Annotated in this window: 108 protein-coding genes, 1 tRNA gene and 1 riboswitch (1 of these 110 cut by a window edge); of the genes, 59 read left to right on the top strand and 50 right to left on the bottom strand. The window is 64.3% G+C overall.

Features of this window, described 5'->3' with window-relative positions:
• On the bottom strand, positions 1–224 hold the 5' end (the start) of the coding sequence (locus FJW10_RS17130) for a peptidylprolyl isomerase (protein ID WP_140673867.1). Its footprint begins 691 nt before the window's first position; only the first 224 of its 915 coding nucleotides appear in the window; its start codon is at positions 222–224; its stop codon lies off the left edge, out of view.
• 260 nt (positions 225–484) lie between these two features.
• Between FJW10_RS17130 and secA the strand changes: the two genes are divergently transcribed.
• Positions 485–3,217 (top strand): preprotein translocase subunit SecA, encoded by a 2,733-nt coding sequence (secA, locus tag FJW10_RS17125; RefSeq protein ID WP_140900986.1) that lies wholly within the window; start codon positions 485–487, stop codon positions 3,215–3,217.
• A gap of 216 nt (positions 3,218–3,433) precedes the next feature.
• Here the strand turns inward: secA and FJW10_RS17120 are convergent, their stop codons facing one another.
• On the bottom strand, positions 3,434–4,531 hold the full coding sequence (locus tag FJW10_RS17120) for a malate/lactate/ureidoglycolate dehydrogenase (RefSeq protein WP_140900985.1): 1,098 nt from the start codon (positions 4,529–4,531) through the stop codon (positions 3,434–3,436).
• A gap of 29 nt (positions 4,532–4,560) precedes the next feature.
• A complete protein-coding gene (locus FJW10_RS17115; protein WP_140900984.1) occupies positions 4,561–7,146 on the bottom strand; it encodes an AAA family ATPase in 2,586 nt (861 codons plus the stop codon).
• A gap of 237 nt (positions 7,147–7,383) precedes the next feature.
• Here FJW10_RS17115 and FJW10_RS17110 point away from each other — a divergent pair, with 237 nt between their 5' ends.
• The 3 genes from FJW10_RS17110 to FJW10_RS17105 all read left to right on the top strand — a co-directional run bounded on the left by FJW10_RS17110 (position 7,384) and on the right by FJW10_RS17105 (position 8,633).
• Positions 7,384–7,656, top strand: coding sequence for a DUF4242 domain-containing protein (locus FJW10_RS17110; RefSeq protein ID WP_140658868.1), 273 nt, complete (start codon positions 7,384–7,386; stop codon positions 7,654–7,656).
• Positions 7,657–7,765: 109 nt separating this feature from the next.
• Positions 7,766–7,915, top strand: a complete 150-nt coding sequence (locus FJW10_RS30465; RefSeq protein ID WP_181177557.1) for a hypothetical protein — start codon at positions 7,766–7,768, stop codon at positions 7,913–7,915.
• A 265-nt stretch (positions 7,916–8,180) separates the two neighbouring features.
• Positions 8,181–8,633, top strand: coding sequence for a hypothetical protein (locus tag FJW10_RS17105; protein ID WP_246674292.1), 453 nt, complete (start codon positions 8,181–8,183; stop codon positions 8,631–8,633).
• Positions 8,634–8,752: 119 nt separating this feature from the next.
• Here the strand turns inward: FJW10_RS17105 and FJW10_RS17100 are convergent, their stop codons facing one another.
• The 3 genes from FJW10_RS17100 to FJW10_RS17090 form a co-directional block, all read right to left on the bottom strand.
• Positions 8,753–8,941, bottom strand: a complete 189-nt coding sequence (locus FJW10_RS17100) for a hypothetical protein (RefSeq protein ID WP_140900982.1) — start codon at positions 8,939–8,941, stop codon at positions 8,753–8,755.
• Between the two features lie 115 nt (positions 8,942–9,056).
• Complete coding sequence (locus tag FJW10_RS17095) at positions 9,057–9,341, bottom strand: hypothetical protein (RefSeq protein ID WP_140900981.1); 285 nt, start codon at positions 9,339–9,341, stop codon at positions 9,057–9,059.
• A gap of 104 nt (positions 9,342–9,445) precedes the next feature.
• Complete coding sequence (locus tag FJW10_RS17090) at positions 9,446–12,775, bottom strand: type ISP restriction/modification enzyme (RefSeq protein ID WP_140900980.1); 3,330 nt, start codon at positions 12,773–12,775, stop codon at positions 9,446–9,448.
• A 224-nt stretch (positions 12,776–12,999) separates the two neighbouring features.
• Here FJW10_RS17090 and FJW10_RS17085 point away from each other — a divergent pair, with 224 nt between their 5' ends.
• From FJW10_RS17085 to FJW10_RS17045, 9 genes are all read left to right on the top strand, one after another.
• Positions 13,000–14,403 (top strand): lipopolysaccharide biosynthesis protein, encoded by a 1,404-nt coding sequence (locus tag FJW10_RS17085; protein ID WP_140900979.1) that lies wholly within the window; start codon positions 13,000–13,002, stop codon positions 14,401–14,403.
• Positions 14,403–15,683: a GNAT family N-acetyltransferase gene (locus tag FJW10_RS17080; protein ID WP_140900978.1), complete on the top strand. Its 1,281-nt coding sequence runs from the start codon at positions 14,403–14,405 to the stop codon at positions 15,681–15,683. Before FJW10_RS17085 ends, FJW10_RS17080 begins: the two co-directional genes overlap by 1 nt.
• Before the next feature lie 67 nt (positions 15,684–15,750).
• Complete coding sequence (locus tag FJW10_RS17075) at positions 15,751–16,911, top strand: YncE family protein (protein WP_140836224.1); 1,161 nt, start codon at positions 15,751–15,753, stop codon at positions 16,909–16,911.
• Positions 16,912–17,213: 302 nt separating this feature from the next.
• A complete protein-coding gene (locus FJW10_RS17070) occupies positions 17,214–17,546 on the top strand; it encodes a helix-turn-helix transcriptional regulator (protein ID WP_140836225.1) in 333 nt (110 codons plus the stop codon).
• A 24-nt stretch (positions 17,547–17,570) separates the two neighbouring features.
• Positions 17,571–18,260 carry an MIP/aquaporin family protein gene (locus FJW10_RS17065; protein ID WP_140900977.1) on the top strand — a complete coding sequence of 230 codons (690 nt, stop codon included), beginning with the start codon at positions 17,571–17,573 and terminating at the stop codon, positions 18,258–18,260.
• On the top strand, positions 18,257–18,679 hold the full coding sequence (gene arsC / locus FJW10_RS17060; protein WP_140645225.1) for an arsenate reductase (glutaredoxin): 423 nt from the start codon (positions 18,257–18,259) through the stop codon (positions 18,677–18,679). Before FJW10_RS17065 ends, arsC begins: the two co-directional genes overlap by 4 nt.
• A gap of 66 nt (positions 18,680–18,745) precedes the next feature.
• The gene (locus FJW10_RS17055; RefSeq protein ID WP_140836228.1) at positions 18,746–19,066 is read left to right on the top strand and encodes a metalloregulator ArsR/SmtB family transcription factor; all 321 of its coding nucleotides are present in this window, start codon (positions 18,746–18,748) and stop codon (positions 19,064–19,066) included.
• Between the two features lie 55 nt (positions 19,067–19,121).
• Positions 19,122–20,510, top strand: a complete 1,389-nt coding sequence (locus FJW10_RS17050) for an NAD(P)-binding protein (protein WP_140900976.1) — start codon at positions 19,122–19,124, stop codon at positions 20,508–20,510.
• Positions 20,511–20,525: 15 nt separating this feature from the next.
• Complete coding sequence (locus FJW10_RS17045; protein ID WP_140900975.1) at positions 20,526–21,725, top strand: MFS transporter; 1,200 nt, start codon at positions 20,526–20,528, stop codon at positions 21,723–21,725.
• A 272-nt stretch (positions 21,726–21,997) separates the two neighbouring features.
• Here FJW10_RS17045 and FJW10_RS17040 read toward each other — a convergent pair.
• A tRNA-Leu gene (locus FJW10_RS17040) sits at positions 21,998–22,082 on the bottom strand.
• 333 nt (positions 22,083–22,415) lie between these two features.
• On the opposite strand from FJW10_RS17040, the gene FJW10_RS17035 reads away from it, so the two are divergent.
• Together FJW10_RS17035 and FJW10_RS17030 are read left to right on the top strand one after the other, a co-directional pair.
• Positions 22,416–23,003 carry a YqaA family protein gene (locus tag FJW10_RS17035; protein WP_140835200.1) on the top strand — a complete coding sequence of 196 codons (588 nt, stop codon included), beginning with the start codon at positions 22,416–22,418 and terminating at the stop codon, positions 23,001–23,003.
• 24 nt (positions 23,004–23,027) lie between these two features.
• Positions 23,028–23,546 carry a disulfide bond formation protein B gene (locus FJW10_RS17030; protein ID WP_140900974.1) on the top strand — a complete coding sequence of 173 codons (519 nt, stop codon included), beginning with the start codon at positions 23,028–23,030 and terminating at the stop codon, positions 23,544–23,546.
• Between the two features lie 161 nt (positions 23,547–23,707).
• Here FJW10_RS17030 and FJW10_RS17025 read toward each other — a convergent pair whose 3' ends face one another.
• Together FJW10_RS17025 and FJW10_RS17020 are read right to left on the bottom strand one after the other, a co-directional pair.
• Positions 23,708–24,265 (bottom strand): HNH endonuclease, encoded by a 558-nt coding sequence (locus tag FJW10_RS17025; protein ID WP_027167440.1) that lies wholly within the window; start codon positions 24,263–24,265, stop codon positions 23,708–23,710.
• Between the two features lie 111 nt (positions 24,266–24,376).
• Positions 24,377–25,036, bottom strand: a complete 660-nt coding sequence (locus FJW10_RS17020) for a DNA-3-methyladenine glycosylase (protein WP_140900973.1) — start codon at positions 25,034–25,036, stop codon at positions 24,377–24,379.
• A 91-nt stretch (positions 25,037–25,127) separates the two neighbouring features.
• Between FJW10_RS17020 and gluQRS the strand changes: the two genes are divergently transcribed.
• On the top strand, positions 25,128–26,000 hold the full coding sequence (gene gluQRS / locus FJW10_RS17015) for a tRNA glutamyl-Q(34) synthetase GluQRS (RefSeq protein ID WP_140900972.1): 873 nt from the start codon (positions 25,128–25,130) through the stop codon (positions 25,998–26,000).
• Here the strand turns inward: gluQRS and FJW10_RS17010 are convergent.
• Positions 25,997–26,284 (bottom strand): hypothetical protein, encoded by a 288-nt coding sequence (locus FJW10_RS17010; protein ID WP_140658855.1) that lies wholly within the window; start codon positions 26,282–26,284, stop codon positions 25,997–25,999. The two genes, gluQRS and FJW10_RS17010, sit on opposite strands and share 4 nt — an antisense overlap.
• Positions 26,285–26,437: 153 nt before the next feature.
• Here FJW10_RS17010 and FJW10_RS17005 point away from each other — a divergent pair, with 153 nt between their 5' ends.
• Positions 26,438–27,334: a DMT family transporter gene (locus FJW10_RS17005; RefSeq protein WP_140835196.1), complete on the top strand. Its 897-nt coding sequence runs from the start codon at positions 26,438–26,440 to the stop codon at positions 27,332–27,334.
• A 96-nt stretch (positions 27,335–27,430) separates the two neighbouring features.
• Here the strand turns inward: FJW10_RS17005 and FJW10_RS17000 are convergent, their stop codons facing one another.
• The gene (locus FJW10_RS17000) at positions 27,431–28,282 is read right to left on the bottom strand and encodes a YihY/virulence factor BrkB family protein (protein WP_140835195.1); all 852 of its coding nucleotides are present in this window, start codon (positions 28,280–28,282) and stop codon (positions 27,431–27,433) included.
• Positions 28,283–28,340: 58 nt separating this feature from the next.
• On the opposite strand from FJW10_RS17000, the gene FJW10_RS16995 reads away from it, so the two are divergent.
• The 7 genes from FJW10_RS16995 (at position 28,341) to FJW10_RS16965 (ending at position 33,797) form a co-directional block, all read left to right on the top strand.
• Positions 28,341–29,207 (top strand): SDR family oxidoreductase, encoded by an 867-nt coding sequence (locus tag FJW10_RS16995; RefSeq protein WP_140900971.1) that lies wholly within the window; start codon positions 28,341–28,343, stop codon positions 29,205–29,207.
• Between the two features lie 25 nt (positions 29,208–29,232).
• Entirely contained in the window at positions 29,233–29,424 is a 192-nt protein-coding gene (locus FJW10_RS16990; protein ID WP_140679842.1) for a twin transmembrane helix small protein, read from the top strand.
• 20 nt (positions 29,425–29,444) lie between these two features.
• The gene (locus FJW10_RS16985; RefSeq protein WP_140900970.1) at positions 29,445–30,026 is read left to right on the top strand and encodes a cob(I)yrinic acid a,c-diamide adenosyltransferase; all 582 of its coding nucleotides are present in this window, start codon (positions 29,445–29,447) and stop codon (positions 30,024–30,026) included.
• Between the two features lie 21 nt (positions 30,027–30,047).
• The gene (locus FJW10_RS16980; protein ID WP_140900969.1) at positions 30,048–30,851 is read left to right on the top strand and encodes a rhomboid family intramembrane serine protease; all 804 of its coding nucleotides are present in this window, start codon (positions 30,048–30,050) and stop codon (positions 30,849–30,851) included.
• A gap of 162 nt (positions 30,852–31,013) precedes the next feature.
• Complete coding sequence (locus FJW10_RS16975; RefSeq protein WP_140658799.1) at positions 31,014–31,763, top strand: electron transfer flavoprotein subunit beta/FixA family protein; 750 nt, start codon at positions 31,014–31,016, stop codon at positions 31,761–31,763.
• Between the two features lie 23 nt (positions 31,764–31,786).
• Entirely contained in the window at positions 31,787–32,716 is a 930-nt protein-coding gene (locus tag FJW10_RS16970; protein ID WP_140900968.1) for an electron transfer flavoprotein subunit alpha/FixB family protein, read from the top strand.
• A 202-nt stretch (positions 32,717–32,918) separates the two neighbouring features.
• Positions 32,919–33,797: a 3-hydroxybutyryl-CoA dehydrogenase gene (locus tag FJW10_RS16965; RefSeq protein WP_140835190.1), complete on the top strand. Its 879-nt coding sequence runs from the start codon at positions 32,919–32,921 to the stop codon at positions 33,795–33,797.
• Positions 33,798–33,827: 30 nt separating this feature from the next.
• Here the strand turns inward: FJW10_RS16965 and FJW10_RS16960 are convergent, their stop codons facing one another.
• The 3 genes from FJW10_RS16960 to FJW10_RS16950 all read right to left on the bottom strand — a co-directional run bounded on the left by FJW10_RS16960 (position 33,828) and on the right by FJW10_RS16950 (position 37,146).
• Positions 33,828–35,804 carry a PAS domain S-box protein gene (locus FJW10_RS16960; protein WP_246674284.1) on the bottom strand — a complete coding sequence of 659 codons (1,977 nt, stop codon included), beginning with the start codon at positions 35,802–35,804 and terminating at the stop codon, positions 33,828–33,830.
• Between the two features lie 165 nt (positions 35,805–35,969).
• The gene (locus tag FJW10_RS16955) at positions 35,970–36,608 is read right to left on the bottom strand and encodes an NrsF family protein (RefSeq protein ID WP_140900967.1); all 639 of its coding nucleotides are present in this window, start codon (positions 36,606–36,608) and stop codon (positions 35,970–35,972) included.
• A 1-nt stretch (position 36,609) separates the two neighbouring features.
• Positions 36,610–37,146, bottom strand: a complete 537-nt coding sequence (locus FJW10_RS16950) for a sigma-70 family RNA polymerase sigma factor (RefSeq protein ID WP_140835187.1) — start codon at positions 37,144–37,146, stop codon at positions 36,610–36,612.
• 205 nt (positions 37,147–37,351) lie between these two features.
• On the opposite strand from FJW10_RS16950, the gene FJW10_RS16945 reads away from it, so the two are divergent.
• The 3 genes from FJW10_RS16945 (at position 37,352) to FJW10_RS16935 (ending at position 41,181) form a co-directional block, all read left to right on the top strand.
• Positions 37,352–38,353 (top strand): iron ABC transporter substrate-binding protein, encoded by a 1,002-nt coding sequence (locus FJW10_RS16945; protein WP_140900966.1) that lies wholly within the window; start codon positions 37,352–37,354, stop codon positions 38,351–38,353.
• Positions 38,354–38,545: 192 nt separating this feature from the next.
• On the top strand, positions 38,546–40,102 hold the full coding sequence (locus FJW10_RS16940; protein WP_246674290.1) for an iron ABC transporter permease: 1,557 nt from the start codon (positions 38,546–38,548) through the stop codon (positions 40,100–40,102).
• The gene (locus FJW10_RS16935; RefSeq protein WP_140900964.1) at positions 40,099–41,181 is read left to right on the top strand and encodes an ABC transporter ATP-binding protein; all 1,083 of its coding nucleotides are present in this window, start codon (positions 40,099–40,101) and stop codon (positions 41,179–41,181) included. Before FJW10_RS16940 ends, FJW10_RS16935 begins: the two co-directional genes overlap by 4 nt.
• A gap of 132 nt (positions 41,182–41,313) precedes the next feature.
• Here the strand turns inward: FJW10_RS16935 and FJW10_RS16930 are convergent, their stop codons facing one another.
• The 5 genes from FJW10_RS16930 to FJW10_RS16910 all read right to left on the bottom strand — a co-directional run bounded on the left by FJW10_RS16930 (position 41,314) and on the right by FJW10_RS16910 (position 46,580).
• Positions 41,314–42,111: a phosphodiesterase gene (locus FJW10_RS16930; RefSeq protein ID WP_140900963.1), complete on the bottom strand. Its 798-nt coding sequence runs from the start codon at positions 42,109–42,111 to the stop codon at positions 41,314–41,316.
• A 22-nt stretch (positions 42,112–42,133) separates the two neighbouring features.
• On the bottom strand, positions 42,134–43,243 hold the full coding sequence (gene ugpC / locus FJW10_RS16925; RefSeq protein ID WP_140900962.1) for a sn-glycerol-3-phosphate ABC transporter ATP-binding protein UgpC: 1,110 nt from the start codon (positions 43,241–43,243) through the stop codon (positions 42,134–42,136).
• 11 nt (positions 43,244–43,254) lie between these two features.
• Positions 43,255–44,169: an ABC transporter permease subunit gene (locus tag FJW10_RS16920; protein ID WP_140645199.1), complete on the bottom strand. Its 915-nt coding sequence runs from the start codon at positions 44,167–44,169 to the stop codon at positions 43,255–43,257.
• 7 nt (positions 44,170–44,176) lie between these two features.
• Complete coding sequence (locus tag FJW10_RS16915; RefSeq protein WP_140658787.1) at positions 44,177–45,061, bottom strand: ABC transporter permease subunit; 885 nt, start codon at positions 45,059–45,061, stop codon at positions 44,177–44,179.
• A 166-nt stretch (positions 45,062–45,227) separates the two neighbouring features.
• Entirely contained in the window at positions 45,228–46,580 is a 1,353-nt protein-coding gene (locus FJW10_RS16910; protein WP_140900961.1) for an extracellular solute-binding protein, read from the bottom strand.
• Positions 46,581–46,832: 252 nt separating this feature from the next.
• Here FJW10_RS16910 and FJW10_RS16905 point away from each other — a divergent pair, with 252 nt between their 5' ends.
• Positions 46,833–47,873 (top strand): endonuclease/exonuclease/phosphatase family protein, encoded by a 1,041-nt coding sequence (locus tag FJW10_RS16905; protein ID WP_140900960.1) that lies wholly within the window; start codon positions 46,833–46,835, stop codon positions 47,871–47,873.
• A gap of 161 nt (positions 47,874–48,034) precedes the next feature.
• Positions 48,035–50,488, top strand: coding sequence for an EAL domain-containing protein (locus FJW10_RS16900; protein WP_140900959.1), 2,454 nt, complete (start codon positions 48,035–48,037; stop codon positions 50,486–50,488).
• A gap of 5 nt (positions 50,489–50,493) precedes the next feature.
• On the opposite strand, the gene FJW10_RS16895 is transcribed toward FJW10_RS16900, so the two are convergent.
• Positions 50,494–51,177 (bottom strand): TlpA disulfide reductase family protein, encoded by a 684-nt coding sequence (locus FJW10_RS16895; protein WP_140900958.1) that lies wholly within the window; start codon positions 51,175–51,177, stop codon positions 50,494–50,496.
• A gap of 33 nt (positions 51,178–51,210) precedes the next feature.
• Between FJW10_RS16895 and argH the strand changes: the two genes are divergently transcribed.
• From argH to FJW10_RS16870, 5 genes are all read left to right on the top strand, one after another.
• Positions 51,211–52,611 (top strand): argininosuccinate lyase, encoded by a 1,401-nt coding sequence (gene argH / locus FJW10_RS16890; RefSeq protein WP_140900957.1) that lies wholly within the window; start codon positions 51,211–51,213, stop codon positions 52,609–52,611.
• Between the two features lie 129 nt (positions 52,612–52,740).
• Positions 52,741–52,947: a lipoprotein gene (locus tag FJW10_RS16885; protein ID WP_127253283.1), complete on the top strand. Its 207-nt coding sequence runs from the start codon at positions 52,741–52,743 to the stop codon at positions 52,945–52,947.
• A gap of 55 nt (positions 52,948–53,002) precedes the next feature.
• On the top strand, positions 53,003–54,271 hold the full coding sequence (gene lysA, locus FJW10_RS16880; RefSeq protein WP_140900956.1) for a diaminopimelate decarboxylase: 1,269 nt from the start codon (positions 53,003–53,005) through the stop codon (positions 54,269–54,271).
• A 28-nt stretch (positions 54,272–54,299) separates the two neighbouring features.
• Complete coding sequence (locus FJW10_RS16875; RefSeq protein WP_140900955.1) at positions 54,300–55,241, top strand: threonine/serine dehydratase; 942 nt, start codon at positions 54,300–54,302, stop codon at positions 55,239–55,241.
• Between the two features lie 114 nt (positions 55,242–55,355).
• On the top strand, positions 55,356–57,980 hold the full coding sequence (locus FJW10_RS16870; protein WP_140900954.1) for a TIGR02302 family protein: 2,625 nt from the start codon (positions 55,356–55,358) through the stop codon (positions 57,978–57,980).
• A 137-nt stretch (positions 57,981–58,117) separates the two neighbouring features.
• Here FJW10_RS16870 and FJW10_RS16865 read toward each other — a convergent pair whose 3' ends face one another.
• Entirely contained in the window at positions 58,118–58,996 is an 879-nt protein-coding gene (locus tag FJW10_RS16865) for a LysR family transcriptional regulator (RefSeq protein ID WP_140835171.1), read from the bottom strand.
• Positions 58,997–59,364: 368 nt separating this feature from the next.
• On the opposite strand from FJW10_RS16865, the gene FJW10_RS16860 reads away from it, so the two are divergent.
• Positions 59,365–60,318 carry a DMT family transporter gene (locus FJW10_RS16860; protein ID WP_140835170.1) on the top strand — a complete coding sequence of 318 codons (954 nt, stop codon included), beginning with the start codon at positions 59,365–59,367 and terminating at the stop codon, positions 60,316–60,318.
• Here FJW10_RS16860 and FJW10_RS16855 read toward each other — a convergent pair.
• The 3 genes from FJW10_RS16855 to FJW10_RS16845 form a co-directional block, all read right to left on the bottom strand.
• Positions 60,301–60,672: a response regulator gene (locus FJW10_RS16855; protein WP_140900953.1), complete on the bottom strand. Its 372-nt coding sequence runs from the start codon at positions 60,670–60,672 to the stop codon at positions 60,301–60,303. The genes FJW10_RS16860 and FJW10_RS16855 overlap by 18 nt on opposite strands.
• 82 nt (positions 60,673–60,754) lie before the next feature.
• On the bottom strand, positions 60,755–61,297 hold the full coding sequence (gene hpt / locus FJW10_RS16850) for a hypoxanthine phosphoribosyltransferase (RefSeq protein WP_140900952.1): 543 nt from the start codon (positions 61,295–61,297) through the stop codon (positions 60,755–60,757).
• A gap of 175 nt (positions 61,298–61,472) precedes the next feature.
• Positions 61,473–62,102 (bottom strand): hypothetical protein, encoded by a 630-nt coding sequence (locus tag FJW10_RS16845; protein ID WP_140900951.1) that lies wholly within the window; start codon positions 62,100–62,102, stop codon positions 61,473–61,475.
• A 180-nt stretch (positions 62,103–62,282) separates the two neighbouring features.
• Here FJW10_RS16845 and ftsE point away from each other — a divergent pair, with 180 nt between their 5' ends.
• The 3 genes from ftsE to FJW10_RS16830 all read left to right on the top strand — a co-directional run bounded on the left by ftsE (position 62,283) and on the right by FJW10_RS16830 (position 64,812).
• Positions 62,283–62,942 (top strand): cell division ATP-binding protein FtsE, encoded by a 660-nt coding sequence (ftsE, locus tag FJW10_RS16840; protein WP_140900950.1) that lies wholly within the window; start codon positions 62,283–62,285, stop codon positions 62,940–62,942.
• Positions 62,935–63,927 carry an ABC transporter permease gene (locus FJW10_RS16835; protein ID WP_140900949.1) on the top strand — a complete coding sequence of 331 codons (993 nt, stop codon included), beginning with the start codon at positions 62,935–62,937 and terminating at the stop codon, positions 63,925–63,927. The genes ftsE and FJW10_RS16835 overlap by 8 nt, the downstream gene beginning before the upstream one ends.
• Before the next feature lie 156 nt (positions 63,928–64,083).
• Complete coding sequence (locus FJW10_RS16830) at positions 64,084–64,812, top strand: YdcF family protein (protein ID WP_140835166.1); 729 nt, start codon at positions 64,084–64,086, stop codon at positions 64,810–64,812.
• On the opposite strand, the gene FJW10_RS16825 is transcribed toward FJW10_RS16830, so the two are convergent.
• Positions 64,809–65,429, bottom strand: coding sequence for a pyridoxamine 5'-phosphate oxidase family protein (locus FJW10_RS16825; RefSeq protein WP_140900948.1), 621 nt, complete (start codon positions 65,427–65,429; stop codon positions 64,809–64,811). The two genes, FJW10_RS16830 and FJW10_RS16825, sit on opposite strands and share 4 nt — an antisense overlap.
• Positions 65,430–65,530: 101 nt before the next feature.
• Between FJW10_RS16825 and FJW10_RS16820 the strand changes: the two genes are divergently transcribed.
• Positions 65,531–66,433 (top strand): LysR family transcriptional regulator, encoded by a 903-nt coding sequence (locus FJW10_RS16820; protein WP_140900947.1) that lies wholly within the window; start codon positions 65,531–65,533, stop codon positions 66,431–66,433.
• A gap of 81 nt (positions 66,434–66,514) precedes the next feature.
• Positions 66,515–67,309: a 1-acyl-sn-glycerol-3-phosphate acyltransferase gene (locus tag FJW10_RS16815; protein WP_140900946.1), complete on the top strand. Its 795-nt coding sequence runs from the start codon at positions 66,515–66,517 to the stop codon at positions 67,307–67,309.
• Positions 67,310–67,313: 4 nt separating this feature from the next.
• On the opposite strand, the gene FJW10_RS16810 is transcribed toward FJW10_RS16815, so the two are convergent.
• The 3 genes from FJW10_RS16810 to FJW10_RS16800 all read right to left on the bottom strand — a co-directional run bounded on the left by FJW10_RS16810 (position 67,314) and on the right by FJW10_RS16800 (position 69,598).
• On the bottom strand, positions 67,314–67,934 hold the full coding sequence (locus FJW10_RS16810; protein WP_140900945.1) for a LysE family translocator: 621 nt from the start codon (positions 67,932–67,934) through the stop codon (positions 67,314–67,316).
• A gap of 76 nt (positions 67,935–68,010) precedes the next feature.
• Entirely contained in the window at positions 68,011–68,958 is a 948-nt protein-coding gene (locus FJW10_RS16805) for an aldo/keto reductase (RefSeq protein ID WP_140900944.1), read from the bottom strand.
• Positions 68,959–69,076: 118 nt separating this feature from the next.
• The gene (locus FJW10_RS16800; RefSeq protein ID WP_140900943.1) at positions 69,077–69,598 is read right to left on the bottom strand and encodes a gamma-glutamylcyclotransferase; all 522 of its coding nucleotides are present in this window, start codon (positions 69,596–69,598) and stop codon (positions 69,077–69,079) included.
• A gap of 125 nt (positions 69,599–69,723) precedes the next feature.
• On the opposite strand from FJW10_RS16800, the gene FJW10_RS16795 reads away from it, so the two are divergent.
• Both FJW10_RS16795 and FJW10_RS16790 read left to right on the top strand, forming a co-directional pair.
• Complete coding sequence (locus FJW10_RS16795) at positions 69,724–70,722, top strand: DUF2125 domain-containing protein (RefSeq protein WP_140900942.1); 999 nt, start codon at positions 69,724–69,726, stop codon at positions 70,720–70,722.
• Between the two features lie 7 nt (positions 70,723–70,729).
• The gene (locus tag FJW10_RS16790; protein ID WP_140900941.1) at positions 70,730–71,674 is read left to right on the top strand and encodes a sugar kinase; all 945 of its coding nucleotides are present in this window, start codon (positions 70,730–70,732) and stop codon (positions 71,672–71,674) included.
• Between the two features lie 120 nt (positions 71,675–71,794).
• On the opposite strand, the gene FJW10_RS16785 is transcribed toward FJW10_RS16790, so the two are convergent.
• The 9 genes from FJW10_RS16785 to FJW10_RS16745 form a co-directional block, all read right to left on the bottom strand.
• The gene (locus FJW10_RS16785; RefSeq protein WP_181177556.1) at positions 71,795–72,730 is read right to left on the bottom strand and encodes a prephenate/arogenate dehydrogenase family protein; all 936 of its coding nucleotides are present in this window, start codon (positions 72,728–72,730) and stop codon (positions 71,795–71,797) included.
• Between the two features lie 6 nt (positions 72,731–72,736).
• Complete coding sequence (gene hisC, locus FJW10_RS16780) at positions 72,737–73,840, bottom strand: histidinol-phosphate transaminase (protein ID WP_140658765.1); 1,104 nt, start codon at positions 73,838–73,840, stop codon at positions 72,737–72,739.
• 141 nt (positions 73,841–73,981) lie between these two features.
• Positions 73,982–74,812, bottom strand: coding sequence for a 3-methyl-2-oxobutanoate hydroxymethyltransferase (locus FJW10_RS16775; RefSeq protein WP_140900939.1), 831 nt, complete (start codon positions 74,810–74,812; stop codon positions 73,982–73,984).
• A 2-nt stretch (positions 74,813–74,814) separates the two neighbouring features.
• Positions 74,815–75,276: a D-ribose pyranase gene (gene rbsD / locus FJW10_RS16770; protein WP_140858623.1), complete on the bottom strand. Its 462-nt coding sequence runs from the start codon at positions 75,274–75,276 to the stop codon at positions 74,815–74,817.
• The gene (locus tag FJW10_RS16765) at positions 75,273–76,223 is read right to left on the bottom strand and encodes a ribokinase (RefSeq protein WP_246674283.1); all 951 of its coding nucleotides are present in this window, start codon (positions 76,221–76,223) and stop codon (positions 75,273–75,275) included. Before FJW10_RS16765 ends, rbsD begins: the two co-directional genes overlap by 4 nt.
• Before the next feature lie 13 nt (positions 76,224–76,236).
• On the bottom strand, positions 76,237–77,754 hold the full coding sequence (locus tag FJW10_RS16760) for a sugar ABC transporter ATP-binding protein (protein ID WP_140900937.1): 1,518 nt from the start codon (positions 77,752–77,754) through the stop codon (positions 76,237–76,239).
• Between the two features lie 59 nt (positions 77,755–77,813).
• Positions 77,814–78,782, bottom strand: coding sequence for a sugar ABC transporter substrate-binding protein (locus FJW10_RS16755; RefSeq protein ID WP_140900936.1), 969 nt, complete (start codon positions 78,780–78,782; stop codon positions 77,814–77,816).
• A 152-nt stretch (positions 78,783–78,934) separates the two neighbouring features.
• Positions 78,935–79,957, bottom strand: coding sequence for an ABC transporter permease (locus tag FJW10_RS16750; RefSeq protein ID WP_140900935.1), 1,023 nt, complete (start codon positions 79,955–79,957; stop codon positions 78,935–78,937).
• A 134-nt stretch (positions 79,958–80,091) separates the two neighbouring features.
• Entirely contained in the window at positions 80,092–80,847 is a 756-nt protein-coding gene (locus tag FJW10_RS16745) for a phytanoyl-CoA dioxygenase family protein (protein ID WP_226892106.1), read from the bottom strand.
• Positions 80,848–81,035: 188 nt separating this feature from the next.
• Here FJW10_RS16745 and FJW10_RS16740 point away from each other — a divergent pair, with 188 nt between their 5' ends.
• The 4 genes from FJW10_RS16740 (at position 81,036) to FJW10_RS16725 (ending at position 85,236) form a co-directional block, all read left to right on the top strand.
• Positions 81,036–81,890, top strand: a complete 855-nt coding sequence (locus FJW10_RS16740; RefSeq protein WP_140900934.1) for an AraC family transcriptional regulator — start codon at positions 81,036–81,038, stop codon at positions 81,888–81,890.
• 150 nt (positions 81,891–82,040) lie between these two features.
• A riboswitch (SAM riboswitch) is annotated at positions 82,041–82,118 on the top strand.
• 95 nt (positions 82,119–82,213) lie between these two features.
• Complete coding sequence (locus FJW10_RS16735) at positions 82,214–83,383, top strand: homoserine O-acetyltransferase (protein WP_140900933.1); 1,170 nt, start codon at positions 82,214–82,216, stop codon at positions 83,381–83,383.
• Positions 83,384–83,462: 79 nt separating this feature from the next.
• Positions 83,463–84,080: a methionine biosynthesis protein MetW gene (metW, locus tag FJW10_RS16730; RefSeq protein ID WP_140900932.1), complete on the top strand. Its 618-nt coding sequence runs from the start codon at positions 83,463–83,465 to the stop codon at positions 84,078–84,080.
• Between the two features lie 226 nt (positions 84,081–84,306).
• Positions 84,307–85,236, top strand: a complete 930-nt coding sequence (locus FJW10_RS16725; protein ID WP_140900931.1) for a glycosyltransferase family A protein — start codon at positions 84,307–84,309, stop codon at positions 85,234–85,236.
• A 100-nt stretch (positions 85,237–85,336) separates the two neighbouring features.
• Here the strand turns inward: FJW10_RS16725 and FJW10_RS16720 are convergent, their stop codons facing one another.
• Positions 85,337–87,178 (bottom strand): ABC transporter ATP-binding protein/permease, encoded by a 1,842-nt coding sequence (locus FJW10_RS16720; RefSeq protein ID WP_140900930.1) that lies wholly within the window; start codon positions 87,176–87,178, stop codon positions 85,337–85,339.
• A 117-nt stretch (positions 87,179–87,295) separates the two neighbouring features.
• A complete protein-coding gene (locus FJW10_RS16715) occupies positions 87,296–88,072 on the bottom strand; it encodes a methyltransferase domain-containing protein (RefSeq protein ID WP_140835145.1) in 777 nt (258 codons plus the stop codon).
• A gap of 118 nt (positions 88,073–88,190) precedes the next feature.
• Between FJW10_RS16715 and gloB the strand changes: the two genes are divergently transcribed.
• Positions 88,191–88,958 (top strand): hydroxyacylglutathione hydrolase, encoded by a 768-nt coding sequence (gene gloB, locus FJW10_RS16710; protein ID WP_140900929.1) that lies wholly within the window; start codon positions 88,191–88,193, stop codon positions 88,956–88,958.
• A gap of 68 nt (positions 88,959–89,026) precedes the next feature.
• Complete coding sequence (locus FJW10_RS16705; protein WP_140900928.1) at positions 89,027–89,461, top strand: cupin domain-containing protein; 435 nt, start codon at positions 89,027–89,029, stop codon at positions 89,459–89,461.
• On the opposite strand, the gene FJW10_RS16700 is transcribed toward FJW10_RS16705, so the two are convergent.
• Genes FJW10_RS16700 through FJW10_RS16690 form a run of 3 tightly spaced genes read right to left on the bottom strand, consistent with a single transcriptional unit; the run spans position 89,458 to position 91,837 of the window.
• Positions 89,458–90,129: a lysoplasmalogenase family protein gene (locus FJW10_RS16700; RefSeq protein WP_140900927.1), complete on the bottom strand. Its 672-nt coding sequence runs from the start codon at positions 90,127–90,129 to the stop codon at positions 89,458–89,460. The two genes, FJW10_RS16705 and FJW10_RS16700, sit on opposite strands and share 4 nt — an antisense overlap.
• Positions 90,126–91,013 (bottom strand): DMT family transporter, encoded by an 888-nt coding sequence (locus FJW10_RS16695; protein WP_140900926.1) that lies wholly within the window; start codon positions 91,011–91,013, stop codon positions 90,126–90,128. The genes FJW10_RS16700 and FJW10_RS16695 overlap by 4 nt, the downstream gene beginning before the upstream one ends.
• Positions 91,014–91,045: 32 nt before the next feature.
• The gene (locus FJW10_RS16690; protein ID WP_140900925.1) at positions 91,046–91,837 is read right to left on the bottom strand and encodes a DUF3108 domain-containing protein; all 792 of its coding nucleotides are present in this window, start codon (positions 91,835–91,837) and stop codon (positions 91,046–91,048) included.
• Positions 91,838–92,094: 257 nt separating this feature from the next.
• Between FJW10_RS16690 and rpmB the strand changes: the two genes are divergently transcribed.
• From rpmB to FJW10_RS16665, 5 genes are all read left to right on the top strand, one after another.
• Positions 92,095–92,391 carry a 50S ribosomal protein L28 gene (gene rpmB, locus FJW10_RS16685; protein WP_095767449.1) on the top strand — a complete coding sequence of 99 codons (297 nt, stop codon included), beginning with the start codon at positions 92,095–92,097 and terminating at the stop codon, positions 92,389–92,391.
• A gap of 111 nt (positions 92,392–92,502) precedes the next feature.
• The gene (locus FJW10_RS16680; RefSeq protein WP_140900924.1) at positions 92,503–93,189 is read left to right on the top strand and encodes a queuosine precursor transporter; all 687 of its coding nucleotides are present in this window, start codon (positions 92,503–92,505) and stop codon (positions 93,187–93,189) included.
• A gap of 121 nt (positions 93,190–93,310) precedes the next feature.
• Positions 93,311–93,985, top strand: a complete 675-nt coding sequence (locus tag FJW10_RS16675) for a hypothetical protein (protein WP_140900923.1) — start codon at positions 93,311–93,313, stop codon at positions 93,983–93,985.
• 88 nt (positions 93,986–94,073) lie between these two features.
• Positions 94,074–95,849, top strand: coding sequence for a GtrA family protein (locus FJW10_RS16670; protein ID WP_140900922.1), 1,776 nt, complete (start codon positions 94,074–94,076; stop codon positions 95,847–95,849).
• A gap of 221 nt (positions 95,850–96,070) precedes the next feature.
• The gene (locus FJW10_RS16665; protein ID WP_140900921.1) at positions 96,071–96,880 is read left to right on the top strand and encodes a hypothetical protein; all 810 of its coding nucleotides are present in this window, start codon (positions 96,071–96,073) and stop codon (positions 96,878–96,880) included.
• Between the two features lie 143 nt (positions 96,881–97,023).
• On the opposite strand, the gene FJW10_RS16660 is transcribed toward FJW10_RS16665, so the two are convergent.
• From FJW10_RS16660 to FJW10_RS16645, 4 genes are all read right to left on the bottom strand, one after another.
• Positions 97,024–98,040 (bottom strand): esterase-like activity of phytase family protein, encoded by a 1,017-nt coding sequence (locus tag FJW10_RS16660; protein ID WP_140900920.1) that lies wholly within the window; start codon positions 98,038–98,040, stop codon positions 97,024–97,026.
• Positions 98,037–99,935, bottom strand: a complete 1,899-nt coding sequence (gene cobT / locus FJW10_RS16655) for a cobaltochelatase subunit CobT (protein WP_140900919.1) — start codon at positions 99,933–99,935, stop codon at positions 98,037–98,039. The genes FJW10_RS16660 and cobT overlap by 4 nt, the downstream gene beginning before the upstream one ends.
• A 54-nt stretch (positions 99,936–99,989) precedes the next feature.
• Positions 99,990–100,976 carry a cobaltochelatase subunit CobS gene (gene cobS, locus FJW10_RS16650; RefSeq protein WP_140633012.1) on the bottom strand — a complete coding sequence of 329 codons (987 nt, stop codon included), beginning with the start codon at positions 100,974–100,976 and terminating at the stop codon, positions 99,990–99,992.
• Positions 100,977–101,100: 124 nt separating this feature from the next.
• Complete coding sequence (locus tag FJW10_RS16645; protein ID WP_140659654.1) at positions 101,101–101,724, bottom strand: J domain-containing protein; 624 nt, start codon at positions 101,722–101,724, stop codon at positions 101,101–101,103.
• Positions 101,725–101,903: 179 nt separating this feature from the next.
• Here FJW10_RS16645 and FJW10_RS16640 point away from each other — a divergent pair, with 179 nt between their 5' ends.
• On the top strand, positions 101,904–102,206 hold the full coding sequence (locus FJW10_RS16640) for a BolA family protein (RefSeq protein ID WP_140900918.1): 303 nt from the start codon (positions 101,904–101,906) through the stop codon (positions 102,204–102,206).
• Here the strand turns inward: FJW10_RS16640 and FJW10_RS16635 are convergent, their stop codons facing one another.
• The gene (locus FJW10_RS16635) at positions 102,207–103,013 is read right to left on the bottom strand and encodes an alpha/beta hydrolase (RefSeq protein WP_140900917.1); all 807 of its coding nucleotides are present in this window, start codon (positions 103,011–103,013) and stop codon (positions 102,207–102,209) included.
• A 287-nt stretch (positions 103,014–103,300) separates the two neighbouring features.
• Here FJW10_RS16635 and FJW10_RS16630 point away from each other — a divergent pair, with 287 nt between their 5' ends.
• Genes FJW10_RS16630 through FJW10_RS16620 form a run of 3 tightly spaced genes read left to right on the top strand, consistent with a single transcriptional unit; the run spans position 103,301 to position 108,139 of the window.
• Positions 103,301–105,250 (top strand): PrkA family serine protein kinase, encoded by a 1,950-nt coding sequence (locus FJW10_RS16630; RefSeq protein ID WP_140835133.1) that lies wholly within the window; start codon positions 103,301–103,303, stop codon positions 105,248–105,250.
• A 19-nt stretch (positions 105,251–105,269) separates the two neighbouring features.
• On the top strand, positions 105,270–106,580 hold the full coding sequence (locus FJW10_RS16625; RefSeq protein ID WP_140835132.1) for a YeaH/YhbH family protein: 1,311 nt from the start codon (positions 105,270–105,272) through the stop codon (positions 106,578–106,580).
• Between the two features lie 11 nt (positions 106,581–106,591).
• On the top strand, positions 106,592–108,139 hold the full coding sequence (locus tag FJW10_RS16620; RefSeq protein ID WP_140901037.1) for a SpoVR family protein: 1,548 nt from the start codon (positions 106,592–106,594) through the stop codon (positions 108,137–108,139).
• A 279-nt stretch (positions 108,140–108,418) separates the two neighbouring features.
• Here FJW10_RS16620 and FJW10_RS16615 read toward each other — a convergent pair whose 3' ends face one another.
• From FJW10_RS16615 to FJW10_RS16605, 3 genes are read right to left on the bottom strand one after another with little or no spacing between them, the layout of a single operon-like run.
• Positions 108,419–109,315, bottom strand: coding sequence for a transporter associated domain-containing protein (locus FJW10_RS16615; RefSeq protein ID WP_140900916.1), 897 nt, complete (start codon positions 109,313–109,315; stop codon positions 108,419–108,421).
• Entirely contained in the window at positions 109,312–110,505 is a 1,194-nt protein-coding gene (aroB, locus tag FJW10_RS16610; RefSeq protein WP_140900915.1) for a 3-dehydroquinate synthase, read from the bottom strand. The genes FJW10_RS16615 and aroB overlap by 4 nt, the downstream gene beginning before the upstream one ends.
• Complete coding sequence (locus FJW10_RS16605) at positions 110,502–111,131, bottom strand: shikimate kinase (RefSeq protein WP_140835128.1); 630 nt, start codon at positions 111,129–111,131, stop codon at positions 110,502–110,504. Before FJW10_RS16605 ends, aroB begins: the two co-directional genes overlap by 4 nt.
• 190 nt (positions 111,132–111,321) lie before the next feature.
• Between FJW10_RS16605 and FJW10_RS16600 the strand changes: the two genes are divergently transcribed.
• Together FJW10_RS16600 and FJW10_RS16595 are read left to right on the top strand one after the other, a co-directional pair.
• Complete coding sequence (locus tag FJW10_RS16600) at positions 111,322–111,474, top strand: hypothetical protein (RefSeq protein ID WP_042643428.1); 153 nt, start codon at positions 111,322–111,324, stop codon at positions 111,472–111,474.
• Positions 111,475–111,484: 10 nt separating this feature from the next.
• The coding region (locus FJW10_RS16595) for a site-specific tyrosine recombinase XerD (RefSeq protein WP_140900914.1) at positions 111,485–112,336 on the top strand (852 nt) is incomplete at its 3' end.

Raw genomic sequence — 112,336 nt, 5'->3', positions numbered from 1 at the left:
TGTTGCGACAGTTCGCCTTCGGCGAGCTGAAGATCGGCCTCGGTCAGCTTCTCGCCATTGACGGTGGCGACCACGGCATTGGGATCGACCGGAGCCGCCGCCGGCGCTGTGGCGTCCTGGGCGGGCTTGGTCTCCTGCGCCATCAGAGGCGACAGGCTAAGTGCCGAGAGCCCGAAGGCCAGACCGAGGCTGGCGAGCGAGGCGCGGCGGAACGACAGGGACATCAAGATAACTCCAATGGGGATTGCCAATAAGGATCGCGTGAGCGGAAGGTCCAGATCAGTCGGATTGTGGCGGAATTTGGCGCTGCCCATAGGGCTAACGCGGCGTTGACATCGATTGAGCCCCCTCTTATCTGTCCATCGACTTGGCGTCCAGAACCGTTTTCCGGGCGCTTTTTGCGTTTGTCCGTATTCACGCGGATTTGATGGGCCCGCCAGGCGCCTGTCGCAAACGGCTAAATTGCTATCGAAAGGACCATTGGATGGTCAGTCTCGGCGGTCTCGCCCGTAAGGTTTTCGGTTCTTCCAACGACCGCCGCGTCAAGTCGACCCGGCCAAGGGTCGAAGCCATCAACGCGATGGAAAACGAGATGCGGGCGCTTTCCGATGCCGAGCTTGCGGGGCGCACGGAAAAGTTCCGCCAGGATCTCGCCAACGGCGCTGCGCTCGACGATCTGCTGGTTCCAGCCTTCGCCACGGTGCGCGAGGCGGCCCGCCGCGTGCTTGGCATGCGTCCCTTTGACGTACAATTGATCGGCGGCATGGTGCTGCACAATGGCGGCATCGCCGAGATGCGCACCGGCGAGGGCAAGACGCTGGTCGCCACTTTGCCGGTCTATCTCAATGCGCTTGCCGGCCAGGGCGTCCATGTCGTCACCGTCAACGACTATCTCGCCACCCGCGACGCCGAATGGATGGGCCGCGTCTATAAGTTCCTCGGCCTGACCGTCGGCATCATCGTCCACGGCCTTTCCGACGACGAGCGCCGCGAGGCTTACGCCTCCGACGTCACCTATGCCACCAACAACGAACTCGGCTTCGACTATCTGCGCGACAACATGAAGTATGAGCGCTCGCAGATGGTGCAGCGCGGCCATGCCTACGCCATCGTCGACGAAGTCGATTCCATCCTGGTCGACGAAGCGCGCACGCCGCTGATCATTTCCGGTCCGCTCGAGGACCGCTCGGAAATGTACAACACCATCGACGCCTTCATGCTGAAGCTCGGCCCGGCCGACTACGAGGTCGACGAGAAGCAGAAGACGACGATCTTCACCGAGGACGGCACCGAGAAGCTTGAAAACATGCTGCGCGACGCCGGCCTGTTGAAAGGCGAGTCGCTCTACGATGTCGAGAACGTCGCCATCGTCCATCACGTCAACAACGCGCTGAAGGCGCATCTTCTGTTCCAGAAGGACCGCGACTACATCGTGCGCAACGGCGAGATCGTCATCATCGACGAGTTCACCGGCCGCATGATGCCGGGCCGCCGCTACTCCGAAGGCCTGCACCAGGCGCTCGAGGCCAAGGAGCATGTGCAGATCCAGCCGGAGAACCAGACGCTGGCCTCCGTCACCTTCCAGAACTATTTCCGCCTCTACAAGAAGCTTGCCGGCATGACCGGCACGGCGCTGACCGAGGCCGAGGAATTCGGCAACATCTACGGCCTCGAGGTCACCGAGATCCCGACCAACCTGCCGGTCATCCGCAAGGATGAGGACGACGAGGTCTACCGGACGGTCGAAGAGAAGTACAAGGCGATCGTCAAGGAGATCCGCGAGGCCAGCGCCAAAGGCCAGCCGACGCTGGTCGGCACCACCTCGATCGAAAAATCCGAGCAACTGGCCGAACGCCTGCGCAAGGACGGCTTCAAGGACTTCGAAGTGCTGAACGCGCGTCACCACGAGCGCGAGGCGGCTATCGTCGCCCAGGCCGGCAAGCCCGGCGCCATCACCATCGCCACCAACATGGCCGGCCGTGGCACTGACATCAAGCTCGGCGGCAACGCCGAGATGCGCATCGCCGAGGAGCTGGGCGACATGCCCGAAGGCCCCGAGCGCGAGGCCCGGGAAAAGGAGATCTACGCCGACGTCGAGCGTCTGAAGGAAAAGGCGCTGGCCGCCGGCGGCCTCTATGTTCTGGCCACCGAACGCCACGAATCGCGTCGCATCGACAACCAGTTGCGCGGCCGCTCCGGCCGCCAGGGCGATCCCGGCCGGTCAAAATTCTTCCTGTCGCTGCAGGACGACCTGATGCGCATCTTCGGCTCCGAGCGCATGGATGGCATGCTGCAGAAGCTCGGCCTCAAGGAAGACGAGGCGATCATCCATCCCTGGATCAACAAGGCGCTGGAGAAGGCGCAGAAGAAGGTCGAGGCGCGCAACTTCGACATCCGCAAGAACCTGTTGAAATATGACGACGTCTCGAACGACCAGCGCAAGGTGGTGTTCGAGCAGCGTATCGAACTGATGGACGGCGAAGGCCTGTCGGAGACGATCGCCGAGATGCGCGAAGGCGTCATCGAGGAGATCGTCGCCAAGAACATCCCCGAAAACGCCTATGCCGAGCAGTGGAACGTCGCCGGCCTCAAGGAGGAAGCGGCGCAGTATCTCAACCTCGACCTGCCGATCGAGGAATGGGTCAAGGAAGAGGGCATCGCCGAGGACGACATCCGCGAGCGCATCGCGGCCGCGGCCTCCGCCGCCGCCAAGGAGCGCGCCGATCGCTTTGGCCCCGACGTGATGAACTATGTCGAACGTTCGGTGGTGCTGCAGACGCTCGACCATCTGTGGCGCGAGCACATCGTCAACCTCGACCATCTGCGTTCGGTCGTCGGCTTCCGCGGTTACGCCCAGCGCGATCCGCTGCAGGAATACAAAGGCGAGGCCTTCGAGCTGTTCCAGGGCATGCTCGGCAACCTGCGCCAGGCCGTCACCGCGCAGCTGATGCGCGTCGAGCTGGTGCGCCAGGCGGCGGACGCGCCGCCGCCCGAAGCCCCCGAGATGTTCGGCAGCCATATCGACGGCTCCACCGGCGAGGATGATTTCCAGGGCGGCGAGACCGCGCTTCTTATGCGTCAGGACACCAACGCCGTCGTCGCGCCGGAAAACCGCGACCCGAAGAACCCCGCGAGCTGGGGCAAGGTCGGCCGCAACGAGCTCTGCCCCTGCGGCTCCGGCAAGAAGTACAAGCACTGCCACGGCACGTTCGCCTGAGCAAGTCTTCAGTCCCGGCTTTCGCCGGGACTTTTCAACGGATATGATCCCAGCCCCAGACAACTTTCGCAAGGGGCTGAACAGGTTCAAAGCCGCGCCCGGCGTGCCTGACTACTTCCAACTGCACGACCTTAACTTCAATTCATCCATAAAACCTGCAGTCATGGTGTCGGATATCGACACGACGCGGCAAACAATTCTATCAAAGATCGCGTCCTACAACGTCGGAGGCTGGACCCCGAGCGACAACGCGGCTGCACAGATCGCATCCCATGTCTGCTTCTGCAGCGGAACGCCGGAGCGCAGGCGCTCCTCGCGGGACCGGGCTTCCGGCTCGCCTGGAACCAGGACCGGAGTACCGGGCGTGGTCGGCCGCGAGGCCTTCACATAGTTGGCGTAAGCGCGCGCTCTCTGCAGGAAATCCGGCTCTCCAAAGCGGGCCGGGTCGAGGTAGATCGACAGCATGCCGTTGCTTATGCGGCCGCGCTTGCCGCCAGGGATAGGACCGGACGTCGCGCCTCCAGCCAGGACGCCCGCCAGGATTTCGCACATGAAGGCAAGGCCGGAGCCCTTGTGCAGACCGAAAGCGACGAGAGCGCCCTCGCCATGCGCTAAGTCCCGAACGCCGCCCGGCACGATCGGTCCGTAAAGTGCCGACGGATCCGAGGTCAACTTTCCGTCGAGCCCGACCAGCGCTCCCTCCGGCACTGGCTTGCCGCCGTTCGATGCGACCAGGACCTTGCCTTCGGCAACAAGCGACGTCGCGAAATCAAGCAGGAACATAGGGTCCTTGCCGTCCGACGGAACGCCTATGCAGATGGGATTCGTGGAAAACCGTCGATCGATCCCACCGAACGGCGCAACCAGCTCACCGCCGCCCACATTGACGAAATGCAACGAAACCAGACCGGCATCGGCGGCCCGTTCTGCCCAGTCGCCGATCCGGCCGAGATGGCTGGAGTTTCGCAGGCCGATCATCGAAACGCCCGCGGCCCTGGCTTTCTCCACGCCCGTGTCGACGGCCAACGGACCGATTGTTTGGCCGAAGCCCCAATTGCCGTCCACCGTGGCGAAGGAGGGACCCTCCGAGACCACCGTCAGCGTCTGCCCCGGTCGGACGTAACCCTGCCGCAGCCAATAGAGATAACGCGGAGTGCGTATCACGCCGTGGCTGTCATGGCCCGCTAGATTGGCCGACAGAAGGTAGTATCCGATCCGATCCGCTTCGTCCCGCGCGCAGCCGGCGGTCGCGAAAATAGTCGCGACGAACTCTTTCAGCCGCGCGGCAGGAATGACGTAAGTTGGCTCCTCCATCACCATTGGTTTGTGCGGTACAATCAAGTTTAGATCAATCCCGAATCGCGCGCGGCCGCCGTCGCCTCGCCGCGCGAGACGGCCTCCAGCTTGTCCAGCACCGCCGACACGTGATGATCGACCGTCTTTGGCGAGATGGTCAGATGCGCGGCGATCTTCTTGTTGGAAAAGCCGCGTTCGATCAGCTGCAGCACCTCCATCTGGCGCTGCGTGAGGCCGGCCTGGTTGGCGCGCGTCGCCTGTCGCGGTCCTCTCGCGATGTGGCTGACGCCGCTTTCCCGCATAAGGCCGCGGACGTGCTGCGCGACCGCCCTCGCGCCAAGGTCCTCAAAAATGGCAAGCGCTTCGCGCTGCGCGGCTTCGTCGCCGGGCAGCAAGGCCATTGCCTGTTCGAAAGGCGCCCCCATTTCGGCCCATAGCGCTGCCGCGGTGCGCCAGTCGCCGGTCAGTTGCAGGCGGTGCGGCTCCGCCATGCCCTCCGTATCGCCGGGTTCGGATCCGGGCGACAACAGCTCCCGCCAGATGGCAAGTTCGCCGAACACGGCCGGCGTCGGCGCGAGGCTTTCGGCAACCGCGATCAGGCGCAAGGCTTCCTGCCTGTCGGCTTGTCCAAGCCAGGCCAACTCAGCCAGCACCTCGGCAAACGCCACCAGGCGCTGCAGCTCCATGCCCTTGTCCAGGAACCGCCTCATCTCTTCGACGATCGGCTCGGCCGACGGGTCGCCGCGGCGGATGCGCAGCCTCGCCAGAGCCACCAGCGACGGATAGCGCACCAGCGGTGTGGTCGCGTCGTCGTCGACAACCTCATGCGCCATTGTCGCGGCGGCGTCCCAAAGGCCGCGACGAAGCAAAAGCTGCGCCTGCACGCCGCGCATGTAATCGCGCCATGTCGCGAGATCGTTCTCGACGCAATAGCCGATGCCGCGATCCAGGAACGACGCCGCCTCCTTGAAGTTGAGGCTGTTCATCTCGACGCAGGCGCAGTTCGTGAAGGCGCGCGCCGCATGCTCCTGGAAGTTGCCCGACAGCGCGATTCCAAGGCTGCGGGCGAGATCGAGCCGCCCTTTGGGAAAATCCAGCCATTGTCCGGCGGCGCCGACATTGTTCAGCGCATGACAGAGAATGTCCGCCCGGTTGAGCCGCTCCGCCAGTTCGGCCGCCTTGCCGCCGAGCGAAAGCGTGTCCTCGAGCCGCTCGGCCAGCATCGCCAGTTGCGAGAGGTTCGAGTAGGCCATCGCCAGCTCGGCGCTGTCGGGCGCGGTTTCCAGAAGCTCCACCGCCTGCTCGCCGAAGCGGTCCGCTGCCTCGCGATCGCCGAGCAGATAGGCAAAGCGCGACAAGCACCTGAGGCTGTCGCCTTCCTTGAGCCGATCGCCCAGCGCTTGGCGCAGCTGGCGCGCCCGGCCCTGCGCTTCCATCGCCGCGTCGACGCGGCCGATCAGGTGGCACTCAAAGGCATGGCCTTCATAAAGCTCCGCCCGCTTCTCGATCGGCAGGATATCCGCGTAGCGCAGGGCGACCTCGTAGTAACCCGCCGCATCGCGATGCGCGCCGACGCGGGAAGCCTCGCGCGCGGCGACCGGCGCGAGCTCGCGCACCACGTCCAGGCTTTGCGCTTCCACGGCATGATGCACGAGCCTTGCGGTGGCGACTTGCGGATTTTCCCGCAACGCCGCCAGGGCGCGCTCATTGTACTCCCGTCGTCTGCTGGGCGTCAGCGCCATCTCGATCGCCGTGCGGGCGATCTCGTGCCGGAAGGCATAACCGTCGCCGAAATCCTCGAGCAGACCGTTGGCGACGCATTCGGCAAGCTGGCCGGCGGCGGCGATTCCGCAAAGGCCGCTGAGCGCCCAGGCGTCGGCGCGGCGCGGGAACACCGAGACCGCGTCGAGCATCGAGCGGGCGCCGGAGGAGAGCCGCTCGGCGCGCGCGAGCACCGCGTCGCGCACGCTGACCGGCAGCAGGCCGTCTTTCTCGCCGGCCAGCAACTCCGTCACGAAGAAGGCATTGCCTGCCGTGGCGCGGTAGATGGCGCCGCCGTCGCGGCCGGCGGCCTCGGCGAGCGACAGGACGGCCGTCTCGCTGAGCAAAGGGACCTCGATACGATGGATGTTGCCGGCCGGGATTTCGCCGAGCGCCCGGCGCACCCGCATCTGCCCCTCGCTGCGGTCGGTGCGCGCCGTGATCAGAAGCAGGATGTGGGTGTTCGCGATACGCCGGCCCAGGAAGCGCACGAAATCCAGCGTCGCGTCATCCGCCCAGTGCAGATCCTCGATGACCAGGACGCTTGGACCCTTCGTCTCGAAAACGTCGAGCGCGTCGGAAAAGAACGGCAGCCTTTGCCCCTGACGGGCATCGATCGCCTGCGGCAACTCCCATCCCGCCTCGCGCGCAAGATCGTAGAGCGCCCCGAGCGGGTCGGGAATCGAGAGATCCTCGCAGGCACCGCGCAACAGCTTCACGCCTGCCGTCATCCGCTCCGTGAACGCCTCGACCAGCGTCGTCTTGCCGGCGCCGGCTTCGCCGGCCAGCGCCACGACGCGGCCGTGGCCTCGCACGGCGCCGGCCAGCGCGGCCTCCAGTTGCGTCAGTTGCGTCTGCCTTTCCAGAAGCATCGTCACTCTCGCGAATGGGATTGTTGGCGCGGCGGATGCCGCTGGATAGTCGGTACGAAGGTGTGGAAATGTGACCTTCCACACATTCCAGTGCCTATTTCCACATACAACGCTCCAAAGATAGGGAATCGTCCCGTCGAATATGGGGAAAGGTGCCGATGCGCGCCTTCCGCGAAGGTGATTTCTGCTGGGTCGCGCTTGAACCGAGCGCAATTCACCAATGAAAGGAACCCGATCGTGCCTCGTTACCTGATTGAACGTACCTTCCCCGATGGGCTTCACGTGCCGATGAACGACGCCGGCGCGACCGCGATGGGCGGCGTCATCGCCCGCAACGCCGAGAAAGGCGTAACCTGGGTGCAATCCTTCGTCTCGCCCGACAAGTCGAAGAGCTTCTGCATCTATGACGCGCCCTCGCCGGAGGCGATCCGCAGCACCGCGCAGAAGAACGCGCTTCCGGTCGACAAGATCACGGAGGTCCGGGTCCTCGACCCCTACTTTTATCGCTGATCGGGCAGATGTCGGACAGACCATACCCGTCGCCGGCGGACCTGACGCCGTGCCAGAGGACGAGGCTGTATCCGCCGCGGCGGATATTGTCCCGCCACGGCGCGACTTCATGCGACGGGCTGTGTCGGCGTTGCTTTCGCCCCTGCGAAACCGGCGCCGTCTTCTGCCGCCGCAGGACGATTACCTGAAGCGCGACATCGGCCTGCATGAGCGGGAAAACCCGCGCGAGTACTGGGAATATTGGTGGCATCACCGCTGATCCCGCACCGGGCAATTTCAGGAAGACTGCGCGGCGGTTTTCCGGCCAGAATTGCGCAGGCCAAAGACTTGGAGCGGTTCGTTCGGTGAACCGTTCTGATCGGGATCAGCGACCATCCTTTTTACCGACAGGCGCCGCCGGCGTTCGGAGTTGGCCTTTCCCGGCCGGACTGCCGCCGCTTACGCGCCTCAATTGGAAAGACAAGAGACAAATGAACATTCAGACCTTAACCAAATGCGTTATCGGCGCTTCTGCCTCGATCATCATGCTGATGGCGGGCGCGGCCACGGCCGAAACCGTCAATCCGCTTGCCGAAAAGGTGCGCGCGGCCAACAGCCGCTTCGAGGACGTCGCGGTGGCGACTGGAGAAGGCTATGCGCCGATCCCTTGCGCCAGCGGCATCACCGGCGGCGCCATGGGCATCCACTACGTCAATGGGACCTACCTCAAGGACGACGCCGTCGACGTCGCCAAGCCGGAGGCGGTGATGTACGAGCCGATGGCCGACGGCACGCTGAAGCTGATCGCCGTGGAATACATCACCGCGAAGGGCCCGGCCTCGCTCGAAGGCCAGTTGTTCAACTTCAACAGCGCCCCCAACCGCTACGGCCTCGGCCCGTTCTACGAGCTGCATGTCTGGGCCTGGAAGCAGAACCCGACCGGCGCCTTCGCCGACATGAACCCGAACGTCTCATGTGACGCGATGAAGGGGATGTGAAGGCACCCTTTCCTTCTCCCCGTTTCACGGGGAGAAGGTGGCCCGAAGGGTCGGATGAGGGGCGGCGCCGGCAATTGCGATTGTCAGATTTCCCTACAAGAGGGCTTTCCTCCGACGTCCTACGAATTTTCCGTATCTCGACCGTCGGGCTCTTTAGCAACGCCTTTGAACGGACCCTCGGTTTGCTTCACTTCCATCAACTGGCCTGTCGTTTCGTCACGTTTCTGCCAGAGACCATCCGGCCGCTCGAATTGCGTACGTTCCCTCACAGCGCCGCGGCGGAAGCCTTCACCCGTATTCTTTCCCATTTCCATCTCCGACGTTTCTTGGTCTGCGAATCGCAGACCTTATCCAGAGGCTAGCAGATGTTCCGGCTTCGTTCCAGGGCTTGCGAAGCGCCTTCTCGAGCTGATGGCCCAGCGGCTACGCTGCCTTCAGCCGCTCCATTTCAGCCTCGAACTCGAACTTCAGCTGCGCAGCTTCTTCCTCCGGCAGCCAGAGCACCATCTGCGGCACGATCTTACGGTAGAGCCGGGTGCTGTCCTGATCCCAGGGCAGAGTTTCTGCCCCGCGAGCCTCAGCGATAAGCTTGTGTAACCGCGCTCGAACTCGGTCCGGATCGCCGTGATAGTAGACGGTCGGCGCATCTTCATCGAACGGCTCGGGCTGTTCTTCGGCACCAAAAAGATCGAGTTGATTTCTGGCCATGTCCGCGGGACGCAGGGTTGGATTCTGACCCGACTATGCCTCATCCTGTTTCGTGAAGCGACCAGCTGCGACCGGCTTATCCCCGTATTACTGACGCAGGCTTGTCAGTTGGTTTTTGCCACTTCGCCGGCTGCGGGCGTAGATTGCAAGTGTGTGATCTTGATCAGTTCAGAATTCAGGATACGCTCGAGAAGATCGGCCTGCGCCGGCTCAAGTTCCACAAGCCGGCCGAGCACGTTGAGCAGGTCGATCAGATCGCTTGTGTATTCCGCAAGCCAGTGATCGGGCTGCACGAAGTCCAGCGGGGACGGCGGTCGCTTATCGCCGATCTGCGGGCGCGATCGATCGCGCTTGCGGTAGCTAAACCAATGCCACACCACCTGCTTTCCAGAGACTTCATATTTCCACATCTCAGGAGAGACGTTGTTGACGAAGCCCTTCCCGACATGGAGCCTGCGGGCTACGGGATCGTATTCCATCGTGTCGGGTAGCGATTCAGGCGCGCCGGGGATCGTACCTTCAACAGGAATCGTCGGCGACAAGTCCTTGGTCATTCTGGGTGGCGCCTTCGGCCGTTCTGCCGCGGGATCGGAGAACCGCTCACCATAAGTATGCAGCCAGATAACCTCGCGACCTAACGCCACAGCTTCCGAGAACAACAAAGGGTCAGCCGTTAGTGGTACACGTAAGCCGGGCTGCACGAGGTCAGGCAGGAAGCGTTTCGTGAAGGCAGGATGTGCGATCGCTGCGGCGAGGTAGGCCATCACATCTTCGGCCGACACAGGCTGGCCATAAATATCGGCAAGCAATCCAAGTAGCTTTGTCGGAATGTTTGGCTGCTTCGCTACCGCGTCCCGCCATAATGGATGCACGCGTCCGCCTCGACCGTTGTAGTTATGGAGGTCAGGGATTGCAGCAGTAAACGTGAGGGCTGGTCCATTTGTTGGTGATCGATCTTCCGGAGCCGTCAGATAAATCTGCCGCTGCGAGTGCCAATCCCACAACGTCGGATTTGGCTGGTTGATCAGCCGGGCATCTGGAATGACCCACTGTCGATCAAATGACCGGAAACCATAGCGCACCGGCTGGATCACAGCAGCATGGTCATCGATCACCGGTTCAAGTCGCTCGTTATGTCCGACCAAGCCTTTGGTGACCGCCTTTCGAATATGCTTGTCGCCAGGCCGTCCCTGGCGAAGATGTGGATGAAACAATCCTTCCTTCCTCTCGGCATCCTTTTCGTTAGTCAGCCTCGTCCACCGGTCTTTCAATGATTGTTCGTCCGGCGCGATGATCCATGTCCGGCCCGCCATTACACCGGAACCGTCATAGTCAAAGAACCAGCTCAGTGGCGGGAAGGCCGCCCATGCACCACTAATTGCCGGGAAGAACGGTGCGCGCCAGTCGGAAGGGCAGCTCTCCCATCCTTTCGGATCGAGTGTCAGCTTTTCCAGCGCAGCGAATTTTTCTTCGCGACGGCCTTTCGGCAATGATCGGAAGCGCACTTGCCCGGCCATCTCTGTGTCTTTGCCGAGCTTCTTTGCCGCTAGCACGATGCACACCGGGTGTTGAACGCCGGGGAAGAAACGGGTGTTCACTTCAGGCTGGTGGCCGTCTGGAGAGCAGTCTATCACCCAAATTTCCGAACACGTGCGCCTAAGGTCGTCGCGCATTCTTTGAAATCCGTCACCGCCCAGAAAACCAGTAGCTGTGATGAAACAGACAATGCCTTCCTCGTCTTTTTCGGGAAAGCCCGTCGCGGCATAGTTACCCGTTCCGAATACCTTCCATGTCGCCCAGCGCCAGAAATAAACGTAGAGGTTTTTCAAATGTTTGGCGTGCGCACCAGCTCCCCAAGCGCGAGGCGGCATCCACCAATCCATGGGCGCTTTCATCTTCCCGCCTGCGCCAGCTTCGATCCATCCTCCGAGTCCTTTGGCAGCAACTTTGTAGGGCGGATTGCCGATGACGACAGTGATTTTCTGCGTTTTCTTAATCGTATTGGCGTCGCGCCGCGATTTGGCCACTGCGCCAACCTGAACAAGCGTTTCCTCCTCAACGAAAGGGTTGCCAAGCGTGTTAGTGATGAAAAGCTTCAACTCCGGCATTTGCGCCACTTCGCCCGATTTCGGCTTCATCAACGCCTGCATTTCGGCGATAAGGCGAAGTTGAGCCACCGCGAACGGTCCAAACTGAAGCTCGAATCCAATCAGCCTCTGGGCGGCCGCGACAATCGCGCCGCGCACGGCTCCTTCGCCTTGATCGTCAGCCACCGTAGAAGCGATATGGCGCAGCACGCCGAGCAGGAAGGTTCCGGTACCGACTGCCGGGTCAGCCAGCGTCACATCGGACGACGCCAGCCCTGCATGGCGTTCGAATAGCGGGCCACGCAACGCCTCGTCAACCAGCCGCACCATCGCGCTGACGACTTCTGGCGGAGTGTAATAAGAGCCGGTCTTCTTGCGCAGCGTGTTGTCGTAGACTTCGAGAAAATCTTCATAGAAATAAAGCCAAGCTTCCGGTTTATCCTTGCTGATTGTGTGCCAGTTGACTTCATCGAGAACGCGGGTCAGCGTTTGCAGCGATGTCTTAAGCGCCTGCTGATTGGCCTGATCGTCAGTCAGTAGCCCAAGCGCGGTGCCTATCAGCGAATTCGTCTTTCTCAGCTCGTAGGCTGCCTGATGAATGCCATCGGCCAAGGAAATGTCGAGAGCTCGTGCTACGAGAAGTCCGAACGTCACAGCCTGCGCATAACCGTCCGCAAATTGCGCGTCATCTGCTTCAGGAAAGAGCAGCTTGCGCCAATCCTTGGCGAGGGCCGTCAGTCCTTCGCTACCACGGCCCAATTGCTCCACAACTTCATCGCGCAACAATCGGCAGAGACGGGCACTGACCTCTGCAAGCCGCTTCGCGTTCGACGGCGCTATTGGCGCCCAACTTAGAAAGTCAGCAAGCAACGGCAACAGCCCATCGGGCGCTTGTAACTTCGCGCCCGATGTTTCGAGATCGCCCTCCAGGGCAACGGGTTTTCCGACAAGCGTACCGTCACGCCAAAGGCTGAAGGCATTTCCGTCGGTATAGAGCAGATTGGGCAGCGACTTCAACTTATTCCACTGGTCCTTGTCATGCGGATCAGAGAAATGCCTCGGATCAGCACCCTTTCCTGGCTGCTTGACCTCGATGAAACCGACAAGCGCGTTGTTGATTGTGATGGCGAAATCCGGTCGCGTCTTGATGTCGGCGAGGCTGGTTTCTCCTACAAGATGAACCGATCCCGCCGCGTATCCGGCAAGTGTCGCAAGTTCGCGGATCAATGTTTCGAGAGGTCCGCGCAATTGATCTTCTGGGGCCCCGCCTATGGCCGGGTTGGTGAGCTTTGGCTTCAGCGATGCGCCGTAGGCCGAGACAGTATCGGCAACAGTTTTTCCCGCCATTTTCCCCCGCGCCGGCGCATAAGCATAATTAGCCTTGTTCCGCATGAAGACGCGAATCGCGCATAACTATGAAGTTCGCCCATGCTAGCAGATTTTGCTACCCGCTCTTATCTACCTTGCGTTGGCACGACGAAGCGTGTGCAGCGCCGCGCTCCCCCACCCTTTCTTAAGGTGTTTCGGATAGACCGGAATGCTGGAAAGAGGCGGAAAACGGAGAGTTCTGGGTGCGCTTTTCCGCGGCGACGACTGCCGGGCGGTTCCTGCCGCAGCGCTGGGCGCTGCGCATGCGGCCGTTGCTTGGCCGCATCGACGCCGTGCTGTTCACCGCCGACGAACGCGGCGAAGCCGGGCGCATGTCGCTGATCGCCTTCTCCATCCGTATCATCAGCGCCTTCATCGCCTTTGTCAGCCAGGTGCTGATGGCGCGCTGGATGGGCTCGTTCGAATACGGCATCTCGGTGCTGGTCTGGGTGACGATGGTCATCGTCGGCAACCTTGCCTGCCTCGGCTTCCACACCTCGGTCATTCGTTTCATTCCCGAATATCGCGAGCGCGGCATGCTGGCCGAACTGCGCGGCATCGTGCTCGCCAGCCGCCTGTTCGTGCTCGTCGCCTCGACGCTGATCGCGGGCCTCGGCGCCCTTGGCGTATGGCTCGCCTCGGACTGGATCGAGAACTACTACGTCATCCCCTTCATCCTCGGCGTGATCTGCCTGCCGATGATCGCGCTCGGCGATCTCCTGCAGGGGCTGGCGCGCGCCAATTCCTGGGCGCTGCTGGCGCTGTCGCCCACCTATCTGGCGCGGCCGGTGCTGATCCTGGCGTTCATGGCGCTGATGCTTGGCCTGCACTACGCGCCCGACGCCAAGACCGCGATCTTCGCCTCGATCGCCGCCACCTATGTCACGACGCTCGGCCAACTGATGGCCGTCACCTCGCGCATGGAGAAAAAGATACCGGCCGGGCCGATGACGGTGCATTTCGGCCAGTGGATCCTCGTTTCGCTGCCGATCTTCCTGGTCGAGAGCTTCTTCTTCCTGCTCACCAATGCCGACGTGCTGATGGTCGGCGCCTATATGAACCCCAACGATGTCGCCGTCTATTTCGCCACGGTGAAGACGCTGGCGCTGGTGCATTTCGTCTATTTCGCGGTCAAGGCCGGCGTTGCCCAGCGCTACGCGCAGTTCACCCATGGCGAACCGGACAAGCTTGCCGCCTTCGCTCGCGAGACCGTGTCCTGGACCTTCTGGCCCTCGTTGCTGATGGCGCTCATGGTGCTGGCGCTGGGCGAGCCGATGCTGATGCTGTTCGGCCCCGAATTCACCGCCGGCTACCCGCTGCTCTTCCTGCTGGTGCTGGGCGTCGTGGCGCGCGCCGCCGTCGGCCCCTGCGAAAGCCTGCTCACCATGAGCGGCAACCAGAACATCTGCGCCGTCGTCTATGCCATGACGCTTGCCCTGAACATCGGCCTCAACGTGCTGTTGATCCCGCTGTTCGGCCTCTGGGGCGCGGCAATCGCCACCAGCCTCGCCATGGTCTTCGAGGCCAGCGCGCTCTCCTTCACCGTCTGGCGCAAGCTCGGCATCGTGATGGCGATCTTCGTGCCCGCAAACAAGGAAGTCGCCTGATGGCCGCCGTCCCGTTGCTCGAAGAGACCAGCGGCGGCACCGCCGGCGCCATGGTCTCCAACCTTGCCGGCCTGGCGCGCGAGGCCGACCCCGCCCATATCGAGCTCTTCGCAAGCAACCGGCCGGAGCGCAAGCTCGCCATCTACCCGGCCTCGGCCGGCTTCGACCTTGTCGAGGAACTCGACTATCTCAGCGCCCGCACGATCGAGCCGAACGTCTTCTTCAACCCGCGCTTCCTGGCACCGGCGATGCCCCGGCTGGAGGACCGCGAGGTGCGGCTAGCCGTCATCCGCGACGGCGACGAATACCGCAACCGGCTGCGGCTTCTGGCGCCGTTCTCGGTCGAGCGGCCGGCGATCCCGCTCGGCGTCCCGGTGATGCGCACATGGTCGAGCCCGTTCGGTCCGCTCGGCACGCCTCTGGTCGACCGCGACGATCCGGTCGGCGTCATCGAGGATTTCTTCTCGATGCTGTCGAGGCCGCATCTCAAGCTGCCCAAGGTCTTCGTGCTGCCAGACATGAGGCTCGACGGCCCGGTGGCGAGCCTCATGACCTCCTTTGCCGACAGCCGCGGCCTGACCCTGGTGACCACCGGCAGGGTCGAGCGTCCGGTGCTTGAAAGCGACGCCGACGGCGAGGACTATCTCAAGGCCTCGCTGCGCGCGCATCACAGTCGCGAATTCCGCCGGCTGAAGCGGCGCTTCGCCGATCAAGGCAAGCTCGAGCACATCGTGGCGCGCGGGCCGGACGAGATCCGCCACGCCATCGAAAACTTCCTGACGCTGGAAGCGGCCGGCTGGAAAGGCCGCGAGCGCACCGCGATGGCGATCGACCGTTACCGCGCCGCCTTCGCCCGCGAAGCCGTGCACAGGCTGGCCGAGCAGGACATGTGCCGCATCCATCTGCTGACGCTTGACGGCCGCACCGTCGCCTGCCTCGTCGTCTTCGTCGAGGCGGGCGTCGCCTACACCTGGAAGACGGCCTATGACGAGGCGCTCTCCGCCTATTCGCCGGGCACGCTGCTGATGATCGAGGTGACCAAGCAGCATCTCGACGATCCCAACATCGTCATGACCGATTCCTGCGCAGTTCCGGACCATCCGGTGATGAGCCGGCTGTGGAGCGAGCGCAAGCCGATGGGCACGCTGGTGGTCGGGCTGACGCCGGATGCCGACCGGTTGGCCCGTCAGGCGGCCTCGCAACTGCATCTCTACCGTGAGACCCGCAACATGGCGCGCATCCTGCGCAACCGGATGCGGAGTCTTTTGAAAAGGCGTTAGATCAACGGCGGGACACAAGCTATGGTCCGCGCGGCGAACTCGGGCCGGCCTACACGAAACCATCCAGATGATCAGAAGTCGTTTGCGTCACACCAGTTTCCGTGCGGCCGTGCTGCTGATTGCGCTCATGCCTGCCCGGGCCTGGGCCGATACCTGCCCGGAAGATTGCTCCGATCCGCTGCCTCCCGCGGTCAACATCTACAGCCAGACCACGGCCAGCCATCTCAGTCCTGCCACGGCGGGCGCGCTGCCGCGCGTCTATGTGCCGAACCGCTCCTCCAACAGCGTCTCGGTGATCGACACCGTCACCTTGAAGGAGGTCGGCCGGTTCCCGGTCGGCAGCAAGCCGCAACATGTCGTGCCGTCCTGGGACCTCAAGACGCTGTGGGTCGCCAACAACGGCACCGGCAGGAACGGCAGCCTGACGCCGATCGACCCGATGACGGCCAAGCCCGGCCAGCAGATCCCGGTCGACGACCCCTATAATCTCTACTTCATGCCCGACGGCAGCGCGGCAATCGTCGTCGACGAGGCGATGAAGCGGCTCGATTTCCGCGATCCGCACACCATGGCGCTGAAATCGAGCCTGCCGACGCCGACCTGCTCCGGCATCAACCATGCCGATTTCGCGATCGATGGGTCCTATGCGATCTTCACTTGCGAATACGGCGATGGCGGCCTGGCCAAGATCGACCTGAAGAACCAGAAGGTGCTCGGCCACCTCGACCTCTCCAAGATGGGCATGCCGCAGGACATCCGCCTCTCGCCCGACGGCAAGGTTTTCTACGTCGCCGACATGATGACTGACGGCGTGTTCCTGATCGACGGCGACTCCTTCAAGGAGATCGGCTTCATCCCCACCGGCATCGGCGCGCATGGCTTCGTCGTCAGCCGCGACGGCAAGCGCCTCTATGTCTCGAACCGCGGCTCGCACAAGATGGAACAGGGCAAGGCCGAGGGTCCAGGCAGCGTGACGGTGATCGACTTCGCCACCCGCGCCGTGGTCGCGCAATGGCCGATCCCGGGCGGCGGCAGCCCCGACATGGGCAATGTCAGCGTCGACGGCAGGCAGCTCTGGCTCTCCGGCCGCTTCGACAGCGAAGTCTACATGATCGACACCACGAGCGGCGCCGTGACGAAAATCCGCGTCGGCGTCGAGCCGCATGGGCTGACGGTTTGGCCACAGCCGGGGCGCTACTCGCAGGGGCACACTGGGAATATGCGGTAGCAGCCGGCTCCAACACAGCAGTTCAGGCCGGGCTGCGCCGATGCCCAAGGCGCAGGCTGGCCATCGTCGGCCTGCGCCCCACGCCCGCAACGCAGCTCTTGCGGCTCCGAGGCCGCCTCCAGAAAGTCCCAGGACCGCGATGTGCTACCTGATAGGCCGGAGACCCGGCAGGAGGAACGTGGCGTGCTGGTGATCGGATTGGGCGCGCAAATCTTTGGCCAAAATATTCCGAGCCCCATCAGCCTGTCATCCAACCGTCATGCTGCGCACCTACACATCCACAAATCCGGATGGATAGATGCATGGACAAGACTACTGCTCTGCTGGCGCTGGCCGCGCTTGGCCAGGACACACGGCTAGAGGCTTTCAGGCTGCTCGTGCGAGCGGGTGCCGAAGGCGTTCCAGCCGGCGAGATCGCATCGCAACTGGGAACGGTGCAGAACACCATGTCTGCGCATCTGAAGGTCCTCGACCGCGCCGGGTTGGTTCGCGCCGAACGGGAGGGGAGGATCATCCGGTATGTCGTCGACATGAACGCCTTTCGCGATCTGCTGGGCTACCTGATGGAAGACTGCTGCAGGGGCGCCCCGGAGCTTTGCCAGCCGGTCATCCAGGCGGTGACCTGTACATGCTGACGATTTCAATGGAGGCTCGGCACCGTGTCCGCTGACCTGTCGCGACGGCTCGCCGCCGAAGCACTTGGAACGGCGATGCTGGTCGCCACTGTGGTCGGTTCCGGGATCATGGCCGACCGGCTGACCCATGATGTGGCGCTCGCCTTGCTCTGCAACACCTTGCCGACCGGCGCGATACTGATCGTGTTGATCACCATCCTCGGCCCGATCTCCGGTGCGCATTTCAACCCAGCGGTCACGCTCGTGTTCAGCCTGAGGCACCAATTGGCCCGCGATGTGGCCCTGACCTACGTGGCAGCCCAGCTCGCGGGCGGCATACTCGGCACATTGACGGCCCATGCCATGTTTGACATGCCGCTCTTCAGTCTCTCGACCACGGTACGCTCGGGGTCTGGTCTGTGGATCGCTGAGGCGGTCGCGACCTTCGGCCTCGTCTTCACCATCCTTGCCGGTATCCGCTTTCGCGCCGACGCCATCCCGTGGCTGGTTGGCCTCTACATCGTGGCCGCCTACTGGTTCACTGCCTCGACTTCATTCGCAAACCCAGCCGTGGCCGTGGCCCGCGCCCTCTCCAATACCTTCGCGGGCATCCGGCCGCTCGATGTCCCGGCCTTCATCGCCGCGCAGCTTGCCGGGGCTCTGCTGGCAATGGCGCTCGCTGGCTGGCTGCTTGCGGAACCCCAAGCCATCGCCAATGAGGAACCCGCCGAATGACCATCACGATCTATCACAACCCCCAGTGCGGCACCTCGCGGAACACGCTGGCCATGATCAGGCAGAGCGGCGAAGAGCCCGAGATCATCGAATACCTCAAGACGCCTCCCTCACGTGCAAAGCTGGTTGAGCTGATCGCAGCCATGGGGATCACTACCCGTGCGCTACTCCGGGAGAAGGGAACGCCCTATGAGGAGCTTGGGCTCGCGGACCCAAAGTGGTCAGACGACGATCTGATCGACGCCATGCTCAAGCATCCGATCCTGATCAACCGCCCAATCGTGGTGACCCCGCTGGGCGCGGTCCTGGCGCGACCTTCTGAGGCGGTCCTCCCGATTTTGCCCAACCCCGACATCGGCCCCTTCACCAAGGAAGACGGCGAGGTCGTGATCGACGCGACCGGCAAGCGGGTCGTTTGATCGTATTTCGATTTTCGTCGAAATAGGGTATTGACCTGTGCCGGCGGCGGGTGCAGTATTATTTCCATGAAACTCGAACAAGCAGCAAAACAGCTCGAAGCCATCGGCAACCCGACACGGCTCAAGCTCTATCGCACGCTGGTCAGAGCCGGCGAAGCAGGCCGGCCCGTGGGGTACTTGCAGGACAGCCTTGGCATCGCGGCCTCGACGCTGTCCCACCATCTGCATCGCCTCATTCTGACCGGCCTCGTGACGCAGGAGCGGCAGGCAACGACCCTGATCTGTCGGGCCAATTATCCTATCATGAGGGAGCTGGTCGGCTTCCTGGCTGACGAGTGCTGCGCTGACGCCGCTTGCGGTGCCGTCGAGGGCGAAGCAGCGGCATAGCGTCTATTTTTTTGTTTCGTATTTCGATGATCCCGGAAGGACGGAAACAATGCCGATGAACGACCATGACTCCCTCCCTGTTGCCGTCATCGGAGCCGGCCCGGTCGGCTTGGCGGCTGCAGTTCAGCTCGTTCAGCGTGGGCTCCCCGTGAAGGTCTACGAGGCCGGCGCGGAAGTCGCCACCAATCTCCGCGACTGGGGTCATGTTCGGGTGTTCACGCCTTGGCGCTACTGTGTGGATCGGACGGCAGTAAGGCTCCTTGAGCGCAGTGGCTGGACGATGCCCGATCCTGAGGCGTTCCCAACCGCTGACGAGCTGATTGCGCACTACCTTGAACCGCTCGCAAGGCTGCCTGAACTCTCAACGTCTATCGAGACCAACGCCAACGTGGTCGGCATCTCCCGCTGGGGTGCGGACAAGGTATTGAGCAAGGATCGACAGGCAAGGCCCTTCATGTTGGTCGTGAAGACCGCCGACGGGATCAGACGCGACAGCGCGCGCGCCGTCGTTGATGCGTCCGGGACATGGCAGACGCCAAACCCACTTGGGGGCGGTGGTATCACGGCGGAAGGTGAAGCGGAATACGCTGACAAGATCGCCTACGGCATCCCCGACATTCTCGGCCGCGACCGCAGCCTCTATGCCGGTCGCACGACGCTGGTTGCCGGCTCCGGCCTTTCGGCCGCCAACGTTCTGCTGGAACTCGATAGACTGGCTGCTGACGAGCCGGGCACCGCTTCTCTTTGGGTGACACGCAGTACCGATCTTGTTCGCATCTATGGTGGTGGAGACGCCGACCAACTTCCCGCTCGTGGCGAGCTGGGTGCCGATGCTCGCGAGCTGGTGGAAAGTGGCGGCACAACGATGGTCACCGGCTTCGCAACGCTGGCCATCCGCGGCTCAAACGGCCGCCTGACCGTTGAAGGTCAAACGCGGGACGGCTTACAAGTGCTGGGGCCTGTTGACCGTATCATCGCCGCGACCGGCCAGCGGCCCGATCTCTCCCTCACGCGCGAACTTAGGCTGGACCTTGACCCGTGGCTTGAGAGCGTCAAGGCGCTGGGGCCCCTGATCGACCCCAACGAGCACTCCTGCGGCGACGTTCCCCCGCACGGCCATCGCGAACTGAGCCATCCCGAGCCCGACTTCTATACTGTCGGCGTCAAGAGCTACGGCCGCGCTCCGACCTTCTTGCTGCTGACCGGGTATGAACAGGTACGGTCGGTCGCGGCAGCCCTCGCCGGCGAGATGGCGGCTGCGGATGCCGTGCAACTGGTGCTACCCGAAACAGGCGTCTGCACGGTTCCTCCCTCAACCATACGCGCGACGGGTGGCGGATGTTGTGGAGGCCCAGCTCCTTCCGAGGCTGACGCCTGTTGTGTCGCCGACGCTGAAGCGAAAGCCGCTGGCAAGAACGGCTGCGGTTGCAACGCAGCAGCATGAGCGAACCAAACCGCGATGGAGCGCAGTCGGCGAACGATCATAACCGTCCTTGGACTGACCCAGATCATGGCTTGGGGGTCCACCTACTACTTGCCGGCGGTCATCGCACCGAAGGTAGCCGCCGACACTGGCTGGCCGCTGACTTGGGTCGTTGGCGGATTGTCGCTCGGCTTGCTCGTCGCCGGCTTGATCTCGCCTCATGTCGGCTCATCCATTGAACGGCACGGCGGCCGAAACGTGCTTGCGTTCAGCGCGTGCTGCATCGGCGTCGGCCAGATCGGGCTTGCGGCCGCCCCGAACCTCGTCGCCTACATCGTGGCATGGGTCGTTGTGGGACTTGGCATGGGGGCAGGCTTGTACGACGCCGCTTTCGGCACCCTCGGGCGGCTCTATGGGCACGGCGCGCGCTCCGCTATCACAACCCTCTCGCTTTTCGGCGGGTTCGCCAGCACCGTCTGTTGGCCGATCTCGGCCTTCCTGATTGGCGAGACGGGCTGGCGCGGCACCTGCCTCGTCTATGCCTCGGTACAGTTGTTGTTCGCCCTCCCCCTCTATCTCACAATGCTGCCGCGTGGGGTGCCGCAGCCGAGCGTCCCGGACCGGCCGGGAAAGACACAGGCTGCGGTCCCTTCTGCGGCGACCTCAATTCCGATCATGGTCGTCCTGGCTGCCACGCTGACATTGGCGGCGGTCATTTCGTCGACGGTGTCAGTTCATCTGCTCACCATCTTGCAGGCAAGCGGCATGGCGCTCGCCGCCGCCGTTGGGCTCGGGGCACTCGTCGGCCCCGCTCAAGTGTCGGCGCGTGCTGTCGAAATGTTTATCGCCCGCTATCATCATCCCATCTGGACCAAGTTCGCGTCCGTGACATTCGTCGCCATCGGTATTGGTGCGCTCTGGGTCGGGGTTCCGGTTGTGGCTGTGGCGCTTGCCTTCTACGGGGCTGGTATCGGCCTCGAAACGATAGCGCGGGGCACGCTGCCGCTCGCTCTGTTTGGCCCTGCGGGGTACGCGAGGCTCATGGGACGTCTTGCTATGCCCAGCTTGATCGCCCAGGCAGCAGCGCCGTCTGTGGGAGCTTTGTTGTTGGAGCAAGCCGGCCCTCATGGCACCCTTGCGGCTCTCGCCGCTTTGGCGCTGCTGAACGTCGGGCTCGCTTGCAGCTTGGGCTGGCTGATCTTCCGTCGTCGAACACTGCAGGTTCAGATGCAGTGATGCGTAGCGGCCGGCTGTCACTCCCAGCGTTGCTCTCGGCTGCACTTGGCACGAGACCGGCATCGTCAAGGACGCCGACGCGAACGACGATCTCACCGGCGACAAGCTCAACATCGCGATCGGCTACAAGCACTCGCTCTGACCGCCAAGCGCAGGCTGGCCGTCGTCGGCCTGCGCCACAGTCGTCAAAACCCGAAAAGATTGGAGAAGGATGGCCTGCCAACTCGCAGAGCGAAGGACGGCCTGCCATCCGAAGCTCGCAGAGCGAAGGATGGTGCCCCTAGCCGGGATCGAACCAGCACTCCTTGCGGAACTCGATTTTGAGTCGAGCGCGTCTACCAATTCCGCCATAGGGGCTCAGGCCGGGCGGCCTGGATGGGCGCGGACTATACGGGCGGACGGGTGTTCGTCAACTGGCCTGTTGCGGATTTGCCGGCGCAGCCGGCTGTATTGCTCATCTCCCCGCCTCGTGGCGACGCAGACGTTGTGCGGAGCGGAAAATCTTTCTAGACAGACGAAACGTTGAGCGGCTCGCATTCAGAAGCTGGATGCGGCGCTTTGGGTCCTTGTCTTCCTGCCTGTCGTTGCCCAAAACCGCCAAGCGCCTCGGGTGGCATTGATTAGAGCATTCCAGGAAAAGTGCGCTGCGGTTTTCCGTCCGGAATTGCGTCAACTGCATTAGGAGAGCCGATGCTTCGCGGACTTTACGACTGGACCCTGTCGCTGGCGGCGCGCAAATCCGCCGAATGGTGGCTGGCCTTCATCGCCTTCGTCGAAAGCTCCGTGTTCTTCATACCGGCCGACGTGCTCTTCCTGCCCATGGCGTTGGCGCGGCCCGAACGCGCCTATCGCTACGCGCTGACCGCTACGGTTGCCTCCGTGCTGGGCGGCATTGCCGGCTGGCTGATCGGCTACTATGCCTACGACACGATAGCACGCCCGATCCTGGAGCATTTCGGCGGCCTGACCACGTTCGAGAAATGGCAGTCGTCAGGCGCCGGGCTGATGCTGGTGCTGCTCGTCACATCCGGCGCTGCGCACCTGCCGCCGATCAAGGTGGTCACCATTCTGGCCGGGGCGCTTCACGTCAATCTTTTGGTCTTCATCGTCTCGGCGATCGTGGCGCGCGGCGCCCGTTTCCTGCTGCTTGCCTGGCTGCTGCGCCGCTATGGCGAAGAGATCAGGGAGTTCATCGAAAAGCGTTTGGGATTGATTGTCGGTGCCGGCGCCGCTGCCCTGATTTTGCTCTATATCCTCGTCAGATACGCCCACGGATAGCGACGCAACAACGGATCTCCACCGATGACAGCGACCATGATTGCCGACACTGGACGCCAGCGCACGCGCGCGGCGCTCTTTCTTGCCGTCGCCATGGCGGCGACCGTCGGCTCGGCGCTGGCCTTCCAATATATCGGCGGCTACATCCCCTGCCATCTCTGCCTCGAGCAGCGCACCCCCTACTATATCGGCGTGCCGCTGATGGTGCTGGCGATGATCGCCTCGATGCTGCGCGCGCCCGCCTGGGTGACGCGCGGCCTGCTGGCGATCGGCGGCCTTTTGATGCTCTACGGCCTTTATCTCGGCGTCTACCATTCGGGCGTCGAATGGGCCTGGTGGCAAGGTCCGGCCGACTGCGCCGCCGGCGCCGGCCCGGTCGACACCGGCGGCAAGGGCGTGCTCGACGCGCTCGACAAGTTCGTGCCGCCCTCCTGCGACAAGGCGGCGCTGCGCATCCTCGGCCTGTCCCTCGCCGGCTGGAACGCCATCGCCAGCCTCATTCTCGCCGCCGTCGCCTTCCGCAGCGCGCTCGCGAGGGATTGAGTCAGCACCAAGGCGCCGACGCGAGATCGTTCATAGAATTCGGCAGGATGAGCCGTATGAAGTGAGCGTCGAGACCGGAGCGGAGCGTACTTACAGTACGTGAGCACCGGAAGCGCAGACGCTTGCTTCAGGCGGCCAGCCTCCCGAATTCTCGAACGATCTCAAGGTTCGAGTTCGACATCCCAGTACAGATAATCCATCCAGCTTTCGTGCAGATGATTGGGCGGGAACAGGCGGCCGTTGTTGTGCAGGTCGTGTACCGTCGGCTGATAGGGTTTTTGCAGCGGCCACATCTTGGCCTGGGCCGGCATCATGCCGCCTTTGCGAAGATTGCAAGGCGAGCAGGCGGCGACAACATTCTCCCAGGTCGTCGCCCCGCCGCGATGGCGCGGGATGACATGGTCGAACGTCAAATCCTCGGGCGTGCCGCAATATTGGCACTGGAAGCGGTCGCGCAGGAAGACGTTGAAGCGGGTGAAGGCCGGATGCCGCGACGGCTTCACATAGGCTTTCAGGCTCACCACGCTCGGCAGCTTCATGGAGAAAGTCGGCGAGGAGACGGCGTGCTCGTATTCGGCGACGATGTTGACCCGGTCGAGGAAGACGGCCTTGATGGCGTCCTGCCACGACCAGAGCGACAGGGGGTAATAGCTGAGCGGACGGTAGTCCGCATTCAGCACCAGCGCGGGAAGCCCATCCGGAGATACGGCAACCGTCACGTCCTTCGCCTCCTTGCTTCTAGAACCGAACGGCGCGGATACTGTAAGCCCGACATGACAGGGATGTGAAGCGGATTGTCTCTCGCCGAAGCCGCCAAAAACGCATGATTTTCATGCTTTTTTGGCCATTTCGACAGGCGGCGCCGCATCCCTGCCCTTCAATTCCCGGTAATAGGCCCAAAAAAGCCGCGACGCGACACCCCGCCACGGACTCCATGATTCGGCCAGCCGGATAAGCATTTTCTCCGGCGGACGCGGGTCGATGCCGAGCGCATGGCCGACCGCCGTCTGCAAAGCGACGTCGCGCGCGGGGAACACGTCGGGATGGCCGGCTGCAAACAGCAGGTAGCACTCGGCCGTCCATGGGCCGATGCCGGGCACGGCCGTCATCGCCGCGATCGCCTCGCCGGCGTCCAGCGTACACAGGTGATCGAGATCGAGGCCGCCGGCCACGGCTTGCGCGACGGCGAGCAGCCCGCGCTGCTTCGGCCGCGACAGCCCGGCCGCGCGAAAAATCCCTTCACCGGCGGCAAGAATCCCCTGCGGCGTCAGCGGATCGACCAGCTTCACCAGCCGCCCGAAGATGGCGTCGGCGCTTGCGCGGGAAACTTGCTGCGAAACGATGATCGAGGCGAGGCTTTCAAAGCCTGGCTCCGACAGCCGAAGCGGCACTTCACCCGCTTTGCCGCGTATGGTCTCCAGCCGCGGATCGATCCGACAGAGCGCGTCGAGCCCTGTCGCAATGTCGTCGAGCGAGGCGATGCGTTGCACGTTGCTTGTTCCCAGGGCGCCCGCGAAGTGGCAATGGAGGGCTAAATACCAATTGGCAAAAGCGCCTTTCAACCCGAATGCCGCCTGAAAGATGACGCTCCTGACATTCCGTTTCGCGCCGAGCCCCAATGGCGAACTGCATCTCGGCCACGCCTACTCAGCTCTGCTCAACCAGCGGATGGCGGCGCAAGCGGGCGGACGCCTGCTGCTGCGCATCGAGGATATCGACGTCACCCGCTGCACGCCCGAGTTCGAGGCCGGCATTTTCCGCGACCTCGAATGGCTGGGATTGAACTGGGAGCGGCCGGTGCGCCGTCAGTCCGAGCATTTCGCCGAATACCGGGCGGTGCTCGACCGGCTGATCGCCGAGGAGCTCGTCTATCCCGCTTTCATGAGCCGCGGCGAGATCCGCGCCTTCATCGCCGAAGCCGGCGGCCGCGACTGGCCGCGCGATCCCGACGGAGTGCCGCTCTACCCGCCGCTCGACAAGGCCTTGCCGGCCAGGGAACGCAAGCGGCGGATTGCCGAGAACATGCCCTTCGCCTGGCGGCTCGATGTCGAGGCGGCGATGGCGCGCGCCTCAGGCGCCCTGTCATGGACAGAGTTCACCGACGAGACGATGTCCGCGACGCGAGCAATCGAAGCACAACCGCGGGCTTGGGGCGACGTCATCGTCGCCCGCCGCGACATCCCGACCAGCTACCATCTCGCCGTCGTCATCGACGACGCGCTGCAGGATGTCAGCCACGTCGTGCGCGGCCAGGACCTTTATTCGGCGACCGGGGTGCAGCGCCTGCTGCAAGAACTGCTCGGCCTGCCTCAGCCACGCTATTTCCACCACCGCCTGATCCTTGGCCCGGACGGCCGTAAACTGTCCAAGAGCTTCAAGGACACCGGTCTTGCCGCGCTTCGAGACGCGGGCGTGCCGGCACGGGACGTCAGGCGTCTTATCGAACTTGATTAAAGTCGGGCCATCCCAGCCTTGATCAGCGCCAGCACGCTGATGAAGACAAAGGCGCCGCCCAGCCCGCAGGCAACCGCCAGCTTGAGATCGCTCAGGCTGATGCCATGCTTGTTGGCGACCGCCACGGCGACGAAAAAGCCGAAGATGAACAGCAGCGTATTGCCTGTCGGGCCGAAGCCGCTCTCCTTCATGATCGCGTCGAGCGCCGTGCCGAAGAAGAAGCCGAAGCCGGCAATGATCGCGAAGGCGAACAGAAGCCAGGTCGTGTCGAGATGCAAAAACATGCCTCACCATGGCGCGGCCACGCGCCATGCCCCTCTTGGCACGGTTTGATGAATTCGACTTAGCTTATGGATCAACCGTTTCGTTTTGCTTGCGGGATTGAACGGCTTTAGAGCAATTGCCGTCATCAACCGTTCATCCTGGCAGCCTCCCCCATGCAGAGCATCAAGCGGTTCATCCCCGCCTCCTTCGTCGTTCTGTGGGCGACCGGCTTTATCGGCGCGCGCTATGCCATGCCCTGGGCGGAACCCTTTACCTTCCTTGCCATCCGCTTCGTGATAGCGGCGATCCTGTTTGCGGGGCTGACCGTGCTGCTCGGTTCGCGCAAGGCGACGCGCGAGGAGGCGCTGCACGCAACGGTGGCCGGCGTCCTCATGCATGGCGTCTATCTCGGCGCCGTCTTCTGGGCGATCCATAGGGGCATGCCGGCGGGTCTATCGGCACTGATCGTCGGCCTGCAGCCGCTGATCACCGCCGTGCTCGCCGGAAAGTTCCTCGGCGAGGCGATCCTGCCGCGCCATTGGGCCGGCCTTGCGGTCGGGCTGCTTGGCGTCGTCATCGTGCTCTGGCCAAAGCTCGGCGCACTGGGCGGCGGCGTCACGCCGGCGACGCTGACGGCTTCGCTCGTCTCCGTGCTCGGCATGAGCGCCGGCACCATCTGGCAGAAGCGCTATGCCTCCGGCGGCGATCTGGTGTCGGCGACGATGTGGCAGTATGTCGGCGGTTCCGCCGTGATGATCCTGGGTTCGCTCGCCTTCGAGACGCGCGCCGTCACCGTCAATGGCGAGCTGATCTTCGCCATGGCCTGGCTGGTCCTGGTGCTGTCGATCGGCGCCATATTCCTGTTGATGGTGATGATCAGGGACGGCGAGATGTCGAAGGTCGCCTCGCTGTTCTACCTCGTGCCGGCCGTAACCGCGGTCATCGCCTGGGTGCTTTTCAACGAGCGGCTCAACCTTCTGCAGATCGCCGGCATGGCGATCGCCACGCTCGGCGTCGCCCTGGCGACAGCAAAGCCCAGGAAAAAGGGAATTGGAGAACTGAAGAACTGAAGAGGAAGCGCGGAGCCAAGCGTCGGCGCCTTTTCCCCCAGTTCCTCAATTCTTCAGTTCTCCAATTCCTCATTCCTCCATTCGGCCGGTATCGACTCAGCCAACGCGCGCGCGCGCTTCCAGATAGCGGCTGATCGCGGCGTTGAGCTCACCGCCCAGGATGAATATCGCCGAGATGATGTAGAGGAAGACGACCGCGATCATGATCGAGGCGAGCCCGGCATAGGTCGTCACATAGGACGAGAAATGGTCGAGATAGGTGGCGAAGATCGTCGACCCGACCAGCCAGGCGACCAGCGTGAAGACGATGCCGGGTATGATCGAGATGAAGCGGCGCTTGCCGGCCGGCAGCCAGATATGCACCGAGAACAGCCCGATGACGATGACCGTCGAGGCGATCACGTAGCGCCAGATGGTGATCGTTCCCATATAGGGCTTGATCCATTCCAGATGCGCTTCCGCCAGCCGCGCGAGCAGCGGCGCGAACACCAGAAGCACGCTGATGGCGAGGAAGCAGGCGGTAGCGATCAGGACGAAGATGATGCTCTGCACCCTGCGGTGGACGATGCCGCGCGTCTCGGTGACGCGATAGGCGCGGTTGAGCGAGGTGCGCAGCGCCTCGATGCCGTTCGAAGCGAAATAGGCCGCAAGCAGCACGCCGTAGGTCAGAAGGTCGGTGCGCCGCACGGTGAGCACGTTCTGCACCTCATGCGCGATCGGCTTGGCGATCTGCTCCGGCCAGGTGTCGAAGACCAGATGCACGGCCGTGTCGGCGAAGGCGCGCGCGCCGAGGAAGCTGCCGAGCGTCGTGGCGAAGATCAGGAACGGAAACAGCGCCATCAGCGAGGTGATCGCCAGATGGCTGGCCATTGCCCAGCCGTCATCGGTGTTGAAATGGCCAATCGCATCGTAGAGCACGCGCTTGAGGGCAACGATATTCCGCAGCAAGGACCCGCGCTCCGCTCGATTGTGTCGACGCCGCGAATATGGGAAGGGATTGCGGCAAATGGCAACCCCAGCTCCCACAACGCGCCCCGCCGCCAAAGAGTTGCGCACCGTCATCGTCACCGGCGCCTCCTCCGGCATCGGCGCCTACTGCGCGCGGGCGCTGAAGGCGGAAGGCTGGCGGGTGTTCGCCACGGCGCGCAAGCCGGCCGATATCGCCGCGCTCGAGGCCGACGGCTTGGAGGCCCTCTATCTCGACTATCGCGAGCCCGAATCCATCGCGGCCTTGGTCGATGCGGTGCTGGAGCGTACGGGCGGTACGCTTGACGCGCTGTTCAACAACGGCGCCTACGCCCAGCCCGGCGCCGTCGAGGACCTGCCGGTCGCGGCACTTCGCGAACAGTTCGAAGCCAATTTCTTCGGCTGGCATGATCTCACCCGGCGCATCGTGCCCGTCATGCGCCGACAGGGGCACGGTCGCCTCGTCCATTGCTCCTCGATCCTTGGCCTGGCTCCGGTCCGCTTCCGAGGCGCCTATTCGGCCTCCAAGCACGCCATCGAAGGCCTGATGCTGTGCATGCGCCAGGAGCTCGAAGGCAGCGGCATCCACCTTTCCCTCATCGAGCCGGGACCGGTGACGTCGAAGATCGCCAGCAATGGCCTGCCCTGGTTCCTGAAAAACATCGATGTCGAGAATTCCGTCCACCGCGCCGACTATCAGGGGCAGCTCGCCCGGCTTCAGGCGGGCGGCAGCGTGTCGAAGCTGAAACCAGGACCGGAGATCGTGCACGCAGCGCTGCGCCACGCGCTTCTGTCACAGCGCCCGCGCCCGCACTATGTGGTAACGGTGCCGGCCAGGATCGGTGTGGCGCTGAAACGCGTCTTGCCGGCGTCCTTGCTTTATCGCCTGCTCGCCAGGCGCGCCTGACCGAACCTGAACCGGAGCCAGCCAGATGCTCATCACCTTGAAGATCCTCGCCGTCATCGCCATGGCCGCCGTAGTGATCGTGCTGGTCCGCGGTCTGATCAACATGATGCGCGGCGGCTCCGGCATCACCTCGAACAAGCTGATGCAGGCGCGCATCATGCTGCAGGCCGTGGCCTTGGCGCTGCTGTTGCTGGTGGTCTATTTCACGCGCAAATAGCGCTGCTGACGGGGGATCGCGTGGTCAAGCTCAACAAGATCTACACCCGCACCGGCGACGACGGCACTACGGGGCTCGGTACCGGCGAGCGGCGGCTGAAATCCGACCTGCGCGTCGATGCCTACGGCACCGTCGACGAGGCCAATGCCTGCATCGGCATGGCCCGCCTTCACACCGGCGCGGCGCATCCCGCGATCGACGCCATGCTGTCGCGCATCCAGAACGATCTTTTCGATCTGGGAGCCGACCTCGCCGTGCCGGACGACGGCAAGCCCTTGGAATACGAGCCGCTGCGTATCGTCGCCGCCCAGACCGACCGCGTCGAACAGGACATTGACGCGCTCAACAAAAGCCTGCAGCCGCTGAAATCCTTCGTGCTGAACGGCGGCACGCCGGCGGCCGCCGCGCTCCATCTGGCCCGCACCGTGGCGCGCCGCGCCGAGCGCCTGATGGTGGCGCTGGCGCAGGATCCGGCCGAGCATGTCAACCGCGAGGCGCTCAAATACATCAACCGTGTCTCTGATTTCCTGTTCGTCGCCGCCCGCGCAGTCAATGACAGTGGCAAGGCTGACGTGCTATGGGTGCCCGGCAAGAACCGCTGATTTTGGGGGCGGGAGGGTCCGATGTTCATCCCGCTTTACGACACCAACAGGCTGCGCCACATCCGCCTGCAATATGTGACGATCGGCCTGATCGTGGCGAACGTGCTCGTCTATCTGGCGACCACGCTTGGCGGTGAAAATTTCACCAATGCCGCGGTTCTCGGTCTCGGCTTCATCCCGTCGGTGGTTCACGACAAGGTCGAGCTCTCGCCCGAATTCGTCGTCATCCCCGAGAGCCTGAGCTACCTCACCTATTCCTTCCTGCATGCCGACATCTTCCATCTTGGCGGCAACATGCTGTTTCTCTGGGTGTTCGGCGACAATGTCGAGGACGCGCTCGGCCACATACGCTACCTGATCTTCTATCTCGCCTGCGCCGTCGCCGGCGCCTTCTTCCAGGGGTTGGTGGCCTGGGATTCGCAGGTACCGCTCATCGGCGCCTCCGGCGCCATCGCCGGCGTCGTCGCCGCCTATCTGATCCTCTACCCCCGGGTGAAAGTCTGGGTGCTGGCCTTTGCCCGCATTCCGCTGCGCATCCCGGCCTTCATTCCGCTGATCCTGTGGATCCTGTTCCAGATCGTGATGTTTGCCGCGGGCGGCGAGGACCAGATCTCCTGGGCCTGCCATATCGGCGGCATCATCGCCGGATCGATCCTGGTGCTGGTGCTGCGCAGCCGCGGCGTGCCGCTGCTGGCCGGCGCCGACGGCGAGCCGGATCCGACGCCCAACGTCCAGCAGCCGCCTGTTCCTGTCGAAGCGGCCGCCGGCGACCCGGCCCAGCCGGCGTCGCAATGGGGCCGTGGAGCAGCGACGTCCCGCGACTGAACCGATTTGGGTGCGTCGTGGGATATTGACGCGCCGATTTGCCGCCACTACGGAAACGGCACCGTTGGGCGGATATTCCGCCCGTAATGTCGGCTTTCGACAACTCTGACAGGGCGCACGCTGGTATAGCGCCCCGACTATCTCAGGAGAGGTGACAGGAAAATGAAGATCCTTGTGCCCGTGAAGCGGGTTGTGGACGCCAACGTCAAGGTCCGGGTGAAAGCCGATGGACTGGGCGTTGAGCTTGCCAACGTCAAGATGGCGATGAACCCGTTCGACGAGATCGCGGTCGAGGAAGCCATCCGCATCAAGGAAGCCGGCAAGGCGGAAGAGATCATCGTCGTCTCGGTCGGCCCGCAGCAGGCGCAGGAGACGCTGCGCACCGCGCTCGCCATGGGCGCCGATCGCGCCATCCTGGTGAAGACCGACGAGCAGACCGAGCCGCTGGGCGTCGCCAAGGTACTGAAGGGCGTGGTCGAGGCGGAGGCGCCCGGGCTTGTCATCCTCGGCAAGCAGGCGATCGACGACGATTCGAACCAGACCGGCCAGATGCTGGCGGCGCTGCTTGGTTGGTCGCAGGGCACCTTCGCGTCCAAGATCGTGCTCGAAGGCGATCATGCCAAGGTTACGCGCGAAGTCGACGGCGGCCTGCAGACGGTGGAGCTGAAGATGCCGGCGATCGTGACCGCCGACCTGCGCCTCAACCAGCCGCGCTATGCCTCGCTGCCCAACATCATGAAGGCCAAGAAGAAGCCGCTCGACGAGAAGAGCCCGGCCGACTACGGCGCCGACGTCAAGCCGCGCCTCAAGGTGGTCAAGACCGAGGAACCGAGCGGCCGCAAGGCGGGCGTCAAGGTCAAGAGCGTGGCCGAGCTGGTCGAGAAGCTGAAGAACGAAGCCGGCGTGCTCTGAGCGGTCAGGAAAGGACAAAGAAAATGGCAATTCTCCTCATCGCCGAACACGACAACGCAAGTCTTTCCGACCAGACCGCCAAGGCGCTGTCGGCGGCCCTTCAGATCGGCTCCGATGTCGACGTGCTGGTGGCCGGCAAGGGCGCCAAGGGCGCGGCTGACGCCGCCGCCAAGCTGAAAGGTGTTCGGAAAGTGCTGCTCGCCGAGGCCGACGAGCTTTCGGAGCGCCTCGCCGAGCCGACCGCGGCTCTCGTCGTCTCGCTTGCTGGCGGCTACGACACGATCGTGGCGCCCGCCACCTCGTCGGGCAAGAACGTCGCGCCGCGCGTGGCCGCCCTTCTCGACGTCGCCCAGGTGTCCGAGATCATCGAGGTCGTCTCACCCGACACCTTCAAGCGGCCAATCTATGCCGGCAACGCCATCCAGACCGTGCAGTCGACCGACGCCAAGAAGGTCATCACGGTGCGCACCGCATCCTTCTCGGCGGCGCCGGAAGGCGGCTCGGCCCCGGTCGAAACGGCCAACGCCGCCGCCAATCCGGGACTCTCCTCCTTCGTCGAGAACAAGCTCTCCGAGAACGATCGGCCGGAACTGACTTCGGCCAAGATCATCATCTCGGGTGGCCGCGCGCTCGGCTCCTCGGAGAAGTTCCAGGAAGTCATCCTGCCGGTCGCCGACAAGCTCGGCGCCGCGGTCGGCGCCTCCCGCGCCGCTGTCGACGCCGGCTATGCCCCGAACGACTGGCAGGTGGGCCAGACCGGCAAGGTGGTCGCGCCCGACCTCTACATCGCCGTCGGCATCTCCGGCGCGATCCAGCACCTGGCCGGCATGAAGGATTCGAAGGTCATCGTCGCCATCAACAAGGACGAGGAGGCACCGATCTTCCAGGTTGCCGACTACGGCCTGGTCGGCGATCTCTTCGTCATCCTGCCGGAGCTGCAAAAGGCGCTTTGACGCAGCCGGTTCCGGCATATTAAAATCCGAAGGGTGGGGTAGACGAAGTCGCCCCGCCCTTTTAGTTTGCACTGCACAAAAAGCGGGCCATCAAGGCCTGAAGCTAATCCGGCGGTTTTGCGTCCGGATTGCGGGAAATAAACAAATAGGAGCGTTTCCGCGCTTCAAAGAAGCGGAAAATGCTCCGGACGGGATCGGGGTAATGAGCAAGATCGAGACGATCGGCATTGTCGGCGCGGGACAGATGGGTGGCGGTATCGCCCACGTCTCGGCGCTGGGGGGCTACAAGGTCCTGATCCACGACGTGTCGCCCGACCGTATCGAAAAGGGCATCGCCACCATCAGCGGCAACATGGCGCGCCAGGTCGGCTCCGGCAAGCTCGAGGAAAATGCGCGCAACGAAGCAATGGCGCGCATCTCCGCCGCCCCGACCATGGCCGACCTCGCCGCCGCCGACCTGGTGATCGAAGCGGCGACCGAGGACGAGACGGTCAAGCGCAAGATCTACGCGCAGCTCTGCCCGCAGCTCAATCCGGAAGCGATCCTGGCGACCAACACCTCCTCGATCTCGATCACCCGGCTCGCCGCGCAGACCGACCGGCCGGAACGCTTCATCGGCATTCATTTCATGAACCCGGTGCCGGTGATGAAGCTGGTCGAACTGGTGCGCGGTATCGCCACCGAGGACCATACGTTCGAGACGGCCAAGACCTATGTGAAGCACCTCGACAAGACGATCACCGTTTCCGAGGATTTCCCGGCCTTCATCGTCAACCGCATCCTGCTGCCGATGATCAACGAGGCGATCTACACGCTCTACGAAGGCGTGGGCACGGTCGATGCCATCGACACCGCCATGCGGCTCGGCGCCAACCATCCGATGGGACCGCTGCAGCTTGCCGACTTCATCGGCCTCGACACCTGCCTGTCGATCATGCAGGTGCTGCATGACGGCCTGTCGGATTCGAAATATCGCCCCTGCCCGCTGCTGGTGAAATATGTCGAGGCCGGCTGGCTCGGCCGCAAGACCGGCCGCGGCTTCTACGACTATCGCGGCGAACATCCGGTGCCGACGCGCTGATCTTCCCAGGCTGAACCCTTTCGGCGCGGCTCAGGAGGCCGCGGCAAGCGGCGGAAGCCGCACGCCGCCTTTCGAAACATCCTCGGACGAAGCTTCGTCGGATGCCGCCGAAACGCAGCCGCGTCCTGCCGCCTTGGCGGCATAGCAGGCGGCGTCGGCGCGGGCGATGATCTCGTCCACTTCGCCGCAACCGGCGCGGATCGGCGCGAGCCCGATGCTGGCGCCGATCGAATGCGGGCGCCCGTCCCAGCTGAAATTGAGGTTGCGGATGGCGTCGATGATCGAGCGTGCCGCGATCGGCCCGCGTGCCGCGGCGCCCGATTTGAGGATGACGGCGAACTCGTCGCCGCCGAGCCGCGCGACGATGTCTTCCGGGCCAAGCACGTTGCGCAAGGTATCCGCCACGCGCTTGAGCATCGCATCGCCCGCGGCATGGCCGCCGGTGTCGTTGACCGCCTTGAAGTGGTCGAGGTCGACGAACATGAACTGATGCTCGCCGCCATTGAGGCGGCACTGGTCGACCAGTTCCTCCATAGCGCGGATGAAGCTCGAGCGGTTGGCGAGCCCAGTCAGCGCGTCATGGGCGGCAGCGAAGGCCAGCTGGCGCTGCAGGGCGCGCGCATCGGTGAAATCCTGGAAGACGATGACGAGGCCGCAGAACTCGTCGCGGTCGTTCATGATCGGAGACACCACCTGGCGGATGCTGCAGCGCGTGTCGTCGCGCCGGACAAGGACAGCGCGCGTGTTCTGGTCGCAGTGCGACCGCTCGCTCGTCGAAGGGCGCGTCAGCCCGATCCTCTGCCCGCTTTCCTCGTCGACCGCCCAATAAACATGGCCGAGCACCTTGCCCATGGCCTCGCCAACGTCAACGCCGGTGAGCTTTTCGGCAACCGGGTTCATGAAGGTGACGCGATTGGCGGCATCGGTGCAGATCACCGCGTCGCCGATCGACTGCAGCGTCACCCTGAGACGTTCCTTCTCGTCGGCCAGCATCGCCGCCGAGACCACCAGCCGCGCCTCGGCCTCCTTGCGCTCCGTGATATCGGTCAGGCTGCCGATGGCCCGGACCAGCCGGCCCTCGCCGTCGCGCTCGATCGCCTTGCCGCGGTCGAGAATCCAGACCCAGCGGCCATCCTTGTGCCGCATCCGGAACTCAGCCTCGAAAAAGGCCGTCTCGCCGGCAAGATGCGCGCGATCCGCCTCGGCGACGCGTTCGCGATCGTCGGGATGGATCATCGCCAGCCAGCGATCGGGATCGCCGTCGAGCTCGCCGTCGGTATAGCCCAGCATCTTCACCCAGGTTTCGGAATAAGTCGTGCCGCCCTTGCGCATATCGAGGCTCCAGATGCCCTGCCCGGCACTGGTGAGCGCGAAATTCCATCGGGTCTCGGCCTCGGCGATGCGCGCCTCGGCCTGCTTGCGGGCGTCGATGTCCTCGATCTGCGACACCAGATAAAGCGGCTTGCCTGTGTCCTCGTCGCGGATGACCGAGCCGGCAAGCTGCGCCCAGACCGGGGTCCCGTCTTTCCTGAGGTAGCGCTTTTCGAAATGGTAGGAGCTGATCCGGCCTTCCCGCACGTTCATCATCGTCTCGCGACCGATCGAAAGATCGTCCGGATGCGTGATCTGCGGGAAGGTCAGCGCCTCGATCTCCGCGCGGCTGTAGCCCAGCATGGCGGCGAAGGCGGGGTTGGCCTGCTGGATGCGCCCGTCGAGGCCGACAATGGCGACGCCGATCGCCGAATCCTCCATGGCGCGGCGGAAGCGCTGCCCGTTCTCGGCTATCTGCCGGCGATCACCGACGATGCGGTGAATGAACAGCGCCGACAGAAACAGCGTCGCGGCGGTGATGGCGACGGATATCTGCAGGCAGAGCCTCAGCGCGTCGGTGCCCAGTTCAAGGCGCGGCAGCAGGATCGACACGGCGGTGGCAACCATGCCGACCGTCAGCAGACCCTGCGCAGCGTGCCTATCGGCACGGAGCCCTTTCCGGTTCAACCACGCCACGATGCGATTCCACCCAATACGCAACTGCACGTTGCCACAACCCTGGCGGATCGGTTTTAAGGAATGGTTGCGTGGACGCTGGCGATCACTCCACTAACCGGCAAACAATTGCCGGCATGCTTAAGCTACTGTTTCCAACTGTACCGAAGAACCGGTGTGCGGCGGCTACCAGCGCACGAAGAGCCGGCCGCCGATGGCTCCGAGCAGCGTGAGGAAGGCGATCGCGACCGTATACCAGGTGGCGACGAAGAGCGGTGAATCGTCGAAGCAATGCGCGGCATAGAAGGTTGCCGCGAGCCCGCCCGCGAGCAAACCGGCGACGGCGCCTGCAAGCACCGGCCGCGTCGGCGCGCCATAACGCAGCATGCCGAGGAAGATCGCCAATGGGCCGATGCCGATCAGCGGGATGAAGCTCATGCAGATCATCATGTTCGAGCCGACGAGCCGCTTGCCCCAATCGGCCTCGGGCACGACAAAAAGCTCGAGGACCACCGCCAGCACAACCAGGAGCGGCGCGGCAATCATCCAGGCCGTCGCCCGCCTGGTCGAAGCGCCCGGCATCGACAGCGCGCGGATCAGCGCGAAGGCGCTGGCGGCGAGCGCCAGCGTGAACAGGAATTTGGACATGAAACGCATCGTGTGCATGGCCGGCATGATGTCGGGACGCGGCCCGATGGTCGCAAAGAAAACCGTCGCCGCGATCGCCACGGCCACGCCGACGGCCAGCCACCAGGCCTTGCCCATCGGCATCGCCTTGTCGCGGGCATCGGCGTCGAGCGCCTTGATGAGATCCTCGGTCCTCATGTCACTGTCGTCCAAATCTTTTGGCGATCGCTGCGAGGCCGCGATGCAGCGACACCCGCACCGCCGTCTCGCTGATGCCGAGCTTGGCCGCCGTCTCGCCGATCGACTGCCCGTCGACCGAGATCGAGGAGACCACCGAGCGTTGGGCGGGCGGCAACCCGTCGAGCGCCCTGTTGATATCGCGCTCGCTCACCGTCTCCGTCTCCGGCTCGGCGAAGGTTTCGGCGATCTCGTCGATCTCGACCTCGATGCGCCGCCCGCGCCTGCGGAACGCGTCGATCAGCTTGAAGCGGGCGATCGCATAGACCCAGGGCAACACCGGCGCATCCGGCCGCCAAGTGTGGCGTTTCACATGAATGGCCAGCAAGGTTTCCTGCACGACATCCTCGGGGTCGACCCCGCCCTGAACGATTTTGCGCCGGACAAAGCCGCGAACGAGGGTGGCGACCCGGTGCAGAAAGTCGGCATAAGCCCTTTCGTCTCCACCGATCGCGACCCTGAGCAGCCGGGAAAGCTCGGCCTCGTCCTTGCCGGTCACAAGAGTTTACCCCCAGATGTTCGCGTCTCGGCCTTGGTTTGTTACGTGGCCGGCGAAATAATGTCCAAGCCAAACTACCGCCAAATCACGAAAGTTTGCGGCACGGCGACCGATTGAAGCAGGGTCACAATGTTGACTATAATGATCAGGTATTGGTAGGTGCAGCCGTGCCCGAACCCTGTCTCTAGATTTGAGGATGATGCCCATGAAGATCGCCCTTTCCACGCTCGCCACCGCGCTGGCGCTCGGCCTGATCGCCGCCCCGGCCATGGCCGAGGATCAAGGCATCATCGTCTACAATGCCCAGCATGAAAGCCTTGCCAAGGAATGGGCGAAGGGCTTCACCAAGGAAACCGGCATCAAGGTCACGCTGCGCAACGGCGGCGACAGCGATTTCTCCAACCAGATCGTCGCCGAGGGCGCGGCCTCGCCGGCCGATGTGTTCCTGACAGAGAATTCGCCGGCCATGGCGCTGGTCGAGACGGCCGGCCTGTTCGCGCCGGTCGACGCCGATACGCTGGCGCAGGTTCCGCAGGAATACCAGCCGTCGAGCGGCAAGTGGGTCGGCGTCGCCGCCCGCAGCACCGTCTTTGCCTACAACAAGGACAAGCTCAAGGAAGACCAGTTGCCCAAGTCGCTGCTCGATCTTGCCGATCCGAGCTGGAAGGGCCGCTGGGCCGCTTCGCCGTCCGGCGCCGACTTCCAGGCCATCGTCAGCGCGCTGTTGCAGATCAAGGGCGAAGTCGCCACCGCCGACTGGCTGAAGGCGATGAAGGCGAACTTCACTGCCTACAAGGGCAACTCGACGGTGATGAAGGCGGTCAATGCCGGCGAGATCGAAGGCGGCGTGATCTACCATTATTACTACATCGGCGATCAGGCCAAGACCGGCGAGAATAGCGGGAATGTCGGCCTGCACTATTTCAAGAACCAGGACCCGGGCGCGTTCGTTTCGGTGTCGGGCGGCGGCGTGCTGGCTTCCAGCAAGCATCAGAAGGAAGCCCAGGCGTTCCTCAAATGGGTGACCGGCAAAGGCGGCCAGGACGTGTTGAAGACCGGCACGTCGTATGAATATGCGGTTGGCAAGGGTGCCGAATCCAACCCGAAGCTGGTGCCGCTCCCCGACCTGCAGGCGCCGAAAGTCGATCCGGCGACGCTGAATTCCAAGAAGGTTATCGACCTGATGACGCAAGCCGGCTTGCTTTAGTTCGCGTTCGTCCTAAAAGGGCGAACGACCGTGCTCCCGCGGCAATTCGCTTCCGCGGGAGCGTTTTTGTTTGGAGATCGCCTCGTCGATGACAGTCGACTGCGCTTCGACCCGCCTGAGTGGCACATCGCACCGCTTCCGCCGGCAGGCGGAGGCGACCCTGCGGCCTGCCTGATGCAGTCGGCGATCGACATGACGCCGGCGAGACCGCCGGCGGCCGGGATGAAGAAGCGCCGGTCCACCTCTTGGATCACGCTCGCCGCCGCCCTGATCGCGCTTATCGCGCTGCTGCCGCTCGCCTTCATCGTCTGGGTGGCGATCCAGACCGGCTGGGACACCGTGGTAGCGCTGATCTTGCGGCCGCGCGTCGGCGAATTGCTGATCAACACCGTGCTCCTCGTCGCTGTCGCCGTGCCGATCGCCATCGTGCTCTCGGTGTCGCTGGCCTGGCTGACCGAGCGCAGCGACCTGCCGGGCAGCCGCTGGTGGTCCTGGCTTTCGGTCGCCCCGCTCGCCATCCCTGCTTTCGTGCACAGCTACGCCTGGATCAGCTTCGTCCCGGGATTGCATGGGCTGTGGGCCGGGGTGCTGGTCTCCGTCATCGCCTATTTCCCTTTCCTCTACTTGCCGATCGCCGCCGCGCTGCGCCGGCTCGATCCGGCGCTGGAGGACGCGGCCGCGGCACTTGGTCTTGATCCTTGGCGGGTTTTCGCGCGCGTCGTGCTGCCGCAGCTCAGGCTCGCCATCTGCGGCGGCTCGCTGCTGGTCGGCCTGCATCTTCTGGCCGAATACGGCCTCTATGTCTTCATCCGCTTCGACACCTTCACCACCGCGATCGTCGACCAGTTCCAGTCGACCTTCAACGGTCCGGCGGCCAACATGCTGGCCGCCGTGCTGGTGGTCTGCTGCCTTTTCCTGCTCGCTCTCGAGGTGATGGTGCGCGGCGAGGAACGCTATGCCCGCGTCGGTTCCGGCGCCGCGCGCCAGCAGCAGCGCACTCGCCTCGGCCGCGCCACCTTGCCCTGCCTGCTTTTGCCGGCGGGCGTCGCGCTGCTGTCGCTCGGCGTGCCCTTCGTCACGGTCAGCCGCTGGCTGCTCGCCGGCGGCACGGAAGTCTGGCGTTGGGACGAGATCGGCCTGGCGCTCGGCCAGACGCTGTTCCTCGCCATCGCCGGCGCGGTGCTTGCAACGCTGGCCGCCATGCCGATGGCCTGGATCTCGATCCGCGCGCCGGGACGGCTGCAGCGCCTGCTCGAGAGCTGCAATTATATCGTCGGCGCGTTGCCGGGCGTGGTCATCGCGCTGGCGCTGGTGACTATCACCGTGCGCGTCGCGCTGCCGCTCTACCAGACGCTGTTCACCATCCTGTTCGGTTATGCGCTGATGTTCCTGCCGCGCGCCCTGATAAGCCTGCGCGCCTCGATCGCGCAGGCGCCGGTGGAGCTGGAGCGCGCCGCGTCCAGCCTCGGCCGGCCGCCGGTCAAGGCGCTGTGGTCGACGACCATCCGTCTGTCGGCGCCGGGTGCGGCGGCCGGCATGGCGATGGTGGCGCTCGGCATCACCAACGAGCTCACCGCCACCCAGATGCTGGCGCCCAACGGCACCCGCACGCTGGCGATGGCCTTTTGGTCCTACAGCGGCGAGATCGACTACGCCTCCGCCGCCCCTTACGCGCTGATCATGGTGGCGATGTCGTTGCCGATGACCTGGTGGCTCTACGTCCAATCGAAGCGGATGGCCGGACGATGAGCTTTCTCGAACTCAATGGCGTCGCGAAGAATTATGGCCCGGTGGCGGCGCTCGCCGGCGTCGACCTGACTGTCGAGAGCGGCAGCCGCACCGCGATCGTCGGGCCGTCCGGCTGCGGCAAGACAACCTTGCTCAGGCTGATCGCCGGCTTCGAGGCGCCGGACCGCGGCCGCATCGCGCTCGATGGCAAGGTGATCGCCAGTGACGGCGCGGCCGTGCCGGCGCATCGCCGCGGCATCGGCGTCGTCGCGCAGGACGGCGCCCTGTTCCCGCATCTCACCATCGCCGACAATATCGGTTTCGGCATCGCGCGGAATGCCGATAGACGAGCCGAGCATATCGTCGAGCTCGCCTACATCGTCGGACTGGACAAGGCGATCCTGAAACGGCGCCCGCACGAGCTTTCCGGCGGCCAGCAGCAGCGCGTGGCGCTTGCCCGCGCCATGGCCATGAAGCCGAGGCTGATGCTGCTCGACGAGCCGTTCTCGGCGCTCGACACCGGGCTTCGCACGTCAATGCGCAAGGCGGTGGCCGAGCTTCTGGAAGAGGCAGGCATCACCACCATACTGGTCACGCACGACCAGGCCGAGGCGCTCTCCTTCGCCAGCCAGGTGGCGGTGATGCGCGAAGGCCTGTTCTCGCAGGTCGGCACCCCGCGCGAGCTCTATTTCCAGCCCAGGGACCGGATGGTCGCCGAGTTTCTTGGCGACGCCATCATCGTGCCGGCCAGGATCGCGGACGGTTTTGCCGTGTCGCGGCTTGGCCGCATCGCGGTCGACACAAAGGAACGGCGCGATGTCGCGCGCATCATGCTGCGGCCCGAGCAGGTCCTGCTCAAGCGGACCTCGCGCGAAGGCATGTCCGGCACGCCGGACATGCTGTTCGGCGAAGTGACGGACTGCGAGTTCGCCGGCTCGGTCTGCACCGTCGCGGTGCGGCTGCTCAACAGCCCGGATCCGCCCGACGCGGCCGCCATCGGCAACACGCCGCTCGTCCTGCGCAGGACAGGCATGGACGCGCCGGAGATCGGCGAGATCGTGCGCTTGACCGTCACCGGCAAGGCGCATGTCTTTGCTTAGGTCCGGGGCGAGGCGTCGAGATTCAAGTCGGGCCGAGCCGAAAGCGGCGGGTTCCGAGAACTGCAGCGGAGCGTATTTGACGCGCAGGAAGCGGCCGTTTGCAGGCCGGCCTCATCTGAATATCGGCATGCCTCAGCGCACGCGCTGCCCCGTCGCCGGCGACCATAGCGGCCATTGCTCGAGGAAATCGCAGCTGTGGATGACGACGCGCTGGCTATCGATCAGGATGATCGAATAGGCGGGCGGCGCCTGCTCGACAACCTCGTCGCCGACGAGATCGAGCATGAAGCGGGCATGCAGGCCGCGCTGCACCGAGAAGGGAATGCCGGCGACGGTGCCGGCGATGTCGCGGTGGACATGGCCGAAGAAGATGTAGCGGACATTGTCGTGGCGGCTCAGCACATCGAGTAGCCGCTGCGGCTGTTCGAGGCCGAGCGGGTCGAGCAGCGTGAGCCCGAGCTCGACCGGCGGATGATGCAGGAAGATATAAGCCGCCTTGCCCGCCGCCTCGCCAAGCCGTGCATCGAGCCAGGCAAGCCGGTTGTCGCACAACTCGCCGGTGACACGGCCTTCCGCCAGGCTGTCGAGAAAAACCAGCCGCCCTTCCGGCGTGTCGAAAACCGACTGCGCGAAGCCGTTGCCGTCGGTTCCATTCTCGGGAAAGGCGGCGACGAGATTGGCGCGCCGGTCGTGGTTTCCGGGCAATAGACGGTAAGGCACGGTCAGCCGGCTCAGCGCCGCCTTCAGGTCGGCATAGCTCTCGGCCTCCCCGTCATCGGTCAGGTCGCCGGTGAAGATACAGAGCGTCGCATCGCCGTGACGTTGATTGATATGATCGATGCATCGATCGAGTCGTTCATTCAGGTTCGCGCCGTAGCGTATCTCGCGCCGACGACCGAGATGGACGTCGGTGACCTGGATGATTTTCATTGCATGAACCCTCAAATCAAATTCACAACGTCGCCGGAGCCGGTTCCGGCACCGAGGCCTTGAACACGTCGAGCCTGCCACCCGTCTCCGAGGAGAAGAAGTGCAGGTCCGATTCGGCGAACTGCAGGCCGATCGTGCTGCCCGGTTCGGGGTGGACGGTCTCCGACGTCACGATGGAGAAAGGCGCGCCGTCGAGATCGACATAGACGACGCGGCCGGCGCCCAACTCTTCGATGAGATCGACAGTCGCCGCGAGCGCTCCCGGCGTGCCCGGCGCCACCATGCGGACCGCCTCCGGCCGGACGCCGACCGCGACTTTCGCGCCCACGGGAACGCCCGTGCGCGACACATTGAGCTTGCGGCTGCCGCCGAGCAATGACAGCCCGTCGAGCGTGACGGTGCCTTCGAGCATGTTCATCGCCGGCGCGCCGACGAAGGTGGCGACGAAGCGGCTTGCCGGGCGGCTGTAGACTTCCGCCGGAGTGCCGACCTGCTCGACGCGGCCGCCATTCATCACCACCAGCCGGTCGGCCAGCGTCATCGCCTCGACCTGGTCGTGCGTGACGAAGACCGAGGTGGCGCTGAGGCGCCGGTGCAGCTTGCGGATCTCGGAGCGCATTTGCACGCGCAGCTTGGCGTCGAGGTTGGAGAGCGGCTCGTCGAAGAGGAACACCTTCGGCTCGCGGATCATGGCGCGGCCCATGGCGACACGCTGGCGCTGGCCGCCGGAGAGCGCCATCGGCTTGCGGTCGAGCAGGTGCTCCAGCTCCAGCACACGCGCCACCGCCTGGACGCGCTGGGCGCGCTCGGCCGACGCAACGCCGGCTACCTTCAGCGAATAGCCGATATTCTGTGCCACGCTCATATGCGGGTAGAGCGCGTAATTCTGGAACACCATGGCGCAACCGCGCTCGCGCGGCTCGAGCCTGTTGACCACCGTGTCGTCGATCGCGATCGTGCCGTCGGAAATCTCTTCCAGTCCCGCGATCATCCTGAGCAGCGTGGATTTGCCGCAGCCGGAGGGTCCGAGGATGACGACGAATTCGCCCGAAGCGAAGTCGAGGTCAACGCCGTGCACGACCTGCGTCTTGGCGTAGTTCTTCTTGACGCCGCGAATGGTGATGGAGGCCATTTTCTGTCTCCCTATTTCTCGGTGGCGATCAGGCCGCGCACGAACCAGCGCTGCATCAAGACCACGACGATCAGCGGCGGCAGCATGACGATCAGCGTCCCGGCCATGGCGATATGCCATTCCGGCGCGCCGCCGACATTGGGTATGAGCTGCTTCAGCTCTGTCACCGCCATCGCATGCGACTGGTCCGTGGTGATGAGCAACGGCCACAGATACTGGTTCCAGGCCCACAGGAACATGATGGTGCCGAGCGCTGCCATGTTGTTGCGCGACAGCGGCAGAAGGATATCGACGAAGAAGCGCAGCGCGCCGGCGCCGTCCATGCGCGCCGCCTCGGTCAACTCGTCCGGCACGGTCAGGAAGAACTGGCGGTAGAGGAACGTGCCGGTGGCGGTGGCGACCAGCGGCAGGATCAGGCCGCTATAGGAGTTGAGCAGTCCCAGGCTGAGGGAAACCTGCACGCCCGAGACCTTTTCGATCAGCCAGGAGAGGCCGGTCAGGTCCATGATCGCCTGATAGGGTTCGAGCACGTTGGCGACCACCGCGTAGGTCGGCACGATGCGCACCTCGAGCGGCAGCATCAGCGTGATGAAGATCAGCCAGAACATCAGCATGCGGCCAGGATAGCGGAAATAGACGATCGAGAAGGCGGTCAGCGCCGAGATGATCACTTTGCCGGCAGCCACGCCAAACGCCATGATGAAAGAGTTGAGCAGCTTCGGACCGAGATCGGCGGTCGTCCACGCCGTCTTGATGTTGACCCAGAAATCGCTGCCCGGCAGCAGCGACATCGGCACGTCGTTGACGTCCTTCAGATTGTGCGAGGCGGCGATCGCGACGATAGCAAACGGCGCCACGCAGAATACGAAGCCGGCGAACAGGATCAGATGCGTGAAGAAATTGAGGATCGGGGTGCGCTCGACCATCGCCGCCTCACCGGTAATGCACGCGCCGCTCGATGAAGCGGAACTGAACGATGGTAAGGGCGATGATCAGCAGCATCAGGATGATGCTCTGCGCGGCGGCGCCTGAATAATCCAAACCTTTGAAGCCGTCGGAATAGATCTTGTAGACCATCAGATTGGTGGCGTTGGCCGGGCCGCCGGCGGTCATGATGTCGACGATGCCGAAGGAGTCCTGGAAGCTCTCGGTGATGTTGATGACCAGCAGGAAGAAGATGGTCGGCGTGATCAGCGGGAACTGGATATCCCAGAAGCGCCTGATGACGCCGGAGCCGTCCATCGCCGCCGCCTCGATCAGCGAGCGCGGAATCGCTTGGAAGGCGGCGAGGAAGAAGATGAAATTATAGCCGACATATTTCCAGGAAAAGGCGATGATGATCGAGGCCATGGCGTCGGCGCCGTCGAGGCCCGGATCCCAGAAGCCGGGCCAGGCTCGGTTGACGACGGCCATGAAGCCGGCTTCCGGCGCCAGGATGAAGCGAAATGCCAGCGCAAGCGCCGGCGCGGCGATGCCGTAGGGCCAGATCAACACCACGCGATACAGCCATGAGCCGGCAAGTTGCCGGTCGGTCAAGGCGGCGAGCACCAGCGCGATTGTCATCGCCAGACCCGTGCTGATGCCGGCGAAGATCATGCTGGCGGTGATCGAGTCCCAGTAGCTGGCGTTGGACAGGATCGAGCGGAAATTGTCGAGCCCGACCCAGATATTGCCGCCGCCCCAAGGCTGCTGCAGCGTCAGCGACCAGTACACGGCCTGCCCGGCCGGCCAGTAGAAGAAGGTGAAGATCAGGAAAAGCTGCGGCACCGCGAACAGGATGCCGATCGTCCATTTGCTGAAAGTGACGCGTTTTTCCATCGATCCGCCGATGTCGTTGAACCGCCAACCCGCTCTCGCGGCACAAGACTAAGGCATGTCTCCCGAAAGTGGGAACCGGTTTCGGGACAAAGACATGCGTAAATCAAAACCCATAGGAAATGGCCGCCCGTCGATGCTCGGCGGGCGGCCGTTCCAGTATCCGGGATCAGGGCAGGGTCTTACCCGGATAGGTCTGCTGGAAGCGATCGAGGATCGCGTCGCCATTCTTGACCAGCGCGTCGAGGCCCTCCTGCACGCTGACCTTGTTGGCGAAGATCGCCTGCATCTGCGTACCGAACTCGGCGCGGATCTGGGTGAAGTTGCCGAGGCGAACGCCGCGGGTGATCTCGGTCGGCTCCGACGCGGTCAGGCTGGCGATAGCCACTTCGCGGCCCTTATAGGGCGCCTTGTCGTAGAAGCCGTTGGACTTCATGAAATCGAAGCCCGATTTCGTCACCGGAATGTAGCCGGTGTTGGTCGACCAGAACAAAGCGGTCTTGGGGTCGTGGATGAAGTTGAGGAACGCGGCCGCGCCCTTGTATTCGCCGTCCGACTTGCCCGACAGCACCCACAGCGAAGCGCCGCCGACCAGCGAATTCTTGCGCTCGGTGCCGGCATAGACCGGCAGCTCGGCGACGTCCCAGTTCATGCCTTCCTTCTGGGTGCGGCCGACCGTGCCGTGATCGCCGACCGAGGTCAGGATGAGCTGGCAGGTGCCGGTGGCGAAAGCCTGAACCATATCCTGGCCGAGGTCCTTCGACTTGATCTTGACCAGACCGGCGTCATACCACTTCTTGAGATCGGTGACGTACTGGACCAACTTGGTCTTGTTGACTTCGAGACGGGCGTCGAGGCCGTCATAGCCGTTGTTCTTGGTGGCGACCGGCTGGTTGTGCAGCGCCGAGAACTGCTCCATCAACTGCCAGCTTTCGTTGGCAGAGATGTTGATCGCCATCGGGCAATCATAGCCGGCGTCCTTCAAAGCCTTGAGATCGGCGGCGACGTCTTCCCAGGTCTTCGGCGCTTCGGTCTTGCCGATCTTGGCGAAGGCGTCCTTGTTCCAGTACATCAGCGCCGTCGACGAGTTGAACGGGAAGGACAGCATCTCGCCCTTCGACGTCGCGTAATAGCGCGCGATGCCTGGGAAATAGTCGCTGTAGTCGATCTTGTAGCCGTTCTCTTCCATCAGCTTGTCGGCGGGCTTGTAGGCGCCCGACAGCATCATGGTGGCGGTGCCGACGTCATAGACCTGGACGACGGTGGGCTGCTTGCCGGCGCGGAAGGCGGCGATCGTGTTTTGCAGCGTGGCGTCGTAATTGCCCTGGCTGGTGCAGACGACCTCGTAGTCCTTCTGGGAATCGTTGAAGTTCTTGCACAGCGTATCGACGACACGGGCGAGATCGCCCGAAAGACCGAACCAGAAATCGAATTTGACCGGCTCCGCAAAAGCAGGAACCGCGAGCGCGGTGCTGAGCGCGCCGGCGGCAAGGGCAGCGAAGCCCCGCTTGATGATCGTCATGGTTTTCCCTCTTGAATGGCAGTGTGACAAGGGTTTTGCGCAAGTCCTTGCCCGCTCTCATAGAGAAGGTATGTGACAGTTCTGTTGTGGCCCCTGGACCGGTAAGCGGTTCTTGTGGACAGCCAGTCTCTCCTTCCCTGGCAGCGGTCGCCCCGGCATGAAAACGTCACATCGGCGCTCTAGGAAGCTAGGGCGCCTCGAAGCGGTGAAAGACCTTTCCGTGATTAACCGGCTAACTGGATGAGAAGAGACATGCTGGTCCCGCGGCTCACGCACGTGCCTGTCGCCGCCCGCAACGCGATGCGGGACGGACCGCGCGACAGCGCCACCCATCTGCGCCACGCCGCCGCCGTTCCCGCCCTGGGCGAGATCGAGATCGGCGGCCAGGCGTCGCGTGAGAGCGTCGGCGGGAGCCTGACCGTCATGGCCTGGAACGTCGAGCGGCTGCGTTATGTCGACGCCATCGCCGCAACGATCGCCGGCCGGGCGCCGGACGTCGTGCTGTTGTCCGAGGTCGACAAGGGCATGGCCCGCTCCGGCAACGGCCATCTGTTGAGCCGGCTTGCCGATCGTCTGGGCCATTCCTACGCCTACGCCGTCGAGTTCCTGGAACTCGGCACCGGCAATGAAACGGAGCAGGCGGCAAATGGCGGCGCCGAGAACACCGAGGGCTTCCATGGCAATGCCGTAACCAGTGCCGTTCCGCTGCTGCGGCCTTTTCTCATTCGCCTGGACGCGGCCGGCGCCTGGTTCCTGCCGGAGCACGGCCAGCCGCGCATTGGCGGCCGCATGGCGCTTGGCGGGCAGGTGATGGTCGGCGACCATCGGGTCACCGTCGTTTCGGTGCATCTCGAAAACCGCACCACGCCTGCCGGCCGCGCCGACCAGACGCGCCATCTCCTCGACGCCATCGACAGATATGACGCGGAGGCGCCGGTCCTGATCGGCGGCGACTTCAACACGCTGACCGCCACATACCCGGAACGCAATGACGATCCTGCGGCGTGGCTAAAGCGCGTTGCCGCCGAACCGGACCGGCTGATGTATCCGGAGCGCCATGAGCCTTTGTTCGCGGTGTTTGCCGAGCATGGCTACGACTGGAAGACGGCCAATGCTTTCGACAAGCCCACCCAGCGGCGCGCGGTCGGCGACTTGACGCCTGCCGGCCATATCGACTGGTTCTTCACCCGCGGCCTCGCGGCAAGCGCGCCGGCGACGCTGCCGGCGGTGTTGCCGGACGGCAGCCCGAGCGCCGATCACGAGGCGCTGGTGGTCACGGTGCGAGTGAAGTAACGGCCTCCCGGATCGACGCATTCGATCCCGAGATCGTTCCGGCGCATCGATACAACCTGCAAAGCACGCGACGGTTGCGGGCAGCATAATCGATTCTTCAGCCGTCCAGCCCTAATCAATCACGTTGGCTTGATTGATGCGGGAAGATCAGGTGAAGCAAGATGCTGACCGTCTATAATTGCATCGTGAACGAGCACGACCTGAGACTGGTGGCACTGGCCGCGCTCATTTGCGGAATCTCCTGTTTCTCGGCCGTCAACCTGCTTGGCCATGTCGGCCAATCGACGAGCCGAAACCGTCATGCGTGGCTGCTGATTGCAGCCGCGTCGACCGGCTTCGGCATATGGGCGACGCACTTCATCGCCATGATCGCCTTCACGCCGGGAATACCCAACGCCTACAACGCCGAGCTTTCGGTGGCTTCGCTGGCGATGTCCGTCATCCTGACCGCGGCCGGTATGTGGATCGCGACGGTGCGCCGTAGCATCGACCACTACCTCGTCGGCGGCGCCGTGCTCGGCATCGGCATTGCGGCGATGCATTATACCGGCATGGCGGCTTTCGAAGTCGAAGGCCGGATCGTCTGGAATCAGTTGCTGGTCGCCGCTTCGTTGGCCTCGGGCGTAACGCTTGCCGCGCTCTCCATGCTTGTCGTGCTACGCCGGCCGTCTACACAGGCGACGGTCGCCGGCGCTTTGCTGCTCACGCTGGCGATCTGCACGTTGCATTTCATCGCCATGGCCGCCGTCTCGATCCACCCGGACTCCTCGATCGAGATCTCGAAATTCACGATTGCGCCCATGTCGCAGGCCTTTACCGCCGCCGCGGCAAGCCTCGTCATCCTGGTGCTGTCGGCCACGGCGCTGTGGATCGACCTGCGCTTCCGCCGTCACAGGATCGAGGCGGAGCGTATGCACGGCCTCGCCAATGCCGCCGTCGAAGGCCTCATCGTCTGCGACGGCAGCCGCATCGTCAGCGCCAATGACAGCATCGCTGCGCTGAGCGGCATCGCCGCCGGCACGCTGAACGCGATGACGCTGGCCGACCTGTTCGGCGAGCGGATTGCTTCCGCCGTCGCCGCCGGCAACGGGCAGGCGCAGGAGGTCGACCTGCGCGGCCAGGATGAAAGCCGGATTCCGGTGGAACTGATCGCCAGGAGCATCGACTATTGCGGCAAGCCGCACCTGGTCGTTGCCGTCCGCGATATTCGCGAGCGCCGGAAGGCCGAGCAGGAGATCATGCGCCTCGCGCATTACGACCCGCTCACCGGGCTTGCCAATCGCCGCAGTTTCACCGGCCGCCTGGAAGCCGAGATCGCCGCGTCCGCGCCCGGCGGCAAAGACAGCGGCAAGGGTGGCCAGTTGGCGCTCATGCTTCTCGATCTCGACCGGTTCAAGGAAGTGAACGACCTCTTCGGCCACGCCGCCGGCGACGTCGTGTTGCAAAAGGTGGCTCACTGCGCCTCCGGCGTGCTGCGCCACGGCCAGATGCTGGCCCGGCTCGGCGGCGACGAATTCGCCATCATAGCCCCCAACCTTCCCGACCCGCAGGCGGCCGGCCGCATTGCCGAAGCGGTGCTTTCGGCGCTGCGTCAGGAAAACCGGCTGTCGCCCGGCGGCATGGTTTCGGCCAGCATCGGTATCGCGCTCTACCCGCTCGACGCCGACGAACAGGCGGCGCTGATCAGCCATGCCGACACCGCGCTCTATCGCGCCAAGGCTGAGGGCAAGGATACCTTCCGCTATTTCGAGGCCTCGATGGGCGCCGAGGCGCGAGACCGGCGCATCATGGAGCAGGAGCTGCGCCAAGCCGTGGCGCGCGGCGAATTCCGGCTCGTCTATCAGCCGCAGAAGGAAATCAGCAGCGGCAGGATGATCGGGTTCGAGGCCTTGCTCCGCTGGCAGCATCCCGAACGCGGAGAGGTTTCGCCTTCGGTCTTCATCCCGGTGGCCGAGGATAGCGGTTCGATCGCCCAGATCGGCGAGTGGGTGCTGGCGACGGCCTGCAAGGAGGCGGCGACATGGAAGAACCCGTTGACGGTCGCGGTCAACGTCTCGGCGGTGCAGCTTCACAACCTCGATTTCAGCCGCCGGGTGCATGAGGTGCTGCTCCGCTCAGGCCTGGCGGCGGGCAGGCTCGAGCTCGAGATCACCGAGACGGCGCTGGTGAAGGACATGCCGCGGGCGCTGGCCACCTTGCGCCAGATCAAGGCGCTCGGCGTGCGGGTGGCGATGGACGATTTCGGCACCGGCTATTCGTCGCTGTCCAACCTGCGCGCCTTCCCTTTCGACAAGATCAAGATCGACGGATCCTTCATCAAGTCGGTCGACCGCAACGACCAGGTCGCGACCATCGTGCGCGCCGTGCTGGGTTTGGGGCGCGGCCTCGGCCTGCCGGTCCTGGCCGAAGGCGTCGAGACGCTGGACGAGCTGCGCTTTCTCGATGCCGAGGATTGCGACATCGGCCAGGGATATTATCTCGGCAGGCCTGGCCCGATCGAGGCGTTCGGCGAGCTGACCGGCGTTCCGGCCGCCGATGACGGCGTCAAGCCTGCCGGCAGGAGCGGCGGCAGCATCCTGATGCTCGAGCCTGCCGCGGCGGCGCGCTCGGCCTGATACGATCAAGGTTCCAGCGCCGCTTCCACCAGCCGCTTGGCGTCGGGGCTCGACCACTCGGCCGGGCCGTTCATATGCGCGATCAGGCAACCGTCCGCGTCGATGAGCATGGTCACCGGCAGCCCGAGCGCCAGCCCGCGCGTCTTGACTTCATTGAACAGGGCGATCGTCGGGTCCCGGTAGAAACCGAGCGTTTGAACACCGATCTCGTTGAGGAACTTCTTCGGCTTCGTGTCGTCGCCGGTGTCGACATTGACCGCGACCACCTCGAAGGCATTGCCGCCTTTTTCCTTCTGCAGCGCATCGAGCGCCGGCATCTCGGCGCGGCACGGCGCGCACCATGTCGCCCATAGATTGAGCAGCACCGTCTTGCCGGCATGGTCGGCCAGCGTCATCGGCTTGCCGTCGGGGCCGTTGAAGGCCAGGCTCTTCAGCGATTGCGGCGGATCGGCCGGCTGCAGGGCCGCGACCTGGCCGACGGCCTTGGCGGCGACCTGCTTGGCGCGACCGGCCTTGGCCGCACAGGCGGCTTCATCATTGCCGGCAACCGCGGCGACCTTCTCGGGAGCGTTGTTGCCAGAACCGCTCTCGCTGACATATACCGCGACCGCGCCGGCCAGCACGCCCGCCACCAAAGCGACGAGGATGAGGCGCGTAGGGGGAAAAAAGTATCTCTTGCCGTCTGCCATTTTCAAAACTGCTCCGGAGCACGGGTTATAGCGATGAGCGACAAGAAGGCCAGCAACCAGATGTGGGGCGGACGTTTTGCCTCGGGTCCGGCCGCAATCATGGAAGCGATCAACGCGTCGATCGGTTTCGACCGCAAGCTCTATGCGCAGGACATAAGCGGATCGATCGCCCATAGCGAGATGTTGGCCGAAACAGGCATTATTTCGGCGGCCGATCAAGAAAAAATCGCTCACGGGCTGAACACGATCCTGAAAGAGATCGAGGCCGGCACGTTCGAATTCTCGACCAAGCTGGAAGACATCCACATGAATGTCGAGGCCCGCCTTGCCGACCTGATCGGCCCGGCGGCGGGACGCCTGCACACCGCCCGCTCGCGAAACGACCAGGTGGCGGTCGACCTCAGGCTCTGGGTCAAGCAGGAATGCCAGCGCGTCGCCCGGGCATTGAAGGACCTGATCGCCGCGTTCCTCGAACGCGCCGAGGAACATGCGGCGACCGTCATGCCCGGCTTCACCCATATGCAGGCGGCGCAGCCGGTGACTTTCGGCCACCACTGCATGGCCTATGTCGAGATGTTCGGCCGCGACCTCGCGCGCGTCCGCGACGCCATCGAGCGCATGGACGAAAGCCCGCTGGGCGCGGCGGCCCTTGCCGGCACAAGTTTCGGCATCGACCGCCACATGACCGCGAAGGCGCTGGGTTTCCGCGAGCCGACGCGCAATTCGCTGGACAGCGTTTCGGATCGCGATTTCGCGCTCGAATTCCTGAGCCTCGCCGCGATCTGTGCGACGCATTTGTCCAGGCTCGCCGAAGAGATCATTATCTGGTCGACGCCGCAATTCGGCTTCGTCCGGCTGTCGGATTCCTTCTCCACCGGCTCCTCGATCATGCCGCAGAAGAAGAACCCCGACGCCGCCGAGCTGGTGCGCGGCAAGACCGGCCGCGTCAACGGTCATCTCGTCGGCCTGCTGACCGTGATGAAGGGCATGCCACTGACCTACGGTAAGGACATGCAGGAAGACAAGGAAGCGGTCTTCGACGCCGCCGAGACGCTCGACCTGATGCTGGCGGCGACCGCCGGCATGGTGCGCGATATGACCGTCAACGCCGCCGCCATGAAGAAGGCGGCCGGCGCCGGTCACGCCACCGCGACCGACCTTGCCGACTGGCTGGTGCGCAATCTCGGCCTGCCCTTCCGCGAGGCCCATCATGTCACCGGCCACGCCGTGGCGCTTGCCGAGGAGAAGAAGATCGGGCTGGAAAAGCTCTCGCTGGACGATCTGCGCTCGATCCATCCAGGCATCACCGACGACATCTTTTCGGTGCTTGCCGTGCAGAATTCGGTGAAGAGCCGCACAAGCTTCGGCGGTACCGCGCCGTCGGAGGTGCGAAAGCAGATCCGCTATTGGAAAAAGCGGCTCGCCAAGGCTTAATGCATGTCGCCCAGACGTGTGCAGCGGTTCTGGGACAACGATATGCATCAAAGCAATTGCCGGGATGCAAAGCGCTGAAAACTCGGCTAAAAGCGGCGTCACAAGAAACAGTTTCGAACGGATGGATCGATGACCCGTAGCAGGATTTTGGTGACGCTGGCGCTGCTGGCGGCGGTCGTCACCGTCACGGCCTGCGGCAGGAAGACCGGCCTCGACACGCCCTATGAAGCGGCGGAGCAGGCGCGCAAGGATGCGGAAAAGGCCAAGCAGCCGGTGCCGCCCGAGCCGGAAAAACCGGTCAAGGACAGGAAGTTCATCCTCGATCCCCTGCTCTAGAGCCGATGAGATCGACCCGATCTCATCGAGCTTCAACCTTCCGGAACCGAACCCCGTGAACCATTTCGACTACCGCGACGCCGTGCTCCATGCCGAGGACGTCGCCATCCCCGACATCGCAGCCGAGGTCGGCACGCCCTTCTATTGCTATTCGACGGCGACGCTGACCCGGCATTTCCGCGTCTTCAAGGAGGCTTTTTCCGGCCTCGACGCGCTGGTCTGCTACGCCATGAAGGCGAACTCCAACCAGGCCGTGCTGAGGACACTGGCCAGGCAGGGCGCAGGCGCCGACGTGGTCTCCGAAGGCGAGTTGCGCCGCGCCCTGGCCGCCGGCATCCCGGCCAGCAAGATCCTGTTTTCCGGCGTCGGCAAGACCGCGCGCGAGATGGACTTCGCGCTTTCGGCCGGCATTCTCTGCTTCAACGTCGAATCCGAGCCTGAACTCGAGCTTTTGTCGGCGCGCGCCGTGGCCCTCGGCAAGCTGGCGCCCATCTCGCTGCGCATCAATCCGGATGTGGATGCCAGGACCCACAAGAAGATTTCGACCGGCAAGGCCGAGAACAAGTTCGGCATTCCGTGGCAGCGCGCGCGGCAGGTCTATGCCCGCGCGGCTGAACTGCCCGGGATCAGGGTAACCGGCATCGACACCCATATCGGCAGCCAGATCACCGAATTGCAGCCGTTCGATGATGCCTTCGCGCTGCTGGTCGAACTGGTCGGGGCGCTGCGCGCCGACGGACATGCGATCGAGCATATCGATCTCGGCGGCGGCCTCGGTATTCCCTACCGCGTCGACAACAGCCCGCCGCCCCTGCCCGACGCCTATGCCGAGATCGTCAGGAAGCACGTCACCAGTCTCGGCCTGAAGGTGATGTTCGAGCCCGGCCGCCTGATCGTCGGCAATGCCGGCATCCTGGTGTCTGAGGTCATCTATGTGAAGGAAGGCGACGCCAAGAACTTCCTCGTCGTCGACGCCGCCATGAACGACCTGATCCGGCCGACGCTCTATGACGCCTTCCACGACATCCGGCCGGTGGTGCAGCCGCCTGCCTCCACCCCGCGCATGAAGGTCGACGTCGTCGGCCCGGTCTGCGAGACCGGCGATTTCATCGGTCTCGACCGCGACCTGCCAAGATTGAAGGCAGGCGACCTGATCGCGGTTTCCACCGCCGGCGCCTATGGCGCGGTGCAGGCCGGCACCTACAACACAAGGCTCCTGGTGCCAGAAGTGCTGGTCGACGGCGACCGTTTTCACGTCGTGCGGCCGCGCCAGACCTATGAGGACCTGATCGGATTGGATTCTACCCCCGACTGGCTGAAATAACCGAGCGGCGCGCCTTAAGGAGCTGGCCATGCTGGAAAAAAAGACGATCACGCGCGAACGCATCGCCGCTGTCGAACCGCGCATCCGCCCCTATGTCCGCCATACGCCGGTGATGCGCATCGACCTGGCGGATTTCGGCCGTCCCGTCTTTCCGGTCGATCTCAAGCTCGAATGCCTGCAGCATTCCGGCTCCTTCAAGGCGCGCGGCGCCTTCACCAACCTGCTCGAGCGCCAGGTGCCCGAGGCCGGCGTGGTCGCCGCGTCCGGCGGCAATCACGGCGCCGCCGTCGCTTATGCCGCCATGAAGCTCGGCCACAAGGCGACCATCTTCGTGCCGGAGGTCAGCCCGCCGGCGAAGCTCGCGCGCATTCGCGGCTACGGCGCCGAGTTGGTGGTCGTCGGCGCGCGTTATGCTGAGGCGCTCGCCGCCAGCGAGGATTTCGCGGCCAGGACCGGCGCCCTGCAGATCCATGCCTTCAACCAGGAGGAAACGCTGCTCGGCCAGGGCACGCTCGGCCTGGAGATCGAAGCCGACTTGCCCGAAATCGACACGCTACTGGTCGCCGTGGGCGGCGGCGGCCTGATCGGCGGCATCGCCGCCTGGTTCTCGGGACGCATCCGCATCGTCGCCATCGAGCCCGAGGGGGCGCCGACGCTTTACCGCGCCTTGGAGGCCGGCCAGCCGGTCGACACGCCCGCCGAAGGCATTGCCGCCGATTCGCTGGCGCCGAAGCGCGTCGGCGAAATGATGTTCCCGATCGCCGAGGCCTTCGTCGAACGCTCGATCCTGGTCAGCGACGACGACATCGTCGCGGCGCAGAAAGCGCTGTGGGATCGCGTGCGAATCATCGCCGAGCCCGGTGGCGCCGCGGCCTTCGCCGCCATGCTTTCCGGGCGCTATGTGCCGGCGGAGGGCGAGCGCGTGGCGGTCCTCGTCTGCGGTTCCAACACGAATCCCGCCAATTTCTGATCATAACCCGGCCAAACCGCTTCACGTTTTTGGAACCTGCCTCGCCTTTGCCGTGTTTGCTGGTATCCTTCTGGTGATGACGTCCGGGCTATTGCGCCCGGGCAGGAAGGGCCGATGACCGAACGACCCATTTCCAACGGCGAACGCGGCGGGGCCGGCGATGGACGCGGCCTGGCCGGGCGCTTGGCGCTCAGCCGGTTGGCGACGCGGGCCTCGATGACCTTCGAGCGCGCCTGGCCGCTCGTGCTGCCGCTGCTGGTCGTCGCCAGCCTGTTCCTGAGCTTTTCGTGGTTCGGCCTGTTCCCGCGTCTGCCGGACGTCGTGCGCATCGGCCTTCTGATCCTGTTCGCGCTGGCGGCGGTCGCGGCGCTCTATCCGCTGCGTTTCTTCCGCATGCCCTCGGCCGCCGAGGTCGACAGGCGCATCGAGGCGGCGAACGAATTGCTGCACAGCCCGGTGCAGGTGCAGACCGACCGGCCGAGCGGCGCCGACAGCATCTTCTCGCAGGCGCTGTGGCGCGAGCACCAGAAGCGCATGGCCGAGCGGCTTTCGAGTCTCGGCGCCGACCGGCCGCGCACCGGCGTGCCGGACTATGACCGCTGGGGCCTGCGCGCCGTGGCGGGGCTGCTGTTCGTCACGGCTTTGGCCTTCTCCTTCGGACCCTTTGGCGGCAGCGTCAGCGACGCTTTTGTCGCCCGCGCCGCGCACAACGCCGTGCCGCCGCGCATCGACGCCTGGGTGACGCCGCCCGCCTATACCGGCAAGGCGCCGCTGTTCCTGACCGCCGATGCCAACCAGGCCGTCCAGACTTTTTCCGTTCCGCAAGGCAGCGACGTTTCGCTGCGCGTCACCGGCGGCTCGGGCGAGGAAACGCTGAGCTATGCCGATCAAGGCGGCAATGACCGCGCGATCGAGCCCGCGGCGCCCCCCGTGGCATCCAAGGGGACCCCGCCCGCCGCCAGCCAGACGGCGCCAAAGGTGCGACAGTTCTCCGGCAAGCTGAACACCAACGGCACGCTGACGCTGAAATCCGGCGATGGCGATCTCGGCCATTGGGCCTTTGCCGTCATTCCCGACAAGCCGCCGACGATCCGCTTCGTCGGCGAGCCGGAGCGCGCGGTCAACGGCGCCATCGAGCTGAACTACCAGATCGACGACGACTACGGTGCCGCCTCCGCCAAGGCCGTTTTCGAGCCGTCGGACCCGCCGGCCGCCAACGCCCATCCGCTCTACGGCGCGCCCGACATGCCGCTGACGCTGCCGCGCCGCGGCGGCAAGGCGAACGCGGCCAAGACGACCAAGGACCTGACCGAGCATGTCTGGGCCGGCACCAACATCAAGCTGACGCTGAGCGTCACCGACGATGCCGGCCACACCGCGACCAGCGAAACCAAGACAATGGTCATGCCCGAGCGGCCCTTCGCCAATCCGCTCGCCCGCGCGGTGATCGAGCAGCGCCGGCTGCTGGCGCTCGATACCAATGCCAAGCCGCGCGTCCTCGACTTGATGGACGCGATCACGCTGCGCCCCGAGGACACGTTCGACAACATGTCGAATTATCTCGCCATCATGAGCGCGAAAAGCCGGCTGAAGCTCTCCGAGAGCGACGACCAGCTGCGCAACGTCGTGGCCTATCTGTGGGAGATCGCGCTCGGCATCGAGGAAGGCAATCTGTCGGCCGCCGAGCGGCGGCTGCGCCAGGCGCAGCAGGCGTTGCAGGATGCCATCAAGAACGGCGCCAGCGATCAGGAGATCGAGAAGGCGATGAAGGAACTGCGCGAGGCGATGAACCAGTTCCTGCAGGAATTCGCCCAGCGCGCGCAGCAGAACCCGAACGCGCCGCAGATGCAGCAGAACGGCCGCGAGCTGCGCCAGAGCGATATCGACCGCATGATGGACCAGATCGAGAATCTGGCCAAATCGGGCGATCGCGACAAGGCCCAGCAGCTTCTCTCCGAGCTGCAGGACATGATGAACAACCTGCAGGCCGGCCGCCAGCCGCAGGGCGGCGAGCAGGACAGCGAGCTGCGACAGCAGATGGACAAGCTCGGCGACATCATGCGCCGCCAGCAGGAAATGATGAACGACACCTTCCGGCTGGACCAGATGCAGCGTGGGCAGCGTGGCGAAGGCGGCGAGCAGCAGCAGCTTGGCGAGGACGGCGAACAGGGCCAGTTCGACGACCAGCAGCGACCCGGCCCCGGCCAGGACCGCGATCCGCTCGGACGTCCGAAAATGTCGCCGAAGGATTTGGCCGATGCGTTGAAGCAGTTGCAGGAAGGCCAGGGCCAGCTGCAGAGCGAGCTCGACCAGTTGAAGAAGGGGCTCGAGGGCATGGGCATGGAGCCCAATGAGGGCTTCGGCGAGGCCGGCAAATCGATGGGCAATGCCGAGCAATCACTGGGCCAGGGCGACGGCGACCAGGCCGTCGGCCACCAGGGCCGCGCGCTGGAGGCGCTGCGCCGCGGCGCCAAGGACATGATGAAACAGATGCAGGCCATGCAGGGCGATCAGGGCGGCAGCGAGCAGGGCGGCCGCCAGCAGGACGCCGACCGCGATCCGCTGGGGCGGCCGCGCGCCACCAACGGCCCCGATGACGGCACCTCGGTCAAGGTTCCCGACGAGATCGACGTGCAGCGCGCGCGCCAGATCCTCGACGCTATCCGCAAGCGGCTTGGCAATGCGCTCAGCCCCGATATCGAGCGCAGCTATCTCGAGCGGCTGCTGGAGCTGAAGTAAGCTCGCCTGCGCCTTTCGGATTTCCGTCACCTATGCCGAAACTTGGACCCGTCACCCCGGTCCTGCGCATGTTCGACATCGCCAAGGCGCGCGAATTCTATCGGCAAACTGCTCCAAATCGGACGCAGTTGCAGAATTCAAAGACCGGCCGGTGTCTGCCGGGTCAGCATGAAGGCCTCGCGGATCGCATTCTCCATGCCGTCGATCGCCTCGCCGGTCGCCAGCGGATTGCGGTGCAGGACGACATTGGAGGAATCGATGTCGCCGAAACCGTCGGCGACCGTCAGCTCGCGGCAATCGTCCGGGATGTTGCTGCGCGAGATCGGCGCGATCGCAAGGCCGGAAGTGACGGCGAGCGTCAGGCCGCCATTGGTGTCGCTGGTGTAAGCGACCCGGTAGTCGAGGCCGCGCTGCTGCAGCGACTTGATCGCGAAGTCGCGGCACCAACCGTTGCGGCTGTAAAGCGCGATCGGCACCGGCTTTTCCTCATGCATGTGGTGAAGCGTCGACGTCACCCATACCGTGGGGTCGTGCATCAGCACCTCGCCGCCGGAAGAGCCCTCCCATTCGAACACCACCGCGAGATCGAGTTCGCCCGCCGCGAGCGCCCTTACCTGCGAATCAGAATGCGCATAGCGCACCGTGACCTCGACGCGCGGATGGCGCTTGGCGAATTCGCCGAGTGCCCGCGACAGGATCGACCGGCCATATTCAGCCGGGATGCCGATGCGCACCAGCCCGCCGAGCGGCGGCGCCACCAGCGAGGCGGCCGTCTCGTCGAGCAGCGAGACGATCCGCCGGGCGTTCGAGATCAATTCGCTGCCGCGGCGTGTCAACGCCACGCCGCGCGAGCCGCGCTCGAACAGATCGTCGCCGACCATGTCCTCCAGCTTTTTCATCTGCATCGACACGGCTGATTGCGTGCGCCCGGCTTTCTCCGCCGCGCGGGTGAAATTGCCGGTTTCGGCCACCGCCACGAAAGTGCGCAGGAGGTCGCTGTCGAGCACGGGTTTCATCGATTTCCGCCATAAGAAAATTTGATTGCTGGCATCATTCCAATTCGTTTGCAAGATGTCAAACGCCGCAGGATAGTCGCCATACCCATTGGATATGCGACCGCGAAATCGGCCGCGGACCAATCGAAGAGTCCTCACTCGTACCCGCTGCCTGAAAATGGTGGCGGGTTCTTTTTACGAGCACTTTCCGAAAAGTGGGAACCGGTTTTCGGACAAGATCATGCTCAAACGACCACAGTTGGAGCAGGATGACCGTTCGACGAAGCGTCATCTCTGCTCTACGAGCAATTCCAGGAAAAGTGCCCAGCGGTTTTCCGTCCGGAATTGCGTGAAATGAATAACCAACGGCTCGCGGGGGGCCGACATTGATGCAGAACCGGATGGTGCTAGGCATTCTGAGCCTCTGCCTCGGCGTGCTGGTCTTTTCGCTGCAGGATCCGCTGGTGAAGGCGGTGTCGAGCGGCTATCCGGTGACCGAGGTGATGGCGATCCGCGCCATCGTCGCGCTGCCGATCCTGATCGTGCTCGTCCAGGCCGATGTCGGCCTGAAGGCGGTACTGTCGAAGCGCTTCGGCATGCTGACGCTGCGAGCCTTCATCCAGTTCTCGTCCTACACGGTCTACTATCTGGCGATCGCCGCCTTGCCGCTGGCCGACGCGGTGGCGCTCTATTTCATGGCGCCGCTGTTCATCATGGCGATGGCCGGTCCGTATCTCGGCGAGCGCGTCTCCTGGAAGACGCTGGCGACCGTGCTGATCGGCCTGGTCGGCGTGCTGGTGATGGTGCGTCCAGGCGCCGGCGTGTTCGACTGGGCGGCGCTGCTGTCGTTGGGCTCGGCCTTCCTCTACGGCTTTTCGCAGTTGATGGCGCGCCGCATCGGCGACACCGAATCATCGACAGTGATGGCCTTCTACCAGAACGGCGCCTACCTCAGCGGCGCCATTGCCGTCGCTGCCGTCTTTCATCTCGCCGGCATCACCCACGCGGCGCATCCGAGCGTCGAATTCCTGGTGCGGCCATGGGTATGGCCGACGATGCCGGATTTCCTGAAGATGGCCGCCTGCGGCTTCGTCGCTTCCGCCGGCATGATCCTGCTCTCTCAGGCCTACCGGATGGCGCCGGCCAACCGCGTCGCCACGTTCGAATACACCGGCATTCTCTGGTCGCCGCTGTGGGGTTTCCTGTTCTTCGCCGAGGTGCCGCGCGAAACGACCGTGCTCGGCGCGGCGCTGATCATAGGCGCCGGCCTGCTTGCGCTCAGCGGCGGGCGTCGGCGAAGGGCCGCGCCGGCCGCCGGGGCGGTCTCAAGCGAAGCAGCTTAATGCCTTGCCGACGCGGGCGCGGATCTCGGCCAGCGTGAACGGCTTCTGCACGACATCGAGGATGATGCCGTTGAGTTCCTCGGCGCGCTCGCGCTGATCGGCGTAGCCGGTCATCAGCACGATCCTCATCGTCGGGAACTCCCTCGCGGCCGCCGTCGCCATCTCGATGCCGTCCATTTCCGGCATGCGGATGTCGGACACCACCAGATCGTAGTAGCCACCGGCCTGCCGGATCATGTCCAGGCCCTGCGCGCCGTCGGTGGCGATGGTGACTTTATGGCCGTCGCGCTCCAGCGCGCGGGCGGCGAGGGTTCGGACGGACTCATCGTCCTCGACGATCAGAAGCTTTGCCATGCCAAGATAGATGCCGCCGAAACGTTGACGTTTTCTGAAAATTCTAACGAACGTCGGCTTTTCGGAGGGACTGTGGCACCTCTCAGGCGTCGCCCTTCACGATCCCGACAAACGGCAGTTCGCGGAACGCATGGGCGACATCCATGCCGTAGCCGACGACGAAATAGTCCGGGCAGTCGAAGCCGACATAGTCGGCGTTGAGCGAGGTCTGGCGGCGCATGCGCTTGTCGAGCAGCACGGCAATGGCGCAGCTCTTGGCGCCGCGCGAAAGCATCAGGTCGCGGGTGAAGGAAAGCGTCTTGCCGGATTCCAGTATGTCGTCGATCAAAAGCACATCGCGGCCGGCGACCTCATTGTCGATGTCGCGCAGCACCCTGACCTCGCCGCTCGTGGTGCCGGCGCCGTAGCTGGAAATGAAGATGAACTCGACTTCGGGCGACAGGCCGACATTATGCATGGCGCGGATGAGATCGGCGGCGAAGACGAACGAGCCCTTGAGGATCGAGATCACCAGCAGGTCGTGATAGTCGCGCCCGGCGATTTCCTTGGCGAGCTCGAGATTGCGGCGCGCGATCGCCGACGCCGAAAACAGGACCTCAATGTCCTTGCCACGCACAACTGGCATAGTTTTTCCTTCAAAAAATTGGCGGCGGTGTCGATAGACGGGTTGAGATTCAGGTCAGGCCGTGCCGAAAATAGTGGCTGCCGAGAACCGGAGCGGAGCGTACATTTCAGTACGCGAGCCCGGAAGCGCAGGAAGCCGCTATTTGCAGGCCGGCCTGACCTGAATATCGACCCGTCTAGCCGGCGAAGATGACTGCGACGGTTCTTACGCCGTCTTTAGGCACATCGAGGCGACTGGAAAAGCCGAATTTTTCGCCCGGTCCCAGCGACCGGTTGGATGTCCCCAGCCTGTAGCGGATGATGTTGGAGTTGTTGTCGGTGACGCGGATCTCGAGCGGCGGCAGCGTTTGCGGCCTGGTCCCGTCATTGGCCGCCTCTCCATCCACGAACAGCACCGGCTTCAGGCCCGATTCATCGATGCGCGACGTTACGCCGGAAATGGTGAGCGCGCTCGTCGGCGCCGCGGCCGCCCAAAAGGGGCTCTGCCGGACCAGCGCATGACCGCCCGACACCCAGAATGAGATCAGCGCTATGCCGACGCCGGCGATCCAGAATGTCGGGCCGCCGCGCGAGGATCGCGACGGCGCCGCCTCCGGTTTGCGCAGCATGCCCATGCCTTCGATCGAAGGCATGGGAGGGATCTGCGGCGGGGGCGCCGACGGCGCCGCGGCAAGTCGCGGCAGCACCACATAATCGGCATCGACGATATCGGCTGCATCGAACATGACGCGCCCCGGCGCGGCACTTGTTGCCGTACCGGTCATGATTTCGCCGGAAACAGGGCGCGCGGTTCTCTCGTCAGCCATTACGGCACCAGTGCAGTCTTCGTTTCTTTTGCGTAAACGGAATTGGTTAACGCTTCCCCACCGGAATGGCTTTGATGCGCGCTGAACGTTGCAAAATTAACCGCCGGTTAACCATGCCGGCCGATGGTCTGTTAGAGTAGATTGTGGCGCGTCGCCGCCGAAAGTTTCAGGTCGCCGAACGTGATCCGCTTCGAAAATGTCGGCCTCCGCTATGGCATGGGTCCGGAGATTCTCCGCGACATCTCCCTGCACATTCCGGAGCGCTCCTTTCAGTTCCTGAGCGGCCCCTCGGGCGCCGGCAAGACGACCTTGCTGCGCCTTTTGTTCATGTCGCTGAAGCCGACGCGCGGCCTGATCACCATCTTCGGCAAGGACCGCTCGCGCATCTCGCGAGGCGAACTGCCGCTGCTGCGCCGCCGCATCGGCGTGGTGTTCCAGGATTTCCGCCTGCTCGACCACATGACCACCTACGAGAATGTCGCGCTGCCGTTGCGCGTGCGCGGGCGCGAGGAAGCGAGCTATCGCACCGACGTGACCGAGCTTCTGAAATGGGTCGGCCTCGGCGATCGCATGCATGTCCTGCCGCCGGTGCTTTCGGGCGGCGAGAAGCAGCGCGCCGCGATTGCCCGGGCCTTGATCGAGCAGCCGGAGATCCTGCTTGCCGACGAGCCTACCGGCAATGTCGATCCGCCGCTGGCGCGCCGGCTGCTCAGGCTGTTCATCGAGCTCAACCGGCTGGGCACAGCCGTGGTCATCGCCACCCACGACCTCGGCCTGATGGAGCAGGTCGATGCGCGCCGCATGATCCTGGCCAGCGGAAGGCTGGACGTCTATGACTGACTTTCCGGCCGATCGTCTGCGGGATGAAGCCGACGCCGAGGCGCCGGTGACGGTCCGGCGTGTGCAGCGCAAGACGGCGCCGATCGTGCCGGCGCAGAACATCGCCGGACGGGCACTGGTGCTGGTCATCGCCATCATGACCTTCCTGTCCTGCCTCACCTTCGGCGCGGTGACGCTGGTGCGCGATACCGCCTCCGTCTGGGAAAACCAGATATCGCGCGAGGCGACGATCCAGATCAAGCCGACCGACGGCCTCGACATGGAGGCGGCCCTTGCGCAGGCCTCGCAGATCGCCGGCGAGTTCCCCGGCGTGATGGGCACCAAGATCATCGACCGCGACGCGACCGCGCGCCTTCTGGAACCATGGCTGGGCAGCGGCCTCAACATCGACGAGCTGCCGGTGCCGCGCCTCATCATCGTCACCATCGACGAGGCCAGCCCGCCGGACTTTGCCGCCATGCGCGCCGCCATCTCGCCCAAGATCCCGACCGCGGCGCTCGACGATCACCGCACCTGGGTCGACCGTCTTATCGCCATGGCGCACACGACAGTGACGATCGGCATTGCCGTGCTGGTGCTGATGCTGTCGGCAACCGTGCTGACGGTGGTGTTCGCCACGCGCGGCGCCATGGCCGGCAACGGCCACATCATCGAAGTGCTGCATTTCGTCGGCGCCGAGGCGCGCTTCATCGCGCGCGAATTCCGCTGGCATTTCCTGGTCACCGGCATGAAGGGCGCGGCCGCCGGCGGCGCCCTGGCGATTGCCGTCTTCATCGTCTTTTCCTGGTGGTCGTCGCGCAACATGGCCACGCCCCAGGCCGACCAGGCGACCGCCTTGTTCGGCAACTTCGCCATCGGCTCCGCCGGCTATTTCGGCGTCGGCCTGATGGTGCTGGTGATCGGCGCGCTGACCGCGGCGACCTCGCACGCGACCGTCGTCACCTATCTCAGCGACATCGACGTTCGCCAACCGGACGCGGGTTGAGCCATGAGCCGCAACGGACAGACAGTGCAAAGCGTTATCTGCAAACGAGACAACGATCACACATGGGATACTTGCCGTAACGCAATGTGCGCGTCTTATCTGTCAAAGGCCGCATTTCGGAGTTAACCATGGGATGTTTTCGGGATTAACCTGGGGATGATGGAAGCGCGGGATTCGATCGGGACAACTGGACGGATGCCGGTGGTGCGTGCACGCGCCGCTGCTTCCGCCACGCCCGGCCGTTTAAGGTTTGCCCTGCGCGTCTGCGGCTTCATCGCTCTCGCCGCGCTGGTACTTTTTGCCGGCGGCTTCGGCTGGTTCGCCGACAAGGTCAGCCACATGACCACCCCGCTCAACCCGGCCAGGGCCGACGCCATCGTCGTGCTCACCGGCGGTCAGTCGCGGCTCGACGCGGCGATGGACCTGCTGGCCTCCGGCAAAGGCGAACGCCTGCTGATCAGCGGCGTCCATCCATCGGCCACCAAGCGCCAGCTGCAGGCGGCAATGGGCGGCGACAAGCAGCTCTTCTCCTGCTGCGTCGATATCGACCGCGCCGCGCTCGACACCATCGGCAATGCCGAGGAAAGCGCCAAATGGGTGGAGAACCACGCCTATGGCAGCATCATCATCGTCACCAACAATTACCACATGCCGCGCAGCCTGCTCGAAATGAGCCGGCTGCTGCATGGCGCCCGCCTCGAGCCCTACCCGGTGGTCAACACCAATCTCGGCAATGGCGGCTGGCTGACCAAGCCGGAGGCCCTGCGCGTGCTGCTGACCGAATACAGCAAATATGTGCTGTCGCTGGCGCGCGGCTTCCTGCCGCTCCGCGCGGCGCCCGAGGGCGTCACGCTGGCGGAAGCATCGACTGTGGCGAAGAACTAAACCTTAGCCGTCGTATTCTCGCGCAGGCGCGCAATCTCCTGCTCCAGGCCTGCGATGCGCCGGTCGCGCTCGGCCAGCGCCGCCGCGACATCCGCCGCCTCGAAACGCTGCGGGATGTGCTGCGGGCAATTGGCGTCCCAGGCCGTAACCGTGAACAGGATCGCCTGCTCCGGCCGGGCCTTGTAATCCGGCGGCATCAGCCTCGCCGTCAGCTCCGGGTCATTTTCGACGACACCCGCCCTGCCCCAGATCTTGATACGCTGCCTGAGCATGTAGTCGATCAGGAACAGGAAAGCCTGGTCGTTGTCCTCGAGATTGCCCTGGGTGATGAACTGCCGGTTGCCGGAAAAGTCGGCAAAGCCGATCCTGTGCTCGTCGAGCACCTTGAGGAAGCCGGCAGGCCCGCCGCGATGCTGGATGTAAGGCTGGCCTTCGGCATTGGCGGTCGCCAGGAACACGCTGGTCTGCGCTTCGACGAAGGCGGCGAGGTCGGCAGTGATCGTCGCCCGCCAGCCGCCGCGTTGCTCGACGCGCGCATAGGAGTCGCGCGACCCCTTGCGGGCTTGGATGGCCTTGACGGTCGGCGTGAAGGCGATGTCGCTGGGGAATTCATTCATGCTGGCGCTCCTCGGACAGGATCGCACATGATTTAGTCCCTTCCGAAAATCGGATGTAGGGAGCATATTTGTAAGGTATCCTTCCAGATTTCGGGAGAATAATGGATCGCCTCGACGCCATGTCGCTGTTCGTCGCCACGGTTGAGGCCGGCAGCCTGTCCGCCGCGGCGCGCCGCGCCGGCGTGCCGCTGCCGACCATTAGCCGCAAGCTCTCCGAACTGGAGAAGCACCTAGGGACGCGCCTGCTCAACCGCTCGACGCGGCGGCTGACGCTGACCGATCCCGGCCAGTCCTATCTCATCGCCTGCCGCCGCATTCTCGACGAGGTGAGCGAGGCGGAGCGCTCTGCTGCCGGCGAATATTCGAGCCCGACGGGCGAGCTGGTCATCACCGCGCCGGTCGTCTTCGGCCGCTTGCATGTGCTGCCGGTAATCACCGGCTTTCTAGCCGTCTATCCGCAAGTGGACGTCCGCCTGACCTTGTCGGACCGGATCACCCAACTGGCCGAGGAGCATATCGATCTGGCGGTGCGCATCAGCGAACTGCCGGATTCGGCCATGGTTGCGATCCGCGTCGGCTCGATCCGTCGCATCGTCTGCGCAAGCCCCGCCTATCTCGCCTTGCATGCCACGCCGGAGAAACCATCTGAGCTCGCGGGCCACAACTGCGTCACCTTCGAAGGTCTCGCCGCGCCCGCGACCTGGACTTTCGGCACGGGCAAGACGGAGATCGTGGTGCCGGTCCGCTCGCGGTTGCAGGTCAACACCGCCGAGGCGGCGATCGATGCCGCGATTGCAGGCTTGGGCCTGACTAGGGTTCTGTCCTACCAGGCCGACGCTGCAGTGCGCGCCGGCGCGCTGCGGGTGGTGCTGGAGCCGTTCGAGCCGCCGCCCTGGCCGGTGAGCCTCGTTCATGCCGGCCAGGGCCGGCTGCCGGTGAAGCTGCGCGCCTTCCTCGATTTTGCAGCACCGTGCCTGAAGGAGCGACTGGCGCAGTCATTGTAAGGCCGGCATTCGACCACCGTGCCGTTTCCTTTTTGCCGCCGCTTGGTGTAACCAACGCACACTTTCTCACGGGCCCCTTGCATGCTCATCATCCGCTCGCTGGCGTTCAACCTCGTCTTCTATCTCAGCCTGATCGTCCAGATGATCTTCTGGACGCCCTATTATTTCCTGTCGCCGCGCCACCGCGCCTGGTTCGTGCCGAAATTCTGGTCGCGCACCTCGATGTGGCTCTATGACAAGATCGCCGCGACCAAGAGTGAGATCACGGGTGTCGAGAACCTGCCCGAAGGCTCCTTCATCCTGGCGCCGAAGCACCAGTCCTTCTGGGACGCGATCGCCTTCTTCCCCTATCTCGACGACGCGCTCTATATCCTGAAGCGCGAGCTGACCTGGATCCCCTTCTTCGGCTGGTACATCATGAAGATGCGCATGATCCCGGTCGATCGGGGCAGCCGCTCGAAGGCGCTGAAGGCGGTCGTTGCCGCCACCAGGCAGGAAATGGATCGCAATCCGCGCCAACTCATCATCTACCCCGAAGGCACGCGCCGCCCGCCGGGCGCCGAGCCGTCCTACAAATACGGGATTGTCGAGATCTATTCGCAACTGGGCGTGCCCGTGGTGCCGGTCGCCCATGTCGCCGGCCTCTACTGGCCGCGCCGCAAGTTCCTGCGCTATCCCGGCACCATCAAGGCCCGTTTCCTGCCGCCGATCCCGCCCGGTCTCGGCAAGGACGAATTCATGCAGCGGCTGATCGGCGAGACCGAAGCCGCCTGCGACCAGATGCTTGTCGAGGCGGCGCAAACGCCGAACCCGCCGCCCATGCCGCCGACCGCGCTGAAGCGGCTGGCGGAACTCGGCGTGACCGCGAAGACCTGATCGGCTACCGCAACGCCGCCAGCGCAGTCGTCAGCACGAGCGTGGCGGCAAACGCCAGATTGATGATCCGCGAGGCCAGCGGATGGCGCAGGAAGCGCGCGAAAGCCGTTCCGGCAAGCAGCCACGCCACATGGATCGCGACGATCATCGCGGCAAGCACCAGTAGCCTGGTGGGCGCGCCGAGCGTATCGGCCCGCGACGCTGCGCCGGCGAACACGGCGCCGATCGCCACATAGGCTTTCGGATTGGCGACGGCGAGCATGAAGCCGCCGAGAAAATCAGGCTTCATCGCCATGTTGCCGCGCTCGGCCAATGGCGGCGCGGTCGCGATCTTGAAAGCGAGATAAAGGATGTAGGCCGCCGAAGCGATCGCCAGCACCGGCGCCACTCCCGGCACCGAGGTCAGCATGCCGAAAATCCCGGCCGCCACCGCCAGAAGCACGGCGATCGTGCCGAGCACCACGCCGGAGGTGTAACGCAGGGAAGGACGCAGGCCGAACGCCGCGCCAATGGCGGTGACGCTGATCGTCGCCGGTCCCGGACTGCCCATGACGACCGTCGCGGCCACGATAAGCGCCAGCACTTGCTGCCAGGGCTGCGCTTCGCCCAAGATGCCGTCGGCCATGCCGTACCTCCTCCCGCCGCGATGCGACAGGACTTACGAGGGATCGTAATGGCCGTCTTGGACGATCGTGCGAATGCTATGAGCTGGCGCGGTCCAGCGCCCCGATATCGTCCGCCGAAAGCTTGAGCGACGCTGCACGGATCAGACTGTCCATCTGGGCCGGCGTCGTGGCGCTGGCGATCGGCGCCGCGACGCCTGGCCGCGCGATGATCCAGGCCAGCGCCACTTCCGCCTGCTTGGCCGAATGGCGCTCGGCCACGGCATCCAGAGCGGAAAGGATGCGCATGCCGCGCTCGTTGAGGTAGCCGGCAACGCCCTCGCCGCGCGCGCTTTGCCCGAGATCTGCCTTGCTGCGGTATTTGCCGCTCAAAAATCCCTTGGCCAGGCTGAAATAGGTGATGACGCCGATATCCTCGGCCTTGCAGAGGTCGAGCAGCGGTCCGTCGAGCGACGAGCGATCGTACAAATTGTATTCAGGCTGCAGCACCTCGTAACGCGGCAGGCTGCGCAGGCTGGCGACGTCGAGCGCCGCGCGCAACTGTCCGGCATCGAGATTGGAGCAGCCGGCATAGCGGATCTTGCCCATTTCGAGCAGGCGCTGATAGGCGCCGAGCGTTTCCTCGTAAGGCGTCGCCGGATCCGGCCAATGCGACAGATAGAGGTCGATGACATCGACCTGAAGCCGCTTTAGCGAAGCGTCGACCGCCCTTTCGATATAGGCGGCGGAGAGGTCCTTCTTGCCTTGCCCCATGTCGGAGCCGACCTTGGTGATGATGACCACCTTGTCGCGGTTGCCGCGGCTTTTCATCCAGTTGCCGATGATGGTTTCCGATTCGCCGCCCTTATTGCCGGGAACCCAGCGCGAATAAGCGTCGGCCGTGTCGATGGCGTTCAGGCCGGCGCCGACGAACCGGTCGAGCAGGTCGAAGGAGGTCTTCTCGTCGGCGGTCCAGCCGAAGACGTTACCGCCCAGGACCAGCGGCGCGATGGAAAGGTCGGTGCGACCGAGACGGCGTTTCTGCAAGACTGATCTCCGTGATGCTGGAAAGGGCTTTGATGCCAAGGGATGGGGTTGCCGCTAAGCTAGGTCGTGCCCGGCGGAGGTCAAAGGCATGGTTTTGCTTTTTGATCGGACCAGACCGTCACGAAAGCGCGATCCGGCGGCCCACCTCCTCCAGCCAGTGATCGCGGATGCCGAGCGCCTTGAGATGCTCGAGCGTGCTCAAGACATAGTCCTCGTTCCGGCCGGACTGGCCGACGGCGCCGCGAACGACCTCTGCGGCGTGATCGACATCGAGCCCGCCGGCATATTGCTCATGCTGCCGGTCGACGGTGTAGGCGACCGCCTCGGCCGAACCGCCGCCATTCAGCCGGATGTCGAGCATGCGTTCGAGATAGACGCTGGTCACCAACTCGCGTTCGCGCAGGTAGGAAAGCACCTCGTCGCGCAAATTCTCGGGAACACGGTATGCCAAGCCGATGCAGGAGCCGCCCCGGTCGAGGCCAAGCACCAGGCCTGGCCGCGCGCGCGTGCCACGATGAACGAAGGAATAGACGCAAAGCGAGCGGCGATAGCCGTAAAGCTGGGCGCGGCGCGTCTCGACATGGGCAAATCCGGGCCGCCAGATCAGCGACCCATAGCCAAAAACCCAAAAATCGCCCATATCGCCAAGCCTGATCGCATTCGAGTGAACGACACCGCACCGCCAAGGTGCTTATTCTGCCCCCCGCTTGTCTGCGTGAGAGTGAATGCCCGCTCGCTGGATGAGGGGTTAACGAGAGCCGCAGCATGACGTCAAGTGACGAGCGATCGCCCAAACCTCGCCGCCGGCTGTTCTGGCTTGCCGCGTTCATCCTCGTGCTGTTCGCCATCTACAGCGGCGGCTGGTTCTATCTCGCCGACAGGCTCAAGACCGAGGCCGACCAGGCGGTGGCGAGGCTGAGCAGCAAGGGGATCGCCGCCGGTTGCGCCAACCTTACCGTCAGCGGCTATCCGATGAGCTTCACGGTCTCCTGCGACAACATCGCCTACGAAGACGACGTCCGAAAGGTCGCCGCCTCCACCGGAAGCTTCAACGCCGTGGCCGGGATCACCGGGCCTTTGTCGCCGGTCGCCGACCTGCGCGGGCCGCTGCGGACGATGGCGCCCGGCATGCCGCCGCTCTGGATCGACTGGGACCAGTTGCAGGCAAAGGTGAAAGTGTCGTGGCCGCTGCCAAGGAGCGTTTCGCTGCAGGCTGAAGGCCTCAACGGTCAGACCGATCCGCAGGACGACACAGACCCGATGCAGTTGTTCAGCGCCGCCAAGGCGGCGGGCCAGTTGCAGCCGTCCGGCCAGGACATCAACTACGTCGGCAGCTTTGGCGATCTGGAGATCAATGCGGATGCCATCGACGGACGCGTGCTGCCGGCATTGGACGGCAGTGGCGACGTAATGCTGAAGAACGGCGTGGCGTTGATCGCGACGCCGCCTAAAAGCCTGCGCGGCCAGTCGATCGACATCGCCAAGCTCGACCTGTCGTCGGGAACCGCGCGCATCACCGCGTCCGGGCCGGTCTCCGTCGACGCGGAAGGCCTGATCGACGCAAGCCTGACGATCAAGCTCAAGGATCCCAAGGCGGTGGCGGCCATCCTTGGCGGTGCCATGCCGGAGCACAAAAGCGAAATCGAGCAGAGCTTTGCCGCCATCGCCATGCTTGGCAAGGAACCGTCCTTGCCGCTGAAGATCGTCAAGGGCAAGGCCTCGCTGGGCTTCATCCCGCTCGGCAAGATCAAGCCGTTAGAGTAGCGCAGCGATGGCGCAGCCGGTCAGACTGCTCAGCGTCGGCGCCTTCACCCTCGACACGATCCTTCGCGTCGAGGCGCTGCCCGCGCATCAAGGCAAGTTCATCGCCAGCGACGGTGTCCAGATCGCCTCCGGCATGGCGACGAGCGCCGCCTGTGCTGCGCGGCGCCTCGGCGCCGAGGTCTCGCTATGGGCGAGCGCGGGCGACGATCCGGTCGGCGACCAGCTGATCGCCGATATTCAAGCCGAAGGCGTCGACTGCAGCCTCGTTCGCCGCGTCGCCGGCGCGCGGTCGGCGCTGGCCGCGATCCTGGTGGATGCGCATGGCGAGCGCGTCATCGTCCCCTTCTACGACAAAAAGGCGCAAGCCGATCCGGAGGCGCTGCCGCTCGCCGACCTTTCCGCCTTCGACGCCGTGCTGGTTGATGTCCGCTGGCCGGGCGCCGCGGCGCTTGCTCTGAGCGCGGCCAGATCGATCGGCCGCCCGGCGATCCTGGATGCCGACACCGCGCCCGTCGAGGTGCTGGAGCGGCTGCTGCCCTTGGCCTCGCACATCGTCGCCTCGGAGCCGGCGGCGCGCATCGTCTGCGGCCACGCGCTCGACCCCGAAAGCGCCTGCGCCGACCTTGCCTCGCGCACCGATGCCTTCGTCGCGGTGACCTGCGGCGCGGCAGGCACATGGTGGCATGACCGGGCGACCGGGCGCGTGCGCCATGTCGAGGCGCCGAAGGTCAAGGCTGTCGACACGCTCGCCGCCGGCGACGTCTTCCATGGCGCCTTCGCCGTCGGCCTCGCCGAGGCCATGCCCATGGAAGAGGCCCTGCGCTTCGCCAGCGCCGCCGCCGCGCTCAAATGCCTGCGCTTCGGCGGCCGCCTCGGCGCGCCGGATCGGGCCGAGACGCTGGCCATGATGGCGGCGCACTGGCCGCCAGCCCGAGAAGGCAAAGGGAGCTGAGATTCAGGTCAGGCCGAGTCGAAAATGGTGGGTCCCGAGAACCGAAGCGGAGCGTACTTGAAGTACGTGAGCACCGGAAGCGCAGGGAGCTGCCATTTGCAGGCCGGCCTCACCTGAACATCAGTTCCCTTTGGGATGCTCGACGGCCTGCCGACCGAAGTCCGGCACATCGATGTCTTGTCCGGCCTCGATGATCGAGCGGCGGACGGCGCGGGTGCGGGTGAAGAGATCGAAGAGCTTTTCGCCGTCGCCCCAGCGGATCGCCCGCTGCAGCGAGGCCAGATCCTCCGAGAAACGCGCCAGCATCTCCAGGATGGCGTCCTTGTTGTGCAGGCACACGTCCCGCCACATGGTGGGATCGGAGGCTGCAAGACGCGTGAAGTCGCGAAAACCGGAGGCGGAATATTTGATGACTTCGCTCTTGGTCACCGCTTCCAAATCGTCCGCCGTGCCGACGATGTTGTAGGCGATGATGTGCGGCAGGTGCGACACGATCGCCAAGGTCATGTCGTGATGCTGCGGGTCCATCGTGTCGATGTTGGAACCGCAGCGCCGCCAGAATTCCGAAAGCTTCTCGAGCGCCGCGGGATCGGTGCCCGGCAGCGGCGTGAAGATGCACCAGCGGTTCTCGAAGAGGTCGGCGAAGCCGGCATCGGGTCCAGACTTTTCCGTGCCGGCCAGCGGATGTCCGGGGATGAAGTGCACGCCTTCCGGCACATGCGGCTGCATTTGCGCGATGACCGAGGCCTTGGTCGAGCCGACATCGGTAAGGATGGCGCCTTTCTTCAGCGTCGGCGCGATCTCGGCCGCGACCTCGCCGGACGAGCCGACCGGCACCGAGACGATGACGAGGTCGGCGTCACGCACCGCTTCCCTGGCATCCGTCGTGTAGGAATCGCCAAGGCCTAGCTCCTCGGCGCGCTTCAGCGTCGATGCGCTGCGCGTCGCGATGGCGATATGGCGCGCCAGGCCCTCGCGGCGGATGACGCGGGCGAGCGACGAGCCGATCAGGCCGATGCCGACCAGCGCTATTTTCTCGAACATCGGTGATGCCATGGTGTTCTAGCTTTTCAGGAAGGTCTTGAGCGCGTCGATGACGCCGCGATTGGCCTCTTCTGTGCCGATGCTCATGCGCAGCGCATTGGGAAAGCCGTAGCCGGTCACGCGGCGCAGGATGTAACCGCGCGCACTGAGATAATCGTCCGCCGCCGCCGCCGAATGCTTCTTGCCGTCGGGAAAATGGATCAGCACGAAATTGCCGACGCTGGGCGTGACGCGCAGGCCGAGCCCGGTCAGCTCCGCGCTGAGCCAGGCCAGCCATTTCTCGTTGTGCGTCGCGCTGCGCTCGATATGGGCGCGGTCGCGGATCGCGGCGATGCCGGCCTCGATCGCGGTGGCATTGACGTTGAACGGGCCGCGGATGCGGTTGATCGCATCGACGATATGCGCCGGCCCGTACATCCAGCCGATGCGCGCGCCGCCAAGGCCGAGCTTGGAGAAGGTGCGGGTCATCACCACGTTCTCGGAGCTGCCCGCCAGCTCGATGCCAGCTTCATAGTCGTTGCGCCGCACATATTCGGCATAGGCCGCGTCGAGCACCAGCAGCACGTCCTTCGGCAATGCCGCGTGCAGCCGGCGCACTTCCTGGAACGGCACATAGGTGCCGGTCGGATTGTTCGGATTGGCGAGGAACACGATCCGCGTGGCCGGCGTCACCGCGGCCAAAATCGCATCGATGTCGGCGCGCTCGTCGGTTTCCTTGACCGCCACCGGCTTGGCGCCCGCCGCCTGGATGTAGATCTTGTAGACCATGAAGGCGTGCTCGGTGAACACCGCCTCGTCGCCCGGCGCGAGATAGGTCTGCGCCAGGAGCCCGAGGATCTCGTCGGAGCCGTTGGAGCAGATGATGTTTGCCGGGTTCAGCCCATGCACTTCGGCGATCGCCTCGCGCAGCCGGCGGGCGGTGCCATCGGGATAGACGTCGAGCTTCGCCGCCACTTCGCGTGCGGCCTCGATCGCCTTCGGCGAGGGCCCGAGCGGATTTTCGTTCGACGACAGCTTGTAGACTTTCGTCACGCCGGCGGGCGCGGTGCTTTTTCCCGGCACATAGGCCTCGATGTCCATGATGCCCGCGCGGGGCGTCGGACGGGGCTGATCCTGCTTCATGTCACAAATCCGTCGAGAAGGCCTTCAAGGCCGCAGCGGAAATACAGGCCACGGGCTGGAATGTCGAGTGCCGGCGCCTGGTGCATGCGGACCGCCCGCGAGGATCAGGGCCTTGAAATCACACCGGGCCTCAGGAGCCAGTCATGACTTCGTCGAATCGACGAGGGCGCGGAACCCCTCCAACTCCTCTTCGGCAATGGCCGCGATCTCGGCCTTGCCGGGGTAGCTGCCGCCGTCGACCTCCTTGCGGAAGGCGGTGAGCGCGTCGATCCGGGCGTCGCGTACCTGCTGGTGCAACGCGGCCAGCTTGCCCCAGGCCCGCGCGTGGCGAGGGAGACGGGTCGACTCACCGCAGATGTCCGACGTGAACAGGAAGATGACGTCCGGCTCGGCGCCCGAGCCGAGCGACACGGTCACCAGCGAGGTGCGGCGGTGGATTTCCGCCATCAACGCCGCCGGTATGATCTCGCACTCGACCGCGAAGGCGCCGGCATCCTCCAGTCGCCGGAACTGGTCCCAGAGCTCGACCGCCTCGGCCGCAGTCTTGCCGACCGCCCGGATGCCGCCGACCCAGGTCGATTTGCGCGGCACGAAACCGAGATGGCCCATGACCGGTATCCGTTCATTGGCCAGAATGCGGACCGTGTCGAAGCCGCGTCCGGTGATGACGGCGTCCGCGCCGGAGGTGATTGCCGAAAAAGCGGTGCGCAGGATCTCGTCGCCGGTCACCGCGTCGGCGAAGCCGAGCGCGGCCGTTACGAAGACGCGGCGCGACCCCTCGCGGACGCGGGCCACATTGGTCGCCCGGCAGACGACCATCTCGATGCCGGCCGCCTCGGCCGCGGCGGCCTCGTCCGCCGTCTCGGCGGTCACCTGGGCGACGCGGTGGCCAGCCTGCCGCAATGCGCGCAGGCCGGCCACCGTGATGCTCCGCTCGACCTCGCGGCCGCCGAAATCGAAGATCTTCGGCACGCTCAGCCCTTGAGTTTCTTGGCGTAGTAGTCGGGCGCGACAACGCCGGGCTTGGAGAACCAGGCCGGAACGTCGACACCGGAATAGAGCAGAATGTTGCCCCAGGGGTCGAAGGCGCCGGTGCGCACGATCACCTTGGCCTTGGCGGCCATTTCGCCGAGAATGGCCTCGTGCTTGACGGTTTCATGGTCGGCGTCCGGGAACAGGCGCTTCACCTTCGCGAGCAGCGGCGCGTTGTGCACGGGCAGCGTGTCGGCATAGGCGACGCGTTCAGCGATCAGGTTGGCCGCGATCGGCGTCAGCACGGTCTCGAGATCGGGAACGTCGGGCGCGATGGCGAGGTCGATGCGCCATGCGCTCGACGGAATGGGAAAACCCGCGTCGCAGACGATCATCAGGTCGCCATGCCCCATGGAGGCGATGGCGTGAGCGAGTTCGGCGTTAAGCAGTCGGTTGCGGTTCACGGTTGCTCCTTCCATACGGTTTTCATGGCTTCGGCATAAAGCGCGTCGGCCTGGGCGCGCTGGGGCAGGCCGGGAATGACGCCGAGCCTGGTGCAGGCGATCGCGCCGCAGGCGACGCCGAAACGCACGGCCTCGACGATGTCGCGGCCTTCGGCAAGCGCCATGGCGAAGCCCGAATTGAAGGCATCGCCCGCGCCGGTCGTGTCGGTGACCTCCACCGGCACCGCCGGCACCATGACGTCGATCTCGTCGGTCAGGATCAGCGCGCCGCTGCGGCCGAGTGTGACGACGACGTTGCGCACGCCGCGCCGCCGCAATTCCCGAGCGAGTTCGCGCGAGGACCTTGGATCGTCGGCGGGCAGGCCGAGCAGGATGCGCAGTTCGCTTTCATTCGGAGTGAGGTAATCGACCCAGGCGAAGATCGTGTCCGGCAGCTGGCGCGCCGGCGCCGGGTTGAGGATCGTCCTTGCGCCATGCTTGCGGCCAAGCTCCATCGCCCGCGTGGCGGCGGCCGTCGGCACCTCCAGCACGGTCATGACGACATCGCTTTCGGCGATGCGCGCCTCGACCGTGTCGACCGTGGCTGCGTCCATCAACTCGTTGGCGCCCATGTCGAGGATGATGAAGTTCTCGCCCTTGTCGTTGAGGATGATGAAGCCGACGCCGGTCGCCCGCTCCGTCCGCGTGCTCACAAGGCCGGTGTCGACGCCTTCGATTGCATAGAGATCGGTGGCGATGCTGGCGAGCTTGTCGGTGCCGAGGATGGCGAGCAGCGACGACGAAGCGCCCAGACGCGCCGTTGCGACGGCCTGGTTGGACCCCTTGCCGCCCGGACCCATGTCGAAATCGGTGCCGAGCATGGTTTCGCCGAAAATGGGCAGCTTGGGCGCCCGCATGGTCAGCCCGACCGCGAAGCTGCCGACGATGGTTATCTTTGGCTTGGTCATCCGCATTCCCGTCTCACGATGTTATGGCGCATGCGAGGATCGCCGTCTCGGTGATAGCCTGGCCGGTGAGTTCGCCCGACAGGCGGCCGTCGCGCAGCACAAGCACTCGTTCGGCATTCATGATCAACTCCGGTATCTCCGAAGAGATCATGACGATCGCCATGCCTTCGCCGGCGATGCCGCGTAGGATCGAGTAGATTTCCGCCTTGGCGCCGACATCGATGCCGCGTGTCGGCTCGTGCAGCACCAGCACGCGCGGATTGGTGACGAGGCTGCGGCCGAGGATGATCTTCTGCTGGTTGCCGCCCGAAAGCGTTCCCAGTTTCTGGCCGAGATGTGAAATCCGCGCATCGAGCCGCGCGACCTGGGCGCGGGCCTCGCGTTTCACCGCGCCGCGCCGCACGAAGCCGGCCAGCGAAAAGCGCGGCAGCGAGGCGGAGACGACATTGTCGGCCACGCTCATCTGCAGAAGGCCGCCGGAACCGCGCCGGTCGGCCGGAACGAAGGACATGCCGAGGCGGATCGCGGCAAGTGGATCGGCGCCGCGCAGTTCCTTGCCGTCGATGGTGACCTTGCCGCGCCGGGCGCAGAGCCCGAAAAGCGCGTCGCCAAGTCCGTCCTTGCCGGAATCGGGAAGTCCGCCGATGCCGAGGATCTCGCCGGCGCGCACGCTGAAGCTGACGTCCTCCAGCCCCGCCGCCTCGAGCTTCTCGACTGTCAGCACGGTGTCCTCGTCTTCAGGCCTGGGTTCGACCTGAAGCGACCATTGCATGGCGGCGTCGAGGTCGCGGCCGACCATGGCCCGGATGAGCTGGTCCTCCGACAGGCCCTCATTGTCCATCGTCACGATCGTGCGGCCATCGCGCATGACCGTGACGCGGTCGGCGATATCCAGCACCTCGCGCAGATGGTGCGATACGTAGATGATGGTCACGCCCTCGGCGCGGAGCTGCCTGACGACCTCGAACAGCCTTTCGCTTTCGCGTTTGGAAAGCGCCGAATTCGGCTCGTCGAGCACGAGCACGCGGGCATTCTGGCGGATGGCGCCGGCGATTTCGACCAATTGCATCTCGGCGACCGAGAGGCGGCCGACCTTGGTGTCGGGGTCGAGGCCGCCCATGCCGAGCCGGGTGAGCGCATCGCGCGCCTCCCGCCGCATCATATCGCGCGGCAGCAGCGAAACGGCAGAGCGCGCCGCCATGTCCGACATCATGATGTTTTCGGCCACGCTCATCGTCGGGCAGAGCGCCAGCTCCTGATAGACGACAGTGATGCCGTGGGCGCGACTGTCGAGCGGGGAGGAAAGTTTCACGTCCCTGCCCTCGACCAGAAGCTTGCCACCATCGGGGCGCAGGTCCCCGGCCAGGATGTTCATCAGCGTCGACTTGCCGGCGCCGTTCTCGCCGATCACGGCGTGAACCTCGCCGGCCCGGAAGCCGACGGAAATACGGTCAAGCGCGAGCACACCGGGAAACCGCTTGGTTACGCCGGCGATCTCGACGATGTTTGCGAAGGAGGGGGCGGCCGTCATCGAGCTGGCTCGACGGGCCGGCGGAACCTGCGGCCCGCCGGCCCGTCACGCTGGCATTGTTACTTCTTGGCCACCTCGGCAATGTTCTCCTTGGTGTAGACGCCGACGCCGGTGTCGAGGTTCTCGATCGTCTGGCCCTTGAGGAACTGGACGAGGAGGTCGACCGCGGCAAAGCCTTGCTTTTCCGGAGCCTGGTCGATCGTGGCCTGCACGTCGCCGCTCTGCACGAGCTGCACGGTCTGGTCGAGCAGGTCGAAGCCGACCACCTTCACCTTGTCGGCCGCCTTGTTGCGCTCGACCCAGGTGCCGGCGGCGGGAGTGGAGCAACACTCCAGCGACAGGATGCCGGAGATCGAGGGGTTCGCCAGCATGGCGTTCTCGATCGCCGAATAGATCTTCTGCGGATCGGTGCCGGTGTTCAGCGTGCTGACCACCTCTAAGCCGGGCTCGGCCTTCAGCGCCTCGCGCGCGCCTTTTTCACGGTCGAGCGACCACTGGGCGGCGGCGTCGATGGTGGTGATCATCACCTTGCCCTTGCCGCCGAGGACCTTGGCCATCAGTTTGCCGGCCTCACGGCCCGACTGCACGAGATCCTGCCCGGCGAAAGCCAGGCGCTTGCTTTCGGGATTGTCGGTGTTGAAGGTGACGACCGGGATACCGGCGGCGATCACCTTGTCGATCAGCGGCGCCAGCGCGTCGGTCGACACCGATGAAATCGCCAGGCCGTCCATCTTGCCCATCAGCGTCTCGATCTCGCTGATCTGGCCGTCGGCATCGGCGCCGACCGGGCCGATGAACTGCGCGCTGACCTTGTCCTCGGTCGCCGCCCGCTGCACGCCGGCCTTCATGAACGGCGCGAATTCGTTCGAGACGTCATGGTAGGAAACGTAGATGTCGAGCGGCTGACCGGCGGCGATCTTGGCCTTGATGCGATCGGCGAGCGAGAAATCGGAAAGCTTGGCCTCGGCATGCGCGAGCGTGGGCAGCAGGCTGAGCGCCGCCGCGAGAATGACGTGTCTGATTTTCATGGATAGTCCTCCCTTTTTTGTTTGGCTTGATTGCCCTCAGAGCATGATGCCGAAAGTGTGCAGCGGTTTTCGGACGACATCATGCTCTATCTCCCTGATTTGGAACCGGATTCAGATTTCAGGTTGATGCGGCCTGAAACCTGAATCCGGTTCTAGGCCGCGCGGCGCGTTGTCCATTTGTCGATGCCGACGGCGATGATGATGACGAGGCCGATCATCAGTTCCTGCACGAAGGGCGACACGCCCATCAGCACAAGGCCGTTGCGCATCACGCCGATGATCAGCACGCCGAGTATGGTTCCAAGGATGGTGCCTTCGCCGCCCGACAGCGAGGCGCCGCCGACGATGGTCGCGGCGATGACGTCGAGCTCCAGCCCGAGGCCGGTGCGGCCGGCCTGCCCGCTGGGCAGGAAGGCGAGGCTGAGGATGCCGGCGAAGGCGGCGAGCAGCCCCATCAGCACGAAGGCCCAGATCTTCACGGTGTTGACGGAAATGCCCGACACGCGCGCCGCTTTGGCGCTGCCGCCCACGGCATACACCCGGAAGCCGAAGTTCGAATAGGAAAGCACCAGCCATGCCAGCACGGCGATGATGGCGAAGAACACGAGCTGCATCGGAATGATGCTGAACAGATAGCCCTGACCCATGAAGTTGAAGGTGTCGAGAACGTCGGGAAGCGCGCCGTTGCGCGCGTTGACGGTGACGGGCTGGCCGTTGGTCAGGATGAGCGCGGCGCCGCGGACGATGCTGAGCATGCCGAGCGTGGCGATGAGCGAGGGCAGGCGGCCGTAGGTGGACAGGATACCGTTGATGACGCCGATGACGGCGCCGGCGAAGAGGCCGACCGCGAGCGCCGGCAACAACCCCCAGCCAGCGACGATCAGCATGCCGGTGGCAAGCCCCGAAAAGGCGTAGGTCGATCCGACGGACAGATCCACCTCGCCGGAGATCAGCACGAACGTCATGCCGACCGCCATGATCCCGAGCAGCGAAACCTGTCGGCCTATGTTCAAGAGGTTCAGCGACGTGAGGAAGCTGTCGGTCGCGAAGGTCAGGAACAAGCAGATCACGACCAGCGCGATGAACACGCCAGCCTCACGGACCCGCAAGAGTCGCGACAATTCAAACCGGCCTGCGGCTGCCGCGCGCGCGCCGCTCCTGACCGTATCGGCCATCCCATTCCTCCCTCGACGGCGGCGCGACGGCTGCAGCCGTCCGTCACTGTTCTTCATCTCCCCATCGATCCGCAGCCTGGGCCCAAGCCCGGTTCGATGTCCTCAAGGCCGGGCTTCTGCCCGGTCGTGCCTGCTCATGAAGCCTGCTGGAAAGAACCGGCAGGCACCTTGCGCAATTGTTCGTAGTTGCCGTATTCGCGCACCTTCTTGAAGGGCGCGTTCTCGACCGCGTTGTAGGAGCAGATATAGCCCCAACGATACGTGTCCGAGCGGTTCGCGTCCGAACGGTGCAGCAGGTTGCCGTCGAAGACCAGGGCGTCGCCCGCCTCCATCTCGACATAGATGTGCTCGAAGCGCTTCAGGGCAGCTTCCAGGTGCTCATGCTCGACATTGGTCTGCTCGTTCTCGCGGATATGATTGAGGCGGCCGAGCTTGTGCGTGCCCTTGAGCACCTGAAGGCAGCCGTTTTCGCGGGTCGCCTTGTCGAGCGCGACGTAGATGCTCATCATTTCCGGTGCCAGGCAGCCGTAATTGTACCAGTAGCCGAAGTCCTGGTGCCATTCCCATGCGCCGCCTTCGTTGGGCTGCTTCATCGTCATCTTGTGGCTGTAGAGGTAGATCGGCTTGCCGACGGCGTCCTCGGCCAGATCGACCATGCGTTCGTCGCGGGCCAGCAGGCCGTATTTGTCGTCCTCGGCCTTGGTCCACATCTTCAGCAGCGTGGTCTTGCCCTCCTTGTCGCCCTTAGACATCACGCCGCCCTTGCTCTGCTCCTCCGCGAGTTGCTTGCGGGCGTGGTCGCGAAAGTTGGCGACTTCACCGGCGCCCAGCAGGCCACGGCGAATGATGTAGCCGTCGCGCGCGTAAAGCTCGGCTTCATGTCTGGTCATCGCGAGCATCGATATTCTCCCTGGAACCCCAAAGCGTCCCGCGATGCGGCACGGGCGCCCCTGAACCTTTTTGAAGGCCTGGTTCCGATCCGTTTCCGGCCGGAAATCCCAGGCTCTTGAGGAGAATTTAGCCCCTCCGCCGCGGAACAAAATGGACAAAGGGAACGTATTTTTTGTATAAAACGCGCATGCACAAAAGAACGTCCGTAATTGAGAGTTTCCACTATGTGCCAGCCCCGGCCTGGACCCGCGCCGCGTTCAGCGTGCTGCGCGCCGGAAAAGTCGCCGCCGGACCGGATTACCGGATAGAACGCGCCGTCTATCCCGGACAGGACATCATCTACTGTCTTGCCGGCGCCGGCTATGTCGAAACGCTTGGGCAAAGGATAGACGTCGGGGCTGGTCAATTGGTCTGGATGGCGAACGAGGCTCCGCACGTCCATTCCGCCGATCCCCGGGATCCTTGGACGGTGCTTTGGTTCAGGCTGGACGGCCCGGAGCCCGCCATCCTGCGGCGCAAACTGTTCGGAGAGGGCACGCCGCGCGCCAGCTTCGCCGAGGGAACAAATCCAGTCCCGTGGTTCGAGCGCCTGTTTGCCGCGTTGCGCCGCCGCGACGCCAGCCTCGATCTGCGCCTTTCGCAACTGGTTGCCGAATTCCTGCTCCTGATCGATCGCGCGTTGGCGGGGCCGGATAGCGACGACCTGCCGAAACCGCTCACTTCCGGTATCGAAGCGATGCGCGGGGCGCTCGGTTTCGCATGGACCGCGTCGGCCCTGTCGGCCGTCACCGGGCTCGGGCCGTCGCAGACCCGGCGGATGTTTCAGCGCTATCTTCGCACCAGCCCGCATCAGTGGCTGATGCGCGAGCGGTTGATGCACGCGCAGTCGCTGCTTGTGCAGGACGACCAGCCGATCGCCGAGATTGCCGAGACATGCGGCTTTTGCGACGTCTATCATTTCGGTCGCGAATTCAGGCGATCCGTTGGCATTTCGCCTTCGGCCTGGCGGCGCAGCGAACTAGGGGTTGCGTCGAAGCGCTGAACAGATTCCGTGAAGGCGAAACTGCGACAAGACAAGGCAGGCCATGTGTTGGCTTGGCAGGAAATGGCCTGCTTGGGTGTGGTGAACCGACTGGAGCGCCGCGAGGAGGCTACCCGTTGACGAAGCGCGGCGCTGGTCCTAGAAGAACTGCCAGACTTCCGTGGTGATTTGGCCGGTCGGCTTGCAGCCACGTTAAACAACTCGCTAAAGGGCCGTTTGCAACCTGTAACCGGCTTTGCGACGGCAATGCCGGTTTTTTGTTGTCCGCTGCCGGCCGGACACCGCGTCGGGACGAGACCGATGCGGACAGGATGAGGATGGACATGGCCGCTCAGCGCGCTGCAAGGACCAAGGACGAGGCCGACCATCCGTCGAGCCCGGTGCTGCAGTTCGGCCCCGACAAGCCGCTGAAGCTCGACGCCGGCACGCTGCTGTCGCCTTTCCAGATCGCCTACCAGACCTATGGCACGCTCAACGCCGCGCGCTCCAACGCCATCCTCGTCTGCCACGCGCTGACGGGCGACCAGCACGTCGCCAATACCAATCCGGTGACCGGCAAGCCGGGCTGGTGGGAAGTGCTGATCGGCCCAGGCAAGATCATCGACACCAACCGCTTCTTCGTCATCTGCGCAAACGTCATCGGCGGCTGTCTCGGCTCGACCGGCCCGGCCTCGACCAATCCGGCGACGGGCAAGCCTTATGGGCTCGACCTGCCCATCATCACCATCCGCGACATGGTGCGCGCGCAGGCGATGCTGGTCGATCATTTCGGCATCGAAAAGCTGTTCTGCGTGCTTGGCGGCTCGATGGGCGGCATGCAGGTGCTGGAATGGGCGGCGAGCCATTCGGAGCGTGTGTTCTGCGCCCTGCCGATCGCCAGCGGCGCCCGCCATTCCTCGCAGAACATCGCCTTCCATGAAGTCGGCCGACAGGCCGTCATGGCCGATCCGGAATGGCATGGCGGCAAATATCTAGATTTAGGCAAGCGGCCGGAAAAGGGGCTCGCCGTCGCGCGCATGGCCGCTCACATCACCTACCTTTCGGAAGCAGCACTCCACCGCAAGTTCGGCCGCAATCTGCAGGACCGCGAGGCGCTCACCTTCGGCTTCGACGCCGATTTCCAGATCGAAAGCTATCTGCGCCACCAGGGCATGACCTTCGTCGACCGCTTCGACGCCAATTCCTACCTCTATCTGACCCGCGCGATGGACTATTTCGACCTTGCCGCCGATCATGGCGGGCGCCTCGCCGACGCCTTCGCCGGCACCAAGACGCGCTTTTGCCTGGTCTCCTTCACCAGCGACTGGCTGTTCCCGACCGAGGAGAGCCGATCGATCGTGCATGCCTTGAACGCGGCGGGCGCTTCCGTCTCCTTCGTCGAGATCGAGACCGATCGCGGCCACGACGCCTTCCTGCTCGACGAGCCGGAGCTGTTCGCGGCCATCAACGGCTTCATCGCGTCGGCCGCCCGCGCCAGGGGACTTAGCGCATGACCCCGGACCGAAGGTCAGCGAACGCAAAAAGTTGCGGACTTTTCGGAGCCGGATCGCGCGCCATGCAGGAGGCAAGGCCATGAGCGTCAATCGCGCCCAGCGTGTCGACCTCGAGGTCGTCACCGATCTCATTCCGGCCAATTCGCGCGTCCTCGATGTCGGCTCGGGCGACGGCGTGCTTCTGGAACTCCTGCAGGAGACCAAGCAGGTCGACGGCCGCGGGCTGGAACTGTCGCAGCGCGGCGTCAATGAATGCGTGGCGCGCGGGCTATCGGTTATCCAGGGCGACGCCGACACCGATCTGAAATTCTACGCCGACAAGGGCTTCGACTTCGTCGTGCTGTCGCAGACGCTGCAGGCGACGCGCAACCCGAAGGTCGTGCTCGACGAACTGCTTCGGATCGGCAACCGCGCCATCGTCTCCTTCCCCAATTTCGGCCACTGGCGCGTGCGCTTTTCGCTGCTGATCAAGGGCAGGATGCCGGTCACCAAGGACCTGCCCTACTCCTGGTACGACACGCCCAACATCCACTTCTGCACCATTCGCGACTTCGTCAACCTGTGCGAGGAACTCGGCGCGACCGTCGAGAAAGCAACCGCGCTCGACGCCAACGGCCAGAAGATCGGCCTGTCGATGCCCTGGTGGTTCTGGAACTTCTTCGGCCAGCAGGCGGTGTTTTTGTTGAGGCGGGGCTGACGCTGCTTACCGGCTGCGGATGCTCAACGCCGTCAATCAAGATCGCAGCGAACAGTGTTGCCTTTAAACCGCGACGGGCAAAAAACAGGCCTCCGTCAAGACACATCGACGTGACAGCGGCGGCCGTTTTCTGTAGCTTCAACACACATATCCTGGGACGGGCATGCAGAGCGAGCGGCGGCAAATTCAATCAGCGACTTCAATGCCCGGACATAGCGGAAATCAGATGCCGACCGACACGGTTCCGCTGATCTCAGTGATCACGCCGACGCACAACCGGCGCAGCCAGGTTGTGCGCGCGGTGGAAAGTGTTCTCGCCCAGACACTTAACCGCTTCGAGCACATCGTGGTCGACGACGGTTCGACCGACGGGACGGCCGCCGCGCTGGCCCAAATCCGCGACCCGAGGCTGATCTATGTCGGCGCCAAATGGCGCGGCGCGAATGCCGCGCGCAATGCGGGCATTGAGCGCGCGCGGGCACCGGTCGTGACCTTCCTCGATTCGGACGACGTCTATCTGCCGGATCGGCTGGAGCGGACGCTGGCGCGCTTCGACCAGAATCCCTCGCTCGAAGTCCTCATCAGCTCGTTCTTGTCGCTGAAAGGCAGCCGCAGCACCAAATGCATCAATCGCGACGCTTTCCTCGACAAGAGCACGCTGCAGCGTGCCCTGGTCTCGCAGACCATCTTCATTGCCGGCTCGGCGATCACCGCAAGGCACGAGTCGCTGCTCGCGATCGGCGGCTATGACAGCGACATCACGCGCATGCAGGATCGCGAATTGCTGCTGCGCTTTGCCCAGCGCAGCGGCGCCTTGCTGTCCGAGGACATCGACTGGAAGAAGTACAATTCGGAGAATTCGATCTCCGGCCGCCGCGACGGCTATGTCGAGGCCTACGCCAGTCTGATCGACAAGCATCCTTATATCGCCGACCGCTATCCCGACGTTCCGCCTTACATGATTGCGCGCCAGATCATCGCCGATATCCTCAAGGGCAGGTTGCCGCAGGCGTTTTCGGGCTATCACGCCAACCGGTCGTCCAAGTCGCTCGGCTACTCGCCCGCCGAACTCTTGCGCGGCTATGTCGTCGGCCGCCGCTGGCGGCGCGACTGCTACGACGAGTTCCGCGCCAAATATGGCGCCCGGGCGGTCTGATCCTTGACACGACGCCGACGAAAACCGCTGCACACTTTTCCGTCAGGAACTGCGTGAAAACAAAGAGATAGAGCCGTTTTCCGCGAAACGGTGAAACGCCCTATGCTTCAGTGGATTCCTTCTTGCGGCGAGCCACCGGAGGCGGCGGTTCGATCGCCCCTGCCCTGACTCGCGCGGGTCTCAGCGCCGGCGCGCCGGTATCCTTGACGATGTTCAGCGAGCGCGGAAAAAACTGATTGTTGTGCTGACCGCGTCCGATATTGACGATCGCGCTTTCTGGCAGACGCTTCTGAAGCATGGCCAGAACCCGCCGCAACGTCGGCCCGTCGAACGCATCGAGCGCCTCGTCGATGATCACCCATTTCGGCTTGCGCAAGGCGAGCCTGGCGAAAGCCAGCGCCCGTTGTTCGTCGTCGCCCAGCTCTCGCTCCCAACGCCCGCTGCGGTCGAGCGAGGATGACAGCCGTTCGAGGCCAACCTCGGCAAGCACCGCCGAAATTTCGGTATCGCTGGCCGGGGCCTCGCCGTTCGGATGATCGAGCACCTCGCGCAGCGTGCCGGCCGGAAAATAAGGCACGCGCGGCACGAAGATGGGGGTCTCGCCGGCCGGCAGGCCGATCCGGCCGCTCCCCCATGGCCACAGGCCGGCAATCGCGCGGAAGAACAATGTCTTGCCGGCCCCCGGCTCGCCGGTGATCATGACGCGCTCGCCGGAGTGGATTTCGACTTCCGTCTGGGCAAGCTTGGTGCAGCCTTCCGGCGAAGCCACCTCAAGCGTGTCGAAGGTCAGGCTGCCATTGGCGTTTTCGCCGAACCGGATGCGTTTTTCCGTGTCATGCAGCGCGTCGGTTTCGGTGAGCGCGATGCGGAAATCGGCCACGCGCATCAGCGTCGCGCGCCAGTCGGCGATGCTGCCGATGTTGTTGATGAACCAGCGCAGGGACGAGTGAACCTGGTTGAAGGCGCCGACCGCCATCATCAGCCCGCCGAAGCTGATATCGCCCGAGAAATAGACCGGCGAAGCCACCAGGATAGGCGCCACCACCGTTATCCAGCCATAGGTATCGGTCACCCAGGACAGGTTGATCTGGGCGGTGAAGATGCGCCGCATGGCGCCCAGCACCGTGCCGAGGTCGAGTTCGAGCCGGCGCCTGGCGTCGGGCTCGCCATGATAGAGCGCGATCGCGTCGACATTCTCGTTGATCCGCACCATGGAGGAGCGCAGCTCCGCTTCGCGGGTGTAGCGCTCGCTGTTGAGGCTGATCAGCGGACGCCCGACCAGCCAGCTCAGCCACGAGGCGATGCCGGCATAGAGGAATGCGGCCCAGACCATGTAGCCCGGTATCGCCAGCGAATAGCCGCCGACGTGGAACACGAAGCCGGAAGACAGCTGCCACAGCACGCCGACGAAGGAGACAAGCAGGATGAACGACTGCAGCAGGCCGACGCCGAGATCCGTCGACAGGTCCGACAAATGAGCGGCATCCTGCTGCATGCGCTGGTCGGGATTGACGCCGATGGCGCCGGCATTGGCCAGCCGGAAGGCCCGCGCCGGACGCATCCATTGATCGATCAGGTCCAGCGTCAGCGCCTCGCGCAGCCTCAAACGGATCATCTGGTTGAGCCAGGTCTGGCCGATATTGAGCACCAGAAGCCCGCCGGCGATCATCGCAAAGATGAGCAACTGGTGCAGGAAAGCAGCCATGTCGCGCCGGGCCAGCGCATCGTAGAAAGGCTGGTTCCAGCGGTTGAGCAGAACCTGTCCGATCGAGGTTGCGACGATGACCGCGACAATGCCGATGGAGACCCAGGCAAGTTGCCTGCGCACCGGCGAGGCCTTCAACCCCAGCTTGATCGTCGCCACCTGGTCGGCGAGGCTGCTCGCCTCGACCGAGACGGCGGCGTTTTTTGAGCCTGGCTTTTTATCGGTCTGGTTGTCCATGAAGGATATTCCTGGTTTCCGCGGCGGGCACGAACACCGCGCCAAGCGGGCATTCCTCAGATCGAGCATGCCTCAGATAGGGTGACGATCGCCGCGCGATGCAAGGCGCGGTCGCGATCACGAACGCGTCACTTGGCCAGGCGCGGCGTCAGCCGCATGCCGGCCAAGCCGCGTTGCGCCCTGTGGCGAGAACACCGGCACGAACACACGGCGAGAGGCGCGCTGCGCGACCGGCACGCCCTGGTAGAGCCGCTTCTGTGCCTCGACGACGATGACGCCGGAAAAGATCGGCCAGAACCGCCGGCCGACTCTCTCCAGCACATTGTGGAACCGCATCATGAAACGCCGCGGCGACGGCGGGAAGAACAGCGCGTCGCTCCACGTCGCCGGGGTGAAATTCGCCTCGCGCAGCAACTCGGTCAACTGGCCGCGCGAGAACGGCCGGCCATTGCCGAAGGGCGTGTGCTCGAACCGCGCCCAGACGCCGCGCCGGTTGGGCACGACAATGACGACACTGCCCGCCGGCGACAGCACGCGCCAAATCTCGTTCAGCGTCTCGCGTGGGTTTTCGGCATGTTCGAGCGAATGCACCAAGAGCACCCGGTCGATGCAGGAATCGACTAGCGGCAGTTCCTCGTCGAAGACCAGCGCCGTCGCCGTCGGCCCCGACACCGGCCACACCACCGCGCCCTGCGTCGCCGGCATGAAGGCGAAGACGCGCTCGGCATCGGTGCCGAAGCGTTCCAGCCAGGGCAGCGTGTAGCCGAGCCCGACCAGCCGCTCGTTGGGAACGGTTGCCCATATGGACGACAGCGCCATGGTGATCGAACGCTCGGCCAGACGCCCGAGTGTGGTCGAGTAGAAGGAGCGCAGATCGACGATATCCGAATGCATGCGCGGGACGGTAGCCGCGAAGGAGCCCGAGTTCAACAAAGTGGTCAAGTTCAACAAAGGCAGATGACATCGGCGGCCGGCCGCCCTATCTCTGCGGCGATAACGGAGAGAAATGTCGATGCCGGTCGAAATCGAGCAGTTCATGTGCCGCACCGACAATTTCGGCGTGCTGGTTCACGATCCGAAAAGCGGGCAGACGGCGATCATCGACGCGCCGGAAGAGGCGCCTATCCTGGCCGCGATCAAGCGCACCGGCTGGACGCCGACATTGATCCTCACCACGCACCATCATGCCGACCATGTCGAAGCCAATCTGGCGCTGAAGGAACGCTTCAAATTGCGCATCGTCGGCCCGGAAGCCGAAAAGGCAAAGATCCCCGGCATCGACGAGACGGTTGGCCAGGGTTCGGTCGTGCGCCTGGGCGAGGAAAGGATCGAGGTCATCGAGACGCCCGGCCATACTGCTGGCCACGTCTCCTACCATCTGCCCGCTTCGAAAGTAGCCTTCACCGCCGACACGCTGTTTGCGCTGGGTTGCGGCCGCCTATTCGAATGCAAGCCGCCGGTCATGTATGAATCGCTGAAGAAACTGGCGGCGCTGCCGGCGCAAACCGCCATCTATTGCGGCCACGAATACACCTTGGCCAATGCCCGCTTCGCGGTGACGGTCGACCCCAGCAATCCGGTGTTGAAGCAGCGCGCGGCAAGGATCGAGGCGTTACGCGCCGACAACAAGCCGACATTGCCGACGACCATCGGCGAGGAACTGTCGACCAACCCGTTCCTGCGCTCGCACGACCCGGCGATCCGCAAGCATCTCGGCATGGAGAAAGCCTCGGACGCCGAGGTCTTTGCCGAGATCCGCAAGCGCAAGGATAATTTTTGAGAGGCATGTCGCCCAAAAGTGTGCGGCGGTTTTTGGGATGACGACATGCATCAAGACAAAGGATGCGAATGACCACCAGCGCCGCCGAGATCATCGCAACGCTGGGCCTCAAGCCGCATCCCGAGGGCGGTTGGTATGCCGAGACCTTTCGCGACGCCGCGGGCGGCTCGCGCGGTCATTCGACCGCGATCTATTTCCTGCTCGAGCAGGGCCAGCTTTCGGCATGGCACCGGGTGAAGGACGCGGCCGAGGCTTGGCACTTTTATGCCGGCGCGCCGCTGGCGCTGTCGATGCATGAGGAAGGCGCGAGCGTGATCATCGAGCAGGTGCTGGGCACGGCCCTTGCCGCCGGCGAACGGCCGCAGATCGTCGTGCCAGCCGGCTGGTGGCAATCGGCGCGCAGCCTCGGCGAATGGACGCTGGTCGGCTGCACCGTGGCGCCGGGCTTCGATTTTGCGGCCTTCGAGTTGGCCGAGCCGGGCTGGCAGCCGAAGATCGCCTAGCTGAGAAGAAATCCCAGCGCGATCGCCAGTTGGGCGGCGTAGTAAAGCACCCAGACCGCGTAGCGCATCCAAACGCGATGCGGCGAGATCGCCGCGAGCAGGAAGCGCTCGGTTGCCAGCAGCCCGTCCGACGCGATGAACAGCACCGCGCCGGCGATGACCCAGACCTTGTCCGTGGTGAGCGCCGAAATGCCCATGGCGAGGATCGCCGCGACATAGACGGCGACCGGGATACGCAACTGCGGGCCGACGCGGCGCCAGAGCGCGGCAAGCATGACGATGCTGAATGCGGCCATGGCGAGTGCAATCGCGCCCCGCCAGGATTCCGCGCTCAACAGGCCGAGCCCGCCGCCCGCCTGCAAAAACAGCGCGACATAAGCGATGTGGCCGGCGAGAAAGCTCGCCAGCCCGCCGAGAAAAGCCTTTTCGCCGTCGCGCGACAGGAAGGCGTCGCCGACGGCGCTTAGGCCCAGCGCCGCGACGAGCAGCAGCGGACCGCCCTGCATGGCGGCAAGCACGGCCAGCAAAGCCACGGCCAGAGTCTTTGCCGCGCTGCGCGTCCATTTCGGCGGCATGTCGAGCGCAAAGGCGTAGATCACCGCCGCGACGAACGAGAACAGCAGGGTCGCATTGGCGTTGGCCTCGATGCCGCCGGGAAACGGCATCATGCGTTGACCTCTTTGGCCGCCGTCTTGCGCATCAGCAGCGACTTCGCCGCCAGCGCGGCTCCGGCGGTGATGAGCACGCAGGCGGCGAGGATGCGCAGCGACGGCTCGGCGACGCCGGCAGCGATCAGCACCAGCGTCGACAGGAGCGGCGCGGCATAGCTCGCGGCGCCCAGCACCTGAATATTGCCGCGCTTGACTCCGATGTCCCAGGCGTAGAAGGCCGCGCCCACCGGCATCAGGCCGAGTCCGATCACGGCCAGCCACTGTCCAGGGCCATCCGGCAGCACCGTCTTCTCAAGCAGAAAATGGCAGATAAGCGACAGCACCGACGTCGCCGCGCAGAACCAGGTGACGATCGAGGTCGGCACCGACGGGAAGCGCCGCGACAGGAGCGAATAGGACGACCACAACAGCGCGCAGACGGCGGCCATCGCATAGCCGAAGGCATAGTGCGCGTCGAAGGCGAGCGCGCCGCCCTTGGTGACGATCAGGAAGGTGCCGGCAAGGCCGAGCAGCGCGCCGACGACATGGTTCCAGGCAAGCCGCTCGCCCGGCATCAGCGCCGAGCCGAGCACGATCAGCAGCGGCCACAGATAGGCGATCAGGCTCGCCTCGACCGCCGGCGCGTTGCGCAGCGCCGTGAAATAGAAGAAGTGGTAGCCGAACAGGCCGGCTATGCCGATCACCCAGACCTGTGGCGGGATCTTCTGGCTCCGGTCGGGCGCCGGCATCAACAGCCGCGCCGCCAGGCCGACACAGGTGCCGATGGCGAAGGTGATGGCCGACAGCAGGAACGGAGGCACTTGGCCCGAGGCGTCGGTGAGCAGCGCCAGCAGCGCCCACATGGCGACCGCCGAAAACCCGATCAATGTTGCGCGCGCCATTCGTTCCCCGCCGGCGCGCGGTAGCGCCTGATCTAGTTGACCGCTTCGAACCGTCCCGCGCTGATGGTCAGCGGACCGATCTGGGTCCCGACCGTGGCGCGGATCGGCGCATATACGCCGGATTGGCCGAGCGGTGCAAACGTCACCAGCATGCGGCTCTTGTTCTTGAGGAAATTCAGCGCCTTGCGGCCCTTGCGATAGCCCGCCACCGGCTCGAAGCCCATCTTGCAGGTCACCGTGTCGCCCTTGTAGCCCGGCACCGAGATCGAGCCCTTGGAGGCATAGGTCAAGGTAAGGTCGGCGCGCATCTCGCCGTCATAGAATTTGACTGTCCGCCCGCAGACCTTGTCCAGGCTGTCGGCATGGATGACGGTCGCGGCCATGGGATCGAGCACCGATCTCAGGTCGCTATCGCCGAGCGGCACCCAACTCTTCGGATCGCGCTTCTTCGGCGCGGGAACGACCTGCGTGGAGGTGACCGCACCGTTGGCGAAGCGGATCTCGACCATCGAGGCCTTTTTGCCGGATGTATAGTCGGCCCGGAAGGCACGCGGCTGCATCTGCTTGCCGGAAATCGTGCCTTTCGACGAGATCGTGCCTTTCGTGTCGTCGAAGAGCTTGCCGAGGCCGGCGGCCGAGACGGTGCCGTCGATGGCATAGCTGTCGCCTTCGTAGCGGCTGGAAAAAGTCGCCCTGGCGATCGAAAGGCCGAGATAGGACACCGTATACTCGCCCTTGAAGGACTGCGGCGCCGCGGCGGCGAAGCTTGTTGCCGGCACGGCAAGGGCAAGCAGGCTGGCGAATGCATGAGATGGACGGAGCATGGCGGCTGGCGAATCCCTGGCGGTTCGGCCGGAACGCAGCGGCTCCAGCCTGGCATATCCCTTCGCGAAGGGCTTATACTGTGAAATCCGGCCTTTATATGGAGCGCGCCTGACGACGGGCCGCGTGCCGGAGCTTGACGCAGTGGTGAAATGCCACTATGGAACGCCAACTTTTCCAAAGGCCGCCTGACCGAGACCGCGCGCCGCCCGGCGCGGGCAGAATGGTTTGGCAGGTTTAGAAACTGAAGGTTAGACAAATGTCCCGCACCTGCGAACTCACTGCCAAGGCAGTCCAGACCGGCAACAATGTGAGCCACGCCAACAACAAGACCAAGCGTCGCTTCCTGCCGAACCTGGTCAATGTGACGCTTATTTCCGAAGCGCTGAACCAGAATGTTCGCCTGCGCATTTCGGCCAACGCGCTGCGTTCGGTCGAGCACCGCGGCGGCCTCGACGCCTTCCTGGCCAAGGCCGACGTCAAGGAATTGTCGCAGCGCGCGCGTCTGCTCAAGAAGCAGATCGCCAAGAAGCTTGCCGAGCAGTCGGCCGCTTAAAGCTGCTTTCAGGCGGGGGACGACCGCCTCGAGCCCCGGCCAGACCGGCGCTCGAAACAAGAGCGGGCGTCGGCATGACGCTCGGCTGGTTCCATTACCCAGGATAAAAAAATGAATTTCCTGACGCGATATTTGCCCTTCGTGGCTGCCATGGCGCTTGTCGTCGTGGCCTCCAACATCCTTGTCCAGTTCCCGATGCAGGGCCAGGTCGGCGGCCTGTCGCTGACGGACGTGCTCACCTGGGGCGCCTTCACCTATCCTTTCTCGTTCCTGGTCACCGACCTCGCCAACCGCCGCTACGGTCCGGCCGTGGCGCGCAAGGTGGTGTTCGTCGGCTTCATGACGGCGGTGACCTGCTCGATCCTGATCCCGCCTTTCCTGTTCCGCCACGGCCTGATCGAGTTCGAGACCGCCGCCGACCGGCTGGTGCGCATCGCGGCCGCCTCGGGTGCCGCCTTCCTCACCGCGCAATTGCTCGACGTCACCGTCTTCAACCGGCTGCGCCGGCAAAGTTGGTGGCGCGCGCCTGTCGTCGGCACGCTGGTCGGCTCGGTGTTCGACACCGTCGTCTTCTTCGGCGTCGCCTTCTCCGCCGCCTTCGCCTTTGCCGGCCCCAATGATAGCTTCGCGCTGGAGACCGCGCCGCTGATGGGCGTGCTGCCGGTCGAGACGATGCGCTGGGTGTCCTGGGCGCTTGGCGACCTTTCGGTCAAGCTGGTCATCGCCGTCGTGGCGCTGATCCCCTATCGGCTGCTCGCCGCGCGCTGGAGCCAGCCGGCGGTCGCGGTCGGAGCATGATCCCAAAAAGTTGGACTGGGTTTTTGGAAATGATCATGCTCCAAACAAAAAGAGAGAGCATGATCCCAAAAACTGGGACCCGGTTTTTGGAAAAGCTTATGCTCAAACCAAAAGAGAGACCGTGATCCCCTGGGTTCAACTCGATTCCGCCCGCACGCCTGATGGCGCGCAGGAACTTCGCCTGAAGCGGCGCGGGGCTGAATTCTCGATCATGCTCGGCACCAACGAGTTGATGAACAGCCGCCTCAGCGGCTCCGAGGAGGCGCTCGCCAGGCTTTCCTGCGAGCGGATCGCCGACGCCAAGCGGCCAGGCATTCTCATCGGCGGGCTCGGCATGGGCTTCACCTTGCGCGCCGCCCTCGCCGCGCTCGATCGCGACGCCGCCGTCACCGTCGCCGAACTGGTTCCCGCGGTCGTCGTCTGGGCGCGGGGCCCCATGTCCAGGATATTCGACGGCTGCCTCGACGACCCGCGCGTCACCCTTCGCGAGGCCGATGTCGGCCAGCTGATAAGGGCGGAGACAACCGCCTGGGACGCCATCCTGCTCGACGTCGACAATGGTCCCGAAGGCATCGTCTACCAAGGCAATGACACACTCTACAGTGCGGCCGGCCTGGCCGCGGCGCGGGCCGCATTGAAGCCCGGCGGCGTGCTAGCGGTCTGGTCGCAGGGACCGGACGGCGGCTTCACCCGGCGGCTGAAACAGGCCGGCTTCGCGGTCGAGGAGATCAACACGCGGGCCAACGGCAAGCGTGGCGCCCGCCACGTCATCTGGATTGCTACCAACCAGGCCTGACGCTTTCAGCAACAGCCGCGGCGGCTTTACGCTTTGTTACGCCCGATGATGCAGGATCGCGAAAATTCTCCAAGGCATTGCGACCAGCATGACCGTGCCAGGCACCGGTTGGAAAAACGATCTCCTGCTTGCGTTGTGCGCCACGCTGGTGGTGCTGACGATCAACGCGGTTTCCGGCTTCCCCACCCTTGCCAACTACGGTGCCGACAATGACAGCATGCTGCGGCTGGTCGAGGTCCGCGACCTGCTCGGCGGCCAGGGCTGGTTCGACCTCCATCAATACAGGATGGGCGCCTCGGGCGGCTTCGTCATGCACTGGTCGCGGCTGGTGGACACGCCGCTCGCGCTGATCATCATGGCCTTCGATGCGCTCGGCGCCAGCACCGCCACCGCCGAACGCGCCGCGCAGATTATCTGGCCGACCCTGCTCTATGGGCTGACCATATTCGTGCTGATGCGCGCCTCGCAGCGCTTCGCCGGCGCGAATGTGGCGATGCCGGCGCTCATCCTGTCGACGGCGGGCCTTTTCTTCCTGGTGATCTACAGCCCGGGCGTGATCGATCATCACAATGTCCAGTTGTTGCTGACGGCGACCAGCCTCTGGCTCCTGATGGAAGCGCCCTCCTGGCGGCCCGCGGCCCTTCTGTCGGGCATTTGCGCCGGCCTGACGCTGGCTGTCGGCATGGAGACCGCCCCCTATGTGGCGGTGCTCGGCATCTGTGCCGCTGTGCTGTTCACCCTCGACGACAAGGAGCGCGTCACGGCACGAGGCTTCGGCCTCGGATTTGCCGGCATCGCCTCGCTGGTCTTCGTGGCGACGATCCGGCCAGCCGACTGGGGCGTGGCCCAATGCGACGCCTTCTCGTCCTTCCAGTTCGCGGTAGCGGCGCTGTCCGGCTTCGGCCTGGCGATCGCCGCTGCATTGACCGGACCGACAACCCGGGCGCGCCTCGGCTCCGCGCTGGCGCTGGCGGTGGTGGTCGCGGCCGCCGCGATGCTGTTCTTCCCGCAATGCCTGGCGTCGCCCTATGCGGGCATGGACGAGCGTATCCGCACCTATTGGCTGGCCGACGTGGTCGAAGCACAGCCCTTCTGGAGCGTCGCCGTCCACCAGCCGAAGCTGATGGCGGCGCGCTATGTGACGCCCTTCATCGCCATCCTGCTGATCGGCTTTCAACTCCGGACGCGTCGCCTGCGCCGCGAGGAGATGCTCGCCGCCATCCTGCTTGTCGTCGCCTTCGGCGTCAGCCTCTGGCAGGTGCGCGGCTCGACCTTTTCCGTCGCCATCGCCGTATTGCCGCTCTCGGCCTGGATTGCGAAAATCCGCCTGCGGGCGGACGCCGCGCCTTCATGGCGCCTTTCCAGCGGCATCGTCATGGCGTGGCTGGTCTCACTCAACGCGACCTGGGCCGGGGTCGCGGTGGCGGCGCAGTCCGTGGTCCAGAAGGCGCCGCAGCGGATCAATTCCGATCCCGATCACGCCGTGACCTGCGGCAAGCCAAGCGACTTCCACGATCTTGCCGCCATGCCGGCGACGACGGTGCTTGCATCGTCCAATCTCGGCTCGGGAATACTGATGTTCACCCGCCACCGGGCGCTGGCCGGCCCTTACCACCGCAATGTCGGCGGTAACCTTGCCATGCTCGACGCTTTCATGGGAACGCCGGACGCCGCGCGCGCCGTCATCGAGCGCGAGCATGTGGGGCTGGTCGCGATCTGCCGCGGCAACACGGAAGAGATATCGCTGGGCCTGGACGCACCGAAGGGCCTTGCCGCGGCACTGCTGCGGGGCGACCTGCCGGCATGGCTGGAGCTGGACCAGTCTACCGCGGGAAAGCCGATCGAGATCTACAAGGTCCGTTGAATATCGGCCTGCGGCCATGTCAGCATCGTCGACCGCGCTCCTCGCAACGCGCTCGTTTCGCGCTGATGCAACATCCCTTCGTGATTTAGAGAAGCGCGATTGAAGTCAGTCCCGTGGATCATTGCAATGCAGCCTGTGCTTTGGTTAGCATTTCGCCGGGGCGGCGATATATGTATTCAGGAAATTTGGATTCGGGGCTTTAGATTGGGGGAAGAGTATCCATGGCGGCCATAGACGGCGCGGTGGCGCCAGCACCAGCCAAACAAACGCTGCAGCACGTTGTCTCCCACATGGTGGGCGCCGTGGACCGCGCCACGTTTGTGGAAAAGCCTTTCTGGCATCTTGAGATGACGGATGTTTTTCCGGCGGACCTCTATCTGCGCATGCGCGCCGCCATGCCCGAAGCGCGCGAATATCGTGCGCTCAAGGGGCGCAACAATGTGAACATCAAGACTGATGGAACCGCAACGCGGATCAAGATCGACCTCTACCCCGAATACATCCGTCACCTGCCGGACGAGAAAAGGGCAATCTGGTCCCTGGTCGGAAAGGCACTGCATGCGCCGCAACTGAGGGACGCATTCATGCGCCGCCTGGCCCCGGGCCTGGAACGCCGGTTCGGCTCGGATTTCATGAAGGTCGGCATGTATCCGGTGCCGATGCTGACGCGCGACGTGGCAGGCTACAAGATCGGTTTCCACACCGACACGAAATGGAAGGGCATCACGGTCCAGTTCTACCTGCCGGAGGACGACTCGATCAACCACATCGGCACCCGCTTCGCCGAGCGCAAGCCGGACGGGCGTTTTGAGAATTCGCACCGGATGTCGTTTTCCCCGAACACCGGCTACGCCTTTGCGGTCGGCACCGACACCTGGCACGCGGTCGATACCGTCGGGCCGGAGGTCCGCACCCGCGACAGCATCCTTCACACCTATTTCGTGGACAACACCGCGACGCTCAAGATTCGCAACCGAAGCAAGCGCGCGGCCAATTTCTTTATGAACGAAGTCCGCCACGTCGGCCGCTAGAGCATGATCCCGAAAAGTGGGAACCGGTTTTCGGAGAAAGATCATGCTCCAACAAGGAGTTAGATCGTGACGGCGATTCAACGAAACGCCATTACGATCTAGAGCAAGTCCAGGGCGGCCGGTTCCTTGCCAGCCGGTCCTGCTCAGTCCTGGTGCAGGATGAACTCCAAATAGAGGTTGCGCTGCAGGATCGAATGGTTGTCGTCGGAGATCAGCGACACCATCAGCGCGCCGTCGTCGCGGGTCCAGACGTCGAGCCCTTCCATATTGTCGATCTGGTAGCCCATGTCGGCCTCCATCAGCACCGGCCCGTCGGCGACCGCGCCCTTCTCGACGCTTTCGCCATAGATGCGCCGCAGCCGCATCTTCACCCCGCGCGCGAGCGAGAAGCTGCGCTCCAGAAGCAGCAGATCGCCATCCGGCAGGAAGGCGCCGTCGGTTATGTCGAATTCGCCGTCGCGCCTGACGGTGAAGACGCCCTTATGCGGCCCCTCGATGATGGCGGCGTAGACGTTGCCGGCTTCGTCGAGGCTCCTCTCCGAGACCACGACCAGGCCTCCCGCGTGCTGCCCATAAGGGTGGGCGTGGGTGGCGGTCTCGAAGCCGCGATTCTGGCGCAGCTCCTTGGCGGGGACCAGGTAATCGAGCTGCCGGATCGGCGCCTTCATACCGTGGGGATCGATCTTGAACTGAGCGACGCGCTGATCGCGCTCGAAGCTGACGGTGGCGATACCGTCCTTGACCGCGAGCCCTTCCGCGTCGACCTCCCACTTCCGGTCGGTCGGCTGGCCCGAAGCGTCGACCATCTGCTGCATGCGGAAATTAGAAATGCCCGATGGGCGCCTGTCGGCGCCATGCGTGATCGCGCCGAAGAACCAGAAGCCGGTGTCGGCGACACCGATGAAGTCGCTGCCCGGCTTCAGGAAGCGAAAGGCCGACAGCGCGCCGAAATCGCGTGCCGGCGACGTCATCTCCAGTCCGCCGACGAATTCGAGTGGCCCGAACCGCGTCTCGTCGTGGCCGACATGGAACTGGCTGATCGGCTGCGCCGAAATCTCGACCGTCTCGGCGGAAGCGCCCGACGCGGCAATTGCCGGCAAGGCGCAGCCCAGCACGCAGGCGAAAAGCGCCCGCCGCGCGCGCCGCCCCGAAAAGATCATCCGGCGCGCCGCAATCCGCCGCGCCGCGTGTCGCGCGCGCTTTCCTCGCCAAACAGCGAGGCGAGCTGCTCGGTCATGGCGCCGGCCAGTTCCTCGGCATCGACGATGGTGACGGCGCGGCGATAATAGCGCGTGACGTCGTGGCCGATACCGATCGCGAGCAGCTCGACCGGCGAGCGCGTCTCGATCAGCTCGATGACCGCCCGCAGATGCCGCTCCAGATAATTGCCCGGATTGACCGAGAGCGTGGAATCGTCGACCGGCGCGCCGTCCGAAATCATCATCAGGATCTTGCGCTGCTCGGGCCGGCCGATGAGCCGGTTATGCGCCCAAAGCAGCGCCTCGCCATCGATGTTTTCCTTGAGCAGGCCCTCGCGCATCATCAGCCCGAGATTGCGTCGCGCGCGCCGCCACGGATGGTCGGCGGATTTGTAGATGATGTGGCGCAGATCGTTGAGGCGGCCGGGGTTCGGCGGCTTGCCGTCCTTCAGCCATCTCTCGCGCGCCTGTCCGCCTTTCCAGGCGCGGGTGGTGAAGCCGAGGATCTCCACCGAAACGCCGCAGCGCTCCAGCGTGCGCGCCAGAATGTCGGCGCAGGTCGCGGCGACCGTGATCGGCCGGCCGCGCATCGAGCCCGAATTGTCGAGCACCAGCGACACGACGGTGTCGCGGAATTTCGTGTCGCGCTCCTGCTTGAAGGAGAGCGGCTGCATCGGATCGATGACGACGCGGACCAACCGGGCCGGATCGAGATAGCCCTCCTCCAAGTCGAAATCCCAGGAGCGGTTCTGCTGCGCCATCAGCCGGCGCTGCAGCCGGTTGGCGAGCCGCCCGACGACGCCGGAGAGATTGGCGAGCTGCTTGTCGAGGAAGGCGCGCAGCCGGTCGAGCTCCTCTTCCTCGCACAGGTCCTCGGCGCCCACCGTCTCGTCGAAGGCGGTGGTGAACACCTTGTAGTCGATCTCTTTCGGCAGGTTCAGGAACGGATTGTCGTTGCGCTTGGCCTCGCCCGGCGTCTCGGCGTCGGAATCGTCCTCGTCGGAAAGGTCGTCGGAGGTGGCGTCGGTCGCTTCCGTCTCGGCCGATTCTTCCTCGTCCGCGGAAGCTTCGGCATCTTCAGACTGCGACTGCTCGGAACCTGAATCCTCCTCGCCGCCTTCCTCGCTCTGTTCCTCGCCCTGCTGCTCGTTCTCTTCGTTTTCCTCCGAGTCGTCGGTTTCCTGGTCGTCGCCGAGTTCCTCGGCCATTTCCATGGAAACCAGCATGTCGCGCACGACGCGGGCAAAGGCCTGCTGGTCCTCGAGCTTGGCCGACAGGCCGTCGAGGTCGCCGCTCGCCTTCTCCTCGATCCAGGGACGCCACAGATCGACCAGCCGCTCGCCGCTCTTCGGCACGGGACGTCCGGTGAGCTTTTCGCGCACCATCAGCGCAATCGCTTCCTCGAGCGGCGCGTCCGCCTTGTCCCTGACGTCGACGAGGTTCGCCTTGGCGTATTTGTCCTCGAGCATCGAGCCGATATTGTCGGCCACGCCCTGCATGGCGCGGCTGCCGATCGCCTCGACGCGCGCCTGTTCGACCGCGTCGAAGATAGACCGCGCCAGCTTGCCTTCCGGCGCCAGTTTGTTGTGGACGCGCTGATCGTGGCAGGCGCGCTTCAGCGCCATGGAATCGCCCAGCCCGCGGGTGATCGCGATGTCGTTGCGCGAAGCCTTCTTGGGCAGTTCCGGCAGACGGGCGCGGTTGCCGGCCAGAGCGGGCCGGTCCTTGGCGAAGCCGACCTCGAGGTCCTTGTCGCCAGCGACGGCCCGCATGCACACGGTGACGGCGCGCTTGAAGCTGTCGGCTTCAGACCCGTTCTTCGGCTTGTTGCGCGTGTTGTCGCCCGGACCCGCCATGATCATTCCCTGCGCGATTGATGCCGAAAGGCTGGAGGCCTTTCGGCTGCGCGTCTAGCCCAGCACCACGTTGGCGGCGCTCTCCGGCAGATCCTCGCCGAAGGCGCGCTGGTAGAACTCGGCCACCACCGAACGCTCCAGCTCGTCGCACTTGTTGAGGAAGGTCAGCCGGAACGCCATGCCGATGTCGCCGAAGATCTCGGCGTTTTCGGCCCAGGTGATGACGGTACGCGGGCTCATCACGGTGGACAGGTCGCCATTGATGAAGGCCGAGCGCGTCATGTCGGCGACGCGCACCATCTTGTTGACGATGTCCTTGCCTTTGCTGTCGCGATAGTGCTTGGCCTTGGCCAGCACGATGTTCACCTCGTTGTCGTGCGGCAGGTAATTGAGCGTGGTGACGATCGACCAGCGATCCATCTGCGCCTGGTTGATCTGCTGCGTGCCGTGATAGAGGCCGGTGGTGTCGCCAAGGCCGACCGTGTTGGCGGTGGCGAACAGCCGGAAGGCCGGATGCGGGCGGATGACCCGGCTCTGGTCGAGCAGCGTCAGCCGGCCCGACGATTCCAGCACGCGCTGGATGACGAACATCACGTCCGGGCGGCCGGCATCGTATTCGTCGAAGCAGAGCGCGACATTGTGCTGATAGGCCCAAGGCAGGATGCCGTCGCGAAATTCGGTGACCTGCAGGCCTTCCTTGACGACGATGGCGTCCTTGCCGACGAGGTCGATACGGCTGACATGGCTGTCGAGGTTGACGCGCACGCAAGGCCAGTTGAGCCGCGCCGCCACCTGCTCGATATGCGTCGACTTGCCAGTGCCGTGATAGCCCGACACCATGACGCGGCGGTTGTAGGCAAAGCCGGCGAGGATCGCCAATGTCGTCGCTTTGTCGAACAGATAATCCGGGTCGATGTCCGGCACATGTTCGGTCGCCGCCGAATAGGCGGGCACGACCATCTTGGAATCGAAACCGAATTTCTCCTTCACCGACACCGTCGTGTCGGGCAGGTTGGCGATGTCGCGATCGACCTTGTTCATCTCTATCAACGTCTCCACGGGCGAAACGCCGCGTTTCGCCGGCAATCGATTTTGTCCGGGGGCGGTCTTAGAGCCTTTTCCAACCTTATGAAAGTTGGAAAACGACATGGGACCGTAGGGCCGCTCAGCACAATCCTGCTTGCTTGAGCACGCGATATGCCTGCAGCACATCGCGGAACCGGTCTTCCGAACCCCTGTCGCCGCCATTCGCATCCGGATGGTGGCGCTTAACGAGTTCCTTATAGCGTGCCTTGATGTCCTGACCAGTCGCCTTTGTATCAAGGCCAAGCGTTTCCAGCGCCTTGGCCTCAAGCGGCTTTGCCTTGCGCTCGCGCGGCTCGCGCGCGCCTGAACCGAACAGATTGAACGGATCGCGCATGCGGTTGTGGTAGCCGGCGCGGCCCGAACGCTGCTGCGCGAAATCCGGCGCCGAGCGCGTTCCGCCGACATTGGCACCCATGCGCCAAGTCGGCCTGTGGCCGGTCAGCGCCTCCTTCTGGAAGCGGGCGATCTCAGTGTCCGAAACGCCGGAGAAGTAGTTGAAGCCCTTGTTGTATTCGCGCACATGGTCGAAGCAGAAGCGGAAATACTCGCCCTCCTTGAGGCGCCCGACCGGCGCGCGATGCGTTCCCGCCTCGTTGCAGCCATCCCACTGGCAGATCGGCGCGCGCGACTTAAGCTCTGCGTCCTTCTCCGGCCGGATTCGAATTTTCTCGAAATATTTGGGATACGCTTTCATCTCACCCATTTATGGGCTGTTCGCACGTGCGAAACAAGAATTGACATTTCGCCGATGATCGCCCTAACCGCTGAATCGCGGCTTAAAAGCGGTCGAAATTCAAGATTTTGCGGCTGTACCGCAGATGAGTTGCGGCTATGCCGTCGACAATTTGCGGCTATGCCGTCAAGTGGGGAAGGGAATCCGAGATGTCCATACAGTCGACGATGGAAAACAAGCTGAAGGCGGCGTTTTCGCCCGAAAGGCTCGCCGTCATCAACGAAAGCCACCTTCACGCCGGCCATCACCATGTCGAGTCAGGCCACCATGCGACGTTCGACGGCGCCGGCGAAACACATTTCCGCGTCCGCATCGTCTCTGCCGCCTTTGCCGGCATGGGTCGCGTCGAGCGCCATCGCGCCGTCAACGAACTGCTCGCCGACGAATTGAAAGCCGGCGTGCATGCGCTGGCGATCGAGCCGGCCGCGCCCGGCGAGAAGACGCGCTGGTAGTCAGCCGACGGTCGCCTTGAGGAAGGCCAGCACGGCCGCGGTCAAGGCATCGCCGTCCTCGCCGAAATCGCGGTTGATCGACATATGTGTATAGGCGCTGCCGTCGAACAGCGTGACCTTGGTGCCGGTGGCGCGCAGGCGTTCCGCGAAAGCTTTCGATTCTTCGCCTCGCCCGGATGCCCGCGAATAGGCGATGAAGGTCGGCGGATGTTTCCTGCCGTCGACATAGCTCGCCGGCGACAGCGCCGCCCACTGTGCCGGGTCGGAGAAGGCACGCGCATAAGCCCGAACCATACCGCCATTCCTGGAAAGCGCGGCAAGATCATAGGCCCTGGTGTCGTCGAGGATCAGCGCGGCGATACCGGGCAATCCGCCGCGCATGCCGGTCAGCGCAATCAGATGGCAGCCGGCCGAATGACCCATGCCGACGATGCGGTCCGGATCGCCGCCATGCCGGGCGATGTTGGCGCGCACATAGGCGTAGGCCTTTTCGACATCGCCGGCCTGGGTGGCGACATCCGCTTGCGGCAGCATGCGGTAATCGATCGAGACGAAAACGAAGCCATTGGCGAGCAGGAAGCCCGGCTTGGCGCCGACCTGGCCGCGGTTGCCGAACCGCCAGGCGCCGCCATGGACGAAGAAGACCACCGGCAGCTTGTTCGCGTCGTCGCCTGCATGGACATCGAGCTTGGCCGGACCGTAGTCGAGAGTTTGCGGTTCCGGCTGGCCCGGACGCCCGGCGGCCGACGCACTTGGCGGCAACAGTGCCGCCAGCGATGCCGCGATGAGCCTGCGCCGATTGATCATCGTCATCTCCAGTCAGGTTGCGGCGACGGCGCACGGACTCTTGCCACGCACCTCGTTTACGGACCAAAAATGACAACTTTCGGTGCGAAAACAAATCCGGTCCTTGACGGTCCGCCGGCAATCACCACGTATGCTGTTAGGCGAGCATTTTCGGCCGAGTCGGGAACTCCGAGGGCCGATGTCGGAGTGCGGTGCGCCCCCTTCAGATGAAGGGAACCATAATGCTTTCCGGCAGTTGATGAAGCGATGAGCCGACTGGCAGCCTGTCGGCTCCGAGGCGAAGCATCATGCGCGAGAATCAATCAGACGTCTTCGATCTGTTTTCGGAGATTTATTCCAACGCGGCTCAGGAGGAGATCAGCCTTCAGCAATACCTGCTAGCCTGCCGCGAGGACAAATCCATGTACGCCTCGGCGCCCGAACGCATGGTTGCGGCAATCGGCGAGCCGAACCTGATCGACACCAGCAAGGACGAGCGGCTCGGCCGCATTTTTTCCAACCGCACCGTCAAGGTCTATCCCTCCTTCTCCGATTTCTACGGAATGGAGGACACGATCGAGCGCATCGCCGGATATTTCCGCTACGCCTCGCAGGGCCTCGAGGAGCGCAAGCAGATCCTCTATCTCCTCGGTCCGGTCGGCGGCGGCAAATCCTCGCTGGCCGAACGGCTGAAGAAGCTGATGGAGGAGCGCCCGATCTACACGCTCAAGGTCGGCAACAAGATCAGCCCGGTCTTCGAATCGCCGCTCGGCCTTTTCCATCCCGACCGCATGGGCGATCTGCTGGAGGATAAATACGGCATCGCCCGCCGCCGCCTGAACGGACTGATTTCGCCCTGGGCGGCCAAGCGCCTCGACGAACTCTCGGGCGACATCTCCAAATTCAGCGTCGTCAAGCTGATGCCGTCGCGGCTGCGCCAGATCTCCATCGCCAAGACCGAGCCCGGCGACGAGAACAACCAGGACGTCTCGGCGTTGGTCGGCAAGGTCGACATCAGGCAGTTGGAGCACTTCAGCCAGTCCGACCCGGACGCCTATTCCTACAGCGGCGGCCTCAACCGGACCACGCAAGGGCTGCTCGAATTCGTCGAGATGTTCAAGGCGCCCATCAAGGTCCTGCACCCCTTGCTGACGGCAACCCAGGAAGGCAGCTACAACGGCACCGAGAATTTCGGCGCGTTCCCCTATCAGGGCATCGTCGTTGCCCATTCCAACGAATCGGAATGGCAGCAGTTCAAGAACAACAAGAACAACGAGGCCTTCCTCGACCGCATCCTCGTGGTCAAGGTTCCCTATTGCCTGCGCATCACCGAGGAAAGGCACATCTACGAGAAGCTGTTGCGCGAAAGCGAATTGGCAAGCAGTCCCTGCGCGCCAGAGGTGCTGGACATTCTCAGCCGTTTCACCGTCTCGACCCGCCTTGCCGAACATGAGAACTCGCCGCTCTACACCAAGATGCGCGCCTATGACGGCGAGAATCTCAAGGAGGTCGATCCGAAGGCGAAGTCGGTCCAGGAATATCGCGACGCCGCCGGCGTCGACGAAGGCATGAACGGAGTCAGCACGCGCTTCGCCTTCAAGATCCTGTCGCAGACGTTCAACTACGACACCAAGGAGGTGGCGGCCGATCCCGTGCACCTGATGTACATCCTCGAGGAGGCGATCAAGCGCGAGCAATTCCCGAAGGAAACGGAGGCCGCCTATCTCGAATTCATCAAGTCGGAACTCGCGGCGCGTTATGCCGAATTCATCGGTCACGAGATCCAGAAGGCCTATCTGGAATCCTACAGCGAGTACGGTCAGAACCTCTTCGACCGTTACATCGCCTATGCCGATGCCTGGATCGAGGATCAGGACTACAAGGACCCCGACACCGGCCAGATCCTCAACCGCGAGATCCTGGACAAGGAGTTGTCGCAGGTCGAGAAGCCGGCCGGCATCGCCAATCCCAAGGACTTCCGCAACGAAGTGGTCAAATTCACCTTGCGTGCCCGGGCGCGCAACCATGGCCGCAACCCATCCTGGACGAGCTACGAAAAGCTTCGCGAGGTCATCGAGAAGCGCATGTTCGGCCAGGTCGAGGACCTGCTGCCGGTGATCAGCTTCGGCTCCAAGCAGGACAGTGTCACGGAGAAACGGCACAACGAATTCGTGCAGCGCATGGTGGAACGCGGCTATACCCAGCGGCAGGTGCGCAGGCTGGTCGACTGGTACATGCGCGTGAACAAGGCGGGTTGAGCAAAGCCGGGACGGTTCCATGCCGATCTTCATCGACCGCCGCCTGAACCCGAAGGACAAAAGCCTTGGCAATCGCCAGCGCTTCCTCCGGCGCGCCCGCGAAGAGCTCAAGCGCAGCATCCGCGACAAGGTCCGCGCCGGCGGCATCGCCGAACTCGACCGCGAGCACGCCGTGCCGATGCCTCGCAAGGGCACCGGCGAACCGACCTTCGGCGACGACAAGGAAAGCGGCCGGCGCCAGCACATCCTGCCCGGCAACCGGACGTTCAGCCCTGGCGATCTTATCGACAAGCCTGGCGGCGGCGGAGGCTACGGCTCGGCTCCAGGGACCACGGAATCCGAAGACGACTTCCGCTTCGTGCTGTCCCGCGAGGAAGTGCTCGACCTTTTCTTCGAGGACCTCGAACTGCCGGATCTGGTCAAGCTCAGTCTAAAGCAGATACTCAGCTTCAAGCCGAGGCGGGCGGGCTTCGCGGCAAGCGGCGCGCCGACCAACATCAATGTCGGGCGCACGATGCGAAACAGCCACGGGCGCCGCATCGCGCTCAGGCGTCCGAAGCAGGCTGACGTGGACGCCATCGCCCGGCAGATCGCCGAGCTGGAATCCAGGTCGCCGGATGCCAAGACACGCGAACGCATCGAGGCTCTGCGCGAAGAGCTCGATCGGCTGGAGCGCCGGCGCAGGCGGATTGCCTATGTCGATCCGGTCGACATCCGCTTCAATCGCTTCGACCCTCAGCCGCGGCCGAATGCCAGTGCCGTGATGTTCTGCCTGATGGACGTCTCCGGATCGATGGGCGAGCGAGAGAAGGATCTGGCCAAACGCTTCTTCGTGCTGCTGCATCTGTTCCTGACGCGACGATACGAGCGCACCGAGATCGTCTTCATTCGCCACACCCACGAGGCCAAGGAGGTGGACGAGCACACGTTCTTCTACCACACGCAAAGCGGCGGCACCGTCGTTTCCACGGCGCTCGAGGAGATGCATCGCATCATCGAAGAGCGATATCCGGCCTCTGAATGGAACATCTACGCCGCCCAGGCCTCCGACGGCGACAATTTCGCCACCGACTCCGAGCGCTGCATAGAACTGCTCGACCGCAAACTCATGCAGCTTTGCCAGTATTTCGCCTATGTGGAGATCATCGATGAGCGGGAAAGCCACATTTTCGGCTCGACCGAGAACGGCACGTCGCTCTGGCGCGCCTACAATGCCGTCGACGGCAAATGGCCGAACTTCCAGATGAGGCGCATTGCCGCGCCGGCCGACATATATCCGGTCTTCCGCGAGCTCTTCGCCAGGCAGCCCGGCCTGCGCAAGAGCGCTTGAGGGCTTCGGCAATGGTCAGCCAGGCGCGCAAGTCCGAACTGCTGTTTTCCGGGTCCGACTGGGATTTCAACAAGCTGTCCCGGGTCTATGACGAGATCGAAGCGATCGGCCGCGAAGAGCTTCGCCTCGACATCTACCCGGTGCAGATGGAAATCATTTCCTCCGAGCAGATGCTCGACGCCTATTCGTCGATCGGCATGCCGCTGATGTACCGGCACTGGTCGTTCGGCAAACGTTTTCTTCACGACGAGCTTCTCTACCGCAAGGGCGCTCGCGGTCTGGCCTACGAGATTGTCATCAACTCCAACCCCTGCATCGTCTACCTCATGGAGGAAAACACCATGGCCCTGCAGGCCTTGGTGACCGCCCATGCCGCGCTCGGGCACAATCATTTCTTCAAGAACAATCACCTTTTCCGGCAATGGACGGACGCCGGCGGCATCCTGAGCTATCTGGATTTTGCCAAGAGCTACATAGCCCGGTGCGAGGAGCGGCATGGCCTGGCGGCAGTGGAGGCGATCCTGGATTCGGCCCACGCGCTGATGGAGCAGGGTGTGTTCCGCTATCATCGGCCGCCGAGGCTATCGTCCGAGCAGCAGCGCGAAGGGCTGCGCGAGCGCTTGGAATACGAGGAGCGTTCGTTCAACGATCTCTGGCGGACACTGCCGCCTTCGCAAGAGAGCGGCGACACCAAAACAGCCGATGACGACGACGCGGCCGAGCGAAAGAAATCACTCAATCTGCCGGAGGAAAACCTGCTCTATTTCCTCGAGAAGAACAGCCTGGTGCTTGAGCCCTGGCAGCGCGAGATCGTCAGGATCGTGCGTGTCATCGCGCAATATTTCTACCCGCAGCGGCAAACCCAGGTGATGAACGAAGGTTGCGCCACCTTCGTGCATTACACGCTCATGAACACGCTGTTCGACCATGGCCGCATCAATGAAGGCGCCATGCTCGAAATCCTGCGCAACCACTCGAACGTCATCTTCCAGCCGGCCTATGACGATCCGCGCTTTTCCGGCATCAATCCCTACGCGCTGGGTCTCGACATGATGCAGGACATCCAGCGCATCTCGACCGCGCCGACCGCCGAGGACCGCGACTGGTTTCCCGACATCGCCGGCCGCGGCGACTGGCGCGACACGTTGCTCGACGCCTGGGCCAACCATCGCGACGAATCCTTCATCCGCCAGTATCTGAGCCCAACGCTGATCCGCAAATGGCGGCTCTTCGTGCTGGCCGACGGTGCCGACGAGCCGCACTACGAGGTGGCCTCGATCCACAATGAGCGCGGCTATGGCAAGGTACGGTCGGCGTTGGCGCAAAGCTACGATATCGGCGCCAACCGTCCTGACATCCAGGTGGTTGACGTCGACCTGCTCGGCGACCGGCATCTGCGGCTCCAGCACACGGTCAAGGATGGCGTCATGCTCGAGGGCCAGAGCCGCGACGCGACGCTGCGCCATGTCCGCAACCTCTGGGGCTACGATGTCAGCATGGCGGCAGTCGATGCCGGCACTGGCGCGATGCTCAGTGAGCTTTGGACCAAGGAACAATGAAGCCGGGTCTCTGAGACGCCTGGTTTCTTCGGCGTAGGGATTTTGAAAGGTTGCAGGGTTGTCGGGCGCCAAGATTTTCACCGTTCGCTTCGGTGAAATCAGCGCAGACGTCGGGAATTGGCTGAAACCTCCCAACCTCGTCATCCCTGGGCGAAGCAGCCGCGAAGCGGCGTCGCGCAGACCCGAGGATGACGAGGCCGGACCGTTTCGGCCAATCTCCAAGGCATACCACCTGCCAACGCGACATCGCCGACCAGTCAAGATTTCTATGTTGGTGAACTAGCCTTCGCTGGCGGGACGTATCCTCAACCTCGCAATGCGGTTCTTGTCGCGCTTCATCACCACGAAGCGCTTGCCGTGGAAGGTGAAGGCCTGCTTCTCCTCCGGGATCGACTGCGTCTCATGAATGACGAGGCCGGCGATCGTCGTGGCTTCCTCGTCGGGCAGGTCCCAGTCGAGCGCGCGGTTCAAGTCACGAATCGGCACTGTGCCGTCGACGACCACGGAGCCGTCCGCCTCTTTCTTCACGCCCTGCATGTCGACATCGTGCTCGTCGGCGATCTCGCCGACGATCTCCTCGATGATGTCTTCCAGCGTCACCAGCCCTTCGACCTCGCCATACTCGTCGACGACGATGGCGAAATGCGCCTTGCGCCGCAGGAAGGCGTTGAGCTGCTCCTGCAAGGTGGTGGTATCCGGCACGAACCAGGGCTTCGCCGCGATCTTCATGACGTCGATCCGCGAAAAATCGTTGCCGACCTCGTTGAGAGCTCTCAGCAGATCTTTCGCGTGCAACACGCCGACGATGTTGTCGAGCGAGCCCTTCCACAGCGGCATTCGGGTGTGCGGGCTCTGCAGGATCTCGCGCACGACCGCTTCGGGCGCATCGTCGGCATTGACCGAGCGCATATTGGTGCGGTGGACCATGACGTCCGACACTTCGAGCTCATCGAGGTCGAAGAGACCCTCAAGCCGATTGCGCTCCTCGCGGGCAGCCTCGCCATCGCGACGGGGATCCTCGCTGTCTTGATCCTTGCCGCTGCGCTCGGACCGCTGCGGCGGTTCGAGCGGCCGCAGCGCATAGCCGAAAGCGGCAAGCAGCCGAGTGCGCAACAGAAGCGCCGAAAGCAGGATGACGGCGAGGACGGCGGCGGCGATCCAGCCGGCGTCGATCATTCGGAACGGCTCCTCTTGGACCGTTCGGGATGGCTCGCTTTGAGCCTTCCGGATTGGCCCGTCTTGAACCCTTTGGGATGGCTCGTCTTGAGGAAGGACAGCACTTCCGACGGCGGCACGTCCTTGGCGATGAAAGCCTGGCCGATGCCGCGCGTCAGGATGAAGGTCAGCGCGCCGCGCGACACTTTCTTGTCCTGGGTGATGAAGCCGAGCAGCGCCTCGGCATCCGGCAGCGCGCCCGGAATATCGGCTATGCGCCAGGGCAGTCCGACGGTGCGAAGATGCGCTTCGACGCGCTCCGCGTCGTCCGGGCTCGCCAGGTTGAGGCGCGCCGAGAAGCGATGCGCCAGCGCCATGCCGATGGCCACACCCTCACCATGGACGAGGCGCGCCCCGTCATAGCGCGTGGCCGCTTCCAGCGCATGGCCGAACGTGTGGCCAAGATTGAGCAGCGCCCGGTCGCCGGTCTCGAACTCGTCACGGGCGACGACGTCTGCCTTGGCGCGGCAGGCCTCGGCGATCGCCTCGACCCGCGCCGGACCGCCGGCAAAGATTTGCCCCCAGTTCTGCTCAAGCCAGGCGAAGAAGGCCGGGCGGTCGATCAGCCCGTATTTGGCGAGCTCGGCATAGCCGGCGCGGAACTCTCGGATCGGCAGCGTGTCGAGCACCTGGGTGTCGGCGAGCACCAGCCTGGGCTGGTGGAAGACGCCGACAAGGTTCTTGCCGCGGGCGCTGTTGATGCCGGTCTTGCCGCCGACGGAGGAATCGACCTGCGCCAGGAGCGAGGTCGGGATCTGCACGAAATTCATGCCGCGCCGCACGATGCCGGAAGCAAAGCCTGCAAGGTCGCCGATGACGCCGCCGCCGAGCGCGATCACCAGGTCGCGGCGTTCGAGCTTTGCGGCGAGGACGCCGTCGACAACCTCTTCGAGATGGGCAAAGCTCTTGGTCTTTTCGCCGGCGGGCAGCGCGATGACGGCGGACTGGATGCCGCCTTTCTCCAACCCCGCCTTCAGCGTGTCGAGATGCGCGGCGGCGACGTTCTCGTCGGTGACGATGGCCGCGCGGGTGCCGGGAAGCCGGCGCGCGATCTCCTCGCCGGAGCGCGCCAGCAGCCCGGAGCCGATCAATATGTCATAGGCGCGATCGCCGAGCCCGACCTCGACCTTCACCGGTTCGGCATCGCTCACGACTGGACCTCGTGGGTTGTGGCGCTTGTAGCGCCTGTCGCGATCGCGTCGACGCCGAGATGGGTGCAGAGCACCGCGACGACTTCGCCGGCAATGATCTCCTTGCGGTCGTCGCGGGTCGGCACGGTCAGGTCGGCGGTGGCGTAAACCGGGTAACGCTCGCCCATCAGCCGCTCCAGCACACCGCGCGGATCGGGATTCTTGAGCAGCGGCCGGTTCTGCTTCTTGGAGACGCGCTCCATCAACAGGTCCAGATCGGCCTTCAGCCAGACCGATACGCCATGCGCGGAAATCGCCTCGCGCGTCTGCACGTTCATGAAGGCGCCGCCGCCGGTCGACAGCACTTGCGGGCCGTTCTCCAGCAGCCGCAGGATCACCCGCTGCTCCAGCGCGCGGAATTCCGGCTCGCCATAGCGCTCGAACAGCTCCGGCACCGTCATGCGCGAGACGCTTTCGATCTCCTGGTCGCTGTCCATGAAGGGCAGCGACAGCATCGTCGCCACTTTGCGGCCGATCGCGGTCTTTCCGGCGCCCATCAGACCGACGAAGACGATCGAGCGGCTGCCGAGCGCTTCGATCAGCGCGGCGCGGCCTTCGTCCGTCGAATTGGGTGGCAGAGCGTTCATCGGGGCCTCTTTGCGCCGTTTCGACATCAAAAGCCTGTTTGCGTCAAGCACGGCCGGACAAACGGGCGCGAGGCTTCCCGGCAAAACCTTCTGTTCACCGGAATTGTTCGTCCTTGAATTGGCCGGATTGGCGTCTCATAAGGGCACAGGGCTTCGGAAACGCAGAACAAGAAGACGGGCGAAAATTTGAATGCCGACTTTGTTTCGGTTTGTCGTGACGCTGGCCGTTCTTGCAGGCATTGCCTATGGCGCGATGTTCGCATTGGCGATGTTCGTGGAGCCGAAAAAGGCGGAAATGAGTATTCGAATTCCTGCCGAGAAGCTCAATCCGAAGAAGAATTGATCCCGGCCAGATGAAAAGCGCGGCCCGTATCGAAGCCTTCCTGGAGATGATGAGCGCCGAACGCGGCGCGGCCGAAAATACGCTTTCCTCCTACCGCCGCGACCTGGAAGACGCCTCCGAAGCCATCGGTGGCGGACTGGCGGGCGCCGGACCTGCCGACATCCGCGCCTATCTCGACGACATCGCCGCGCGCGGCTTCGCGCCGACCTCGCAGGCGCGCAAATTGTCGGCGATCCGCCAGTTCTTCAAATTCCTCTACGCGGAAGGCCTGCGCGGCGACGACCCGACCGGCACGCTGGACAGCCCGCGCAAGGGTCGGCCGTTGCCGAAGACGATGAGCGAGGCCGAGACCGGCCGCCTGCTCGACCGGGCGGCCCTGGAAGCCGGCGAAGCCGGATCGGACGGCGACAGGTTGGCGGCGTTGCGCCTGCACGCGCTGGTCGAGGTGCTCTACGCCACGGGCCTGCGCGTCTCCGAATTGGTTGGCCTGCCGGTGACGGTGGCGCTGCGCGACGACCGCTTCTTCATGGTGCGCGGCAAGGGCGACAAGGAGCGCATGGTGCCGCTTTCGACCAAGGCGCGAACCGCCATGCGCGCCTGGCTTGCGGCGAGGGCCGAGCGCCCGGCCTTTGCCGAAAGCCCGTTCCTGTTCCCGGCCTCGTCCGACAGCGGGCATCTTTCCCGACAGGTTTTCGCCCGCGATCTCAAGGGGTTGGCCGCGCGTTCCGGGATAACCGCGGCCAAAATCTCGCCACATGTGCTTCGCCATGCTTTTGCCAGCCATCTCCTGCAGAACGGCGCCGATCTCAGAGCCGTTCAGCAACTTCTAGGCCATGCCGATATCTCGACCACGCAGATCTAC

Origin of the sequence: Mesorhizobium sp. B4-1-1, from assembly GCF_006439375.1 — a bacterium.
GTDB lineage: Bacteria > Pseudomonadota > Alphaproteobacteria > Rhizobiales > Rhizobiaceae > Mesorhizobium.
The sequence above is the reverse complement of the archived record's forward strand: the minus strand, read 5'-3'. Positions and strand labels throughout refer to the sequence as shown.

Excerpts from the sequence above, each read along its gene's own strand:
- FJW10_RS16980 (WP_140900969.1), top strand. The coding sequence starts at position 30,048 with ATGTTCATCCCGCTTTACGACACCAACAGGCTGCGCCACATCCGCCTG.
- FJW10_RS16820 (WP_140900947.1), top strand. The coding sequence starts at position 65,531 with ATGGATCGCCTCGACGCCATGTCGCTGTTCGTCGCCACGGTTGAGGCC.
- FJW10_RS16910 (WP_140900961.1), bottom strand. The coding sequence starts at position 46,580 with ATGACGATCATCAAGCGGGGCTTCGCTGCCCTTGCCGCCGGCGCGCTC.
- FJW10_RS16825 (WP_140900948.1), bottom strand. The coding sequence starts at position 65,429 with ATGAATGAATTCCCCAGCGACATCGCCTTCACGCCGACCGTCAAGGCC.
- FJW10_RS16700 (WP_140900927.1), bottom strand. The coding sequence starts at position 90,129 with ATGATGCCGTTTCCCGGCGGCATCGAGGCCAACGCCAATGCGACCCTG.
- FJW10_RS16745 (WP_226892106.1), bottom strand. The coding sequence starts at position 80,847 with ATGACCAGACATGAAGCCGAGCTTTACGCGCGCGACGGCTACATCATT.
- FJW10_RS16755 (WP_140900936.1), bottom strand. The coding sequence starts at position 78,782 with ATGAAAATCAGACACGTCATTCTCGCGGCGGCGCTCAGCCTGCTGCCC.
- FJW10_RS16635 (WP_140900917.1), bottom strand. The coding sequence starts at position 103,013 with ATGATCAATCGGCGCAGGCTCATCGCGGCATCGCTGGCGGCACTGTTG.
- FJW10_RS17055 (WP_140836228.1), top strand. The coding sequence starts at position 18,746 with ATGAAACTCGAACAAGCAGCAAAACAGCTCGAAGCCATCGGCAACCCG.
- FJW10_RS16715 (WP_140835145.1), bottom strand. The coding sequence starts at position 88,072 with ATGCATTCGGATATCGTCGATCTGCGCTCCTTCTACTCGACCACACTC.
- FJW10_RS16750 (WP_140900935.1), bottom strand. The coding sequence starts at position 79,957 with ATGGCCGATACGGTCAGGAGCGGCGCGCGCGCGGCAGCCGCAGGCCGG.
- FJW10_RS16995 (WP_140900971.1), top strand. The coding sequence starts at position 28,341 with ATGGCAACCCCAGCTCCCACAACGCGCCCCGCCGCCAAAGAGTTGCGC.
- metW (WP_140900932.1), top strand. The coding sequence starts at position 83,463 with ATGAGCGTCAATCGCGCCCAGCGTGTCGACCTCGAGGTCGTCACCGAT.
- rpmB (WP_095767449.1), top strand. The coding sequence starts at position 92,095 with ATGTCCCGCACCTGCGAACTCACTGCCAAGGCAGTCCAGACCGGCAAC.
- FJW10_RS16810 (WP_140900945.1), bottom strand. The coding sequence starts at position 67,934 with ATGGCCGACGGCATCTTGGGCGAAGCGCAGCCCTGGCAGCAAGTGCTG.
- FJW10_RS17090 (WP_140900980.1), bottom strand. The coding sequence starts at position 12,775 with ATGGCGGGAAAAACTGTTGCCGATACTGTCTCGGCCTACGGCGCATCG.
- FJW10_RS16615 (WP_140900916.1), bottom strand. The coding sequence starts at position 109,315 with ATGATCGACGCCGGCTGGATCGCCGCCGCCGTCCTCGCCGTCATCCTG.
- FJW10_RS16920 (WP_140645199.1), bottom strand. The coding sequence starts at position 44,169 with ATGGTCGAGCGCACCCCGATCCTCAATTTCTTCACGCATCTGATCCTG.
- FJW10_RS16865 (WP_140835171.1), bottom strand. The coding sequence starts at position 58,996 with ATGAAACCCGTGCTCGACAGCGACCTCCTGCGCACTTTCGTGGCGGTG.
- FJW10_RS16970 (WP_140900968.1), top strand. The coding sequence starts at position 31,787 with ATGGCAATTCTCCTCATCGCCGAACACGACAACGCAAGTCTTTCCGAC.
- arsC (WP_140645225.1), top strand. The coding sequence starts at position 18,257 with ATGACCATCACGATCTATCACAACCCCCAGTGCGGCACCTCGCGGAAC.
- FJW10_RS16895 (WP_140900958.1), bottom strand. The coding sequence starts at position 51,177 with ATGGCAGACGGCAAGAGATACTTTTTTCCCCCTACGCGCCTCATCCTC.
- FJW10_RS16760 (WP_140900937.1), bottom strand. The coding sequence starts at position 77,754 with ATGACGGCCGCCCCCTCCTTCGCAAACATCGTCGAGATCGCCGGCGTA.
- FJW10_RS16915 (WP_140658787.1), bottom strand. The coding sequence starts at position 45,061 with ATGGAAAAACGCGTCACTTTCAGCAAATGGACGATCGGCATCCTGTTC.
- FJW10_RS16660 (WP_140900920.1), bottom strand. The coding sequence starts at position 98,040 with ATGATCTTTTCGGGGCGGCGCGCGCGGCGGGCGCTTTTCGCCTGCGTG.
- FJW10_RS16640 (WP_140900918.1), top strand. The coding sequence starts at position 101,904 with ATGTCCATACAGTCGACGATGGAAAACAAGCTGAAGGCGGCGTTTTCG.
- FJW10_RS16975 (WP_140658799.1), top strand. The coding sequence starts at position 31,014 with ATGAAGATCCTTGTGCCCGTGAAGCGGGTTGTGGACGCCAACGTCAAG.
- FJW10_RS16935 (WP_140900964.1), top strand. The coding sequence starts at position 40,099 with ATGAGCTTTCTCGAACTCAATGGCGTCGCGAAGAATTATGGCCCGGTG.
- FJW10_RS16645 (WP_140659654.1), bottom strand. The coding sequence starts at position 101,724 with ATGGGTGAGATGAAAGCGTATCCCAAATATTTCGAGAAAATTCGAATC.
- FJW10_RS17095 (WP_140900981.1), bottom strand. The coding sequence starts at position 9,341 with ATGGCCAGAAATCAACTCGATCTTTTTGGTGCCGAAGAACAGCCCGAG.
- FJW10_RS16620 (WP_140901037.1), top strand. The coding sequence starts at position 106,592 with ATGGTCAGCCAGGCGCGCAAGTCCGAACTGCTGTTTTCCGGGTCCGAC.
- FJW10_RS17045 (WP_140900975.1), top strand. The coding sequence starts at position 20,526 with ATGGAGCGCAGTCGGCGAACGATCATAACCGTCCTTGGACTGACCCAG.
- FJW10_RS16875 (WP_140900955.1), top strand. The coding sequence starts at position 54,300 with ATGCTGGAAAAAAAGACGATCACGCGCGAACGCATCGCCGCTGTCGAA.
- FJW10_RS16665 (WP_140900921.1), top strand. The coding sequence starts at position 96,071 with ATGGCGGCCATAGACGGCGCGGTGGCGCCAGCACCAGCCAAACAAACG.
- gloB (WP_140900929.1), top strand. The coding sequence starts at position 88,191 with ATGCCGGTCGAAATCGAGCAGTTCATGTGCCGCACCGACAATTTCGGC.
- secA (WP_140900986.1), top strand. The coding sequence starts at position 485 with ATGGTCAGTCTCGGCGGTCTCGCCCGTAAGGTTTTCGGTTCTTCCAAC.
- FJW10_RS16885 (WP_127253283.1), top strand. The coding sequence starts at position 52,741 with ATGACCCGTAGCAGGATTTTGGTGACGCTGGCGCTGCTGGCGGCGGTC.
- FJW10_RS17105 (WP_246674292.1), top strand. The coding sequence starts at position 8,181 with ATGCTGATGGCGGGCGCGGCCACGGCCGAAACCGTCAATCCGCTTGCC.
- FJW10_RS16860 (WP_140835170.1), top strand. The coding sequence starts at position 59,365 with ATGCAGAACCGGATGGTGCTAGGCATTCTGAGCCTCTGCCTCGGCGTG.
- hisC (WP_140658765.1), bottom strand. The coding sequence starts at position 73,840 with ATGAAGCAGGATCAGCCCCGTCCGACGCCCCGCGCGGGCATCATGGAC.
- FJW10_RS17050 (WP_140900976.1), top strand. The coding sequence starts at position 19,122 with ATGAACGACCATGACTCCCTCCCTGTTGCCGTCATCGGAGCCGGCCCG.
- FJW10_RS16765 (WP_246674283.1), bottom strand. The coding sequence starts at position 76,223 with ATGACCAAGCCAAAGATAACCATCGTCGGCAGCTTCGCGGTCGGGCTG.
- FJW10_RS16690 (WP_140900925.1), bottom strand. The coding sequence starts at position 91,837 with ATGCTCCGTCCATCTCATGCATTCGCCAGCCTGCTTGCCCTTGCCGTG.
- FJW10_RS16705 (WP_140900928.1), top strand. The coding sequence starts at position 89,027 with ATGACCACCAGCGCCGCCGAGATCATCGCAACGCTGGGCCTCAAGCCG.
- FJW10_RS16830 (WP_140835166.1), top strand. The coding sequence starts at position 64,084 with ATGATGGAAGCGCGGGATTCGATCGGGACAACTGGACGGATGCCGGTG.
- FJW10_RS16695 (WP_140900926.1), bottom strand. The coding sequence starts at position 91,013 with ATGGCGCGCGCAACATTGATCGGGTTTTCGGCGGTCGCCATGTGGGCG.
- FJW10_RS16790 (WP_140900941.1), top strand. The coding sequence starts at position 70,730 with ATGGCGCAGCCGGTCAGACTGCTCAGCGTCGGCGCCTTCACCCTCGAC.
- FJW10_RS16630 (WP_140835133.1), top strand. The coding sequence starts at position 103,301 with ATGCGCGAGAATCAATCAGACGTCTTCGATCTGTTTTCGGAGATTTAT.
- FJW10_RS16965 (WP_140835190.1), top strand. The coding sequence starts at position 32,919 with ATGAGCAAGATCGAGACGATCGGCATTGTCGGCGCGGGACAGATGGGT.
- FJW10_RS16625 (WP_140835132.1), top strand. The coding sequence starts at position 105,270 with ATGCCGATCTTCATCGACCGCCGCCTGAACCCGAAGGACAAAAGCCTT.
- FJW10_RS17070 (WP_140836225.1), top strand. The coding sequence starts at position 17,214 with ATGGACAAGACTACTGCTCTGCTGGCGCTGGCCGCGCTTGGCCAGGAC.
- hpt (WP_140900952.1), bottom strand. The coding sequence starts at position 61,297 with ATGCCAGTTGTGCGTGGCAAGGACATTGAGGTCCTGTTTTCGGCGTCG.
- cobT (WP_140900919.1), bottom strand. The coding sequence starts at position 99,935 with ATGGCGGGTCCGGGCGACAACACGCGCAACAAGCCGAAGAACGGGTCT.
- FJW10_RS16905 (WP_140900960.1), top strand. The coding sequence starts at position 46,833 with ATGCTGGTCCCGCGGCTCACGCACGTGCCTGTCGCCGCCCGCAACGCG.
- FJW10_RS16600 (WP_042643428.1), top strand. The coding sequence starts at position 111,322 with ATGCCGACTTTGTTTCGGTTTGTCGTGACGCTGGCCGTTCTTGCAGGC.
- FJW10_RS30465 (WP_181177557.1), top strand. The coding sequence starts at position 7,766 with ATGCGACGGGCTGTGTCGGCGTTGCTTTCGCCCCTGCGAAACCGGCGC.
- FJW10_RS17100 (WP_140900982.1), bottom strand. The coding sequence starts at position 8,941 with ATGGGAAAGAATACGGGTGAAGGCTTCCGCCGCGGCGCTGTGAGGGAA.
- FJW10_RS16845 (WP_140900951.1), bottom strand. The coding sequence starts at position 62,102 with ATGGCTGACGAGAGAACCGCGCGCCCTGTTTCCGGCGAAATCATGACC.
- FJW10_RS17005 (WP_140835196.1), top strand. The coding sequence starts at position 26,438 with ATGCAGAGCATCAAGCGGTTCATCCCCGCCTCCTTCGTCGTTCTGTGG.
- FJW10_RS16725 (WP_140900931.1), top strand. The coding sequence starts at position 84,307 with ATGCCGACCGACACGGTTCCGCTGATCTCAGTGATCACGCCGACGCAC.
- FJW10_RS17080 (WP_140900978.1), top strand. The coding sequence starts at position 14,403 with ATGGCCGCCGTCCCGTTGCTCGAAGAGACCAGCGGCGGCACCGCCGGC.
- ugpC (WP_140900962.1), bottom strand. The coding sequence starts at position 43,243 with ATGGCCTCCATCACCATTCGCGGCGTCAAGAAGAACTACGCCAAGACG.
- argH (WP_140900957.1), top strand. The coding sequence starts at position 51,211 with ATGAGCGACAAGAAGGCCAGCAACCAGATGTGGGGCGGACGTTTTGCC.
- FJW10_RS17035 (WP_140835200.1), top strand. The coding sequence starts at position 22,416 with ATGCTTCGCGGACTTTACGACTGGACCCTGTCGCTGGCGGCGCGCAAA.
- FJW10_RS16785 (WP_181177556.1), bottom strand. The coding sequence starts at position 72,730 with ATGGCATCACCGATGTTCGAGAAAATAGCGCTGGTCGGCATCGGCCTG.
- FJW10_RS16855 (WP_140900953.1), bottom strand. The coding sequence starts at position 60,672 with ATGGCAAAGCTTCTGATCGTCGAGGACGATGAGTCCGTCCGAACCCTC.
- FJW10_RS17030 (WP_140900974.1), top strand. The coding sequence starts at position 23,028 with ATGACAGCGACCATGATTGCCGACACTGGACGCCAGCGCACGCGCGCG.
- FJW10_RS16930 (WP_140900963.1), bottom strand. The coding sequence starts at position 42,111 with ATGAAAATCATCCAGGTCACCGACGTCCATCTCGGTCGTCGGCGCGAG.
- FJW10_RS17075 (WP_140836224.1), top strand. The coding sequence starts at position 15,751 with ATGATCAGAAGTCGTTTGCGTCACACCAGTTTCCGTGCGGCCGTGCTG.
- FJW10_RS16740 (WP_140900934.1), top strand. The coding sequence starts at position 81,036 with ATGCACAAAAGAACGTCCGTAATTGAGAGTTTCCACTATGTGCCAGCC.
- FJW10_RS16670 (WP_140900922.1), top strand. The coding sequence starts at position 94,074 with ATGACCGTGCCAGGCACCGGTTGGAAAAACGATCTCCTGCTTGCGTTG.
- FJW10_RS16815 (WP_140900946.1), top strand. The coding sequence starts at position 66,515 with ATGCTCATCATCCGCTCGCTGGCGTTCAACCTCGTCTTCTATCTCAGC.
- FJW10_RS16835 (WP_140900949.1), top strand. The coding sequence starts at position 62,935 with ATGACTGACTTTCCGGCCGATCGTCTGCGGGATGAAGCCGACGCCGAG.
- FJW10_RS17010 (WP_140658855.1), bottom strand. The coding sequence starts at position 26,284 with ATGTTTTTGCATCTCGACACGACCTGGCTTCTGTTCGCCTTCGCGATC.
- FJW10_RS16720 (WP_140900930.1), bottom strand. The coding sequence starts at position 87,178 with ATGGACAACCAGACCGATAAAAAGCCAGGCTCAAAAAACGCCGCCGTC.
- FJW10_RS17115 (WP_140900984.1), bottom strand. The coding sequence starts at position 7,146 with ATGCTTCTGGAAAGGCAGACGCAACTGACGCAACTGGAGGCCGCGCTG.
- FJW10_RS16870 (WP_140900954.1), top strand. The coding sequence starts at position 55,356 with ATGACCGAACGACCCATTTCCAACGGCGAACGCGGCGGGGCCGGCGAT.
- FJW10_RS16990 (WP_140679842.1), top strand. The coding sequence starts at position 29,233 with ATGCTCATCACCTTGAAGATCCTCGCCGTCATCGCCATGGCCGCCGTA.
- gluQRS (WP_140900972.1), top strand. The coding sequence starts at position 25,128 with ATGACGCTCCTGACATTCCGTTTCGCGCCGAGCCCCAATGGCGAACTG.
- FJW10_RS16605 (WP_140835128.1), bottom strand. The coding sequence starts at position 111,131 with ATGAACGCTCTGCCACCCAATTCGACGGACGAAGGCCGCGCCGCGCTG.
- FJW10_RS16680 (WP_140900924.1), top strand. The coding sequence starts at position 92,503 with ATGAATTTCCTGACGCGATATTTGCCCTTCGTGGCTGCCATGGCGCTT.
- FJW10_RS16735 (WP_140900933.1), top strand. The coding sequence starts at position 82,214 with ATGGCCGCTCAGCGCGCTGCAAGGACCAAGGACGAGGCCGACCATCCG.
- cobS (WP_140633012.1), bottom strand. The coding sequence starts at position 100,976 with ATGAACAAGGTCGATCGCGACATCGCCAACCTGCCCGACACGACGGTG.
- FJW10_RS16955 (WP_140900967.1), bottom strand. The coding sequence starts at position 36,608 with ATGAGGACCGAGGATCTCATCAAGGCGCTCGACGCCGATGCCCGCGAC.
- FJW10_RS16795 (WP_140900942.1), top strand. The coding sequence starts at position 69,724 with ATGACGTCAAGTGACGAGCGATCGCCCAAACCTCGCCGCCGGCTGTTC.
- FJW10_RS17120 (WP_140900985.1), bottom strand. The coding sequence starts at position 4,531 with ATGGAGGAGCCAACTTACGTCATTCCTGCCGCGCGGCTGAAAGAGTTC.
- FJW10_RS16900 (WP_140900959.1), top strand. The coding sequence starts at position 48,035 with ATGCTGACCGTCTATAATTGCATCGTGAACGAGCACGACCTGAGACTG.
- FJW10_RS16800 (WP_140900943.1), bottom strand. The coding sequence starts at position 69,598 with ATGGGCGATTTTTGGGTTTTTGGCTATGGGTCGCTGATCTGGCGGCCC.
- FJW10_RS16940 (WP_246674290.1), top strand. The coding sequence starts at position 38,546 with ATGACGCCGGCGAGACCGCCGGCGGCCGGGATGAAGAAGCGCCGGTCC.
- FJW10_RS16945 (WP_140900966.1), top strand. The coding sequence starts at position 37,352 with ATGAAGATCGCCCTTTCCACGCTCGCCACCGCGCTGGCGCTCGGCCTG.